We start from the raw sequence: 114694 nt of genomic DNA, 5'->3' as shown, positions 1-114694 counted from the left end.
ACCAATACGTCAACAAGCGCAGGGCCTTCCCTGACCTCGCCCGCGAGTGCGGCATGAGCACCGCCAACATGGAACGGTGGGCCAAAACCCACAACATCCCGAAGCGGTCACGCGGCGGCCCCAGCCACAGCGCCAACCTCGCCGCGGCCGCCGAAGCACAAGCAGCGCCAGACATCCTGAGACCAGCGCTTGCCGGCATCGGCGGCTGGGAACGCCTGCAACGCTTCGCTGCCGCCAGCCCGTACCCCACAATGACGATCGCCGCCAAAGAACTTGGCGTCCACCAGTTCACCCTGGTCAACCAAATCAACCGCCTCGAACGAGAACTGGACCAGAAACTCCTCGTCCGCGCCGAACGCGGACGGCCGATGGAACTGACACCATTCGGGTCCCGAGTCGTCGGAGCAGTAAACGCCCGCTCGAAGGCAGCGCCAGCCGAGATGACGGCGCCGACCCCAGTTATCTCGCACCACCTCCGATGAGTTGCCGGCCACGCTCGGCGGGTCTGGCCGTGGCTGTAGCGCACGTCGAGCCGGCACGTCATGTCAGCGTTCCGTGACAGTGCCGAGCTTCTCGCAGTACCGCGACACCACCATTGCTCCGCGATCCACTACCTGAGGAGGGCTGCCCCCGCTGAGCAGCAATCGAACGACCAGGAGAAGTGGTTGCCCAAGCCGATGTCAACGACCCAACTGAGCGCGCCGCATCAGCTGAGAACGACGCCTGTCGGACCGGAGCGCTCGCCGTAAGATGTGCACACAAGTCGTGAGACTGAAACCCGGCCCGGCTGAATGAGACACGTGCAAGTGTGCTGGTCAGAGTGTTGGGATACGACGCAAAGCTTGAGGATCTACACCGGGTTGTGGCTTCTCAAGTTTAATGTCCAATTCTCAAGTGAAATGTCCACTCGATGTCCAATTGGACATGAAAGTGAGAATTTGGTGCCCCTTAGATGACGGTCCGTCGAAAGCCGACGGTGCATCGTCGTCCGGCACCGTCGATGTGTTCGATGAGTTTCGAGTGGGCACTCGGGTGACTTTGGTCGGCGTGTGAAATGGGTGGGTGGTTGATGATGGCGTGGCGGCCGTCAGCTTCCATCGTTTCGGAATTGGTCCGAATGATGCGGTTCACATGTGAGCGTCGTCAGGTGTTGGGTCGGGGCGATGCGCTGCGGGAGGCAGGATTCGATGTCTTGCGGCGACGGGCCGCTGAGGACGCCTTTGCCGGTTGGTGTGACAGCGTTTCGACGAGGGGTAGGTAGACGGTGTCGATGATCTCGGCGATGGTGTCGGGGCCGACGGTGTTGCGGGAGAACAACATCTCGTCGCGCAGCAGCATTCCGATACTGGTTGCCGCCCGTTCGGGGATGGCGTGGGGACCGAGTTCGCCGCGCTCCCTTGCGCGTTGCAGTGCTGGCACCACCGTCCGCCGGGCGAGGCCGCTCACTTGGGTATCGAGGACCTCGAACAAGTCTTTATCGGCGTCGGCGATCAGGCTGCGGTAATTGCCGATGCCGATCGCGACGAAGTTCTCCACGGCGGCGCCGAACAGCGAAAGAAGATCGTCGCGCAGCGACTCGCCGGCCAGCAGTTCGTCGTCGGGCTGCCAACGTAGGTTGGGCAACGCGTCGACGACCATGTGCGCTCGCGACGGATAGCGGCGGTAGAGCACGGGTTTGCTCGTCTGCGCGCGTCGAGCGACGCCTTCGAAGGTCACCCCGCTGTAGCCGTAGTCGGCCAGTTCGGCTTGGGTTGCCGCGTGGATGGCCGACATCAGCACGTCGTCGCGCCGGCGCCCCTTGGGTGCAGGACCTGAGGAACCGCTCGCATCAGACACGTTGCGTATCTTATCTCGGCGGCGTAGTGTCGGCAGCATAAGACACGGTTCGTATCTTGTAGACGCAGACCTGCGCATCGTCCGGAACGAACCTTGATGTTGGGAAGGCGATGAACTCGTGAGCAACGAGCAGAAGATCTTCGTCCCGTCCGAGCCCCTCCCTCCTGGGCGCACTGGCGTGTTGACCCCGTTCGAGCCCGGCGTGCAGACGCTGCCGGCGGGCTTTCAGATCGCACCGGAGTTCCTGCGGCTTCCAGTTGACGTCGTGTTCGAGAAGGACGTCGCCGTCACATTGCGCGACGGTGTCACCGTCCACGTCGACGTGTTCCGCCCCGTCGGCGACGAGCCGGTGCCGGTGATCGTGGCGTGGAGCCCGTACGGCAAGGGCCAAGGCACGTCGGCCAGCGTGAAAGGCGTGTTCGCCATGGTCGGCCTCGACGATGGAATCGTCTCCGGCTTGGAGAAGTTCGAGGGGCCGGACCCGGCGTACTGGTGCGCGCAGGGCTACGCGATCTGCAATCCGGACATTCGCGGTGTGGTCGACTCGGAAGGCGACAGTGTGCTGTGGGATCGCCAGGAGGGTCGCGACTGCTCCGACGTGATCGAGTGGCTGGCCGAACAGTCATGGTGCAGCGGCAAAGTCGGGATGAGCGGAACCTCCTACCTAGCGGTGTCGCAGTGGTTCACCGCCGCCGAGCAGCCGCCGCACCTGGCGGCGATCAACCCGTGGGAGGGCGTTAGTGACGTCTACCGCGACCTGGTGATGCGGGGCGGCATGCCCGATACCGGCTTCGCTGAACAGCTTCAGGACGGCAGCTTCTTCGGCAAGAACCGCAAAGAGGACGTATTGGCCGAAGCCGAGCGCTGTCCGCTGATGAATGAACTGTGGGAGAACAAGATCCCAGCCTTCGAGCAGATCACTGTGCCGGCCTATGTGGTCGCGAGCTACACGAACACACTGCACACCGCGGGAACGTTCCGCGCCTGGCGGCGGATTGCTTCGCACGACAAGTGGCTGCGGATCCACAACAGTCAGGAGTGGCCTGATTACTACGACGAGGCGAACAGGGAAGACCTGCGACGCTTCTTCGATCGCTACCTGAAGGACATCCACAACGGTTGGGAATCCACCCCCCGCGTTCGTTACTCGGTTCTCGACCTCGGGGGTGGCGACCGGGTCGGCGTCTCCGCGGATGAGTTTCCGCCAGCGGGGGTCATTTCGACGAAGTACTACCTCGACGGCCGTGCGCGAGTTTTGAGTGCCGAAGCACCGACCGACGGGGTGGAGGCAGTCTACGACGTCGATTCCAACCCGAACGCGGTGTCGTTCATCAAGAAGTTCGACCGAGAGACCGTGATGGTCGGCTATCCGAAGGCTCACCTGTGGGTTGAAGCGCGAGGTGGCGAGGACATGGATCTGTTCGTGCTGATGCAGAAGCTCGATGCCTACGGCACGCCGCTGGCGCAGTTCACCGTGCCCAATCACAACGCGAGGGTCCATGACCTTACCGATCACGGAGCTACCGTCCTGCGGTACAAGGGACCTGATGGCCGGTTGCGCGTTTCCGTCCGTCACCTCGACGAGACGTTGTCGACCGAGGACGTGCCCGTCCACACCTTCGACCGGATCGAGAAGCTCAGCGGCGGCGACGTCGTCGACGTCGAAATCGACTTGCTGCCGATCGGCCTGGCGTTCCACCCTGGCGAACAGCTGCGCTTCGTCATCAGCAGCCGCAATCTGCTCGGCACGTTGATGCCCGCCATTGGCGAGTACATCGGCGCCAACAGCGGCCGACACGTCATCCATACCGGCGGGGAGCATGCCTCCTATCTGCAACTCCCCATCCAGACACGCTGATCCGCCATCCGGCTGCAACGGATAGAAAGGGCTCATATCCATGACCGCACAGGACAACGCGGAGATCGTCGAGCTGCTCAACCTCTACGGCCTCGCACTCGATGCTCACCGCTGGGACCTGTTCGACCTCGTCTTCACCGACGACGTCGTCGCCGAGTTCGGCCCCGCCGGCGCGGCCTGGACCGGCCTGGCGGACTTCAAGCAATCGTTCGCCGGTTTCCACCAAACCTTGGACAGCCACCAACACACCATGATGGGCCAAGTCGTCAAGGTCGACGGTGACCAGGCGTACGCGTTCAGCTACGGCAACTGGCTCCTCGTACGCCACGCCGCGGACGGCGGGCCCACCTGGCAGGGCACCGGTTGGTACGACGACACCCTCGTCCGCACCGCGGCGGGATGGCGCATCGCACATCGGGTGTGCCGGCTGGTCTCGTGGACCGGTAATCCGGCAGTACCGCAACCCGAGGGAGACCACCACCCCGACATGGACCTCAATGTCCTCCACCAGGCCAGCGAGTCCGGTCAGATCGCCCTACTCAACGCCTTCCCCCAAGCCGACTAACTGCCCGCATCACTGCGACCGATGCCGACACGGCATCCGGTCGATCGACGCGAACAGCTGCGATGCCCAAATAAGGAGCACCCATGGCTTCGCTAACCGCGAAACTTCTGCACGTCTGCATCGCCGTACCCGACATCACCAAGGCACTCAAATTCTATTGCGACGTCCTGGGGTTCGAATCGGCTTTCGCTACCGACAACGGTGACGCCGACGGTGTCCTGCTCGGCTTCGACAGAGAAGTCGTAAGCCTCACGGCGCACCACGTCGTGACCGCCGGCGCAACCGAACAGTCCGCGACCGCAATCAATCTCGTCGAATTCACCGACCCCCGAACCGATACCGACGACGGCCCCTACCACCGGATGAACCACGCAGGACTGACACGGCTGGCTCTGCTCGTCGATGACGTCGACGACGCGTTTGAGGCGATCGCTTCGCACGACGGCGTCCACATCGTCTGTTCACCACGCGAAATCGTCATTCGCCAAGGCCAGGACACTCATCGGTCACGCTGGTTTAGCTTCCGAGACCCCTTCGGCGTGTTCATCACCGCCACCCAAGCCGACCAGCCCGAAGCAAAGGACGATCACGATGGATAGATACATCAACAGGCTCTTCCACGTGTGCATCACCGTGCCCGACATCGACGAGGCGCTCGCGTTCTATCAGGACGTGCTCGGGCTCGAATCCATCGGAAGCCTGAGGAATGAACGTTCCGACGGTGCCGTCCTGGGCTTCCCCGGACGAGAGATCGTCATCCACGCCAACCACCTACGCGGCAAGCACACCGACAACGCCACCGTCATCGACCTCATCGAATTCGTCGAACCCGCCACCGTGGTCGGGGAAGGCCCCTACGGGCAGATGAACCACGTGGGCATCACCCGAATGGCCTTCGACGTGGACGACACCGACGCGATCTACGACACGCTGCGCCGGCGCGGCGACGTCGAACTCCTCTGCGAACCCGCCACCGTGCAAGCCCCCACCGACGGCTTCCTCAGGATACTGACCTTCAAGGATCCACACGGCATCGTTCTCGAACTCATCGAACACCGCCACCACCCCGACCACCGAGACTGAACGGCGCGGCTCGGCAGCCTCGTTTGACGATCTTTCACCAAGGAATACTCAAGATGCCAGGCAACCAACCGACGACAACGCCGTGTGTCGTCGATCTCGTATCGGGTCCTACCGCCCCGGGCGACATCGACGAGTTCGAGTTGCAACATGCACGGCGAATGCTGGCCCTGCTCAAGGGCAAGCTCGGCCGACAAGGACTGCTGGACCTGCTCAGTGCCGACATCGAAGAGGCCAACGCCTTCATGAGCGGGCGGGTGACGGCCAGCTCCGGCCAACTCAGGCCTGCCACGACGGTGTTGGCCATCAAGGGACTCACGTCGTCTGAGTTCTTGCAATGGCTCGACCGGCAGTTCGACAACGAGAGCGTCATGCTCGCTGCCGAACCCGACCACATCGTCATCACGCCTCTACCCGATGCATCGGTCAAGATCGTCGAGGTGCTCGGTGCACACGTCTGCGAGATCCGGCTACCCATCTACGAAGGCGCCGCGACGTGGGATGACGCAATCGTCGCCGAAGTGCTGCCCGAAGCCGACTACCCGATCCGCAGGATCGCGACGTTGACCCTGCCGGACGGAACATTCATAGGCCGGATGTGCACGCAGTTCGGCGACACCGCCGAGGGTTTCAAACGCCAGCCTCACGGCGTACTTTCCCGCGGCGTGTCCAGTAGACGTCTTCGAACATCACCGACAACACCTCGCCGTGGAATTCCGCAACTGGATTCTCGCCGCGGCCACCGAGACGTCACGCTGATCTGCTGAGTCGGCCCACCCGAAACGGGCGTCGTCGCGCCCTCTCTGCAGGAAAGTGAGGCGTGATGCGGGCGCCACTCGCCCAGGAAAGGAACATCATGCGCATCATCACCGTCGAAGAACACTTCGAACACCGGCAAGTCAGTGCCCGCGTGGCGGAGCTGGCCGGGCCGCCCCCGCTGCCCGCCGAGGGGCTCGCCGACTTCGCCACGGCCTTTACGTCGGACACTGATTCCACCACTCGGTTGGACGGCAACCGGCTGGCACACATGGATCAGGTCGGCATCGACGTTCAGGTCGTCTCTCACGGCAACGGCAGCCCCAGCACGCTCAACCATCCCGAGGCCGTCGACTTGTGCCGGCGGGTGAACAACGACTTGGCCGGCCAGATCGCCGAACACCCGGATCGGTTCCGAGGCTTCGCCACGCTGCCCCTCTACGACCCGGACGCAGCCGCGGAGGAGCTGCGGAGGTGCGTCGGTGAGCACGGGTTCGTCGGCGCTCTCATCATGGGTAGCTTCCACGGATCCTTCCTCGACGACCGCCGGTTCGACCCGATTCTGACCGCGGCCGTAGCCGTCGACTTGCCCATCTACGTCCACCCCGGGCTGCCGGACACGCCCGTCTCCACGCACTACTATGCCGGCGACTGGCCTGCATCAGTCCAGATCATGTTCTCCGGACCAGCCTTTGGATGGCACGCCGACGCCGGCATCCACGTCCTTCGCCTGATCCTCTCCGGTGCCCTGGACCGTCATCCCACGCTGAAGTTGCTCAGCGGTCATTGGGGAGAACTGGCCGCCTTCTACCTGGAGCGGTTCGACGAAACCCTTGCCTTGGTGCCCACCGGGCTGGAACGAGCACCGAGCGACTACTACCGCCAGCAGGTGTGGATCACCCCGTCGGGTATGTACAACCAGAATCAGTTGAACTACATGACTGCCGAGTTGGGTGCCGACCGGATCGTCTACTCCGAGGACTTCCCCTACATCGTGCGCGACGACGTCTCCACCTTTCTGGAACGAGCGGGTCTGTCCGAGGACGACACCCATGCCATAGCCCACGCGAATGCCGAAGCGCTTCTTCGCATCTGACGGTGGCCATCCGAGGCGACCACGTCGTGGTACGAACGCGATGAACTACTTGCCTATCTTGCGGCCCCCACTCGTCACAGAGAGGGAGCGCTGGCGGTCGCGATGGTTAGCGGCACCCCCAACCAACCAACCGAGCCGAAGACGAGCGAACCGAGGCAATTCCAACAATGGACACCGACGTGAGACAAATACGGCTGGACACGACGTGAGACGCCGCGCGTTCCGCCAGGTCAGCGGTCAGCAATTGGACACGGAACTTGAGAAGCCACACGGGTGTAGGTTCTCAACTTTGACTGCACTTTCTCACGTTGGGCTGCACCACCGCTGCACTTGTGCAGATCGCGTGAGACAGGCACACGTCGAACGGTTGCGACGGGACTAGGGGTGCAGTCTCAACGAGGTGGGAAACCTCGAATCTCGTTGTCTAGCTTGTGCTTGTAGCGTCTCTGCTGTGCATCCCAGTGCTCGTGATACGTCTCCATGCATTACGATTCCGGCGGACGATCAGGGGCGGTCATAGGGACGTCGGGCGTCGGAGTTTATTGCGCGTCCGCTTGGTCGGCGCGACAGTTCGACGATCTGCCCGCTGATCGCCCAGCCTGTGCCGGTCGGTTCCGGTGCAGCAGTGAGGAGCTCGCCAGCGGTACACCAGTCGTCGGCGGGATTCCACTGCACGGTGGCACCCCGTAGAAAGACCAGTCGAGGCACAGCACCCAGCACGGACCATCTGCGTTCGAGCAGCAGGGTCTCGATCTCTTCGGGATCGGCAGGGAGGACTTTTGCGAGCCGTGCCGCGACCTCGCCTGAGGTCGAAGGGTCGATGTGGGCTTGGAATGCGCAGACGATGCCGTCGATAATTCCTTTCACCAGTTCGGTATTCGGGCCGGGTGAATTGACACGCGGTGGCCGGATTTTTACGTTGACCGCGAAGGGGGTCCCCGCCACGAGAGTTGGTTCTGGCTGTCCGCTGCGGCCGCGGGCGAGCGCTAGCCAGACCTGAGCCGGGACCTTCTCTCTACGGAACTCGCCGAGGTCGGTCCAATCGAACGACGCCACCGTGCGGCCGTGCTCCCAGTCGGTGAAGCCTCCCTCGCGGGGTGCGAGTGCGTAGCGGTAACCGACTCGATACGCCTCCCCGTTAGGTGCCGCAGGTGTATCGAGTCCGTGTTCGAAGCGAATCCCGTTGCGGCCAGGCTGTATGAACGAGTAATGGAGGTTGTAGAGCACAAGGTTCTCGATATCCATGCGCGGTGGCTTGTCACCGTAGAACGTGGCGTGTACGACTTCGTCGGGAGACGGGTCTAGCACCGCGCATCGAGTCGTTATGGTTTTGCGCAAAAGCTTTTGCCACTCGGGCTCGTTCTCGAAGTGGATGTAATCATCGGCCCAGGCCGTGACGTCTGAGCTACCCGGCTCGGGAGACGGTGCGATGCGTAGCACGGGTGAGCAGGTTGTCGGCGGAGACGTCGCCATGAAACCACCGCGGCGGTCCCGTCCAATGGGTGGCGGTGGCGGCGGCCCAGACGGCGTGGGCGCCGGACCGGGCGATTTCATGGCTGAGGGTGTCGATCGCGGCGGTGGTTTCCTCGGCGTAGACGCTCACCGGCGCGCCACGAAAGAAGTTGTGCCGGCCGGGCTCTGGGCCACCGCGGGGATCGACGTGGTGCAGCGCGGCCAGGAATCGGCCCAAGGGCTCCGCGATGGGACGCCAGTCGGTGACCGATTCGGCGGCGGTGGTGCCGTCGATCCACCGGTAGATCGACCAGGGATAGGGGTAGCCACACCCCGGGACACCGTGCGCCAGCGGTTGTGGAATCGGCAGCGGCAACAGCGGCCCCAGCCGGGGCAGCCACATCTGCTCCTTGGCGACCTGCAGGGCATACCACTCGCCGGCGGGCAGGCGCACGACGAGATCGTCACCAAGGCGGAAGCTGCGGTTGTCCATACCCTGGCGCGCCACCGCTCGAATCGGCAGCCACGACCACTGCGGAAACTGGCCGTCCACCAGGCGACGTGCCAACGCCGTCGTTATCCCGCCCGGTTCCATCCGCGAATCCTAGAAGCCCACCCGCGACGCGGTCCTCTCATTTTCCGCAGATCCCGGCGGGCTCCCGCCGCTGCGACGGTAGCGCTGGGAAATGAAGCGTTTCGTGAGACAAACCGGGCCGCAGCGGCCGTGAGACAACTTCGAGAACCGCAGTTCGCGGCAATGGTGAGATGCCATCAGCGGTGAGGACCTACATTGTGTGTAGGGTCTCACGCCGGACTTCAAAATCTCACGGATGATTTCCAATTGGACTTCAAATTTGAAGCGGCGGTGAGACACCCCGACGCGCCTGCGCGGTGTCCGAGCTTGCGAGTGCCACTCTTTGAGCATGACTTCGGGTGCAGATTTGACCAAGCGGTAGCAGGAGAGACATGGTTCCGGCGGCCAAGAGCGCTGCAACCATAACGGTGCGGTTCCGGACCGCGCCGAAAGGCGATGTGTCCTCGGTTGCACTCGCCGCCGCTGGTCCGAATATCCTGGCGGATGCGCATCCGTGGCGTGAGTTCCGGTGGCGCGCTGGGCAGAAGCACTACTCGGGAACCTACTGGTCGAGCACCGTTGGCCGTCACGTCATCTACGAATCGCGACTTGAATTGGCGCGCTTGCTCTTTGCCGATTTCGACATGAGCGTGCGGCAAATCGTCGCCCAACCATTTCTGCTCCGGGCGTCGATCGACCGCAAGCCACGCAAGCATATCCCGGATTATCTGCTGATCACAGACACAGGCCCTGTGGTCATCGATGTGAAGCCCGCCCGCCGGCTCTCCGATCCCAAGGTGGCCTTCACATTCGAGTGGACTCGAGAACTCGTTGAGGCGCGCGGATGGCGCTATGAAGTGGCGACCGAGCCCATCGCAGTGGAGTTGGAGAACCTCCGCTTCCTAGCGGGATACCGGCGCGACTGGCTATTCCGGCCGGAGCTCCTGGTGCAACTACGGGAGAAGAAGAATCTGGACGGCTCGCCACTGGCGGACGCGTTCAAGTGCCTGCCAGGGGAGCCGATCCGCCACGTCAAATCTGCTGTGCTGCACCTTCTCTGGCTGCAGGAACTGCTGATCGACCTGAGCGAGCCACTTGGCGGACGAACAGAACTGAGGAGGCCAGCATGACTTCGGCTGGGGTACGCATCGGCGTGGGCACCCGGCTCGTGCACGACGGGGAGTTGGTGGAGATCGTTGAGATCCGTACTGGCCAGACAGGGCTGGATGTCGTGTTGAAAGGCACGTCAAAGCAAACGCTAATCCGTGCCCGCCTCAACGAACTTCTCATGTCAAACGGCACACGAGTGATCCCGGAACGGGACGGGCCGTCCGGCGATGACGACTTCTCGCCAGCCGCCCCAGAGTGGCCTCGGCGGCCAGTATGCGGATCGCCGCGTCGTCGCGAAACCACCGCAACACCAGCTTCGCTTGGGCGCGGGCCGTGCCGGCACGTCGTTCGGTCCGGGTGCCGATCTCACGTCGATGCATGCGCAACAGGGCGGTGACATACAGCAGGGTTTGTTCGGGCACGTCGCAGATGGCAGAGTAGGCGAACACGCGGGGTCCTCCTGGGGGGCAGTCGATTTCGTGGTAGAAACCGATCCTCAGGCAAGGACCCCGCGTCCATCAGGTAAGAGACGCCGGCATCACCAATCACATCAGACTCACGCGCCCCAAGTGAGAAAACCTCAGCGTACCGTGAAAATATGACACAAATGGCTACACTTGCGGCCCGCGGCGCGTCCGAGGGGCCTGCGACGCTTTATTTCGAATTTCGCGTTGCCGGCCCCGAACATGACGCCGCCATGGAGGCTATAACGGCTCTTCGATTTTGACCGGGCAATCAGCATGAAGTCTGGGTTGCGGCCCGCTGTCTGCGGGTGCAGTGGAAGCGTATCCGGCGGGCCGAGTTTTCTGTGTTGCGGAATCCGCAGGCGGCCCGTTTGACCTGTTTGACCAGCCGGTTGTAGCCCTCGGTGGCCGCGTTGGTGATGCCGGTGGTGATGAAGGCGTTGATTTCGGACCACCAGGTGTCGACGGTGGTGGCCAGGGTGAGCAGTTCGGGGATTTGGGAGTCGATGCACCAACACAGGAAGCGGTGCAGCCGGTGCCGGGTCAGGTGCGGATCGCCGCCGACGCGCACGGTCGATAGCAGGGTGCGTAGTTCTTCTTTGGCGATCCACGCTGAGAGGATCTGGCCGGTGTTGTCCTCGGCGAGGATCGCGTTCCACATTTTGGCGAAGCTCTTGTCCGACAGGCGTTCCCGGGCACGCAGCAGGCGGCGCCGGTTGGCCCATTCGGGGTCGAGTGTGCGGCCGCGACGATCGCGTAGGTCCCAGGTGACGCGGCGGCGCACCTTGGTCAGCGCGTCGTTGCCGAGCTTGACCAAATGGAAATGGTCGACCACCAGCGTCGCATTGGGCAACAACCCCGGCGTGCGGATCGCCGCCGCGTAGACCGCCGCCGGGTCGATCGCCACGAACTCGATCCCGGCGCGGAACTCCTCGCTGCGTTCGCGCAGCCAGTCGATCACCGCGGCGCCGGTGCGGCCCTCGCGCTGCCCCAGCAGGCCCTGATCGCCGGCCACATCGACGAACCCGGTGTCCCACGGGTCGACCCGCACCCAGCGGCCCGTGGTGGCGCACCGCTGCCAGCGGGGCTTTCCGCGCCGTGTTTCGTCGATGCCGAGCACCCGGACCGGCTCGGGTTCGGCCAGCAGCGCCTCGGCGTGGGCGACGAAGGCGCGGTGGGCGGTCGGCCACGACACCTGATGGGCGGAAGCGACCTCGGCCACCGAGCGGGCCGCATCCCCGATCGCCTTACCGATCGCGGCGCGCAACCGCCCGGTGGTGCGCGCCCGCGGCGGCACCTGCGCGATGGCCTCGGTGAACGAGGACTTCTCGCAATAGTCTTCCCGGCAGCGCCACCGGGTCTTGTTCCAGCGCAGCATGATTCGGTCTTCGCCGTAGGGGATGTCACGCGGCGAGGCGCTCACCCGCTCCTTCACCGAGGTGGACACCACCCCGCACGACGGGCACGCCGCCGCGGTCTCGCTCGCGGTCACCACGTGCACCACCCGCGTCCCATCTGCCCAGCGCTCGACACGCTCAACCTGTACACCTGGCAGCCCAAACAACAATGTCGTACCGTCGATCACGGCCCTTGGCTTCCTTCCTTCGCCTGAGTAATTCGCAACTTCAGACTTCGGAAGGCCAAGGGCCTCCTTATGCAGCGACACGCTCTATGTGAGCGAAATCACAACTGCCCGTTTAAAATTGAAGAGCCGCTATAACGGAGCGGGCGTCGGCATGGTGCAAGGAGCCAGGGTTTTCTGAGCCTCATGCTCAAGCAGATGAGCGGCGATTCGACCATGGTGAAGAACTACCCCGAGGCTTATAAAGGGATCCTTGCCGAAGCGTATCTCGACGGCGTCAGAGACCATTCGCAGCCTTATTTTTATTCGCTGTTCATTCGCTTTGCCGATTCCACGCAACTCCAAGCATCGCAGATCGACGCGGACTTCGACCGAGTGATCCTGCCGTTCCTTCATGCTGTAACGCAAACGCCGACCGGGGTGGTCAAATCTCCCCGGCCCATGAGTGTCTATCGCGGCGTTTTTCACACCATCGCCGCCGGCGACCGCGCGGGCATCTACGTGACGCAGCCGGAAATGACGCACTTTCTGCGTCATCCCGTGGAGGCCCCTGAGCGCGACACCGTGACGGTCGGTAATCATGTCACGGTCGCGGATGCCGGACACCTCGAATGGGAAAAACTGGTTCTCCCGCTTCTTGAGGTCGCACAAGAAACTTATCAGCCAATTGATGATCCAGGCGGCATCGGCCAGCCCGGCAGCAAGAATGAGGTTTTCTCACTTGGGGCTCGTGAGTCTGGTGTGACTGGAGTTTTCGGCGTGTCGTAGTGGCTGGGCGTGGGGTCCTTGCTCAAGGATTCGGTTTCGACGAGGAAACCCGCTCCGCTGCAAAGGACCCCACGTGTTCACCTACTCTGCCATCTGCGACGTGCCGGAGGAAACCCTGCTGCATGTGACCGCGCTGCTGCACGTTCACCGGCGCGAGATCAGAACGCGGGCCGGGCGGCGGTCGGGTACGGTGCGCACGCAGGCCAAGCTGGTGCTGCGGTGGTTCCGCGACGACGCCCCGATCCGGTTGTTGGCGATGGAGGCCGGGCTGCCGATCTCCACCAGCTACCGCTATCTGCACGAGGCGATCGACGTGATCGCCGAACAAGCTCCTGACCTGCACGAAGTGCTCGACCGGGCCAAGGCCGAACAGTGGTCGCACGTGACGCTGGACGGGACGCTGATCGCCATCGACCGGGTGGACGAGCGCAACGAGGCCGGCCATCACCGGTGGTATTCGGGCAAGCACAAAACCCAGGGCGGCAATGTGCAGATACTGGCCGACCCGGGCGGGTTCCCGGTGTGGTCGAGCGAGGTCGAGCCGGGCAGCGTGCACGACATCACCGCCGCCCGCGCGCACTGCCTGGGCGCGCTGTACAAGTCCGCGGCCGACGGGGTGCCGACGCTGGCCGACAAGGGCTACGAAGGAGCGGGGATCGGGGTGCACACTCCGGTCAAGGGCCGCGGCCTGGCCGTGGAGAATCAGAGCTACAACATGCTGCTCACCGCGGCGCGTGCCATCGGTGAACGCGCCAACGCCGAACTCAAACAGCGTTGGCGCTGCCTCCGTCGAATCCGCCTGTGTCCAACCAGGATTGGCGCAGTTGTTGCCGCCGCGATCGTACTATCGACTCTCCAACGCGGAAATTACTGAGAAAACGTCAATAATCGACTTTACCGCAAGGCGCTTTCGACTGAGATCCTGCGCAACACAACCCCCGATGGAGGATTGCGGGCCTATCTGATGCATGGCGTGTGGGAGTCCGTCTGGGATCATGAAAACTCCCATCTCGACGCCCGGATGCAGGAAGCCTTCGGTCCTGTGGGAGCTGGAGTCGAAGTCGGACCGGTCGAACCCTTCTATCTGACCCGGCTCCTGACCGAAGCGTGAGCAAACCGTTATGGACCGTTCAACTCGTCAAGGCAGGCTCATCGCAGTGTCAGCGCCCAGAGCGCGTACAGGCTTTGCTGTTCGGCGGCTTTGAGTAAGCGCAGCGCCTCTCTGCCCGGGTGAAACAACAGACTTTTCGGGCCGCGTCGATCAGGGCCATCAGCGTGTCGTCGTCGAGGGCGCCGATCTTTTGCATCTCGTGCGAGGTGCGGAAGCCGTCGAAGAAGTGCAGGAACGGGACCCGGGTGACCAAGGTGGCCGCATGGCCGATGGCGGCGAGATCCTGCGCCTCCTGCGGCGACCCGGATGCCAGCAGCGCCTATCCGGTCGGGCGGGCGGCCATCACGTCGGAGTGGTCCCCGAAGATCGACAACGCATGGGCGGCGATGCTGCGGGCCGCCACATGGATGCAGCACGCAGTCAGTTCGCCGGCGATTTTGTAGAGGTTGGGCAGCATCAGCAGCAGCCCCTGCGACGCGGTGAACGTCGTCACCAGCGCGCCGCCCTGCAGCGCCCCGTGCACCGCGCCGGCGGCACCGGCTTCCGACTGCATCTCCACAACCTGGGGCACCGTCCCCCACAGGTTGGGCCGCTGCTTGGCTGACCATTCGTCGGCGTGCTCACCCATCGGCGAGGCCGGCGTGATCGGGTAGATCGCCACGACCTCGCTCAGCCGGTAGGCCACCGACGCGACCGCTTCGTTGGCGTCGACGGTCACCATTGCCACTTCGTGACCGGCGGGCGGCGGGCGGTGTTGTGCCGCCGTAGCCGAGGCGGCGGCGGTGTCGATGCTCACGCCTTCGCCGACGTCGGTGTGGTGAGGATCCGTCCCTCGATCGCGCACGCCGCCGCCAGGGTGTTGTAGACGGTGCCGAACCGGCGCAGGTTGCGGTCCAGCAGGTCCACGTGGTGCTGGGGCTCGTCGGTGACCAGGCGCATCTCCCAGGTGATCTCGACGAACTTCGGTGGCGCGTCCTGGCGGCGGGCGGCGACATCGACCTCGGCATGGTCATACCGGAACGGCAGCAGCTGCCCGGATCTTTCGAGGCTCTTGAGTAGGCACGCCGCGAACGCCGACGCGAGCAACTCCGCCGGGCCCGGCAACCCCGACGGCTCGCTGGCCCAGCTGGCGTCGAAGGCGATCGTCTCAGTGCCGGCAGCCACCTCGGCCCGTCCGCGCCGATGCTGTGCGCCCGGACGCGGTACACCGTCGCCGGCGACGAGGACCGCCCAACCTGCTCGGACATTAGGGCTTGTTTCCTTCCGCACCGGTGCGCGGGTGACGCCGACCAACCTGCACCGTGCTTCGGTCAAGTGCGCTATTGGCTAGCCTGGCTATATGGAACTCCCGATGTCGGGACAAAAGACGATTGACCTACCCGGGCACTGGCTGCTGGCCAGGCTGGGCAAACGCGTGCTGCGGCCCGGAGGCCGTGAGCTAACCGAACGAATGCTCTCCGGGGCGGGGCTGCCGGGAGCCGATGTGGTTGAGCTGGCACCGGGTCTTGGCATAACCGCGATGGCGGTCTTGAACCGCAAGCCCGCCAGCTACGTCGCCGTCGAATTCGACGACGACGCGGCGGCGTTGACCCGCGCGGCCGTCGGCGAACGGGGCCGCGCCATCCAGGGGGAGGCCGCTCACACCGGGTTGCCCGATGCCAGTGCCGACGTGGTGGTCGGCGAGGGGATACTGACCATGCAGACCGATGCTCACAAGGCCGAAGTCGCACGCGAGGCTTACCGCATGCTTCGGCCGGGTGGTCGTTTTGCCATCCATGACATGGTGCTGCAAGACGGAATCGACGACGACACCAAATCCGAGGTTCGCCAGGCCCTGAACCGCTCGATCAAGGCCACCGTCGATCCGCTCAGGGCCGCCGAGTGGCGGCAGCTGCTCACCGAGGCGGGCTTCCGGGTCGACGCGGTGTCATTCGCGCCGTTGCTGCTGTTGGAGCCACGCCGGGTGATCGCCGACGAAGGGCTTTTGCGCGCGCTGCGTTTCGCATGGAATGTGGTGCGGGATCACGACGCGCGTGAGCGTGTGCTCGACATGCGCAACACATTCCGCAAGCTCTGGTCAAGCATTTCGGTTGGCGTGTCGCGGCTTTCGGTTCGGGGTCGTTGATGGCGACGGTGAGGCTGGTGATCGGGGTGCTGCGTTCGGGCCGGTAGGGGTCCTTCTTGTGGTATTTCGAGAGCGGGGATTTGACCTTGCGGACGCTGGTGCGGGGCCGTCGGGGCGAGAGCGGGTCGTCGAGGACGGCGCGGCCGATGTCACCGACGAGGTCGACGTCGTCGGGGATGATGTTTCCGGCGGTGACGAGCTGGTCTTTGGCTGTTTCCAGGGCGGTGGTGAAGCTGGCCCGGTCGGGGTCGGCGCCGGGGACGGATTCGATCGCGTCCAGCATGGCGATGCGCAGCGCCTGGTAGAGCGCGGGCAGGCCCCACATCTCCTGGGTCAGCCCGCCCGGGTCGCCGGATCGCAGCACCCGGTGTTGGCAGAGGGTGTGCCGCAGCGCCAGGTAGGCGATCTCGTGTTCCCACCGTTGGTGATAGAGCGCGATCAGCGCCGCGGCGGGATACCGGCGCGGATCGAGCAGGGTGGCGGCCGGCCGGTAGGTCGCGGTGTAGCGGGTGCCGTCGGCGCAGGTGACGGTGACCTCGGCGGTGATGATCCGCACCGTCAGTGTCTTCGATGCGGCGATTGTGGACAGGTAGGAGCCGTCGCGGAGGCGAGTCAGCACCGGCAGGCGGCGGGTGGCGCACAGCCGGGTCAGGAACGCGGCGCCGGCGCCGGTCACCTCGGTGAGGAAGTCGCCAGCGTCAAAGCCGCGGTCGCACAGCACCAGCATGGTGTCGTCGAGCAGGTGCAGCAGCCTGCGCGCGTAGTCGGTCTCCCCGGTCGCGGGCGGCCCGAACACCGCGCCGAGCAGGGCGCGGGTGCCGGTCTCGACCAGCGTCATCAGCTCCGCCACCGGATACCCGGTGACCCCGCGCGCAGCGTTCAGCTTGCCCAGCTAAGGACCGGTTCGCCGCGGTGTCGGGGACTTTGGTCGAGACACAGCCGTCGAAGGCCACCGTTCGGCCAGCACCTCGAACAGCGCCTGCACCGGCGCCGGGCCGAGGCGGCGCCGCAGGGCGCGCAGCGCCGTGGCCGAGGGCGCCGCCGATCCCGGATCCAGGGCGCAGGTCAGCTTGTCCCACACCTTGCGGTATCCCAGCCCGGGGTATAGGCCCAGCGCCAGATCGAAATACACCCCCACCCGCGACGGCAGCTCCCGCAACCGCCGCTCGGCGGCCCGGGCCTGCTCCAACACCGAATCCACCAACTCGAACGGCGCCTGCCGGGTCAGCTCACCCAGGTGCCCGGGCGCGAACACGCCAGCCGCGACGGTGACCGTCCTGGTCACGGTCTCGACAACCCGCCTCATCGCGGCGCGGGCATCACGCCCGGCCCCGGGCTCGACGGGCATGGCACAATCCCGGCATCGCGGCTCCTCGGTAGAACGTGATCTTGGCGATCGTTCTTCTACCAGGAGCCGCACCTATCTCACCGCAACAGCCCCGAATGCCCCGCGTGTCGCGCTTGACTCAATAGTCACACCCTTAACTTCCTGGCATTGAGTCTAGCCGGGCTTCGTCCCCGGTGCCACCACCCGATCAGCTGCGGTCGGTGTCTGCGCAGTGCTGCGAGACCGCGCCACGTCGTCTGCGCACACGCGCGCCGGTAACGGACGTGCTCGCCGTGCTTCAGCGTGGCCAGGGTCTCAGCGGGTGATTCGACCAAGTGGGCTACGCCGCAGCCGGGACTTCGCCCGGCCGCGGTGGCCCTTCGGGTCGCACAAAGTAGCGGTCTGCCATCTAGCTCCGACCGCCGCGCCCCGGATCCCTCGCGTCAATCTGCCGATGGCTTCGCCCTTTGGTCTCGGCTCGAGACGAGGTATCTGCGTTCACCATCGTCGTTGCGGCGCAACATCTTTCCGCTCGACGCGAGCGCCCTTTAGTCCACATTCGGACGAGGATCTGCACTGGTGACCCGGTGCGGCTCAAGCCTGCCACTAGCTCGCGTCATTGACAACAAATTGTCGGAAGTCGATCCTCAAGTCGCTAACGTATTCCAGTGCTGCGCTGGCCCAGCTGGCCGCACGGGCACGAACGGTCGCTCGATGTCTCACCGCTACAGGCCCGGTGCAGCTGGGCGGTCGACTGGAACAAGGACGAAATCTTCGACCCACACCGTGACTGCTATGCGTCCGCCGGCGCTGACCACCCATCGCGTAGCGTCGAAATCCTCGTGACCGTGACGGGCGTGCACAAGGTAGAGTATCGCCACATCTGCCCAGCGGCTCTCGTCATGGGAGAACCCGTAGGGATCGCAAAAGTCATTTTCGATGCCCAAACGGGGCTGATTAAAGGCGCGCATATTTTCGGCGCCTCCGCCCCGGAACTCATCCAGTCGGTGACGTTCGCCATGCATGAACGAATGACGATGCGCCAATTTTCGGCAGTGATAACTGCATTCCCGGATTTCTTGTGGATACTTAATAAATTATTTCCTCCTCCCCGTCCGGGAGATCGCCGGTTGGCCACCAGCGCGGCGATCACCTGCCCGTGGGTCAGCATGGCCCGCCCCCGCATCGGGGCTGCCGCGTCGATGAGTTCGACCAGGTCCAGCCGGGCCAGGTAATGGCGGACCAGCAGCAGCGGCCCGACGTGGCGGCGAGGGCCGACCGGCGGGGGATACAGCCGCGCGAACGAGGCCGCCGGCTGCTCGAGTTGGCCCGACGCTTTCAGCTCGTCCTCGCTGCCCAGCGTTTGCAGCACCCGGTGGCGCACCTGCCCGTCGCCGTCCCGATACGCTTCGACCAGCCGCAGATACACGTAACGCCTGTCGCCTTTGACCACCGTGTGGCGCTTAACGTACACGCCGGCTCCATCACAGTTGCGCGGGTTGGCCGTATATACTCACGCCACACACCATCCGTCGAGGCCACCAACCATGCCCATCGGAATCCAACACTCGGCTCCCGCGACGGATTACCACAGCAACGACGCGCGGCAGCCCGCCCCTGAAATCAGGCCCTACGCTCGATCTGTGCGGAAAACGGGGTTAGCGAGCGGTTTCGGGCCCACGACTGACCTTCGCTGCGATCGAGATCGCCTACAGAGCAGCAGCCTGTTGTGGTGCGCCTGGCCGGGGGGCCGGGTGATGGTCGCGCACCCACTGTTGGGTGGCGAGTTGCACAGCGTCCCAGGGTGATCCGAGCGGCGGGGTGTAGGACAGGTCGAGTTCGCTGACGGCCTCGACGGTCATGGCGTGAAACAGTGCGGCGGCGTAGGTGTCGACGCGTTTGGCGATTTCGGCGCTGCGGTGTCCGACGAGCTGGGCCCCGAGCAGCAACCCGCTGGTTTGGTCGCCGGTGATCCGCAGGTGAATCGGGGTAGCGCCCGGGTAGTAGGCCTTGTGATCGTCGCAGACGCTGGCGGTGGTGGCCGGTGCCCAGCCGCGCCCGGCGGCGCGGGCCTCGTGTTCGCGCAGCCCGGTGCGCGCGGCGACGAGGTCGAACACTTTGACCACCTGGGTGCCCAGGCTGCCGCCGAAGCGCGCGTTGCCGCCGAGGGCGTTTTCCCCGGCGACTCGGCCTTGTTTGTGCGCGGTGGTGCCCAGCGGTAGCCAGGTGGCGCCGAGCAGCCGGTGATGGGTGTGCACGCAGTCGCCTGCGGCGAAAACGTCGGGCAGGTTGGTGCGCATGGCTTCGTCGACGACGATGGCGCCGTTGGCGCCGAGTTGGGCGCCGGCGCGCGCCGCCAGTTCGGTGTCGGGCCGCACACCGACCACGACGAGCACGAAATCTGCCGTGCGGGTGATGGTTTGGCCGCGATGGCGGGCGGTCACGGTGAGCGCGCCGTTCTCGGTGCGCGCGATCGCGGTGACCGTGGTGTCGGTGAGCACCTCCACGCCATTGCGGTGCAGTTCAGCGCGAACCAGGCCCCCGAGTTCGGGATCGACCGTCGGCAAGACCTCGGGCAGGGCTTCGATCTGGGTGACGCGGATACCGCGGGTGGTCAGCGCTTCGGCCATCTCCAAACCGATGTAGCCGGCGCCGATGATGGCCGCGGTTTGCGGGGAGCGGGTGGTCAGCGACTCCATCACCGCGAAGGTGTCGCCCATCGAGTGCAGCAGGTGCACTCCGTCGTGCGGGCCCAGCGCGCCGGGTCCGACCAGGCCGGGCAGCGGCGGCACTGCGCTCACCGCGCCGGTGCCCACGATCAAAGCGTCGTAGCCCAGTTGGCTTGCCGCACCGGAAGCGTCGAGGATATCGACGGTGTGCGCGGCCGCGTCGATGGCGGCGACCCGGGTGTCGGTGCGCAATCTCATGCCGGTGGCTTCCAGGTCGGCGGTGCTGCGGTGCGCCAGGTTTCGCCAGTGGGTGACCTCACCGGAGACGTAGTAGGGGATCCCGCAGATGGAGAAGTTGGGGTAGGCGTCGGCGACGGCGACGGTGACATCGGCGCCGGGGTCGAGTTCGCGGGCGCGCAGCGCGGCGCTGATACCGGCGTCGCTGCCGCCGATCGCAAGGACGTGGCGAGTGGCCATGAGTGAGCTCCTGATTCGAGGTGGCGAAGCTTTGTGCGGCACACGCCGAGGCGGCCGGGAGGCTACCGGGCTGTCGTGGCTTGGGTCGCGCCCAGCGCTTGCAGATCGGGGATCGCACCGGGTTCGGTGGCGAGCGTGGGGACGAGCGCGGTGCGCTCGGCAAGCTCGGTTTTCACTTTGTCGATCAGCGGCAGCTCCGCGGCGGCGCGCGCTTTGAGCAGCGGTGCGCTCGGATTGGCCGCGGCCAGCGAGTTGTTGATCACCCACGCCCAGGGGTGGATGCCGGCGCGTTCGAGCTCGTCCTGCAGGCCGGCGGCTTCTGCGACCGGTGTCGTCTCGGCGAGCGTGACGATGACGACTTTGGTTTCTTGCCGGTTTTGCAGCCGCATCAGCGGCGTCACGAAATGCGCGTCCCCTAGTTGGCGGGCGACCTCGCGATGGTAGGAGCCGGTGGCGTCGAGCAACAGCAGGGTGTGCCCGCTGGGCGCGGTGTCGACGACGACGAACTTGCGCCGTGATTCGCCGATGACGCGGGAGAAAGCCTGGAACACGGCGACCTCTTCGGTGCAGGGTGAGCGCAGGTCTTCGGCGAGCATCGCGCGGCCTTGGGCATCCAGTGCGGCGCCCTTGGTGGCCAGTACATGCTCGCGGTATCGGCGGGTCTCGTGGGCCGGGTCGATCCGGGATACCTGCAGGTTCTGCAGGTCCGGGTCGAGGGTGTCGGTGAGGTCCCCGGCGGGGTCGGTAGTGGTCAGGTGCACCTGGCGCCCGCGACCGGCAAGTGCGGCCGCGATCGCCGCGGCGATGGCCGTCTTACCGACGCCGCCCTTGCCCATGCACAAAATCAAGCCGTGGGGCTGGCCGGCGAGTTCGTCGATCAGATCGGTGAGCGCGGCCCCGGTCGACGGCGATCCGGCATCGGACCCGGCTGGAGCGGCTGGCGGGGCCGCGGTGGGTGTGAACAACGCGGCCACCGCCTCTGCGCCGATGACGTTGGTGGCCTTGAGTTCGACCTGGTCGATGGGCAGCTCGGCTAAATCGGCCGGCAGGTGCGCGATCGCGTCCTGTTCGCGGCGATAGATCGCCGCCGCCAGCGGATCGGCGTCGTCGGCGGGGGCCGGCAGCACAGCGTTGATGACGAGATGCTGGCGGGTCAACCCGATCGCGGCCAGTTCCCGACGGGTGCGGGCGGTTTCGGCGAGGGCCGATTTTTGGGCTCGCGAAACCAGCACCAGCCGAGTGCGCGCCGGATCGGCCAGCGCCGCCACGGCGTCGGCGTAGGCGGCGCGCTGTTTGTCTAGCCCCGACAGCGGTCCCAGGCAGGAGGCGTCGCCCTTGCCGTCGTTGAGGAAATCGGTCCACGAGCCGGGCAGCTGCAAAAGCCGGATGGTGTGTCCGGTGGGGGCGGTGTCGAACAGCACGTGGTCGAAGCGTCTGACGTCGCCGCTGGAGTCGGTGATGAGTTCGGTGAACTCGTTGAACGAGGCGATTTCGGTGGTGCACGATCCGGACAGTTGTTCGGTGATCGACCGGATTTCGGCCTCAGGCAGAAGCCCGCGCACGGGACCGACGATGCGTTCGCGGTAGGCCTCGGCCGCCTGCTGCGGGTCGATCTCCAACGCCGAAAGCCCGGCGGCCGCGCCAATCTCGGTGATGGTGTTGCCGATGGTGATTCCGAACACCTGCCCGACGTTGGAGGCCGGGTCGGTGCTGACCAGCAGCACCTGCTTTCCTTGCCGGGCCAGGGTGACCGCGGTGGCACACGCGGTGGAGGTTTTACCGACCCCGCCCTTGCCGGTGAAAAACATGAACCGGGGCGTGTTGTCCAAAAACGTCATGTCCCAACCCTTCTCAACAGCAGGTGGTGTCTGCGCCGCCGCAGCAGCCGCCTGCGTCTGTTTCGGTGACGCCGAGCATCACCGGCGAGGCGGCTTCGTCGGCCGCCACGCCGGCCCAGCGGGCCAGCTGCGCGCGGTCGGGGTAGCGGCCGGTCATCGCGGTGACACCGTCGACCAGGATCAGCGGCAGCCCCTCAGAGCCGGCAACCTCCAAAAACGCCTTCGCCGCATCGTTTTCGGCGAACGCGAGGGGTTCGCTTGCCAGGTTGTAGCGGAGAACCTCGCCGCCGTGACTGCGGACGAAGTCCATGTCGGCGGAAAACGTCACCACGTCTTGGTCGACATCCTCACCGCACACGCCGGTGGCGCAGCATAGCGCGGGTTCGAATACCTCAATTTTGCTCATCTTCACTTTCTCCTCTGCTTGGGCAGGTGAACGATGTGTTTTCGGGTCTTTATCGAAACCAGCGGTCTAGGCGCCGACGACGGTCAGCCAGGCGGCGAAGGCAAGCAAGGTGACCAGCAACACCGGGACGGTGAGCACGATGCCGGTGCGGAAATAGCGGCCCCAGCCGATGTGCATGCCCTTGCGGTCGAGCACGTGCAGCCACAGCAGGGTGGCCAGGCTGCCGATCGGGGTGATCTTGGGGCCCAGGTCACAGCCGATGACATTGGCGTAGACCATCGCGTCGTGGGCGAGCCCGGTCGCGCTGACGGCGCCGACGGCCAGCGCGGCGACCAGCACGGTGGGCATGTTGTTCATGATCGACGACAACACCGCTGCCGCCACCCCCACCCCGAGCGCGGCGGCGAGGTGCCCGTGGTGGGCGAACAACCCGAACAGCTTGGCCAGTTCGCCGGTCAATCCCTGGTTACGCAGGCCGTACACCACCAGGTACATGCCGATGCTGAACAGCACGATCTGCCAGGGCGCTTCACGAATGACCTTGCCGACCGGAATCCGCCGCGGCGCACCCCCGCGGCCGCCCTCGGCCATCACCTGACCTGCTATGGAATCGGCCAGGTCGGCGGTGTTCACCGGATCGCCGAAAGAGCGCTCCTGCATCGTCTCGCCGGCGCCGCCTGCACCCCCCGACGCGGGAACCGGCTGTCGCACCGGCTCGGAGAACACGAACGCGGGCCGGCGCGCGGCGACCGCGATCAAGATCACCGCACCGGCCCCGGCCACCACCGACAGCGGCACACCCGCCGGGTCGGCGCCGAAATAGCCGACCAACAGCAATGCCAGCACGGCCCAGCCGGCCCGAAAGGTCAGCGGGTCGGTGATGGCATCCGCCGGGCGGCGCAGCGCGGCCATATCGTAGGTCCTCGGGATTGAGCGGTGAAAATACGCCATCAGCACGCCGAGGCTGGCCAGCACGGACACCACACCCACCGGGACCATGATCACGGCGAACCGGGCGAAGCCGACGTGGAAGAAATCGGCGGAAACGATGTTCACCAGGTTGGACACAACCAATGGCAGGCTGCCGGTGTCGGCGATGAATCCGGTGGCCATGACGAAGCCGAGTGCGGTTTTGGGGTTGAACTTCAGCGCCAGCATGATCTGCATGACGATCGGGGTCAGGATCAACGCGGCGCCGTCGTTGGCGAAGACCGCGGCGATCGCCGCGCCGAGCAGCACGATCAGGACGAACAGGGCTCGCCCACGCCCGCGTCCCCACCGGGCCACATGCAACGCGGCCCACTCGAAGAAGCCGGACTCGTCAAGCACCAGCGACACGATGATCACGGCGACGAAGGTCAGGGTCGCGTTCCACACGATGCCCACCACCGTCGGCACGTCACCAGCGCAGATCCTCGTCCGAATGTGGACCAAAGGGCGCTCGCGGCTAGCGGAAAGTTGTCGCGCCGCAACGACCATGGTGAAGGCAGATACCTCGTCTCGCGCCGAGACTAAAGGGGCAAAGCCGTCGGCAGATCGACGTGCCGGATCCGGGGCGCGGCGTTCGGAGCTACCTGGCAGACCGCGAGTTTGTGCTGCCCGAAGGGCCACCGCCGACGGGCGAAGCCCCGGCTGCGGCGTAGCTCACTAGTGGGCGCGAGGGGCGTACATGATCACGGAAACGCCAGCCAGGCAGACCAGCGCGCCGATCACATCCCAGCGGTCGGGCCGGAATCCGTCAAGGGCCATGCCCCACGCCAGCGAGCCAGCGACGAATACACCGCCGTAGGCGGCCAGGATCCGGCCGAAATGGGTGTCGGGCTGCAGGGTGGCGACGAACCCGTAGATTCCTAGCGCGACGACGCCGAGTCCCGCCCAGAGCCAACCACGTTGCTCGCGGACGCCTTGCCAGACAAGCCAGGCACCGCCGATTTCAGCGACCGCAGCCAGGACGAATAGCACAATTGAACGCGCCACCATGACTGCTGACCCTATCTAAATCTAAGGAGACGCGGCCGAGCGTCGGGCCGTCCCAGTTGCGGTTGATTGCAAAGACTCACGGACTCGTCGGCGGAGCATTCACCGCTGCCGCCTCGGATGCCTCAGATAAAACGACGGCGGACATCGATGCTGCGAGTGACCCCCCATATGGACAAGTCTGCTGTCCAGCCGGAGGCGGCGACGGCTGCTGAGGATGTCAGTGGCGGCGCGTACCGGCAAGCACCTCACCGAGTACATCCAGGGTGGCGAGCACCACCCGGTAGTAGGCCCACTTGCCGCGTTGTGTTCGTTCCAGCAGGCCTGCCTCGACCAGGGTCTTGAGGTGGTGCGACACCGTCGGCTGGGACAGCCCGACCGGCGCGGTCAGCTCGCACACGCACGCCTCCGCACCCTCGTGGCCCGCGATCAGCGACACCAGCCGCAGCCGCGTCGGTTCGGCCAACGCCTTGAGCACGCCGGCCAGCCGCTCGGCGGCCGCCGCGTCCAGCACGCCGTCGGTGATCGGGCTGCGGCACGCAGCAAGGTCGGCCACCGGCCGCGAGTCGCCGCGTTCGGTGAGGGACGTGGTTGTGGCGGGCATGGCCCCAGTATGACACACATTGACAGTCGTCGATTAGTCGTGCACACTGCACCCATAGACATCCGCCGATGGGAGGAGTGGGTCGGATGACCGCCAACGCAACGAGCTGCGCGATCAGGTCCGGGCCAGCGACGTCCTGACCGCCGCGAGTTGCTGCGGGTCTTCACCCGAGTCAAGGACCTCGCCGGCAGACTCACCAACTGACAGCAAGACACAGTTCTACAGATAAGCCCGTTCCCCACGGTCCAACCCGAAACCGAAAACCCATGAGACACAGTCGGACACGCGATAAGGGCCTCGGCATGAACCCATAGCGTCCACGGCCGCTGGCAGACCCATGAGCTGTCTCCTTCCGTCGCGATCCGGTCGGCCGGCGGGAATCTGCTGAAGCGACTGTGGTTACGGGCCACCCGTGGAAAGACAACAAATGCCCGACCAACACCAGAAAAGAACTGCTGATGGACATGGACTATGGGGCGTTACCGCCAGAGATCAACTCCGGGCGCATGTATTCCGGTCCCGGGCCGGGGTCGCTGCTGACCGCTGCGGCAGCTTGGGACCAGCTGCCCAGCGAGTTGAACATCACGGCGAGCAGTTACAGGTCGGTGATCTCGAGGTTGGTCGGCGGAGCGTGGACAGGCCCGTCCGCGGCGGCGATGGCGGCGCCCGCCCACACGTATGTGGCGTGGTTGCACACCACCGCCAGCCAAGCCGAGCAGACGGCCAGCCAAACCAAGGCCGCGGTAAGTGCTTATTCGGCGGCGCTGACAGCCACGGTCCCGCCGCCGGTGATCGCGGCCAACCGGACGTTCTTGACGCAACTGATCCAATCCAACTTTTTCGGACAGAACGCCCCGGCCATCGGCACGGTCGAGGCCCACTACGCCGAAATGTGGGCCCAGGACGCCGCCGCGATGTATGGCTACGCCACCTCATCGGCGGCCGCATCGACTCTGACGCCGTTCACCAATCCGCCGCAAACGACCAACCCGGGCTGGCAGGCCACCCAGGCCGCCTCGGTCGCCCAAGTCGCCGGCACATCCGCGGGCGCGCATGCACAGTCGACGGTCTCGCAGCTACTGGGCTCGCTCACACCGGGGCTGGGGTCACCGGGCACGACGGGCGCTTCCGGCTTGACGAGCGTGTCATCGACGTCGGGGGAGCTAGCGAATATCGCCGCTCTGCCCGTGGAGGGTTTCGCCAACGGCGTCGGCTCCTACAGCTCTGCCGCCGACCTCATCAGCAATATCAACAATGGGATGGGCTTGGCCACATTCGCGGCGCAAAACCCCGGCAAACTCGTCGAGGCGCTCAGCCCGCCGTTTCTAGGGCCGGCGTCTTCGTTGGGCATGAGTGGCCGCGCGGGGGTGTCGGCGGGCCTGGGCCAGGCGATCCAAATCGGAGCGGTGTCGGTGCCGCAGGGCTGGGCGATGCCGACGTCGGCGATCACCCCGGTCGCCATGACATTGCCGATCGGCAGCGGGAGCGCGGCAGCCGCGGCCCTCATCGACGGGATCCCGGGCAGCGCCTTCGGTGAAACCATGCTCGGGACGCTGGCCGGGCGCGGCCTCGGCGCCGTCACGGCCCGCAACGTCGTCTCCCGCAACCGCAAGGTGGTGCCCCAGTCGCCGGCCGTCGGCTGACGACCCTGCGGGGCGGCGCGATGCCCTCGCCGACTGGCGGTCCCTGCAGGACAGGCCAAATCATCACCCGAAACGCTTAACTCGGGAAAGAGACGACAGATGGATTTCGCGTTGCTGCCGCCGGAGGTCAACTCTGGGCGCATGTACGCCGGCCCCGGGTCGGGGCCGATGCTGGCCGCCGCGGCAGCCTGGGACGCGTTGTCCGTCGAATTGGAGTCCGCCGCAAGCGGTTATTCCGCGGTGGTTTCCGGGCTGACCGGCCAGCAGTGGTCGGGCCCGGCATCGGCGGCAATGGCGACCGCGGCCGCACCCTATGTAGCGTGGTTGCAGACCGCCGCCGTTCGGGCGGAGCAGACCGCCACGCAGGCCAGGGAAGCCGCGGCCGCCTACGAGGCGGCATTCGCGATGACGGTCCCTCCGCCGGTGATCGCAGCCAATCGGGCGCTGTTGATGGCGCTGATCGTGACCAACTTCTTCGGACAAAACACCCCGGCGATCGCGGCCGCCGAGGCGCATTACACCGAGATGTGGGCACAAGACGCCACCGCGATGTACGGCTATGCGAATGCTTCGTCGTCCGCCGGCACGCTCACCCCATTCGACGAGCCGTCGCAGACTACCAACCCGGCCGGTCTGAGCGCCCAAGCCGGCAGCGTTGTCCACGCCGCCGGCACCGTGACCAGCACCCAGGCCCACGACTTGTCACAGCTGACCTCGACGCTGCCCTCTGCGCTGCAGCAGCTGACCTCGCCGCTGGGTGTTCCGAGCACGACCACGACGGGTTCGACGAGTACATCGACAACACCCTCCTCCGTTTTGAGCAGCGTCAGTAGTTCGCTGGCTTTGCCTGACATCGTGGGCAGCCTAGGGTCTAACGTTTTCAACCTGGGAGTGGATACGTACACCGAAACGAGCGTCGGCGTCGGCTGGGGATTCCTGGAAAGCGGTGGGATAGCGGGCAACCTGAACTTGCAGTCGCTCGGGCCTTTTGACGCCTTGTCTGGTTTCGGCGGAACGACCGCCAGCCTGGGCGAAGCGGCATCACTGGGCAGGTTGTCGGTGCCGCTGGCCTGGGCGATGGGCGCCGCGGACGTCGAGCCGGTCGCAATCGCTCTGTCCGCTAGTGTCAGCGCCGCTCCGGCGGTCACCACGATGTCGCCAGGACTAGCGTTTCAGGAGGCACTGATGGGAACGATGACCGGGCGCAGCGCAATCAGCCCCGTGACCGACCACAAAAAGAACGACAACGACAGGAAAGACGACAAAGCCGCAGAGGACGAGAATCTGGACGAATCGTTCCGGCCCATCGGTACGCTGCTGTCAACCGGCAGCTGGTTGGCGTGCTCCTCGGCCTACAACGAGCGCCGGCGCGCCGGTGCCTAACGGCAGGCTCCTGTAGTGCCCCCAGCCGGCTTCCTCCGCCGACCCGCTGTCTTCGAAGCCGTGAGCCGTTGGCCATTAACATGCCAGCCCTGCAGTTAGAGAACCAGGCCAGCCAGCGGCTCGGGGGTGGGGAAACGAGCTCTGCAATCGCCTATCTCGGCGAGCAGCCGGACGGCGCGAACGGTGCCCGAGCGGGGCAAGGAGTTGAAGAAGCGTCGTGTTCGCGCAGCAAGGTCGGCCACCGGCCGCGAGTCGCCGCGTTCGGTGAGGGACGTGGTCGTGGCGGGCATGGCCCCAGTATGACACACATTGACAGCCATCGATTAGTCATGCACACTGAATCCATAGATATCCGTCGATGGAAGGAGTGGGTCGGATGACTACCGAACACAACGAGCTGCGCGATCAGGTCCGGGCGAGCTACGGCGCCGCCGCCACCGCGGCGCGTAGCGGTGACACCAACAGCGACGTGCTGACCGCCGCGAGCTGCTGCGGGTCAAGCGACTCGGCCGATGTTGGGATCATCTTCGGCGCCGGCCTCTACGGCACCGACGAGCATTCCGAGATTCCCGCCGAAGCGCTCGCGGCCAGCTTGGGCTGCGGTAACCCGACCGCGGTCGCCGACCTGCGCCCGGGCGAACGGGTGCTTGACTTGGGTTCCGGCGGCGGCATTGATGTGTTGTTGTCGGCGCGCCGGGTCGGCCCACAGGGGTTCGCCTACGGCGTTGACATGACCGACGAAATGCTCGCCCTGGCCGAGGAGAGCAAAGCCAAGGCTGGTGCCACCAACGTCGAGTTCCGCAAGGGCACCATCGAGGACATCCCGCTGCCCGACGCCGCCGTGGACGTGGTGATCTCCAATTGTGTGATCAACCTGTCGGCCGACAAACCGGCCGTGCTCGCCGAGATGTTCCGCGTCCTGGTCCCCGGCGGGCGGATCGGGATCTCCGACGTGGTCGCCGAAGACCAGCTCAGTGCGGCCGAGCGCGCCGAACGCGGCTCCTACGTCGGCTGCATCGCCGGAGCGCTGTCCCACCAGGAATACCTCGACGGGCTGGCCGCAGCCGGATTCACCGATGCCACCGTCACGTTCACCCACGAAGTCGCCCAAGGAATGCACGGCGCGATCATCCGCGCGGCTAAACCGACCACGTCCTCCGACTGAGGCAGCCGCACAGAAAACACGATCGCGCCACCACGCCAGCACCGCTGCACGTTGACAGTTGCCAGCGAAACGGCCCGCCGCCGCGCACCGGGAGAGAAACCCATGAGTAGCCCTGTGTCAAGGTGCCGTTCGTGGTTCTTGGTTGAGGAGGGTCTGAAGGGTGGCCGATGGCTTGGGTGCGGTTGTACAGGTCGGTGGCCCAAAGGTTAGCTCGGCGTCTGTCGCCGGCGAAGTCACAGACGGCGTCTCGGCGCTGTTTGTCTGCCGCCCAACGGTATCCGACGTGTTTGACTTGGCCGGACTGGCGGGTAGAAGGGGCGACGTCTGCCAGGCCAGCCCCCGACTCGGGGGTGGGGAAACGAGGTCGGCAATCGCCTGTCTCGGCGAGCGGCCACCCGCCGCGAACGGTGCCCGAGCGGGGCAAGGAGTTGAAGAAGCGTCGTGTTCGGGGCCGGCAACATGAAACTCGAAGTACCGCGTCACAGGCCCCTCCGGCGCGGCCATCGCCGCAGGGGTGGCGAGTTGTGTCATACCTCCCATGGTGTTCTTGTCGTAATATCCGCTGGAAATCATGGCAAGCTCGCGCTAAGCCTGTTGGTGTCAACCGATCTCACGCGAGCGGTGGGAACTGACCGGCGTCAGATTCTGCTAGTAGCCATCGATCATCGACAGAATGAACAGAGGCTGCTTGCTCCGGCGGAAGCTGTCTATGCAATCATCGTGTGCGCCACTCACGACGACGGTACTGACGCAGTTGCGCAGGGCTACCTTGTCGACCGGGCGGACGGATGTCGGAGTATCAGCCTCGTGACAGCGACGGGAAGTGGATATCGCCGCAGCATCAAGCCGGACGTAATGGCTCACGGTGGCGGAGCGATCTGTGTCGGCGGTGCAACAGCACAGAAAGCGATCACGTTACGTGGCCTCTCGCCTCTTAGCCACGGGCTCAAGGTGGCGACTCCTGCAGGCCGCAATGAAACTCACGTAACAGGGACCAGTTTCGCTGCCGCATTGGTTGCGCGACAGGCCGCACGCCTCAATGATCTCATCGACGAAATCACGACAGGCCAAACGGATCGATGCAGCCCTCGCTTGGCTTACGCTAATCAACCAGCGTAGCCGCCAGTACCGTTGCGCGACTGCATGTTTCGTCACCCGGGTGGTGCTATCCGGAAGCTGGGTACGCCAGTCGGCCACCGATCGGCCGTAACCACTTGCGGCGCAGCAACCGTCCAGCACCAAACGCGGGACTGGAAAAGACGTTGCTTCGGGGCAAGGGAGCGATATGAACATTCGGGTGAAGTGCCACGAACAAGCTGGCGGCCCTCATGGTGGACGCGCCGTGGATTTTGCCACGTAGCAGTCTCACTGTGGGCAGCGCCGACTATCAACGTCGATGTCTACAGCCAAGTCCGTGACCAGGCTGCTGCGCGCTTGGCGGTACGACCTCAATGAAGCACTCGACCGGGCGTTAGCTTGCATTACCGCCCCTCTCTCCTAGGAAATGAAGCGCTTCGTGAGACGAACCGCCACGCTGCCATCGTGAGACAGATCGCAAAAGACCTGGTCAGCGTTTGCAGACAGATGCAGCTGAACTTGAGAACCTACAAGTGTTGTAGGTTCTCACGGAACGTGGCGGAACTTCACGAATCATGGCGGAGCGATGGCGGATCCGGCAATTTCGTGAGACCCGGCATGGACCTGTCGTCGCACCAGGACGGGTGAGCGGCGAGCAGTGGCGCTAAGCATAGCTGGGACGGCACGCCGCGGCCGTTATGCCTGCGCTGGACTCCGTGCGCAGTCATGCTTCGGCGCGCGGGACCGTCTGCGACGTACCCCGAAAACGTCACCCGGCGGTACCTGGTTGCGAGCGGTGAGAAGAACGGTCATCCCGCCGACGCCAGGAAATCGACCTGGCAGAGATCCACGATCAGCCCCTGTGGGAGGCGACTCCGCCCTCGCCTCGCGGATCGCCGCAGTTAACTGCGCAGCTGTCAGCGCGTCCACCTCACCGGCGACGGCCACCACCAGGTGGCCTACCGAACAATGCTCGACTTGCCAGCCTTCGGGAAGATCCGGAGTCGTCGCGCCGTCGGTAGCGCCAGGGTAGTGCCAGCTCATCGCTCCTCCATCGCAACCATTGTCCAGAGGAACCGGCGATGAAGTGTCCCGTCGGGCGAGAACCTCGAACGGCAGAAGACGACGATCCAGGCGAAGTGCCAGGTTGTAACTTACGCTCGCATGACAGCGGCGAGGCCGGCGTCGAGAATCTTCGCGTCGCGGGTCGCGATGGTGAGGTTGCGGCGCAGGGCCTGGGCAACGATCACGCGATCGAACGGATCCTTGTGTTCCCAGGGAAGTCGGCCGGCCAAAATTGCGTCGGGTGATTCGATAGGCAACTCGGTCGTGCTCATGTCTGAGACGATGTCGGTCCAGGCCGATAGGAGTGCCTCACCATCGAGACGACCGAGCCGGGTCTTGATGGCGATTTCCCACGCCGAGGCCGCCGTCACCCACAGGTTGGTATCTGAGTCGGCGATAATCGCCAGTGCGGAGGCATCAACATCGGAGGGGTTGCTCGCGAGCCATAGGAGTGTGTGGGTGTCCAGCAACACATTCACGAGTCACTACTTTCCCATCGAGCCAGCTCCGAGTCGGGCAGCGGATCGTCGAAGTCATTGGGCACGACAAGGTTTGGTAGCTGCCCGAACTTCCGCGGCGCAGGCTGCAAAGGCACGAGCTTGGCGACAGGGCGACCGTGATTCGTGATTGTGACGGTGGTGCCGGTGCGTTCAACCTCAGCCAACAGGGCATTGAGTCGATTCTTGGCCTCGGTGCTGGTCACGGTCGTCTCCACATCAGTAGGCTAGCAGTATCGCGCTATTTGCGCTAGCGTGAATAGCGCGATACTGGTGCCAGCATTGGGGATCGCACGCGGCCGAGCTGTGCGGTGCCACCCATAAGACGAGTGCAGCTGACAGGCTCCCTCCCTCTAAGCACTGTCGAAAGCCTTGCGCAGCAATACGATCCGGGCGTGGTGGAAGTAGGACGCCCCGACGGTCTCGGTGACGGGGACCTTCCCGGCGTTGGTCAGGTCGGGGTCGATGGCCTGGCCGGTCGCCTTGCCGCCCATGCCGCGCGTCCCGTTCTCGGTGTGCAGCACCACGCCGGCCGTCGGGTCGAGGTGGTCGGCGACGATGGTCGGCTGCCCGATGCCGAGGTTGACGTAGCCGGCAGGGATGTCTCGGGCGATGACGGCGGCGAGCTCGCGGCGGTTCATCGGTCCACGGTCGAGGTGTTCGACCGCCGGCCGAACGGGTGCGTGCAGGGTCACGATGCCACCTCCGAGTGGGTTGCCGCGGACAGGTCGAGGATGCGGTCGACGAAGATGCCTGGTGTCACCACGATCTCGGGATCGATGTCTCCGGCGGGGACGACGCGCGTGACTTCGGCGATGGTCAGCGCGGCGGCAGTGGCCATCACCGGTCCGAAGCTGCGGGCGGTCTTGCGGTACAACAGGTTTTCGGCGGTGTCACCGACGTGCGCGCCGATCAGAGCGACGTCACCGTGGATCGGCTATTCCAGGACGTAGTCGCGTCCGCCGACGGCGCGGGTCTCCTTGCCCTCGGCCAGCGGCGTGCCGACGCCGGTGGGGCAGAAGAACGCACCGACGCCCGCGCCGGCGGCTCTGATGCACTCGGCGAGGTTGCCTTGAGGCACCGTTTCGAGGCGGATCTTGCCGGCCCGGTAGAGCCCGTCGAACACGTAGGAGTCGGATTGCCGCGGGAATGAGCAGATCACCTCGTCGACCCGCCCGGCGGCCAGCGGGGCGGCCAGCCCAGTGCCCCCGTTGCCGGCGTTGTCGCTGACGATGGTCGGCCCGGTGGCGCCCTGATCGATCAGTGCGTCGATCAGCGCGGTGGGCATCCCGGCCATGCCGAACCCGCCGATCAGGGTGGCGGCGTCGTCGTGAATCACGGTGCGGCTCATCAGTTCTCCGCGTCGAGGTCGTCGAGCACCATTGAAGCGGTCCGGAGCGCTGTGTTGGCGTCGGGCACGCCGCAGTAGATGGCGGTCTGCATCAGGAGTTCTTTGATCTCGTCGTTGGTGGCAAGTTGTCGATGTACCCCCAACAATTCGCCCGCGCTTGGCCTTCGGCTGACGTCATCGCCTGAGTTGAGCCCGCAGGCCCGGTGAAAGGTCAGCGCCGCTTCACTGGACACATCCACCAGTCGACGCCTTCAGCGGACCACGCGCAGCGCTGGCGCGACAGCCATTTGACCCCGAATCATCCCGCTTACCGGTCCTGCCACGACCGTTTGGAGTGGTTTGCGACCTCACGGATGTAGGTTCCACTGGCCGCAATCGGGCGCCAGGACGTCGCTGACGTCGACTTCGAGCCCGCCGACCAACGGGCCTGGGTTCGACGCGGTGCTCACCACGCGCTGGTAGAGAACTGCGGCGGGGTCGATCTGGCCGCGAGACCAGGACCGGGTCTGCCAGGCCCACCTGTGGCCGGGCGTGCGCGAATTCCCGATCACGCCATCGGCGGTGGCCCACTGGCACACATCGATACCCCCGTAGACGCCGGTGCGCTGCACTCCAAGCACCGAGTTGATTCCGCGAAACCACTGCAGCGCGACGGTGTTCCAGGTGTCGCGGTTGATGTCGTCGTCAACGGTGAAGAAGATCGGTGCGCTTTGGCCGCCGCCGGCCGCGGTATGCAGCTCCCAGCCGGTGCGAGCGTCGGCGACGCCGCCGGCGAACCCGCGCGTGAAGTCCGATGGTGCTGTCCCGCCCGGCTTGCCGTATTGGTAGTTGCTGACGATCACCAGCCCGGCGGCGGTCAGCGACTCGGCGTAGGGCCGGGTGATCGGCTTGGCGCCAAACGACGAGCCGGGACGCGATAGCGAGACGTAATTGACGACACCGGAATACCCCGCAGCTCGGATTTGCTCCGCCGGAATCTGGCGCATGGCGAAGTCGATCAGTTGGGGAGTCGCGGCCCCCGCCATGGGGGCACCGGCATTTGCTGATGCCGCACCCAGCCCGGCCAACGCTGACACAGCGGTGGCGTAGCGCAGTGCGTCACGCCGGGAAACCTGGCGTGATCGCCGGAGGCCGACGATCCCCGACGGGTCCTGCATCGCGTGATGTTAACAGTGCGACTGCTGTTAACGGTGTAGGCCGCGCTGGCTGAGTCCAGTTCGGGTTCTGCGCCGTTTCATCGGCCGGCGGGGGTGTGGCAGGCAACCGGGTGTCGACGCACATGTGCTACCACGTAGCACATGAAGACGACTGGCGTGCGGGAGTTGCGGCAACACGCCAGCAAGGTACCTCGAAGAAGTAGCTGCCGGCGAATCGATCGAAATCACTGACCGAGGCCATCCCGTCGCGCGGCCGGCGCCAATCACGGGCGATCCCTGGGAAGACCTGATTAGCGCTGGTGAAGTTGTCAAGGCGGTTTGTCGGATGAGCATCGAGGACATCAAACCTGCGGCATACTTGCATAGCGCCTCTGAAACCCTTGAGCGACTGCGGAGCGATGAGCGGTAGCTCGATGCGAATCTACTTAGACACCTCTGCATTGGTCAAACTCGTTGTCGCTGGAGATGAATCGCAGTCGCTGAAGTCCTTTCTCAGCGCCCAGGGCGAGGACACCTTGTACTCACCGCCGTGTTCCAGGGGGTCGGGCGCGCCGTGCCGTTCCAGGACGTCGATGTGTTGCGGCACTTCGACCTGCTCACGTATTGCCCACGGCAGCAAGGTGATCGGAACACATGGTGTCAGCGGAAACGGACGTTCACCGTCGCGAGGCCGAAGATCTTCCGGCCAGCGGACTTCGCGCTGACGATGACGACGCCGCTGCGGGTTGCCGGGTCCAGCGACTTGATCCGGCCACTGAACTCGATGTCTGCGCCCTCGGTGGCCGACACGATCGCGGGCGCCGACAGCCGCACCGCATAGCGGGTAACCGCACCGGGGTCGCCCGACCATGCGGAGGCGAATCCGGCGCCCAAACCCATGGTGAGCATTCCGTGGGCAATCACATCAGGCAGCCCGGCCAGGTTGGCGATGCCCTCGTCCCAGTGGATGGGGTTAGCGTCACCGGCCACGCCGGCGTAGTTCACCAAATCGCCGCGGGACAGGCGGGCGTGACGGGTCGGTAGCTCGTCGCCGACTTTCACGTTATCGAACGACGGCGTCCCGGGCGTGCGGGTCGTGCCTTCGCGGGCGATGTGAACCTCGCTGTCCGGGCGCACCGTCTTGTGGTACTCGGATTCGCCGATTCCGAAGATGTCCACGTCATGCATCATCGTGTTCTGCACGGCGGTTTTGATCGCCGGGTCGAGATCCTCGGAGGTGACGCCGACGACGGTGGTGTGCAGGGTGTGCACCCGCTCGCCGGCTGCGTCGGTGAAGGTGTTGGTCACGGTGATCAAGTCTCTGCCGGCAATGCTGCGCACCGACGTGAATTCGACGTCGATGTGCAGCTCGTCGCCCGCCACGATCGGGCGGTGCTGCTCGAAAACTTCTTCGGTCTGCATGTAGGTGTCGTAGCCGACGACGACATGTTCGAACATGTGACGATTGCACGTCATGCCGGGGGTCGACGTGAACGTCAGCGGCGCCACCAGGTCCGAATATCCCAGCTCCGCGGCGGCGGCGACGTCCCAATGCGCGGGGTGATAGTCCTGCACCGCACGGGCGTATTCGCGTAGCTTCTCCCGGCCGACCAGGTATGTGCCGTCCATCTGGTAGTAATGGCCGACCCGCGATTCGATTGTCGACGTTTCTATTGCTGCGGTCATTGAAGCGCTCATCTTTCCTGTCAGCTTGTTGTGGCCGACCAGAGCACAGTAACGCGCGGGCAGCTGGGCAATACCCGCCCCTACGCTAGCCGGCCGGGTGAGCGGCGAACCAGTCGAGCAACAGATCAGCCAGCTTGTCGGGTTGCTCGTCGGGTATCCAGTGCGAGACTTCGGGTAAGGTCTCGAACCGGTATTCCCCGCTGATGTATCGAGCGGTGTCGTGGGCTGCTTTGGGCAGTAATGCGGTGTCCTGATCACTCCACACGTACAGCGTTGGCACAGAGATCTTTTGGGCAATAGCCCGCGGATTGGAAAGTGGCATCGCGCGGTACCAGTTGATCGCTGCAGTCAGGGCTCCCGGCTCGCGCATGGCCCGAGCATCTCGTTCGGCCGCCGCTGGTGTCTGCCCGCTGCGCCGCAGCAGTTCGGAGACAATGGCGCCGTTGCGACGCATGAGCAGCCACTCCGGTATCCGCGGCAATTGGAAGAAGTACATGTACCAAGACGCCAGAGCCTGCCGACTGTTCGTGAACGATTTGAGGAATGCGGCGGGATGCGGCACCGATATCGGCGACACAGTCACCAGCCGCTCGGGATGTTGCGCCGCGGCTGTCCACGCGACTGCGGCGCCCCAGTCGTGGCCGACGACGTGTACCCGCCGCGCACCGCTGGCGTCGATCAGTGCGCCAAGGTCGGCGACGAGCTCGGGAATGCGGTAGTCGCGACGCCGGGTCGGCCGGGCGCCCGATGAGTAGCCCCGTTGGTTGGGCGCCAGGCAGCGGTAGCCCGCACTGGTGAGCCGGTCGATGACCGCGTTCCAGCTGTCGTTGTGTTGCGGGAAGCCGTGCAGCAACACCACGACAGGTCCGTCGGGCGGTCCGGCATCGCGCACATCAAAGGTCAGGTCACCGCGGCGGAAATGCTCCATAGGTCAAAGCATCTCGCATGCAGGTTTGAGGCGCCGCTCAGCCCCCGCTAGGTGGGGATCGAGGCCAGTTTGTCGGTGCCATTGATCGTTGCCGCTCCAGAGGAGGGCGCTGAGCATGAGCTGTTTGGGAGCGATTCGCGCCCAAACCGGCTGCGGCGCCGAGGAGGCATTCGCGGTACTGACCGAACGGTCCCAGCGCAGCAACGTCAAGCTGGACACCGTGGCCATCCAGTTGTTGGATTCCTTATCGGCCGACGATCGCAGCGCTCTCTGCACGCAGCGGCCGCATTGCTCAACTGAAACCCGAACTGCGCCACTTTGCCAGGGTGCTTTCCTTCGCGTAGTCGCTCGGAACACCTTTCGGTCGTCTGCGAATCCGAAGATGTCATCGATCACCGGTGCTGGATCCGCCGACGGCGGTAGACAGACGGGGGACGTCATGGCTTGGCTCAACGGCAATCTGAGGCGGACCGGTCGACGCCGCGCAGGTAGTCGATGACTGCGGCGGCAACGGCGCGCCGGGCTGCTCAGGGAACAGGGCGTGGCTGGCGTCCTCGATGACCTTGGTGGTGACGCGGTCGCCATAGCTGGCGTGCAGATCGCCCCATTCGGCCCGCTGATGAAAGGGGTCCAGCGCGGCGGTGATCTCGAACGCCGGCGCCCCAGTAGCCTGTGACGTCGGTGCGTTGCGCGCAGTCCACCCGCATCGCCGGCGTTTCGGGATACCAGCCGGTCAGCCAGACCGACGCGTCGTGGCCGGGGGCAGAAGGCCGTTCGCAGCGCGGCCAGTCGCGTCGCGTCGGGCGGCCTGCTGCCGTTGAGTCCGCGGGCGCGTTCGTCGAAGGTGCAGATGATCTCTGGTGTCACCGGCTGGCGTGGTGCCCAGTCGGTGAGATCGACTCTCGCCAGGTGTGATTCGCCGATGGTGTAGGCCTCGGTGAGGTTGATGACGAAGACACCGGGTGCGGCCTCGACGATCCCGGTGACCGGGTGATCGAAGGTGTGCACCAGGACGGGCTCGACGAGTGTGCCGGGCTGCGGCCGGGGCACCCACCACAGCTCGCGCCGCAAGACTGCAGTGATCAGCAGCGCGCCGTCGGCGCGCACTGCGAGGTTCTCCAGGAAGTAGTTTTTGGGGAAGTAAGCCACAGGGGTGAGTGTCACCGTCGGTAGCGGTGGAAGAGACATGGTCCTCTCGATGAAATGGCACCGGGGGCGGCGCGAACGGTCAATGCTGGTGCTGATCGGGGGCGGGAATCGTGAAGGCGTTGAGGATGCCGCAGACGGTGTGATAGATGCCGGCCAGCACGGTGGTGTCGAAAACACCCGCGGCGACGAACCATTGCACCGTTTGGTCATAAAGCGCGCCGTCGACGCGGTGGGCGGTGGATAGCGCCCGTGCCAGGCGGTGGGCGGTCCTTTGGTGGTCGGTCAACGCCTCGGGCTCGGCGCCGGCGACCAGGTCGTCGATCACCGGCTGCGAGAAATCCCGTTTGCCCACGCCACGGCGGTGGCCGCGATGTCGTCGAACAACCCCTACGCGGCGTCGTCGAGGGCGGCCCGATCGGCCAAGTCCAGCCGACCGCCGAGACCCTCTGCGGCGCCGCTCACTGGTCCAGTCCCTCGGCGTTGGCGGGCACGTCGAAGGCGCCCAGCGTCATGCACACCATGGTGAACCAGCCGAGCCGCACCGCGACGCCGACGATGCCCGCGTCGCCCAGCAGGTCCCTGGCGCGCCGGTAGAGTCCGGTCGGTACCACCCGCGGCGTGGTCAACGCTGACGCCAACTCGTAGACCACCTGCTCTCGGGGGCTGTCGAATGACGTCGGCTGCCCCGCGATGAGCGCTTCGACCTGCTGTGGGTCGAGGTGGCCGCCGCGCTCGGCGACGATCTCGTGCTCGTAGGTGGCGTTCGTAGGCGCTGCGCCATCGCGCGGTGACCAAAGGGGTGGCAATTTCGATCTCGGCCTTGCTCAGAGTCGACTTGGTCTGGAAGTAGGCGCCGGTCGGCACGATAGTCGTGGATAACGACGGGTTGGCCAGCCAGATTTTGTGTGGGCCGGGCACCAGTCCTCGCAGCCCGCGGGTGAATTCGTAGGCCTGCTTCATCTCCGGCGTCATTTCCTCGACCGGGGTTTCCACGAACCGGCCGAAAGTTCCGGAGTCACTTCCACACTACTCATCGGACGTCATCTCCTGCCCATCGTTGCCAGCGCGACCCCACCCTGGTCGCGCACTCGCACGAGGCCACCGCCAATGCCCTCGCCACGTTGAGCGCCGACGCGCACACCGGAGCCGAAAGCACGGTGGACACGAAAACGCCATCACGCGATGACCACGGTCCACTCGACCGGACATCTCTGGCTGATCTGATGTTGTGTGTGCTGCCAGGCTATCTGATGCGGTTAGCTCTTGGCGGCCCAGCGGCCGTCGAAAACGTCCCGCGCACCGTCGAGAAGGTACTCACCGTCTCGGCACCTTCACCGACCCGGAGGACGAAGCCAGCGTAATCCTTTGCTCACAAGATGTTTCGTGAGCTATCCGCGTGCGCGCGCTGCCGTTCCAGCTTCGGCCAGCGGTCCGCTTCGCTACGGCACTTGGGAAACCCCTAATGCCGCAGCATATTAAGCCGATGCTCGACGCGTAAGGCACTGGCAGCAGCCTTATAGCTTTCGACGACACCCTCAAGTCGTGCATCGGAGCCATCGAAGCAAGCCCAGTCAAAAACCGCCTGACATACGTGGTCGGACAGACTGCGCAAGATGCCATCTCGCGGAGGGTCGTCGATCACCCTGATCGCAGCCATGCAAAGCATGCCCTTGTCGACGTTGTCACCCTGCAGTGCCCGCCGAGCCAGTGTTATGAGGTCCCGGGTATGTCTGCCCTCGAAATCCATCGAACTCCCGTGCTTCGTGTTAGGTTCGGTCGCCTCCGGGCGCGACGTAAACATTCACGCGCAAGGAGGCACTACATCAGCCGAGTCGTAAAGTAGCCGAGCAACCAGTACGCCCCGGCCACGTTCTGGTTACAGGGATACATCGGTCTGAACCGGAAAGCACTTGCGCTATCCGAACCTCGCGGCCCCGCGCGGACAGAAAATGCGGGGCGGCCGTGTTGCGATGCATACGTGCGCGAACACACAGGGAGACGCGGGTGAAGGGTGTACCGCGGGTGATTAGCGTGTTGTCGATGAAGCACCGTCGCGAGGTGTGACGATTCGCGCGGCAGTCTCGATGGCCGCCGAACACCGGGCCGTGACGACGGCGGTGTCGTCGGCGATGTCGTCCTGACGCGGCCAGCGCGCCCACGCCATGCCAATCCCGAACAGCATGCTCAGCAGCTCCATCGGTTCCCACCGCGCATCAACGTAGCCGGCGGCCTGAGCCGTTTCGATCGCACGCGGTTCGCGCCCAGGAATGTCGTGTCGTCGACCTGTAACGCCTGTTATCGCTGCGGTAGCGGACGGGAACGCACCAGCGTGGGCCACCAGAACCAGGGTCCCAGGATCCTGAGGATGCATGGCACGACGAACGAACGCACGATCAGCGTGTCGAGAAGCAGGCCGATGCAGACAGTGGAACCCACCTGTCCGATCGTTCTGAGATCGCTTGTCAGCATTGCCAACATGGTGAACGCGAACACCAAACCAGCCGACGTCACCACACCGCCCGTGCTTCCCAGCGCGCGGATCAGACCGGTGTGCAGCCCGGCGTGAATCTCTTCTTTGATCCGGTTGATCAGCAGCAGGTTGTAGTCCGACCCGACCGCCACCAGGATGATGAACGTCAGCGGCAACACCAGCCAGTGCAGGTGCAGCCCGATCAGATGCTGCCAGACCAGGATGGACAGTCCGAACGCCCCGGTATAGGAGAAGGCCACGGTGCCGGGAATGACTAAGGCCGCCACCAGACTTCGGGTGATGAACATCATGATCAAAAAGATCAGCATGAAGGCGGCGATCGCCGCGATGAGCAAATCAGAGGTGGCGTACTCCTTGATGTCCTGGTCGTTGGACCCCGAGCCGCCGATATAGATCCGCGCGCCGGCCAACGAGGTCTCTTTCAAGATCGTCTTTATTGCGTCGGGGAACATCTCGACGTGTTCCACACCTTCGGGCCCCATCGCGTCACCCTCGTGAGTGACGATGAAGCGGGCCGCCTTGCCGTCCGGCGACATCATCAGTTTCTCGCCGGTCTTGACGTCCTCGTTGTCGAAACCCTCGTGCGGGATGTAGAAGTAGTCATCGCTGCGGGACTTGTCGAAGTCGTTGCCGACGTTGATCTGGTCGTCGAACGTCTGGTCGGTCTGGATGGACTGGAGGTCCGCGGAACCATAGGAGTTGACCAACTTCGCCCGCAGGGCTTCGGTGTCGTCGGCCGTGGCTTTCAACTGCGCGATGATCTGCGGGAAGGTCTTGTCGATCTCGTCGAGAGAGATTCTGGCGTACTTGATGTCCTCGGCCAATTTGTCGATCTGGTCGATCGTGGCGAATACTGACCTGAACGTCCAGCAAATAGGTATGTCGAAACAGTGTTTCTCCCAATAAAAATAGCTTTTGATCGGGCGAAAGAAGTCGTCGAGGTTTGAGACGTCGTCGTTGATATCTTCGCTTACCCTTTGCAGATCTTCAACGGTGAGGGCCGTCTTATGCAGCTCATCGGAGACCTTTTGGAAAAAGCCGATCTCTTTGCGCAAGACTGCGACAGAATGCGCCTCGATATCGGCCTGCTGGTCAGTGTTGGAGTTCTGTTCGTTATTGAACGGGAGCTGTTGACCGTTGCCGCTGCCCAATGTGGTGAACAAGTAGGGAATGCTGGCATGCTCGAGCGCATGGCCCAGGGGCCTGGTAATGCTTTGCACCATCGCCACGCCGTGCAGGCGGATGAGAGCTTTGGCGACCCGGTCCAGTGTGATGAAATCAGCCGAGTTGCGCATGTCGTGGTCGGTTTCGACCATCAGCATCTCGGAGAACAGTTTGCTCTTGGCGAAGTGCCGGTCGGCGGCGGCGAAACCCAGATTGGCCGGGGCGTCGCGCGGTTGGTATTGACGATCGTCGTAGTTTTGCCGGTAGGTCGGCACGAAGATCCCCCCGATCATCACGACCGCCGAACTGGCCGCCAGGATCGGCACCGGCCAGCGCACCACGCTCGCGCCGATCCGCCGGTATAGATGCGCCTTCGCAGCCTGTCGCGGCTCGAACATCCCGAACAGGCTGCCCACGGTCAACATGGCCGGGCCCAGCGTCATCGCTGCGGCGATGGTGAACAGCATGCTGATGGCAACGGCCGGCCCCATGGTGTGGAAGTAATTGAGCCGCGCGAAAGTCAAGCAGTAGCACGCCCCGGCGATCGTCAGGCCCGAGCCGATGACGATGGGCGCTATCCCCCGGTAGGCGGTGTAGAAGGCATCCTCACGGCTTTCGCCGGCCTGCCGGGCTTCGTGATAGCGGCCCATCAAGAAGATGCCGTAATCCGTTCCCGCTCCCAGAGTCAGCGCGATGACGATGTTCACGGCGAAGGAGGAAAGCTCGATGTACCCGAGATGCCCGAGGGTCGCGACAATCCCTCTGGCGGCCAGCATCTCGATCAGGACGCCGAGCAAGGGCACCAACAAGGTGGACGGACGGCGGTAGACGACCAGCAGCATCACGATAATGAGGACGATCGTGACGATCGTGACGTTGTTCAGGCTGGAGTTGGCAATGGCGAGGGTGTCGGAGGCGAGCGGAGCCGCGCCGCTGACGTAGACCTTGAGCCCGGGCGGCGGGGTGTCCTTGGCGACGATATCGCGGACGGCGTCCACCGACTGGTTGGCTTGAATCTGGCCGATGTCCCCGGCGAGACGCAGCAGCACATAAGCGGATCGGCCATCTAGGCTTTGCGCCCCGGCTGCGGTGAACGGTTTGCCCCACAGATCCATCACGTATTGCACGTGCTGGGTGTCGTGCTCGAGCCGGCGCATCAGACTGTCGTAGTACTGGTGGTCCGCAATGACCAGCGGGCGGTTTGCCTCGAACACGATCATCGTCAGGCTGGTTGAGTTGGACTCGTGGAACTTCGCGCCGATAGCCAACATCGAACGCTGTGAGGGCGCGTAGTGCGGCACCATCGGTCCAGCCAGTTCTTGTGCGACGTCCTCCACCTTGGGAATGAAGGCGTTCGTCGTCACGGCGAGTAGGCCCCAGAAGACGATGATCGGTATCGCGAGGACACGGACCATTCTGGGGATGAAGGGCCGTTTGAGCTGCTCCGCCCGATGCTCGCTCATGCGGACTTCACTCTGCACTCGACGTCCGCGTCCTGATGGCTAGTCGAATGTGCATCGCGGACAACGCCATCCACCAATATCCGGCAGCCCACCTGTCCGCCGTGAACGTGCACCGAGACGCTGCCGGAAACCACCGTGAGCGTAGTCGTCTCCGTGTGGGACCACGGCAACGTTGTGACATCGACCTGATGCGGATGGCCGTCGATGTCGATGTAGACGAGCTTCCCGCCGGCCCCTGCGGCGCCGAACACATCGTAGGTGAGGTGCTTGGGATTGAACTCCTCAGGTGCCTGAGGACCATTGACGGTGATGACGGGTGGGGGAGCGGAGAGCTGGTGCACCTTCGACATGCACACCAGACCCACCCCGACCACGACCACGGTGACCAGCGGCATCCAGGCTCGCGACAAGAAAGTCCTGCCGACTGAACGAGGGCTCACTCGACCACCTTCTTCGAATCCGTTCTCGGGCATCGCGTCTCGCCGGTGGCGGGCATGACCCCGGGTTATATATCAATCAGCTTGAGATATAACGGGAAAGAATACCAGCCCGCACCAAAGCGGCTAACACCAGGTGTGCGGACGTTATCAGTCACCGGGGCTCTCGGCAGTGCGGACGCGACACGGTCCAATCCACCGGAATTCAGCGAAACCACCCGGACCGTCCTTGCCTCAATAGGCTTTCTGCAGAACCCTTTTCAGCCTTGCGCTGCCGACAAGCCGAAGGGCCAGGTTGGCGGAGGTCAGCATCGGGATGACGCCGAGGAATGTCCGCTCGGACGGCGTCGCCCCATGCAAATGGTAAAGGCTGCCAAGCACATAAAAACATCCCAGCAGGAACAAAGTACCGGGGATGCAGAACGCCATCGGAGAGCTGCGATCGGCGACAATTTGCTTGGCGTAAACCAACTCATCGTGCGACAGGGGTTGACGCTTGCGCACTTTCTTGATGATCGCAAATGCGCTGCCAACCTCCTCACTGATCGGGAGAGACGCTCGGTTGCGCAACCGCGCCACGTAGCGCGAGGCAACAGCGGCCGACATCATGATGAAGGCGAAAGTAATTATCGTCAGCAGGCCCCACAAACCCGACTCCACCATTTCGCTCCTTCGCTCCGCTGCCCAACGTGGCTTCAGGCTAACCCATCGGGCGGCCGCGTTAACTATGGTTTTCTGGCGATCGCACAAGCACCGCGTCGGCGGGCAACAGGCCTGTCCAGCGGTGGCAGGCCGACGGCGTTTTCGGCGCTTTCGGCGGGGTTGCATCCGCTGTGCAGAACCGGCTATGTCATCGACGCGGTGTAGATCTCATCAATATTCGACTTGAGCTTCTCGTCGAATTCCGCATCGGTCTGATCGACGGTCAGCCCCTCGGTCAACGCTCGCGAGAAGCTCGCGATGAGGTGGTGACAGCGAGCCAAGATCGTGCAACTTTCGGCGAGGCTGTAGCCGCCGGACAAGGCGACCACCCTCAGCACGCGGGGATGCTCGATCAGCGGCGCGTACAGGTCGTTCTCGTCGGGCAACGTCAGCTTGAGCATCACCTGCCCGTCGTCGAGCTCGTCAAGCTTCGCCCTGAGCGCTGCCACCAACAGGCTGTCCGCGTCGGGCTTGTCGGGGCACTTGATGCTTACTTCGGGCTCGATGATCGGCATGAGGCCGCGCTGGGAGATCCTGTGCGCATAGTCGAACTGCTGGTCGGCGATGGCCTTGATTCCGCCCTCGTTCGGCTGCTGGATGAATGAGCGCATCTTGGTGCCGAATACCCCCTTGGCGACGGCCCGCTCCAGTAGGGAGTCGAGCTTGGTCATCGGTTTCATCAGCTGCACGCCGTTCTCGGCGTCGGCGAGGCCCTGATCGACCTTCACAAACGGCACGATGTGCTTCTGTTTCCGCAGGAACGTCGCGATGTCATCGCCGTTGATCGCGCGGTCCATCGTCTGCTCGAAAAGATATGGTCGCCACGATTTTGTCGCCGGTGAAGCTCGGACTCGACATGAGGCGCTCCCGCATCTGGTGAATAAGATCGAACATTTGCTCGTCGTTGTGGTACTCCTGCTCTGAAATCCCGTACAGCTTCAGAGCTTTCGGGGTGCTCCCACCACTTTGATCTAACGCCGCAATGAAGCGGGCCCCTGATGCCATCACGTTGCGTTGCTCTTCGTTCACTGCAGTCCTTCCTGCTTTCCTCGACTGAGCCGCCTCGAAGCACGGCTGACGTGCCCCGCCCCTCGCATCGCGCAGCGATACCCCATGCGGCTACCACGTGGCGACGGCCCGCAAATCGCTGCGCTCGCCGGCGATACGGTGGCATTAATGAAAGATGACATGTGATGGGGACCCCCTCGGCACAGGCGCTCGATGATATGGGCGTCGGTAAATAGTTTCAGGAGCTCGAATCGAGGAGGTCCCGGTGACGATCGTAGGCGGTTTGGACGTGCACCGAAAGCAGATCACCTTCGATTACGTCGATGACGACGGATTGGTGCATTGGGGCCAGATTCGTCCGGCAACGGGGGCCACGTTGCGGCGGCTGGCCGAGCATTGCCCGGACGGGGATGGCGATTTCACGCTGGGGGGCTGCACTGGGCGGGGGTATGTCGTCGAGGAGCTGGCGGCCGCGGGCGTGGGCGTGCCGCCGTTGGGTGGACTTCTCGGAAAGATTGAGCGGCCGCACCCTTCAGTGACCCGCACGCCGGGCACCCCGTCGATCATCATGTCGCCGGGCCGAGTGTCCACGGACCCACGTTTCCGCACGGGAGGTAGCAAATGACTTGAACCATAGCGTCTTTGCCTGTTTTCTCGCTGGCCGAGTATGCGGCGGATCCTGGTCGCCTCAAGGTCGTTCGTCCTGTGCGCTGCGGGCGCTCCACCTTGACCCCGACTACGGTCCACCGCCCTCAAGCGGTACGAGAACCAGGCCAAACAACGGTAGAAAAACAAACAATTGGATCCACATTTACGGGGATCCCCAACACAACACGGGTAAGGACATCCCATGGCGCCGCGTGATCGCACCCCAACTGACGACCTACTCCAAGAGCTGTTGTGGACCTACGGACCGTGTGGCCAGGAAGAGGCGGTACGGGTCGTGTGCGCCCGCGAACTGCAACCCCTCGTCGACGACATGTGGACCGACGATGCCGGAAATTTGATCGGCTATATCGGCGCTACCAGCGCTTCCAGCCACGAGACCGGGGTGCATGAGCACCGCCACCGCCTCACGTTCGGGCCCAGTGCCGCGACGCGCGTCACGGCGCACATGGACGAACTGACGATGCTGGTCAAGCGGGTCGAATCCGACGGCACGCTGCACCTGACGCAGCTCGGAATCATGTACCCGGGCAACTTCGGGCTCGGTCCCGTCGCCGTCCTCGGCGAGCACCAGACACTCACCGCGGTGCTCACTCTCGGCTCCGAGCACACCACGCACGAGAGTCCGCGGATCTGGGAAACGAAACCCGATCAGGGCGATCGCGCGCTGGACTGGCAGCACGTCTACGTCTTCACCGGACGGACCCCCGAAGACTTGGCCGCTGCGGGCGTGCATGCCGGCACGCGGGTATGTGTCGACCGCAGCAAGCGAGATCTGGTCGAGTTCGGAAATTACCTCGGCGCCTATTTTCTCGACGACCGCGCCGCGGTGACGGCCTTGCTGTGCGCGGCCCGATTACTGCATGAGCGCGGGCAGCGACCCACCGATGACGTCTACCTGGTGTTCACCACCAACGAAGAGGTCGGCGGGATCGGCGGCTCCTATGCAAGTGCGAGCTTGCCGGGCACCCTGACGCTGGCCCTGGACGTCGGGCCCACCGAGCGGGAGTACGCGACCACCGTCACCGGCGGTCCCATCGTCGGCTACAGCGATGCGCTATGCGCGTACGACAAGGACGTCGCCGACCGGCTGATGCAGATCGCCAGCGCTCGCGGGCTGGCGCCGCAGGCGGCGACTCTCGGTGCATTCATGTCCGACGCCTCGCATTCCAAGGCCAGCGGGCTGGCCCCGCGCGCCGCGCTGCTCTGCCTGCCCACGCTGAGCACGCACGGATTCGAGGTCATACCGCGCAATGCCATCGACGATATGGCCGCTATCGTCGCCGACTTCTTGATGGACTGAGCCTGCTCGCGAAAGTGCCGTTAACGACGGCGCTACTCGAGAATCGTGTCGCTAGTTGCACTTTCGCGAGCAGGCTAGCCGGCGCACGCGTTGCGCCGGTCGAAGAACCGGGCCCCGCAGCTGGCGCACTGCTGCGCGACCAGGTGGGGATCACCGTCGTCGAGCACCAAATAGTCGACCAATGGGATTTGCCCTGCCATAGACACCGCCGTCATCTCTGCACCGACCGTAGCGCTCGCTCACCAATTCGGTCAGTCACTACCCTCCAATAGTTTTCGAGATTTGCTCGGCAACCGCCGCGCGGATCTCGGCGTCACTGAGGCTGTTCAGGCCAAACGCGGCCCGCAGCGTTGGCGCCATCAGTCCCCACCCGAATTGAAGCGCCATCGCATGGGCGGCCAACAACCGTGCCTGTCGGTCGTCACTGACCTTGAAGCGCACCTGCGTGAGGAACCGTTCCATGCCGGGGAAGCGCTTCTGAAGTTCTTCAATGGGAAATCCGTCGAGCGTCGAACGCACCATGACTCGCGCCTGAAGTTCGTGTGCGGCCTCGAGTTTGTCCGCGGGTGCCCCGGACTCGCGCAGCTTAGCTCCCGAATCGGCGAGATGCTGCAGCGTCGCCGCCAGCAGTTGGCGTTTGCTCCCGAAGTGGCGATGCAGCAGCCCGTGGTTCACCCCGGCCCGCGCGGCAACCTCACGAATCGATGTCGCGGCCGGGCCTTTCTCGGCGAACAGCTCGCTGGCCGCTGCCAGCACGGCGGCGACAACTTCTTCTTTGCCAAGCGGTTTATAGTCGGCAACTCTTGCCCCCGATGTAGCCATCTGTGTACAGTAGCGGACGAGCCGCTGTGTAGACAGGCGGCTACAGTATGAAGATTCGAAGGGACGGCCATGAGTAGTGATCTGCGTGTGGTGAAGCTGAGCGAGAACATCGGCGCGCGCGTCGACGGCGTGCGGCTTGGCGAGCTCGACGCCGAAACCGCGGCCGCGATTAATAGGGCGCTGGGGCAGCACAAGGTGCTGTTTTTTCGCGGTCAGCATCACCTCGACGACGAATCACATTTCGCCTTTGCCGAGAGCCTGGGCGTTCCCACGACGCCGCATCCCACGCTGAGGTTCGAAGGCAGCCGGGTCATGCGATTGGAATCCTTCGAGGGGGGCGGCGCCAACCAGTGGCACACCGACGTCACGTTTGTCGACCGGGTGCCGAAAGCCTCGATCCTGCGAGCCGTCGAGTTGCCTTCCTACGGCGGCACGACCACCTGGGCATCGACGGTGGCTGCCTATCAGCAGTTGCCGCAGCCGCTGCGACAGCTCGCCGACAACCTGTGGGCAATGCACAACAACGAGTTTGACTACGCCCAAATCGATCCGGCTAAGCTGGCTGCGTTACAGGCGAACCCCGATGCGGTGTCGAAGTACGCCAACGAATTTCATTCGACACATTTCGAAACGCACCATCCGGTGGTGCGGGTGCATCCCGAGACCAGCGAACGATCCCTGCTCCTCGGCAACTTCGTCAAGCACATTCTGGGCGTAACCGGCAGCGAGTCGCGGGCCCTGTTCCGAATCTTTCAAGACCGTATTACCCGGCTAGAGAACACGATTCGATGGAACTGGGAGCTCGGCGACGTGGCAATGTGGGACAACCGTGCGACCCAGCACTACGCCGTCTCCGACTACGGAAAGCAGCCCCGCCGGATGCATCGGATTACGCTCGCCGGCGACATTCCGGTGAGCGTTCACGGCGAGCAGAGCCGGGTCATCTGCGGCGACGCCACCGAATACTCGGTGATCGATAACCCAGCTCCGCGCGTGGCTTAAACACGCCATTGGGCTGCAATGTTTGCAGTCCGTGCAACGATAGGCCTGTGGGCATTCAGATGGGTCTGCGCGAGCGACGTCGCCGACAGACCAGCGCGGACATCCGCGATGCCGCGGTGCGCCTAGCGCGCGAGCGCGGCATCGACAAGGCGACCATCGACGAGATCTGCGCCGAGGCCGGTATTTCTTCGCGCACGTTCTTCAATTACTTCGCGAACAAAGAGTCGGCGATCGCCTACGGACCCTCCGACATACCCCCGGAACTGGTCGCCGATTTTGTCGCAGCCGGACCTGCTCCTTATTCGACCGTCCTGGCCGAGTTGATCACTTTGGCCGCGCACCATCTCCGCGACATGCCCCCAGCGCGCGAGCAGGCAGAAACCATGCTGGAACTCGCTAAAACACACCCTGCGGTGTTGTCGGCATTCCTCGCCGAGTTGGAGCGATTTCAAAACCACCTGACTGCGATCGTCGTCCGCCGCCAGAAAATGCGGCCTGACAATGAGATCGCCCGATTGATTTCCGCGCTGGCCCTGACGGCCATCCGGTCGGGGATCGAGAGCTGGACCAAGGGCAAGCCGAAAGACCCGGATGACACACCGATGCCGTACGTCGAGCGCGCTGCTGCGTTGGTCAACAGCATCTTCACGACGTGATCTGAAACGCCTAGCTAATAGTTGCGCATTCTGCAAAATATGCACAGTATGTAGTATGTCTAACTGCGGGCGCCGGCGACGCTTGCGCTGTACGGGGCGCGTCGGCGCCAGAGGCGCCACAGCAGACATCCAGACCGGTTGTGGGGCAACTTAATCCGCTAGAGCCGCTCACTTCGCTGTTGCCTGACCAGGAAGGATGCTCCGGACGTGCCGATCTCGAAGGTTGTCCGCAACGGCTGGTTGCCGCTGCTGATCGTGGCGGTCGTCGTGGTCGGTGGCTTCACGGTGGCCCGGGTCAAGTCGTTTTTTGGCGCCGAGAACGGCCGTCCGCTGAGCAGGGCACGGATGGACGATTCCAAACCGTTCAAGCCGAAGGTCGTCAAGTACGAGATTTGGGGCTCGGCAAGCCACGCCAACGTCAACTATCTGAATCTGTCCGCCGACCCCATGCGGATCGACGACGCCCCCCTGCCCTGGACGCTGGTGCTGCGCACAACCGCCCCCTCGGTCTTCCCGAACCTCTCGGCACAAAGTGACGGTGACTACCTCGGTTGCCGCATCACCATCGACGACGAAGTCAAGGCGGAGAAAATATCCAACGGCGTGCATGCCCTGACCTTTTGCTTGGTGAAATCCGCATGAGCGCAAGCATCGACGACGCCCGCACCGAGACCCCCCCTATTGCCGAACACGCGGTGCGGCCGGCGATCCCGCGGTTCATCCGCCGGTTCGCCATACCGGTCATCCTCGGCTGGATCGCGACCATCGCGGTCCTCAACACCGTCGTCCCGCAGCTGGACATCGTCGGGCAGATGCGCTCGGTCTCGATGAGCCCCGACGACGCGCAATCGGTGATCGCGACCAAGCACATGGGCGCGGTGTTCAACGAGTACAAGTCGAACAGCTCGGTGATGATCGTGCTGGAGGGCCAGAACCCCCTCGGCAAAGACGCTCACGCCTACTACGACCAGATCGTCAAAAAGCTCGACGCCGACACCAAACACGTCGAACACGTGCAGGACATGTGGAGCGATCCGCTAAGCGGGGCGGGGGTCCAAAGCAACGACGCCAAGGCAGCCTACGTCCAAGTCTATCTTGCTGGTAACCAGGGCGAAGCGCTGGCCAACGAATCGGTCGAGGCCGTCCAGCAGATCGTCAAAAGCGTGCCGAGGCCCAACGGGGTCACGGCCTACGTCACCGGACCCGCGGCACTGTCGGCCGATCAGCACATCGCCGGCGACCGCAGCCTGCGGGTGATCACCACCGTGACGTTCCTGGTGATCATCTCGATGCTGCTACTGGTCTACCGGTCGATCGTCACCATGTTGCTGACGTTGCTGATGGTGATGTTCGAGCTTGCGGCCGCCCGCGGCACGGTCGCCTTCCTCGGCTACCACAACATCATCGGGCTCTCCACGTTCGCCACCAACCTGTTGGTCACGTTGGCGATCGCGGCGGCCACCGACTACGCGATCTTTTTGATCGGCCGATATCAGGAAGCCCGGTCCGTGGGCGAATCGCGAGAAGACGCCTACTACACCATGTTCGGCGGCACCGCGCACGTCGTGCTCGGGTCGGGCATGACCATCGCCGGCGCGACGTTCTGCCTGCACTTCACCAACCTGCCCTACTTCCAGACGCTGGGTATCCCGCTGGCCATCGGCATGGTGGTCGTGGTCGCGGCGGCACTGACGCTAGGTCCTGCGGTGATTTCGGCGGCAACGCGATTTCGTCAGGTGCTCGAGCCGCGGCGAACACAGCGCATTCGCGGTTGGCGCAAGATCGGCGCTCTGGTTGTCCGATGGCCCGGCCCGGTCTTGATCATGACCATCGCGGTGGCGCTCGTCGGTCTATTGACCCTGCCCGGGTACCGGACGAATTACAACGACCGCAAGTACCTGCCCGCCGATCTGCCGGCGAACGCAGGCTACGCCGCTGCGGATCGGCATTTCTCGCAAGCGCGGATGAACCCCGAGCTGCTGATGATCGAAAGCGACCACGATCTGCGCAATTCCGCGGACTTCCTGGTCATCGACAAGGTCGCCAAGGCGATCTTCCGGGTGCCCGGTGTCGGCCGCGTGCAGGCCATCACCCGGCCGCAGGGCACGACGATCGAGCACACCTCGATCCCGTTCCAGATCGGCATGCAGGGCGTCAGCCAGCAGATGAACCAGAAATACCAGCAGGATCAGATGGCAGACATGCTCAAGCAGGCCGACGAGATGCAGATAACCATCAACAGCATGGTCAAGATGCAGAGCCTGACCCAACAGATGTCCGACAACATGCATGAGATGGTCAAAAAGATGCACGACATGACCATCGATGTCGCCGAATTACGCGATCATATGGCCGATTTCGAGGACTTCTTTCGACCCATCCGCAGCTACTTCTACTGGGAAAAGCACTGCTTCGATATCCCGGTGTGCTGGAGTCTGCGGTCCGTCTTCGACGGCCTCGACGGCATCGACACGATGACCGATGACATCGAGAGCCTGCTGCCCGTCATGGATCGCCTCGACCAATTGATGCCGCAGCTGGTGGCGCTGATGCCCGAGATGATCGCGAACATGAAAAACATGAAAACGATGATGCTGACCATGTATTCGACCCAAAAGGGTTTGCAGGATCAGCAGGACGAGGCGCAGAAGAACTCAAGCGCCATGGGCAAGGCATTCGACGCGTCGAAGAACGACGACTCCTTTTACCTGCCACCGGAGGTCTTCGACAACGCGGAGTTCAAGAAGGGCATGAAAAATTTCCTGTCGCCCGACGGCCACGCTGTCCGGTTCATCATCAGTCACGACGGCGATCCGATGAGCGCGGAAGGTATTTCGCATATTGACGCGATCAAGAAGGCGGCTTACGAGGCGCTCAAGGGCACGCCGCTGGAGGGCTCGAAGGTCTACCTCGGCGGAACAGCGGCCACCTTCAAGGACATGCGTGACGGCAGCAACTATGATCTGTTGATCGCCGGAATCGCCTCGCTGTGCCTGATTTTCATCATCATGCTGATCATCACGCGAAGCGTGGTGGCATCGGCTGTGATCGTGGGCACCGTGGTGCTTTCACTGGGCGCGTCTTTCGGACTTTCGGTGCTCATCTGGCAGCACCTCATCGGCGTCGACCTGCACTGGATGGTGCTCGCGATGTCGGTGATCATCCTGCTCGCGGTAGGCGCCGACTACAACCTGCTACTGGTGTCGCGGTTCAAAGAGGAGATCCACGCGGGCCTGAACACCGGGATCATCCGATCGATGGGCGGCACCGGATCGGTAGTTACTTCGGCTGGGCTGGTGTTCGCGTTCACGATGATGACGATGGCCGTCAGCGAGCTGACCGTCATCGGGCAGGTCGGCACCACCATCGGCCTCGGCCTGCTCTTCGACACGCTTGTCGTCCGGTCGCTGATGACCCCGTCCATTGCCGCGCTGCTTGGCAAGTGGTTCTGGTGGCCACAGGTCGTTCGGCAGCGACCGGTACCCTCGCCATGGCCCGCGTCGGTCAAGAAGGCCGAATCCCTGACCCCCGCTTGAACTATAACGAGCTGATCAGTGCCCGCGTCCGGTCCCGGCCCTCGGGTGAGGGATCGAGCGGAATCGCGACGGACTCGTCGACGCCCGCCGCGCGCACCTCATCGAGCCGGTCGCGCACCGTGGCCTCGTCGCCAATCAGCGCGGCATCTTCCGGACCGGCGTAGCCTCCGCGGTCCAACATCGCCCGGTAGGAAGGCAACTGGCCGTACATCGCGAACTGCTCGCGCGCCTCGGAAGCGCGCAACGTCGCTACCACCTCATCCCGCGCGGCGATGTCGCGCAACTGATGGCGTATCAGATCGGTGGCGATCCCCCTTCGGGTAAACGACGGCAACACCCCGATATGGGTCACGGCGGCGTGGCCCACGACCGCTCCACCGGGCAGGGTCAGTCCGCTAGTGACAGCGTCGGCGGTGCCAACGAGTTGCCCCTCGACGAATGCACCGACGGTACGGCCGGGCTCGAGCAGCTTGATGATCTGGCCGGGCGCCAGGTTCAGCAGCGGTGGCAACCCGACCATGGCGGCGCGGAACACATTAGCCGCGGCGGTGAGGTCTTCCCCACCGTCGAGAACGCGGATTTCGGTGGCCACCCGTTCATCATGGTTGGTTACCGGCGCAGAACTCAGTTCTTTGCTTCGCCAGGCACCTAACCGCTTCATTTGACGACGAGCGCACACCTGAAAACAATCGAAAGATGGGTACGAAGCTGATCGGTGTCGCGGCTGTCGCGGCTGCTTTGTTGCTCGGCGGCAGCGGTGTTGCCCTTGCCGACCCCGTCTCGCCGACACCTGACCCGAACGCGCCGAAGTGCTGGACGTCCGGCGATTCCGGTTATCTTCACATCGAGTGGGTGCCGTGCGGCTGGACCTTTTCGGATAAGGATGGCTGGCAGCGGATTCCGCCGCCACCCGGCGAGCCGAATCCCGGTGACTGACGCAACATCGTCGGGCTATTGGTGGCCGCATCGGTGAAAGCCATATTTCAGCTAACGCTCGGGCACATCGGACGTCTCTGCGTTAGGGCTGCGCCGGCTATTAGCTCGCATTGCCGCCGCGGGTTTTGATCGAATGGACTTGCAACGTCCACCCCCGGCGAAAAGAGCGAACCCCATGGACGCAGAGGACCAGCGGGAGGCTGCTGCGCCGCCGATGCTGATCACCGCTACCGGGCTGGGGGTGGACGGCGAGCACGGACCGCTTTTCTCGGACATCGACCTCGCACTCACCCAGGGGTTCCACGCCATTCAAATGCCCGGGGGACCGGGGCAGACGGCTCTACTGTTGACACTCGCCGGACGGCTGAAGGCCACCCATGGCACGGTGACCGTGCTAGGGGATTGCGAACCGCGCGGGATCCGACGGCACTGCTCGATCGCGGCATTCGCCGACATCGATGATCTGGAGGAGTCGGTGAGCGTGCGGACCGCGCTGGCCGAGCAGCGCAGCTGGCTGGCGCCGTGGTACGCGCGGGTGCCGGTCCGGTCCGGTCAGAGCGAACTGGGCGAAGTCTTCGGCGAGGTGCCCGCGCCGTCGCCCGAGTCCTACATCGCGGACTTGTCCGACCTGGAACTGTTTTTGCTGCGAATCACTCTCGCGCTGTTTTCCGACCGCCCAATTCTGGTGGTCGGCGACCTCGAGCAGGTCCGCGACAACTCTCGGCGGGCGATTGCGGTCGAGCGGCTCGGCGCGATCGCGACGCAACGCACCGTCGTTGTGGGGGTGACCAACCCGCTCGGCGTGGGTGCCCCCGACCATGAAATACACGATCACCGCACCGTGACGGGAAGGGACTAACGATGCTTGCCGGGTTCGTATTTGGTTCGGAAATTAAGCGTTTCGGCCGCAGCCGAATGACCCGCGCGGCGATCGTGGTGTTGATGCTGCTTCCGCTGGTGTACGGCGCGCTGTACCTGTGGGCATACTGGGATCCCTTTGGCCGTGTGAACAACATGCCTGTGGCGCTGGTCAACTCCGACCGCGGTGCCGCCGTCTCCGGGCAGCAGATCAACGCCGGTTCCGAGATAGCCAAAAGCCTGACAGCCGACCGCAGCCTGGACTGGCATGTGGTCAACCCCGAAGAAGCTCGCAATGGAGTCGATCACGGCAAGTATTACTTCATGCTCGAGCTGCCGCCTGACTTCAGCGCAGCGATCGCATCGCCGGTGACCGGGCAACCGCGACAAGCCAACCTCATCGCGGTGTACAACGACGCCAACAATTACATCTCGTCAAGCATCGGCCGCACCGCCATCAGCCAGGTTCTCAACGCCGTATCGAGCCGGATATCCGGGCAGGCGGTCAATCAGGTGCTGTCCGTGGTCGTTTCGTCGGGCGCGGGGATCAAGCAAGCCGTCGACGGCGCGAAACAACTCGCCGATGGAGCGGCGCGGGTCGATGACGGCGCCGGTCAGCTTTCAACGGGTCTGCACACCGCCCGGTCCGGCTCGGCGCAGCTTGCCGCCGCCGCCAAGCAGCTATCCGACGGTATTAACGAGGCCACCGACCCGCTGCTCGCGGTGAGCAAGGCGCTCTCGACGGTCGGCGGCAACGCCGAACGGTTGCGCCAGGGCGCAATGGCGATGCAGCAGGCCGCCGACCAGATCAACGCCATCGCCCTGGCGCAAGACGCCGCCGCCAACACCCTGTCATCGGTGACCGATCAGCTCGCCGCAAGCCAAGATCCAGTAGCAAGCACCGCCGCGGCGGCTTTGCGCGGGATACAAGATCAGCTTCGGCAGCACCAGTTCACACCGCAGATTCGCCAGCAGCTCACCGACGCGCAGAACGCCGCAATCGCGATGTCCTCGACGCTGGGCGCACCCGGGAGCCCGCTGAAATCGGCTCTCGACCAAGTCGGCCGCAAGGGACAGGAGCTGACGAACAAACTCACCCAACTGCGCAACGGAGCCGACCAAGTCGCCGCCGGGAACGCCGAGTTGGCAAGCGGTGTCGCGAAACTCGACGACGGTGCGCAACAGCTGGCATCGGGCACCGCGCAACTCAAGGCGGGATCGGCCGAGCTGGCGACCAGACTCGCTGAGGGCGCCAAGCAGGTGCCCAATTGGACGACTCGGCAGAAGGAAGCGATCGCCGACACAATCGGTGGCCCGGTCAACCTCGAAACCACCCATGAGAATGCCGCACCCAACTTCGGCACCGGAATGGCGCCGTTCTTCCTCACCCTTGCCCTGTTCTTCGGCGCACTTGTGCTGTGGATGGTGCTGCGGCCCTTGCAAACCCGCGCTATCGCCGCAGAGGTGATCGCCTTGCGCGTGGCGCTGTCCAGCTACCTGCCCGCTGCGGTGATCGGGATGATGCAGGCGATAATCCTTTACGGTGTAGTACGGTTCGCGCTCGGTATGCACGCCGCTCATCCGGGCGCGATGGTGGGATTCATGATCCTGGTCTCCTTTGCGTTCGTCGCGGCGACGCAAGCGATCAACGCGCTCGTCGGCCCGGCGGTTGGGCGCGTCCTGATCATGGCCTTACTCATGCTGCAGCTGGTCAGCGCCGGCGGCATGTATCCGGTGGAAACCACTTCGAAGCCGTTCCAGGTATTTCACCGCTTTGACCCGATGACGTACGGGGTCAACGGATTGCGCCAGCTCATCCTGGGCGGGATCGATTTCCGGTTGTGGCAAGCGGTGATCGTGTTGATCGGTATAGTGGTGGCCGCACTGGCGATCTCGTGTCTATCGGCCAGGCGAAATCGGCTCTGGAACCTCACCAGACTGTTACCGTCGATAAAAATTTGAGCCTGTCAACCCACTGCGCTGGGCGGAAAGTCGGCACGCTAACTTCTGGCATCACATACTCCTCCCGTATCGACTGCGTTCTGCCGCTAGTCATCAAAACGAAACAACTGTTCACTGACCTCTACCCACGGCACTGGCCGAGTGTGCGTACCGGCGGTACTGTTCCCGTGAATTTTTCCGATGTCCGGTTGCCGCTGGTTGTCGAGGAGCACCCGATGCGCGGGCGTAGTCGTACGCAGCTGGCAGCTAGACCGGTTTCAGTTACCTGCCTATGGAGTGGTCCCGGCGTTGCGTCGATGGTGGATGCCGCGCCCTGGCCGTTGTGGGCGAGGTGCATCGCGGCATGCCGACGTCAACGCTGGCCTTTATCGTCAGCCTCGATGACGGGGCGGAGCCGGCTGAAACGCCGTAGCCCTTCCGACCGCGCGACCGAGAATTGGCGGGATGCTTTTGCGTTGATCGCGGAATACTTGGGAATACTTGGTAGACGCGCGAACACGCCGTGATCATTCGACGGTTCGTCCCGAAGCCGCCTACGCGTGGCACCTGCTGCAACGCAGTCGCGGCCGAGCGTCGATGAACTCAGTTGCCAAGCGAGTTGACCTGAGCACCAGACGCTTAACGACGTTGTTTCACCGGGAAGTCGGGCGTTCATCGAAGACTGTTGCGATGCTGATGCGCTTCGAACACGCGACCGCGCGGATCGGACGTGGTCGCATACTTCCCGCCCTCGGAAATGACATCGTTGTGCGGAGCAATCACCATAGGCCCGTGCGGTCCTTGGTGAGGTCACGTTGTTCATCTCACCATCGCGACGACGTCCGGTCGTGGGAACTCAGCGACATTCGTCGAGAAGGTTTTCCACATGTGCGGAAGGGGGTATACCGCCCGCATGTTAGCGAAATTCAACGTGATCAAACCGCTGGTGGCCGGTGGCGTTGTCGCGGCGGCGCTTGCAGTGACGCCTGCGGCGGCAGCCGAAATTTTCGCGCCGGCTCCAGCAATGGCCGATGCGGCACCCACCCACGTCGTCTTCAAGCAAGACCCAGGCGGGGGTGGGCTGTGACGCCAACGGAAACTGCGGCTCAGGTGGCCAAAACAGCGGTCCTAATGGCGGTCCGGGCGGGCAGGGCTGCGCCGCGGGTGTCGGTTGCGGATCCGGTGGCCAGTTCTGGGGCCCAGGCGGGGTGCCCGGTGGTAACGGATGTGTGCCGGGTGTCGGTTGCGGCTCCGGCCACGCATGACGGTCGCTGAAGAGGTGACAAACGGCTAGTTCGCCGCCGACGCGGCGAGCTAGCCCTGTTGGCCTTTCAGGCTGCCGATGCGCAGCGAGTAGTCCGCCGGTTTGGGTGTCGCGGGGTTCTTGATAGCTTCAACGTAGCGCCGCGGATCGCGGTCGGTGACCGCTAATCCCTTGGTGCCGGGATGCTGGCCCATGAACTCACTGTATTGGCGCCCGAGCGATTCACGAAGGCCGATCGGGGCATGGCGGCGAAAGTCCGAAAGCCCTTCCCGTTCTTCTTCGCCCATGTGATCGTCGTTGGCCTGTCGGGTTTGACCTACCGCCGTCCACCATGGGTCGGTGCCGATCGGGGCCGCGTTCGCGGCACGCACGCCGCCGCGAATGTCATTGTGATCGCCGATAGCGTCGAGCGTTTCGCCTTCGGGATTGTCGACTCCGCGCTTGAGTAGCTGTGGGTAAAAGATCTTTTCTTCGATGTAGGCGTGCAGGTCGAGCTTCTCGCCGAGCGGACGCCATACCCGCTCGAGTGCCGCATGGCCGGCTGGCGTCTGCGCTTGCAGATCGTCCAGCTTGGCGAACTGTTCGCGGAACCATTCATGCTCGGCGAGAATCAGCCTGGTGATGTCAGCCATTTCGACTCCCACTTTCCTGTGACCACGGCGACCGCAGCCACCCCGTCCCATCTTCTCCGAATCCTACGAAGCGCACTAGCCAGAGTGCCGCGTCGGCCCTGAGCTACGCTCGCGAATCTCTTTCTACTGGAGCAGAGCAAGCTGCGACGGCATCGCACTAGTCAGCGGCGGGCATCGCCTCGACGCGTATGAAAGCCTTCAGTGAGACTGAACGTGACGAATTCCTCGCAGCCAAGCACGATGGTGCGCTGTCCGTGGGCCGCCTCTGACGGCCGTTCGCCGGCCACTGTCCCGATCTGGTATGACTACACTCGGTCGGGAACATCCGGATCGGCGCCTCGCCGTCCTCGCGTAAGGCCAAGCTCATCGAGCGCGCGGGCGCAGCGACCCTGGTGGTCCAGCGCGAGGAGCTGCCCTACCAATATGCGGTCGTGGAGGACGCACGCACCCGTTGCGACCGGCCAGGGGCTCTCACCAGCCGGGATCCGGCAAAGGGTGCGCCATGAACGCGATTTCATACATCAACGGCGACGAGCAGATCACCTACTTCCCGGCCACATCCGCGCGCCCGCTGGCGTCATTCGTCCAGTTGTGCAACGACCTGCTGGCCGGGCCTGATGGCTACTTGTCACCCGGAGACAGCCTCGAGCTTCATCGCCGGCTCGCCCCTGGCGAAACGCCGCCGATTGCCCAGTGGGACAGCGCCGTCCGCGCCGCTCGGCCGGTCAGTGAGACGTCTCAGGGCGCCGAACTAGTATGCCATCCGCTCCGCCTACCAATCGACCACACTTGTTGAGACCGACGACTGGGACACCTTAGACGCGGTAGCCGGCAATGCGCCGCGCGCACACAGGCTGGCGAACGGTGATGCCGGTGCCGCCCGGATTCTGGAAGTCACCCGCAACGCTATCCGCTCCTGGCGTCGCCTCGGCGGCTTAAGCGTGGTGAGCAACAGCCCGATACCGGTTGCCGGCGTGTGGCGAAGCAAAGAGGTGGCGGCATAAGAGGGCGAGAGCATCAGCCCAGAGTCAGGTCGCGGGGCAGCTCGTCGGTGAGCACAGCCTCTGCGAGCAGCTCGCCGAGCAGCGGCCCGAACTTCATCAGGTTACCGCCGACGAATGCGACGACGCGGCCCCGGCGCGCTACCGTCCAACCATCGCCGCCGTCATCGAGCCACGGCGCACGGACGGTAACGCAATCCACTTGGGCCACAGGCGATAACGACGGGAACAGCTTGCGGACAGTGGCGGTGTCCGGCACATCTTGCCCGAACGCCCAGCGGCCGGTGCTGCCGAGGGGCAACCCGTAGCCTTCGGGCGCAGACAGGCACGCGGCGCCGACCGCGTCGGCTCCCGCATAGGTGAAGCGAGTGTGTGCGGCGAACTCGACGTCGAGCGGGCCGAACAATGCCGGCGTTTGGACACCTGCGCAGATCAGTACGCGGTCGCCTCGCACGACGGTGCCGTCGGCGAGGGTCGTCGCGCCATCATCGTCAACCGATACGGCCTCGCCGCGGCGGATTTCGACCCGCCGTGCCAAGGCGCTCAGCGCACGGCGGATCCGCAGGCTGCCACCGAGCGGATCGAATATCCCGCGCGGATAGGTCGCAGCCAGAAAGGGAATTCGCGCCGGGATGGCCGCCTGATCAAGGCTTGAGAACACCGCACCGGCATCTGTCATTGCCGTGGCGATGTCGTTGTGGGCGCCGACCGCAATAAAGCCCTCAGAGCCGAGCAGCCGCCCCGCGCCGAATTCGGCCTCCCAACGCTGCCAGCCGGTGCGAGCGCACATGGCGAGCCGGCACAATTCCGGACGCCGGTGAGCGATGCGGAAGATCCGTGCCAATCCTGCGGATTGCTCGGCGAACGGCTCACCGCGCTCGATCACCACAGCCTGCGCGCCGCGGCACGTCAGCTCATAGGCGGTCGCGAGGCCACATATGCCGGCGCCGATGATCACAATCACGCTAGAAGTCACTGTGCCACAGCTACGATGGCCGCGTGCCGCTGACCGTCGACCCACGGGACCAGATCTACGACGGCTTCTTGGGGCATTCCCGATTCGGGCCCGCCGCACCGCTAGCCGCTTGAGGGTCAACTTTCGACAATTCGTTGGCGATGCGGGGTGACTGGCATGCGCCGAATCATCAAGCGGCTAGCGGTGTTTCGATCGCGAGATCGGTGAACAGGGCGGCGATGGTTCGCGCGGCCACCGGCGGGATCGATATTCGACGTGCTGGACAACGCGGAGTCCTACGCGGTGAGGTTTCGCCCGGACCTGCGTGACCCGCCCGTCACCATCATCACCGAGACGGATCTTTGCGGAGGCCCGCGACGATGCTATTACGCTGCGAGACAACCTGATAGCCAGTGGCTTCGCGGCACCGTGCGTGGGCTCTACCCGGGCGGGGTTGCGGATTATTTAGAGCGCTTCACCGGTGCGCTCGATTCGGCGATTCAGCCCGGGTTCATCTTGGCCGCGGAACGCGAGGAGATTCTTCAGCTCGCCGCCGCCACCTTCACAACGGCGAAACTTCAAGGGTCAAGCTGAACAAGGCGTAGGCCATGCAGAACAGAAAGTTCAGCGTGACGAGAACCAAGCCCACAAAGATCAGCGAGCGTGCACAGCGGCGCTTCAGGCACGTGACCTTCGCAGACAGTTGCTCACGTCGCAGCTGGGTAGCGATGAACGCAAACGCGACGTCGGTGACCTCGTCAGCTCCCACCGCCCCACCCGCCAGCACCAGCCGGAGTCGCTCTGGCGGAGTGTTGACGCCGACCCGGGCGAAGCGCTTGCTGAGCCGTCGGGCCTGCCTGCGACCGGGTACTTGATTTCGCACCTGAAACCGATGCGATAGTTGCCCACGTTCGTTCCCCCAGGAGTCTGACGGGGTCATCACACGCCGGATTATAGCTCCCTTGTGGCTGATCGTCCCGTGGTTACGGCCGATTTGCGGTGGTTTCCTGCCGGGCCTATATGCGTTGTTGGCCACCACCAACGGCTGGCCTACACGCAACGCCCTGCTCGAGGACTGCGTGACGAGGACCTTCCGCAGTATGCAACCTTCGCCGCCGAAGTGAGGACCTAAACGGACGACTACCCTGGCCCCGCCAACGGCGGTCCCCGGCCGACCACTCGCCGTTGGCATTTTCAATGACAGCAGTCAGCGTAGATCCGTACATCGGCCTGGCAATGTCGGGCGGCGCATGAGTTCGACAACGCCGAGTGCCCAGGAAGGACACGCGGCCGGATCAGCCGCGTTTGGCTCGCACCCACTGGAACGTGCCGATGGTCTTGGTCCGCACGCTGGCGAAGCCATGCTCTTCCAGAATGTCGGCAATTTCGTCTTCGCCGAACACGTACGCCCCACCGTCGGGCAGCTTCAGCCATAGCTGCGGCAGACGGCGGACCATCGGCACCAGTACCGCAAGTCGGCCGCCAGGCCGCAGTACCCGCGCCATCTCGGATAGTGCTGCCGCAGGGTCAGGAATCAACTGCAGGACGGCGATCGACACCACGGCGTCGACGGACCGGTCCCGCAGCGGCAGCCGTTGGGCGTCTGCACGCAGGAAGCCGACCTGCGGTCGGGCTGCAGCGCGTACGGCGCGCGCCAGCATCGGCGCGGAGATGTCGACGCCCAGCGCCAGCCCGTCCGGCCCCGCGGCGCGCGAGTGACGCGGTGACGGACCCGGGACCCGAGCCGACGTCCAACGCGATGCCGCCCGGTGGGATGTTCAACCACTCGATCGGATGCTGCAACAAGGAAACGAACCGGCGCGATATGGCCTGCGCGTTGTCGTAGAGCATCGACCCGATCGGGGACGCCCACACCGCCTGGATCGGACCCGTGTTCCTGGCCGGGCCCTCGTCGTCAGCTGCCGAACCGCTCAGCAGGTCGAGATAGCCCTTGCTCGCATCCGGTTCGGTGGGCGGATCGACGAGCAGACCCAGCGCCCGCTGCAGCGCCGGAGGCAACGTTGTGTTAACGGTCGTCATGCGCACGCCTTCAATGAAATGCCCTGTTTAACCAGCGTTTACGAAAAGCGGAGCCGCACCCCTGCTGCCACGGCTGGCTGCTGTTCGCAGCCTACGCCAGGCCATCAGGCGCCGGCCAGGATGGGCAATGCGTCCCCGCCGACCGACACCCGAAGGGCCCAGCGCCCCCGCCAAGGAGTCCGCGAACACCCGGCGCCACGACCTCGTCGATGAGCTGGTCGAGGTAACAACGGACGATGAGTATCACAGTTTGGGCCGCGCTCCCCAATGAATTGGCGAGCTCGCGATTAGTGAACAGGTTCAGTCGCACCGGCAGGATTACGGGGTCTTCCTGCGGCGGCTTTGTTGCCGCAGTATGTCAGGTATGAGATAGCGACGGAAGGAGCGCGCCATGCAGATGACCGGCAACACGATCCTGGTGACCGGTGGGGGCACCGGGATCGGCCGCGGTTTGGCCGAGGCATTACACCGACTAGGCAACCAGGTCGTCATCGCCGGCCGGCGCATCGAACCGCTTCGGGAGGTCGCCGACGCCAACCCGGGCATCCATTACCTGTCGCTGCATCAAGGCGACGCCGCTGACATCCGGCGATTCGCCATCGAACTCACCGACAACCACCCGGACCTCAACGTCATCGTCAACAACGCCGGCATCCAGCGCGTCGAGGATCTCGTCGGCGGCGGCCCCGGCGCGGCGGCGCAGACGATCGCGATCAATCTGCTGGGGCCGATCAGGCTCACCGCGGCGTTGCTGCAAAGGCTGCTGGGCAAGCCACACGCGGCGATCCTCAACGTCACGTCCGGGCTGGCGTTCATGCCGAGCGCGCTCACGCCGACCTATTGCGCCACCAAGGCAGCGCTGCACTCCTATACCCAGTCGCTGCGATTCCAGCTGCGCGAAACCGGGGTCCAGGTGATCGAAATCATTCCGCCGCACGTGCAGACCGCGTTGCAGGGCGACCGCGGGTTCGATCCGAGGGCAATGCCCCTGGACGACTACATCACCGAGACGATAACGCTGTTGCGAACCCAACCGCAGGCCGAGGAGATCATTGTGGAGCGCGTCAAAGGGTTCCGGTTCGCCGAGCGGGACGGAGCTTACGACGAGATCTATCCCGCCTTCAACCAGGCCATGATCGCTGCGCTGGGCCGCTGAGGGAAGTCTCAGTCGCGAATAAAGCCTTTGGTGCGCATCAAGAAGTCGGCGAGAAACCCGTCGTGCGGGATTTCGGGCGCCCCGTAATAGGTCGGATGGTGGCCGCGGTAGACATTGGCGATGGTCGGTTCGGCCAACAGATCGTCGATCAGGTCTTCGTCGTCGGTGATTGCGTTGAGCACCAACGAGTTCCGCAGCGGATCCACACCATCGGAGCGTGACCACGGTGAGACCCACACACATGGAAATGGCAGCTCCACATTGAGCTTCGCGACGTCGGGCGTGGCCATGAGATGCACAGCCGGGCGCAGTGCGGCACAGCAATCGGTCAGCGCGGCGACCACCTGGTCGGAGCCGAGCACCGGGGTGCTGCCTGCCGCCGCAGTCATCAGATAACTCGCTAAAGCCTTTGCCTGGTCGATGTTTTTGGTGGGCAGTATCGCTCGCTCATCATCGATCGGCAGTACTTCAATTGCCGAAAGCCGTTCGCCGATCGCACGGGCCAGAGGCGTGGGATCGCCCTCATAGAGTACGGCGGTCGTGTTGACGCATGCGATTCCGCCCAGGTTGGCGATCGAATCGGTGATGACGTCCAGGTAGGCACGCCAGTCCTGATCGGCGGTGATCAGAATCTTGGCCCGGCCCGGCCCGTTGACCATCACCGTCGGGTCGTTGGCGTATCTGTCGACGACGGCTTGACTCCCGTAGACCATGGTGCGGTCGGCCGATCGGATGATCTCGCCGGCGCCGCGATGATCGGTCGGCAGGTACACCGCGTCTTCGGGCCGAAATCCCGCCTCTCGCAACGCGTGAACCAACCGGTGCGCGGTGAGTGGCTCACGACGCGACGGGCGGACTGCCACCCGGTAGCCCAGCGCGAGCGCCTGAGGCCACAGCCCGTGCACGCCCGGGCCGTTCCCAGACGCCAGTACGCCGAACACGCTCCCTCGCCGCACCCACACCGCGGCGCCGTTGCGGGGGCGCCTGTCGTGCCAATCCGGGACGGCGCCGGTCGGTCGGGCCAGCTGCACCGCGTTGAATGCCAAAGCCACAGCATCGGCCACGCCGCGTGCGCTCGACCGCGTGACCGCGATCGGGATCCCAGAGATCTCGCTGGCCAGCTCGGCGTAGTCGTCGAAGTTCAGTCCCGCGATCACCCCGGTGGCGAAAGCGTCGGCGGCTACGGCCAACGCGGCTTCGCGTTGTCGCGCCGGCAGCGGTCGCGTGTCGCGTTGAGCGGTGATAGTGCGCGAGACATACAGCGGCGGCACGATACCGAGATCGACAACCGCGGCGCCGGCGGTGGTTATGACAATTTCGCGGTTGCGGGTGTGGTACGCGCCGCTGGGCCCGAGCGCATCGATGCGCATCAGTAGACGCCTTCGATGACTGGCTCACCTTCGAAAGCCGCGACGGGACGTACCTCGCTAAGCGAATCGCCAACTTGGCCTTGGGGTCCCGGCAGCCGGATCGCGCTGTCGCGCTCAAGGTTGTTCGGAAGGAGCATGCCCTTGCTGAGATGGTTCATCACCACCTGCCCGCGCTGCCCGTAGGGCACTTCCTGGCCCGTGTCGGGATCGACCACCGAAAAGACCACATAGGGCGAGCGCGGATCGAAAATGAACTGATCGCCGCCGTCGTTCGGGCGAGTCATCGCTTGGGAGAGAATCATGGTGCTGCCAAACACCATCGTGATCGCCGTATTCGGAAAGATCTCGCGCAGCAAGTCGAGTGTATCGACGTCCACGTGGGCACCGCTGAGCAGTAGGAAGCGAACCTTCCCGTTCACCAGGTTCGCCACGTGGTCGTTACGAGCCATGGCCTCGAGCAGCGGGGGAGTGGTGTGCAGATTTGCCACGTCTTGGGTCGCAAGAATATGCACGGTCTGCTCGATGAGGTGGTCGACGTAAGCGGACACCTCCGGGGCGGCAAGCCTCTTGACCCATCGGGGATCCAAGTCGATCGCGTGAAAAACTGAGCCGAGTCGTTCGGAGACCAGCCGAGAAAAGTAGCCCACCCCGTGTGGCCCACTCGGCATCATGCAGACGAAGCCACGGCCGCGCAGAAATCCGCCGTTGGCGAAGTCCTCGGTTTGCCACTGGACTACTTGTTCGATCCAATCAGGCAGCTGCACCGTCCTTTTGGGCGCACCTGTGGTGCCGCCGGACTCGAATATCTGCGGAAGCGGCGGCGGGGATCCGTATCCGCGCGGGATCAACTGTTCAACGGGGACGCTCCGCAGGTCCTTCAGCAGGTTGGGGAAAAGCCGCAAATCGGTGAAGGTGTTGACATCGGTTAGCGGGTTGAAGTTGAGCGTGCGCGCCGCGCGTAACCAGAACGTGCTGCCGGTATCGTCGCCGAAGTGCCAGGCGATCGCAGCGCGTAAGTACGCCTTGGGGTCGTCGACCGGCGCCGACCGCGGCACATCCAGCAACGAGAAATCGATGTCGGCCACGCCATCGATCATGTCGCAGTCCCGATCACCCAAGCAATCCGCCGCGGCGAATCTGCCTCATCGAGAATGGTTTTCGTGCAGGGTTAACCGGGGCGACATCTCTCTGTCGGTCACAGTTGTGCACAGTTTGCCACACCAGCCCCAGGAGCCTTATCGGCTGGGTCTGTAGTTGCTCTGCGTTTCGCGGCGCATGTGATATCACGCGCCGACTGACGTCAACCGATCGCTTCGATATCTGATATCGCATACGGCTTCTTTTGCGAAACAGGCCGGTTCCCAGCTTGCGGTACTGCTGTGACCGATGAATTAGAAGCCGCGCGCTCGATGATGCGGAAGGGCGAGACCCGATCACGATGCCCACAGCTGTCTACCCCGACGTTGCCCTCAGTGGCCCCCGACACTGCGGTGGACACCGCCGACTTCTGTTCAGCCCGTAGCATGCCGACAGGAGGAGAATTGGCTGATGAATGTGGCGGCGAAAGCCGTCGACCTGCTCGCCAATCCGGCGCGGATCTCTGATCCGGACAAGTTGCGCGGCGCGATTTCCGGAAAGACCGTGCTGGTGACCGGAGCGTCCTTCGGCGTCGGCGAAGCGACGGCCCGCAAGGTCGCCGGGGCAGGAGCTACGGTCCTGGTCGTCGCACGGCATCAACTACCGGGGTCCGATTCAGCTGCTGCTGAGTGTCCTTCCCGCCATGCGAGAGCAGGGCCGCGGGCGCATCGTCAACGTTTCGAGCGTGGCGGTGCGCGTCCCGCCGGGTCCGCAGTGGGGTGTCTACCAGGCATCCAAGGGGGCCTTCGACCGCTGGCTGCGCAGCGTGGCACCAGAACTACACGCCGTCGGTGTCGACGTCAACCCGGTGTACTTCGCACTGGTGCGCACCAGGACGATCGAGCCCACACCGATTCTGCGAAAACTTCCGGGGAAAGGTGCTGCGAAAGGAGCTGCCGAGCTAAGGGCGGCGGCTCAGCGCCGAAACGGCCGCCAGCGGCCTTCCGGCTGCGCGAGACGGTCGGCGATCACCGACAGCGTCTGCACGTTGTGGCCGTAGCCGAGGTGGCTGCTGTGTACTTCGACGTTTTCGGTCTGCGGTGCGGGCAAGCTGGTACAGCACTGCCACGCCACGATGCCGTCGCTTTTGCTGTAGATACAGGTCGTCGGAACGGTCAACGGCTGGTCGCGGCGTAGCTGCGCGGCTGCGGAGACGGCTTCGGTAGCCTCGCTGCCGCGGTTGACCAGTCGCCAGACGGTCCACGCGGTGCTGGCCCGATGGTTCCCGCGAAACGGGGATCCCAGCGTGATCACCGACCGGACATCATCAGGGAAGGCGCGCGCCAGTTCCCGGGCATAGATCCCGCCGGCGCTCCAGCCGATGACGCTCACATTGCGCCCATCGGCCCGTTCTCGGATGTGGCGCAGGCGCGCCGGCAGCGTTTCCTTCATGCTGGCCCGGTAACCCAGGTTGTAGCCCAAACCCCAGTCGTAGACCCGATAGTTCAAGCGGCGCACCACATCACGCAGGAGCTGCGTCGAAAACGGTCCGGCCAGGAATCCCGGGATCACCAGAACCGGATGGCCGTCACCGCGAGGCCAGTCGGCCATCCGTCGGGCGGCCGCGAGAGTGACCAGATATTCGATGCCGGTGCGCCATTCCAGCGCGCGCAGAAGATGTCCAGGCGGGGCCGCATTGACGGCATCGGGGACCTGATCGGATTGCTCGATGCCGGGCTCGACGGGTTCAGGAGTAGAAGGCATTCAACGTTTCCTTGATCTGCTCGGCGACGACACCGCGCTTCACCTTGAGCGAGGGTGTGAGTTCGCCAGTCTCGACCGAGAGTTCGTGGTCAAGCAGAGCCCATTTCTTGATGGTCTCCCACCGATTGAGGTTGGCGTTGAGCTTCTTGCCGTGCTCTTTGGCCCAGCCGCTGATCGCGTCGGAATCGAGGGCGACCAAGGCAACGAAATTGCGTCCCTCGACGAACACCATGAATTGGCTGGCGTACGGGCGGTGGTAGCCGGCCATCACGCATTTACTGCGGAACTGGACCTCGCCCGCTTCGCTGATCCGCACCTCGGTGCCCTCGAACGGCAGACCTACCGTGCCGAGCTTGTAGTTGTCGGGACGGTTGATGAAGCCCGCGCCGGCCGACTCGGTCAGCCCGGAGCCTTCCAGGATCAAGAGGCCGGCCGCGAATGCGCGAGCGGCAGCCACAGCAGTTGCACGTCGTCTTCGCCGAGCAGGTCCATGTCGCGGATCGCGGCGCCGGTGTAGACCCACGCCTCGTGGCGCAGCCGCATCCCTTTGGGTTTGCCGGGTACCCAGTCGCCGTCGCCAGCTCCCTCGAAGACGACCACGTTGGCGAGGTTGGGCAACTCATTACGGTGCTCTTTGAGCTGGACCAGTTGGGTGTCGTCTTCGGCGAAGACGATCCGCGACTCGGAGTCGGCGAGGATGTAGGCCGTGTCGTCGGCGTTGGTGCTCGGGTAGACGGTGGTGGTTGCCGCGCCGGTACACATGATCGCCAGGTCGGCCAGGATCCATTCGAATCGGGTGGTCGATGCGATGCCGATCCGATCCTCGGCCGCGACGCCCAGCGCCAGCAGGCCGGCAGTCAGCGCTTCGACCCGCAAGGCGGTCTGCTTCCAGGTGACCGAAGCCCATTTGCCGCTGGCCTCATTGTCGGGGTAGCGGAACGCTTCCCGATCTGCGGATGTATCAACGCGGTGTAGGAACAGCAGTGCCAAATTGGGAGGACTTGTGGATCTCCTGACGTTTCCGTGGGTCGGGTTTCATGCTGCTCGGCCGGGTAGTGCGGGGCACAGGCCGCCGCGGGTGAGCATGGCCATGCCGATCAGCGCCTCAGGGCTGTGAAACCCGTACGCACGCTTGGTCAAGGCCCGCAGGTGGGTATTGGTGGCTTCCGAGCGGGCATTCGACAGTTGGTGGTCGAGGGTGTTGCCGATGAGCTCCTTGTGACGGCGGACGGTGCGGGCTACGGCGACGAACTCCGGGATGCGCGAGTGCGACGCCCAGGACAGCCAACCGGCCAGCAGACGACGGCCGTCGCGCCCTTTGACCCGGAAGACTTCGCGGAGTTGCTCTTTGAGCAAATACGCCCGATACAGCGTGGCGTTGGTAGCCGTGATTGCGGCCAGGCTGGTGCGTTGCTCACCGGTCAAGTCGGCCGGGTTCTTGCGCACCGCCCACATCGCATGCCGGTCGCGGACGCCGGCGCGGGCCATGGTACGCACCCGCACCTTGTCGAGGGCCTTGAGCGCCCAGGCCACGACATGAAACGGATCCAGGCAGATCACCGCGGCCGGGGCCCGGTCCCGCAGCACGGCGTGAATCCATTCCGCCCCATCACAGCTGACGTGAGTCAACGCCGCGGCACGTTCGGCGCCGAGCTGGTCGAAGAACCGGCCCAGGGTGTCTTTGTTGCGGCCTTCGGCGGCCCACACCAACCTGCCTGTCGTGTGGTCGATCACGCACGTCAAGTAGCGGTGGCCTTTGCGGTAGGCGATCTCGTCGATGCCGATGCGGGTCAGTCCGACGAGCAGGTCGTTGGTGTCGCGGCCATCGGCGACCACCCGGCCCACGATCGCGGCGATGGTGCGCCAGGCCACCCGCAAAAACACCGCGACCACACTGATGGCGGCATGCGCGCTCAGCCACGCGGCTGTGTCCTCAAACGCCCAGGTGTGGCGGGCGCCGGGCCGCGCCCAGGGCACATGCGCCACCACCACTCCATGCTCGGGGCAGGCTACCCGCGGTGCGGCGGCCTGCAGATAGGCCTTCGTCGTCCCCAGATCCAGGCTGCGCCAGCGCCTGATCGCGTCCCCGCCGTCATAGCCCGGACAGCGTTTCTGGCACCGCGAGCACCGGCTGGCCTGGTTTGCCTTGGGCCGCACCGCAAACACCAGCGCTTCGCTGGTCACCGGCTGTTTGCCGCGCGAAGTCTCGGTCTCGATCATCACGTCGTCGATGACCATGTCCTGGCCACCGAGGACCGTCGCGAATACCCTGGATTTGCGCAACGCCGTACACCCCTTCCGTCTTGAACCCGATTGCAGTCCAAAACGTAAGCAGGACACGGCGTTGCGCCCCAAAACCCCTGGTCACGAACCCACGACTATGGCAGAAGAGCCGGACTTGTCTGGGTCATCGGACTTCCCCTGAGTTGCTCGGAAACGCGCACTCATGATCTTGCTGGCAGTGCCCGCCGCTGGGTGCCGAAACGCGAATCCGAGCAGCACGTTTCGTCGGCCTCGGCGATTCCGGCGGCCTTGGCCAAAAAGTTGGGCGCCAACACCGATAGGCCGGTGGCCGCCGCGGTGGCGCCAGCCACACCCGTCCAGGCGACCGGCCCCAGCGGCGTGCAGCCGAAGAACTGGCTGACGCCTGGAGTCTGGACGATGGCGACCAGCACTGCGGAGCTGCCCAACGCAGTCGCCACGACCAGCGGGCTGTGCCGCCGGGCCAGCAGCGTCTGGGCCAGCTGCGTCGTCACTAGAGCAGTCAATCCCATTGTTGCCGTGCGCCTTTCGGTGCCCGGAGTCCAACGCCCGATAGCCCAGGCCGCCGTTGCGCCGGCAGCCGTGACAGCGCCGCGGGTGACGATCTGCCGCATCAGCGGAGCGTCCAGCGAAGGTGTCGGCGCCGTGAGCACCGATCTCTGGTAGGCACGGCGTGCCTCGTCGGCTTCCTCCTCCGTCTTGTACTCGTCGGCTTCGGGTTCGTCGAACTGCGGTGTGACGGAGACCGCGAGCGCGGGGAACATGTCGGTCAGCAGGTTCACCAGCAGAAGCTGACGGGTTCCGATCGGCGCCCGTCCGGTGCCGAGTGCCGTACCGATGATGGTGAACAGAACCTCGCCGACGTTGCCACCGACCAGGATCGTCACCGCATCGCGCACACCGGCCCACATCCCGCGGCCCTCGACCAACGCGTCGAGCAACACGCCCAGGTCGTCCTCGGTCAACACGATGTCGGCGGCGCCGCGGGCGGCTGAAGAACCTCGACCGCTCACCCCGATGCCCACGTCGGCCATCCGGATCGCGGCGGCGTCGTTGGCGCCGTCGCCGACCATCGCGGTCACTCGCCCGCAACGCTGCAGCGCCCCGACGATCTGCACCTTTTGTTCCGGGCTGACCCGGGCGAAGACCTGCACGTCGGCGGCGAGTTTGGCGCAGGCGTCCTCGTCGAGGCCGCTCAGTTCGGCTCCGGTGATCACCCGCGCGTCCGCTGGCAGGCCCAGCTGGCGGGCGATCGCTCGCGCGGTGACGGGGTGATCGCCGGTGATCAGCACGACGTTGCGGTCGGCGTCCTGCAGCGCCTCGATCAGCGGGCGCGCCGATGGGCGTGCGGTGTCCGCCAAACCGATGTAGCCGATCAACTCGAGATCCAGCGCGGCAGCGTCGACGGCGTCGGCATCGGTGTCTTCGTCGTCCTCGGTCTCGTGTTCCCAGCGGCGCTGCGCCACCGCCAGCACCCGCAAGCCTTGCTCGGCAAGGCTGTGAACCAACGACTCGGCATGGTCTTGGTCGGCCTGCGGATGCGCGGACCGGCAGCGCGGCAAGACCACCTCTGGAGCCCCCTTCAGCACCAGCAACGGGGCTTTCGGGTCCCCGCGAAGGCTGCCGATCGCCGCGGCGAAGCCGCGACTGGACTCAAAGGGCACCTCGGCGATGAGGTTCCAGTCCGAATCGCCTCCGCGGATGAGCGAATCCGCCGCCTCGAGAATCGCCTCGTCGGTGGCGTGGGCGTGCCCCTGCCCCTCCTGCGGTTGGGTGGTCGCGCGCGCCGCGGTCCTCAGAACGTGGGCGGCCTGGGGGTCAGCAAGGTCGGGCAAAGGGCCTCGCGGGTTGGCTGAGGCCGGCGCCGAACGCACTACGCGCAGGCGGTTTTCGGTGAGCGTGCCGGTCTTGTCGAAACACACGGTGTCGACTCGACCCAGTGCTTCGATCGTGCGCGGTGCGCGGACCAGCACCCCGCGCGCCGACAGCCGCCGGGCGGCGGCGAGCTGGGACAGGGTGGCCACCAACGGCAGGCCTTCCGGCACGGCGGCCACCGCGATTGCGACGCCGTCGGCGACAGCCTGACGCAACGACGTGCGACGCAACAACGCCAAGCCCGTCACCGCGGCGCCTCCGGCGAGCGTCAGCGGAAGCACCTTGGCGGTCAGCTCGCGCAGCCGGGCTTGCACTCCGGCCGCCGATTCGATATCGACGACCGCCGAAATCACCCGATGCGCCGCAGTGCCCGCACCGGTGGCCACCACGATCGCCCGAGCATGCCCGGCGACGATCGTGCTGCCCTCGAACAGCATGCTGGCCCGGTCGGGATCACTGGCGGCAACCGCATCGACCTGCTTGTCGACCGGCAACGACTCACCGGTCAGCAGGGATTCGTCGACCTCGAGGTCCTCGGCGACCAACAGACGCGCATCAGCGGGGACCACGTCCGGCGCGGACAAGTCGATGACGTCGCCGGGACGCAGTGCACTCGCCGCCACCGTGACTGTGCGTTCGGCGTGTCGCGCCGCTTCCAGGCGGCGTCGCGTCGTTGCTACCGCCGGCACGACGACACGGCGTGCGAGCTGGTCCTGTTCGGCGAACAGTTCGGCGGCCGCCGCGTCGGCCCGTAACCGCTGAGCCCCGCCGGTCAAGGCGTTGACCGTCATCACGCCGGCAACCAGCAGCGCGTCCACGTTGCTGCCGACTATCGCCGACGCCGCTGCGCCTACCGCGAGGATCGGGGTCAGCGGGTCGGCGAGCTCGTGCCGAGTCGCTTCCAGTAGCTGCCTCGTCCGATTTAACGGCCGTCGTAGCGGCGCCATCAGTGGCTCGTAGTACAGGTCCTCGAGAACGCGTCGCCATGGCGCCGTGCCGGCCTCGACTGTGAGGGGCTGGATGCGACCGGCGAGCCGGGAATAGACGATCTCGGGGTCCAGGGCGTGCCATGCGGTCAACGGTTGCGGGGTGGGATCGGGTTGCCGCAGCACCTTGCCGGCCGAATACGCTCCCGCCGCCAATGCGCTGGCGGCGGCTGCGTTGACCGGATTGAGCCAACGTCGCGGGCTAAGCGGGTTGCTGACACGCCCGGGTTCACCAGTGACGAGTAGTAGCCCGGCCAGAGTGGTGCCGCCCTTGGCGAGGTTCACCGACGATTCGGAGATCCGCCGCGCCGCGGGCAGAGCGGACAGGATCCGCACGGCCGCGGCCAGGTCGGTGCCTGTGATGATGTCCGCTGTCCAGGGTGTTGCGGCGAGGGGATCGTCGAGAGCAACAGCCACATCGGCGATGGCCAGCGCCGCCAGGGTGTCCGTAGATGCGAAATCCCGGTGCAGGGCAGTGATCAGCAAGACGGGTCCGCGGTCCACCCGCAGCTCGCGTACGACGCTTAGCAGCGGTGTGCCGGCCGGATGACTGGCGGCGACGCTGGCAGCCAGATCCTGGGTGCCGGCCACATGCCGCAACACCACCCGGGCTCCGGTCCGGTGCGCGATCTGCAGCAGCGGAATCGCGAACGGGTCAACCTCCCAGCCCACCTCGACACTGCCTACCCGTTCGCCGTCAACCACCAAATCGCCGCGTTCCAGACCCTGGGCGGGCATCGCCGAGGGTCCCTGCGCAGGGATCCATCGCAGGTGAGCGCCGGTGGCGGGCAACTCGTCCGGGTCGGGTTCAGGTGGCTGCTCAGCGTGTAGCAACGCGTCGGCGACCTCGTAGACGCGGTCCTCGTCCCAACCGGGCAAGTCGCCCTGCGCCTTCAGTACCGCACGGTTGTCGCCGCGCAGCGCTGCGCCGTCGATGACGACGACCTGCACCCGATCCAGGCGACGCAGCGCACCTGGGTCGAGGACCAGCTGCCCGGCGTCGGCGAAACCGCGGCCAAGTACCGTGGCGAACGCCTGGCGGCCCAGGTGGGCGGCTCTCGGCACGCCGGCCAGCACGGCGTCGGCGGCGTCTTCGGCGCTGCCGCCGGCCAGCAATGCGCCGGCCGCGGCGATCAGCGAACCGTTCGCGGCTTGATCGGCGTACTCCTCGATCGGTCCGGCCATCGCACCCTTGGCCGCATCCATTGCGGAGTCGATCGCGCCACCGACCACGACGTGCGACGCCTCACCGGCTTCTGCGCCGGCCCAGTTGTGTCGCAGAGCCTGCGAATCCGCTCCGGCCGACGAGATGATCGGGACCACCGGAGCTTGCGGCCGCTTAGGCGATGCCAGCTCTGGCTCGCGATCGCTCCACCGTCGGCGATGGGCGGCGGCCTCGGAAATCTGCAAGCTGCGTTGGGCCAGGTCCAGCACTGGTGTACCGACCGCCTGGGTGAGCCCGTTCACGAACGCCGCCGTAGCCGTCAGCGTCAGGTCGGTACCCACTCGACCCAACCGCGATTCCAGGACTGACACCATCCGCGGTTGATGATTGAGGATGGCGGCCGCGCCTCGTGCGGTTCGCGGCGCGACCGGCAGCCTGACGACCCAGCCGGTAACCGCGGCGCCGATCGCAACCACGTCCATGGCCGCGGCGGTCAGCGGAACCAAGATCGCCAACGGGTTACCCGGGTCGGCGAATGGCGCGGTCCGGATCTCAGCTTCTGGCTCCGCGGCGGCTAGGCCCGCCGCCGCCGAGGCCAGGATGTCGCGCACCCTGTCCACGACGGCGTCGCTGTCGGCGCCGTCCTCGAATTCCAGCACCAGCCGGCCTAATGAGCCCTCGACATGGGCGGCGACCACCCCGGGCACCTTGCGGACCGGGCCTTCCACCAACGCCGCATGCTCGTGCCAGCGCGGGAACGGTGACAACGGATCCAAATCCAGGTGCACTCGCCGCCCGCTTCGCCAGCGTACGGTCGCCGCAGCACCGTTCGCTGAGCCGTCAGCAGAACTGCTTGTCCCCAACACCCGGGCGGTCGATTGACTGACCGAATTCACCACCGGGCCAGCCAGCATCTGCACCGTGTCAGCGGCGCTGGCCACGCCGTTCATCCCGGCTTTCAGCATGTCCACTGCTCCACCGGTCAGACCGCCGACAACGGCGGCTACGTCCGGAACCCTCATCCATCACCCTTCACAACGGCTACCGTGTCGATCAGTGCGCCCCGGGGAACCGCCGGCTTGAGCCGTTGCGCATCGACATGAGACGAGCGTACGTGTTGCGGTTTCGTCCGGCTGCGCCTCAGCCTGCTGTTACATGCACTCGCTCACGGAAACATGTCTGCCGACACTCGCGCAGACGTCGGCGTTGGCCACCCCGGAAGGCTGTACGAGGCAATATGTTTCAGGGCGCGACGTGACGGCCACCATTGGCTAGTAGCTCCTGTAGGGCCGTGACCGGGGCCAATCGGATGCTTTCCGGTGCGGCGAACGCCGATTCGGGGTCCAGCGCATCTGGGAATGGCCCCACCCTGTCGTCGCTGGCGATGCAGTACAGCCAGGTCCGCGGCGCTGACCGATACTCCCCGCAGCCGAAATTCATCGGTCCGGCGGCGATGAATCGCGATGGCCGCGCGCATCTGCATTAGTGCAGGCAACGGCAGGAGACCTGGGAGGACTCGCCGGAGGGCTACCCGCAAACCCCGCCGTCCGGCGCCGACGCCCAGGCCGGGCGCTTCGTCGTGCTGCGGTCGGCCGAGCAACGCGCTGTGGTGGCGAAGGCGGCGGTGCACGCCTTGAGGTGATCGAGCCCGTCTCCGGGATGAGCCGACCAGCCGCCGACGACAGCCGCCGGGCCGGCGTCAACCGCGCGACCTACGAGCTGCACGATCGGGCCGGCGAATTCACGTCAGTTTTGGTCGCGCAGCAGCACTTTCCGACAGCCTCGCAGCTCCTGACCGTTGAGCGACGTGGTCAACCTCGACCGCTGGGACCAGCCGGCTGGTGAGCTCCTGCGGTCGGCGCCGTCAGCTTTTGATGCCGACCGTGATCACGTCGGAGATCGCCCGGGTTAACAGCGGCCGCCGGACCCGGTGTTGCTCCGCGACGGTGAAGCCTGCGTCCTCGAACAGTCGCCGCATCTCTGCTGCCGATGGGTGATGGGCCGGCTTCCACCTGCTGGTGGCCGGCCCTTGCAGCAGCGGTTGGCGCGCACTGAGCGTCGAGACCGCCGCCAGCCCGCCGGATGACAGCACCCGGCGGAATTCAGCTAACGCCGCGGGTTGGTCGAAGAAATGAAACGCCGACGTCGTCACCACCGCGTCCAGCGCCCCGTCGTCGAACGGAAGCTGCTCGGCCGGGCCACGTAGCCACTGCACACCCGTCGAGCGGGCCCGCGCGGCCTTCAGCATGCCGTCGGACATATCCACGCCGTACACCTGCTCGGGATGCAGTTCGCGCTCGATACGGTCAGCCAATATGCCCGTGCCGCAGGCGATGTCAGCTATCCGCGCAGAGGAATGCGCGCGGAGTTGGCCGACCACTTCGTCGTGCGCCGGCCGGTAGACCCACTGCTGCAGAACCGGCAGGTTGTAGGCCGGGGCGGCGAAGCCCCAGAACCGTGTCACGGCATCGTTGAAACCGCGACGTTGCGCTGCAGCGGTCACTTGCTCGAGGTGTAGTAGATAGTGTCGGCCATCGACACCGAGTCGTTAGTCTGCGGCACCGGCGGAAGACGGTTGTCCGCCAACAGGTCACTCATCGGCCGACCGGTCGAGTGCCAGCCCAGAGTGCCCAGATACGCGGCGACGTCATTGCGGTCGCCTTCGTACCCGAGTTCGGAGAATTCGAGGCCGAAGCCGTGCGCACGCCATTTTTCGGTGGCCTTGCGCATCGCCTCCCGCGCCCGCTCACGATCGACCTCCGGCATGTCCGGGATAGCCTCCGTGGCCAGTTGGCTGCCGTTGGCACTGAGCGCGGAAATGTTGTCCAGCAACCGATCTTGCGCATCCGGTGGCAGGTAGCCCAGCAGTCCTTCGGCGATCCACGCGGTGGGTTGGCTGGTGTCGAAGCCCGCGCCGATCAGCGCGGCCGGCCAGTCGTGTCGAAGGTCGACGCCGACCGCACGGCGATCGGCCGTCGGCTCAGCGCCGAGACCGGCAAGCGTGTTGGTCTTGAAGGCGATCACCTCGGGTTGGTCGACCTCGAAGACGGTCATCCCGGCGGGCCAGTCCAACCGGTAGGCGCGGGCGTCAAGACCCGACGCCAGAATGACCGCCTGCCGGATGCCCGCGCGCGTCGCCTCGGCAAAGAACGCGTCGAAAAAGCGGGTGCGGACGGCCATCGCGTCGGGCATCTGCTCGAGCTTCCAGCTGGACTCGTCGTCATCGACGTCGGCGGCGACCAAGTCTCCGGTAACCCATCGGGTGAGGAAATCCACGCCGACGGCGCGGACCAGCGGTTCGGCGAACCGATCGTCGATCAGCGGGTTGTCGGCCTTGCTGGCGACGGCTCGGGCGGCGGCGACCATCGTCGCTGTCGCTCCCACGCTGGTCGCCAGGTCCCAGGTGTCGTTGTCGGTGCGCGGCATACGTGCTCCTTACGGTTGGATCGGGGCGGTACTTAGCTAGCATAACAAGTATTTAGCTGGCTTAACAAGTCACTCGTCGACGGACCGCGGTGTTGGCGCTGGTCGGCTCGCCCCGTCGGGGCTTAGAGGCCGAGGAACGCCAGCGGATCATGCGAAACGTCGAAGGGCCGGTCGTGCTCACCGGCGCTGGCCGGTGTTTCTCGGCAGGTGTCGACCTGCGCGCGCTGGTCGACGGCGGCGCCGAGTATGTCGAGCCCTTCGTGACGGCGCTTTCCGAGGCGTTTCTCGCGGTCTTCGACCACCCGGCACCGGTGGTCGCCGCGGTCAACGGGCATGCGATTGCCGGCGGGTGCGTCTTGGCCCTGTGCGCCGACGTGCGACTGATGTCGGCGCGGACCATCGGGCTCACGGAGTTGGGAGTCGGTGTGCCTTTTCCGGTGGCCGCCCTCGAGATATGCCGATTCGCAATGGGGACGTCGGTGGCCCGGGCGACCCTGCAGGCCAAGACGATAGACGCGGACACCGCGTTGGCCCGCGGCTGGATCGACGCCATCATCTCGAACGATGAGCTGATTCCCCAGGCGATCGCGATGGCGCGCGAACTCGGTCAGTACTCCCCGGGCTGTGTACGCGGCCACCAAGCGAGCGCTGCACCAGCCGACTCGCGCCGCGATCGATGCGGGTGCAGGTGGACGCGAAGGTACGGGCCAGTTGGATCACCGAAGATGCTCGCGGGCGCATCGCCGCATTTGTCGACGCGCTGGCCGGCAACCGCTGAGTTGGCCGACCGTGAGCCTTTGGATCACCCATGCCGCACACACGCTGACCGAAGACATACCGGCGGCGCCCGACGCGGTGCGTGACTTCTACGTGGACCTGAACAACACCAAAGTTGTTCATCCGCTGGTTGTTTCGGTGCGAACCATTTCGCGCGAGGAGACCGCGGACGGGTACGTGCAGACCTATCGGGTGCGCGACCGCATCCCATTGGTTGAGGGCAGTAGTCACGCTCGGGGTGAGTTACAGGGCCCGCGTCGAGGTCCCGGCACGCGGAGATGCGATCACCGAGGCGCGTCAGTTCCCCCAGGTGCGTCTACGCGCCACCGTGAGCTTCGAACCGATCAACTCGGGCACCCGTCTCACCGAGCGGCTACGGATCGCGGCTCCCCGTCCGCTGGCCGCGACGACTCAGTGTGAAGCGGTCAACGCACACATCGCGATGCGGTCGGGTATCCGACGACATTTTCAGTCCGGGCGATCTCCTGGATAGGGTCGTCAAGATTGCTCTCACGTGCTCACTTCTCGTTTTCGGGTGGGTCGGGGTCGCCGCGAAGGAGTTCTTCGGGGTGGTGGGCGTGGTTGATTTGGGGCGGGCCGGCGCCGTCGGTCCATCCGAGGCGGCCGCTGGCGGTGGTCTGGGTGCGCAGTTCGCCGCGGGTTGCCATGCCGTGGTCGCCGCCGCACCCGAAGAACAGTTTGTCGGCGTCGGTGCGGCCGCCGCGGGCGAAGTCCGGTGAGTGGTGCACCTCGCAGTAGTAGCCGGGTACCAGGCAGTGGGGGCGGGTGCAGCCGCGGTCGCGGGCGTAGCAGATCAGCCGTTGGTCGGCGGTGGCCACGCGTTTCTGGCGGCCCAAATATAGGGGGCGTTTGGTGTGGTCGTCGAACACCGCCAGATAGTGGATGCCGGTGGCGGCCATGGCGATGAGATCGCGCATCGGCAGCCGCGAGCCGCCGCCGGTGAGCGCGGGGGCGGGCATCGGGACCGACGAATCGACGGCGGCGTGGGCGGCCCGCTCTAGTTCGGCCAAGGTGGTGGTGGCGACCACGGTGACCGGGTGCCCGCGGTGCACACCGAGCCCGCCGGAGGCGATCGCGGTTTGCAGGCCGAGTTTGAGCGCGTCGTGGCGGCGTTGAGCGGGCGTGCGATCATCGCGCGCCTCTGGTTGTCCGTCGAGACGATGGCGGCCGGGCCGCACCGCGGCTTCGATGGCCTCGAAGTAGGCACGGGCCTCGGGGTCGAGCCAGCCGGAGAGCCGGGACATATCGTCAGGACCCTGTGGGCCGAGGTACAGGCCGCGGCGCCGTGCCCGGTCCTCGTCGCTGAACAAGCCGTCGGGATTGAGGTAGTCGGCGATGCGCTGGCCAAGTTTGACGACGACGCCGGCATCGACTTTGGTTGCGTGGTCGACGAGGGTGCGCTCGGCGGCGCTCACGTCGGTGGGCGAGACGCTGGCCGGGAGCACGTCGACTGCTCGGCATACCGCGCGGATGTGCTCGTCGCCGATGGCGCCGGCCTCGACCGCGGCCGCCAACGCCGGCAACTCCGGTGCCACCGGCGGGCCGGTCAGCGACCGGCGCGGCCGAATCCGGGCGGCGAGTGTGACCCGGCGGGTGATCTCGTTGGGAGTGATGCGCAGCCGCGCCCACAATGCGGATCGCATCGCTGCGATCGTCCCGGACTCGTCGGGCGGGTCGGCGATCTCGCCGAAAAATCGATACATCAGCCCGCGGTTGGCGCGCTCCTGGGTTTCCAACCGCTCAGCGACGTCGACGCGAAAGCCATTGCCCAGCAGATCCGACGACGTCTCCCGCAACACGTCATGGGCAGCGTCGATCGCATCCAGAGCGGTGTTGATCCGCTCCCGCGCCTGCTCGACGCCGATCGCTGGGGCCATACCCCGACGCTACGGACCAGCCCGACACATCCACCCCAACCAACGCCGCACACCCCAATCTGTGGATAAACCCGCAACTGTGGACAACTCGGCATCCGCCAGCTCGCCAGGCCGCTACTAGTCGCCATCAGATCAGTTGGTTGGCGTAGTTCGCCCTTGACCAGCTTGCCGTAGCTGTTCTTCGGCAGCCGGGCGACGGTGGGATAGCGCTTCGGGCGCTTAGCCTCTGCCGCAATATGCTCCACCGCAAGGTCGCAGTCCGTCACCGGTTCGACACCGATCGTTGCCGTGCCGAAGACCTGCGAAACGCCGGCATCTTCCACGATTTGCGGGATTTCGCGGGGACGCAAGCTTGTAGTCGATCGGCACCGCGACACGCTCGGCCGTCCAAATCCCGAACAGCAGTTCCACGATCTCCGGACGATTTTCACTGATGATCGCGAGCCGCGCCCCCGGCGGAGTCTGCTGCTAGCGCCCCGCGCTCAGGAAAGCGCTGCGCGGCCTGCTCGAGCAGCGCGAACAGGTTCACCGGGCCGTCCACTTCGATGTCAACGCAAACTTCGACAACTATTTGGTTGAGCTCCATCCGCCGTCGACGACGATCGTTTGGCCGTTGATGAAACTGCCGCCCGGCGGGCACAAGAACGCGACCGTGCTCGCCACGTCCTCGACCGTGCCCGGCCGCTGGTGGGGTGTCATGTCGGTATTGACCCAACGAAATCGCAAGTCCTGCAACCGTTCTTCGGTCATTGCCTTCTGGATAACCCCGGGAGCCACGGCGTTGCAGCGTATTCCGTGCGACCCGTACTGGCGGGCGATATGGGTGGCCGGTGCGGCCAGACCGCCCTTAGCCGCGGAGTACGGACCGCCGCGAAGACCACCAACACGTCACGCGCCAACCGGAACGGCGCGCGCAACATCACGTTAAGGAAGTAATCCAGCGTCTCGTCGTCAGTTGCGTGTAGTGGTGCGGGATTTCCCACCCCGGCGTTGCTGACCAGGAAATCGACACGGCCCCAACGCTCGACCGCTGTTCCGATGATGCGGCTAGGCGCGTCGTCCTCGGTCAAATCGACCGCAACGGTTGCGATACGGTCGGAAGCGCCGACTGCCTCGGTTAACTCGGCTAGCCGCTGTTCGTTGCGGCCGGTGCCCAGCACCGCCAATCCCATTTCGGAAAGCTCGGTCGCGCAGCCGAAGCCGATACCGCCCGTTGCGCCGGTTACGATCGCTACCTGCATGTCATCCGTCCGCCTTCGTCAAGGCCGCGCCACTGCGGACACCCGGCGCGCGGTTGGCCGATCCGCATCTGGGCGCTGTCGGCTTGTTCGGGACCCTCAACACCGAGCAAGACGCAAAAATCCGCTTAACCAGGGCATATTTGGGTGCTTTTACGTCTGGTGGGCGTTGGGCGTGTCTTCCCGCTGATGCGGTCTGGTCGCACCTAAACTGACTCCGGAATCTGCAGGGAGGCATCGACGTATCGGCGGCCACGACAGCACCGGCCAGGTCAACGGGCGGAGCACTGGAGAGGTGAGCATGGGACCGGCCGGGGTTTACCCCGCGCCGGTTCGCTGTGCTCGGCGTCCCCGATGGGTTGCTCCGCCGCATGTCGGCCGGCTGGCCACCACCAGGAGTAGCGAGGGTGGCGGACGGTCATCGCGCCGTCCCGGTATTCCCGCGCTGGATGGCGTGCGTGCAGCGGCAGTCGCGCTGGTGCTCGCAGACCACGGCGGGATTCCCGGCATGGCGGGCGGATTCCTCGGTGTCGACGTATTTTTCGTGCTCAGCGGTTTCCTGATCACTTCGCTACTGCTCGACGAACTCGGCCGAAGTGGCCGTATCGGCCTGGGCGACTTCTGGATTCGGCGTGCGCGCAGGCTCCTCCCGGCACTGGTGCTGATGGTGCTGACCGTGGCCCTCGGGCGTCGATTCTTTTCACCCGAGGCGGTTGCCGGCTTGCGCGAGGACGCCGTCGCCGCGTTCTTCTGGGTCGCCAACTGGAGGTTTGTCGCAGATAAGACCGACTACTTCACCCAGGGCGCTCCGCCGTCGCCGTTGCAGCACGCCTGGTCACTCGGTGTTGAAGAGCAATACTACATCGTCTGGCCGCTGTTGCTGGCGGCAGCGGCGGTGGTGCTGGCCGCCCGGGCTCGTCGCCGAAAGGGGTGGGCAACGCTGAGCGGAGTCCGCTTGGTGGTGTTGTTACTGGCCACGCTGGGCGTACTGGCGTCGGCTACGGCCGCCATCCTGCTCGCATCCGACGCCACCCGTGATCGGGTCTACTTCGGCACCGATACCCGGGCGCAGGCGCTGTTGGTGGGCGCCGCGGCATCGGCGTTACTGGTGAGCGACTGGTCGTCGCTGAACCGCGGCTGGTCACTAATCCGGTCCCGGTGGGGAAAATGGCTGGCTCGGCTGCTGCCGGTAATCGGCGTCGTGATGTTGGGGATTGGCACTCACTACGCTACTGGCAGCGCCCGGGACTTCCGCGAAGGTCTGCTGATTGCGGTGGCCATCGCCGCGGCGCTGGTGATCGCCCCAGTGGCGCTCGACCAGCGCGGACCTGTGGCCGTTGTGCTGGCGTGGAGTCCGGTGGCGTGGCTGGGCACCATTTCCTACGGCGTCTACCTGTGGCACTGGCCGATCTTTTTGGTGCTCAACGGTGAACGGACCGGCTGGTCAGGGCTCTCGTTGTTCGGTGTCCGGTGCGTTGCCACGCTGGGGGTGTCCACCGTGTCGTGGTGGGCGATCGAGCGGCCTATCCGGAGGTGGCGACCGGCGCGGGTGCCGCTGCTGCCGTTGGCCGGCGCGACCGCCGCGACTGCCGCCGCGGTGACCATGCTGGTTGTTCCCGTCTCTGCCCGACCCGGCGGCGGGCCACTTGACGGCAGTTTGCCCCCTGGCGTGTCACCGGTCGCGGTCGTTTCGCCTTCCCCGCCGGAGGGTCCAAGACCCGCGCGCGCCATCGCGCAGCGAGACCCTCGGCGGCCGTTCACCGTGTCGGTCTTCGGCGACTCGATCGGTTGGACGTTGATGCATTACCTACCGCCGAGCCCGGGGTTCCATTTCGTCGACCACACCGTGATCGGTTGCAGCCTGGTGCGTGGCGGCCCGTACCGTTATCTCGGCCAGACGTTGGATCAGAAGAGCGAATGTGAGTCGTGGCCGAGCCGATGGAGATCGCAAATCGCTGCCGACCGGCCCGACGCCATACTGCTGATCGTCGGTCGCTGGGAAACAGTGGATCGGGTCAACGAGGGAAGGTGGACCCACATCGGTGACCGCACTTTCGACGCCTACTTGACCGGTGAACTGGGGCGCGCAGTCGACATTCTCAGCTCCAGTGGCGCACCACTGACCGTGGCCAACCTGCCCTACAGCCGGCGGGGTGAACGGCCGGATGGCAGCTTGTGGCCAGAGGATCAATCCGAGCGGGTGAAACACTGGAACACGTTGTTGAGCGCAACGATCGGCCAACGCGCAGGCGTGGGGATATTGGATCTGAACAAAAAGCTGTGCCCGGACGGTGTGTACACCGCGAAAGTCGACGGCATTCAGGTGCGTAGCGACGGTGTACACCTGACTCCCGAAGGCGTGAAGTGGCTAGCGCCGTGGCTCGAGGAATCGCTGAGATAGTCGGCCGCTGCCGTTGTCCCGCGCTGCTGACTGATGCCAGATGAAGCGCTGAAATCCCAAACGACATACCGAATTTCACAATAGTTGCGGGACGAGTGGCCCTGACCAACAAGTACAGCAGTCGGCCGGCATCCGGGTGCAACCGGGGTGTTTGGTCATGCGCCTCGGCGCGCATCCGGTCAAGAGCTGCTGCAACTCACTGATCGTGCAAGGTGGTGGTGGCCCTAGCGTCGAGCCCAGGCGCCCCCAGCGGGAAGGTGTGCGCTCCCCGGTAGTGGCCGCAGTCCGCGGACTCCTTGACTGTGCAGCCTGAGGTGCACCGGCGCGGCGCTGACCGTAAACTTTTTTCCAATATCGTTTGACCTGTATCGCCTTCGATGCCAGGATGGACGAGCAAGCACCTCGGTAGGTGAGGCGTCTGCGCGGATACAGGCCACTGACCCCGAACGTCGAGAGACGCCCCGGGTCAGGACAGCTCTTCCCGGCTTAAGGGTTGAGCCCAAGTGGCTTCCGGAAGAAGCTCCGGATACGCCGTGCAGTGCCGAAGCTCCGACGAGAGGGGTGCAGGTTCGTCGGCTTGCCGTCGGATCCCAATCCCCCCCATGTGCGTGCGCCCGGTTGACACCCCCGTGTGTCCTGGCCGTGAGGAGGTGATGGGCGAGATGAGTCCGAGCGACAGTCCGCATCCGTATTCGAATTTCATTTCGTCCCGATCCGGACGCGGCATTCCTTCTGCCGCCTGAACCTTTCTCGTTCGCTATTTCGGTTGTGCCTGCGCGTGTTTGGTACGCCGGGCGATGAGCTGCACCCGAAACTTGCTCAGCGGTCGACGTGACTGCAGTAATCGGTCAGACTTCGACGGGAGATGATCATGAAATTTCTTGTTGCACCGGCAAATCGAGGAGGCACTGATGGCTCGGCCTAACCCGGAACGCCAGATCCACCGCGCGTGCGGGGACCTGCGTGCTGCTCTTCTCGAGGCGCTGGAGTTGCTGACGGAAAGCACAGTACCCAGCGCCGGCTGCGATGACATGTTCAGGGCCTTCAGCGACTTAGGGCATGTCCAGCGTCAGGTCGCCGTTGCGTTGCAGGCCACCAACTTGCTCGACCAGATGATAGGCCTCCCAGAAGAGCAGCGTCCGCCTTGGTCGTATTACCGCAGCCGGATTCGCAAGAAGCCGTTATATGTCCTGAATTCCGCCGACGGTAATCACGGCATCACTAGGCGGGCATCCGCCTCCTAGCGACACCTGCCGCTGCTGACACGTTCGACGCGGGCGCACCGCGTCGTGCGTCGATCCGCGTGCCCAGACCCACCGCATCCCATTCCAGATAGCGAGAAGCCGATGACTTCGATACCTTCTCAGACAACCGTCGGTATTCCGACGACCACCGAGAGCGCGGCGCCGCGGGACACACCGTCCGGGTCGACGGTGCTGGATTCAGCGCACGTCGGCGATATCGTCGGCGCATTCGGCCGTATCCCGCTAAACGCGGCCATTCCGGGCCGTAGCTGGTGGCAACGGCTTCGGATGCTGATGGTCATCAGTGGACCCGGCCTGATCGTGATGGTTGGCGACAACGACGCTGGTGGTGTCGCAACCTACACGCAGGCCGGGCAGAACTACGGCATGAAACTGCTATGGACCCTGGCGCTGCTGATCCCGGTGCTCTACGTAAACCAGGAGATGGTGCTCCGATTGGGCGCGGTCACGCGAGTCGGCCATGCGCGGCTGATCTTCGAGCGGTTCGGCAAGTTCTGGGGCGCTTTCAGCGTCGGCGATCTTTTGATCCTCAACGCCTTGACGATCGTCACCGAATTCATCGGGGTGTCGTTGGCGCTCGGATTTTTGGGCTGCCCGAAGGTGATCGCGATACCGGTCGCCGCCGTGCTGCTGTTCGCGGTGGTAGCCGGTGGCTCGTTCCGGCGTTGGGAGCAGCTGATGTTCGTGTTGATCGCGGTAAACATCGCGATCGTCCCGGTCGCATTGTCGGTGCACCCAACCATCAGCGCAAGCGTGCATGGGCTGATTCCCTCGTTGCCCGGCCAACCCGACTCCGTCGTGTTGATGGTCATCATGGCGATTGTGGGCACCACGGTGGCGCCCTGGCAGTTGTTCTTCCAGCAGTCCAACGTCGTCGACAAGCGCATCACGCCACGCTGGATTCCGTACGGGCGAGCCGATTTGGTCATCGGCATCGTCGGGGTGATGGGCGGGGCAATCGCGCTGATGGCGGTCACCGCGTTCGGACTCGGCGGGACGGCGGCCGCCGGTAAATTCACCAACGCCGGAGAGGTCGCAGGCCACCTGTCGGCTCACGTCGGGCACACCATCGGCGTGCTGTTCGCGATCGTTTTGCTGGACGCATCATTGATCGGCGCGAACTGCGTCGGGCTGGCCACCACCTACGCCCTCGGTGACTCAATGGGCAAACCGCATTCGCTGCATTGGAAGATCACCGAGGCGCCACTGTTCTACGGTAGCTACGCCGTGCTGCTTGGAGTGTCGGCTGCGGTCGCGTTCAGTCCCGATGACGTCCTGGGTGTGATCACTCAGGGTGTGCAGGCGCTCGCCGGCGTGCTACTACCCTCAGCGACAGTGTTTTTGGTGCTGCTGTGCAATGACCGTCCGGTAATGGGCCCGTGGGCGAACACCTTCCGGCAGAACGCCATCGCGTGGATGATCGTCTGGTCGCTGGTGGTGCTGTCGCTGATGTTGACGGCGGTGACATTCTTCCCCAACCTGTCCACCGCAACTCTGGCGACCGGCATCGGCATCGGGATTACGCTTGGCCTGCTGGGCGCCGCCATCATTTTCGCCGTCGGTTGGCGCACGGAGCGGCGCAAGGCCGAAGACACCGTGCCGTTCGGTGCGCTGGACTTCGACCAGGTCGAGGAACTCGAGCAGCTCCCGAAGCTGACACGTGCCGAACTCAAAGCCTTCCACAAAGAGGTCCGCGCACGGTGGAACACTCCGGCACTTGCGACCCTGGAGCGGCCAGTCATATCGCCGCTGCGTAGGGCCGGCCTGTTGACGCTGCGCAGCTACCTGGTTATTGCGGGCGTGATGGTGGTGGTCAAGATGGTCCAGGCCGGTGTCGGCTGAGGCGAATTTCAGGGCAGCAGAACGATCTTGCCGTGGGTGTGCCGTTGTTCGAGCTCTGCGAACGCGTCGGTGACCCGATCCAGCGGGTAGGTTGCCGCGACGTCGAAGTCGACCTCGCCGGAGGCAACCAGGTCGGCGACCTCTTTGAGCACCGCCGGCGTTGATGCCTCGGCGCTGCCCTCGGTCTTGGCGCCGACCTCGGCGGCCTTCTGGAAGGAGATGATCGTGTTGATGCGCTCGGGTGTCACACCGAGATCGACGGCGAGCCCAACATAGTCGGGCCCGAACAAGTCGATGAAGGCGTCGATACCGTCCGGTGCTGCCTCCCGCAGCCGCTGCGCCAACCCGTCGCCGTATTCGACCGGGATGACGCCGTGAGCCCGCAGCCACGCGGCGTTGCTTGCCGACGCGATGCCGAGCACGCGCACCTTGCGGAGCGCCAACAACTGCACGACCAGGCTGCCGACTCCGCCGGCGGCGGCAGAGACCGCGACCGTCTCGCCCGGCTGCGGCGCCACGGCGCGAACGGCGGCGTAGGCGGTAACGCCGACAACGTAGAGAGAGCCGGCGGCCTCCCAGCTCAGCCGGGCAGGCTTGTGGATCAGTTGATCGGCCGGGACGACGGTGTGAGTGGCGTGGCTGGACCGCGCAAAGCTGAACCCGAGCACTTCGTCTCCGATGGAGAAATCGCCCACCCCGCTGACTTCACTGCCGATTCCGACGACAACGCCGGCCAGGTCGCTGCCCTGGCCGGCGGGAAAGGTGGCGGGGAACTGCTCATGCAGCGCGCCGCTGCGAATCGCGGCCTCACCCGGATTGATGCCGGCGGCGCGAACTTCGACAAGCACCTCGCCTGCGCCGGGGGACGGTACATCGATGTCGGCGACGTACAAGACCTCGCGCCCCCCGTATCGATCGAACCGGACCGCGCGCGCTTTGCTAGCTGTCATGCTGACCTTTCTTCTCGCCGGACTCCGATGCGTCCCGCCAGCCTCGACCGCTGCTGTGGCCGCGACCCAGTCATGGATAACTCCAGGAACTCATGCGCAGGGCGATCCGCGCAAATGGCCGGCCAGGCCCGGCCGATAACGATGTCGCAGGATGCGAAAGTGGTCGATGCGCGGCGTGGCCTGCTGCCGAGGAGTTTCCCGGCGACGGGGCCGGGTACGGCAACACCATGGGAGATAGAGCTGACGACCCGGTGGACCATGTCCGGACCACGCGCAAACATGCCGGCCAAAACTGGAAGAACACCGCCGCGATGCCCGGGCTGATCGCGGTCGGGCTGGGGACAGCCGCCACCTGCATCGCGCTGTTTGCCTTTGCGACTGGTCACGCCGTCGCCAGTGTGGGCGCCGGCGCAGTCACCGTTCTGCTGTTCGGCGGCGGAGTGGGTCGGCTTGGCCGCGAAAGCCGTCGTATTCGACGGATTGAGGCCCGATACCTGCGGGAGCACCCCGAAGCAGACGTACAACCGCCGGCAAGTTGAATTTGCGGCGCGGCAAGTCCGGACGCGGGCTTGACCGCGTCGGGGCTCTTCTGCTCGGGCGCCGCATCGCGTCACCTGCTCAACGCCGCTTGAACGGCGGTGCCGCAGGCCACGACGACGAGCAGCCAGACGAACCATCGAGTGAGACGCTCTGCGGGCACGCGGGCAGCAACGACGTCTCCGAAAAGCACCCCGACTATCCCTGCAGCGGTGAGTGGTGCGGCCACCAGCCAGTCGATCTGTTCGCGGGGCAAGCGAAACGCCAGGCTCTCGGCGGAACTGATTGCGATGACCAAGAGCGACGTGCCCACCGCGACCGGCATGTCAAAGCCGAGGGCCAGAACCAATCCCGGCACGATCACGAATCCGCCACCCACGCCGAAGAATCCGGTAAGGAAACCGACGATGCTGCCGGCGATCGCCACCCGGGTGACGGTGGCCACCGTGACGCGTTTTCGGCCACCCGCTTGCCTCGTCGGCGCCGACGTCGATTCGCCGCGCGAAGAAACGGTCGCCGGTTGACCGTGCTTGTGTGCGGCGTTGGCTTTCGCCAACTGGCTGGTGTGACAAGGTGTCTCGGTGTGTCGGCCATGCATGCGCCATGCGGCTACCAGGATCAACGCCGAAAAGGCGACAAGCAGAACATTGTTCGGTATCGCTTTGCTGAGCAGGGAGCCCAGCAGTGATCCGCCTGCTCCGACCAGACCGAAGATGAGCCCCGAGGCCAGTCGCACGCGGCCGGCATGCAGGTGGCCCAGCATCCCGACCAGCGCTGTGGCGCCCACCGCCAGGAGCGAGGTCGTCGTCGCCGCGTGCGCAGACTGGCCGACCCCGTAGACAAGTGCCGGCACCGCGAGAACCGATCCACCGCCGCCCAGGGCGCCGAGGGAAAGCCCGATCAGCAGCCCCAACGGCGCCGACACGCTGACAACGCCGGTCGTGCCCAGGGCAGCCAGACGTGCGGTACTCACCGGCTGTCGCCTTCGTCGGCCCAGCGATCGCCGCCGATGCTCACCCGCCGTTGTCCTGTGCTCGCGAATGCCTCGATGGGCGTCCTCTGTTGACTCGCGAGGCTGTGGGCGGGCAATTGCCGTAGAAGACCCGCGATGTCGTGACCATGCCGGCAAAGACTGCGACGGCGAATAGCCAGGCGCTGGCCGCCATCTGTACTCCGCCGCTGAGCAGGTGCCCGCTGGTACAGCCGTCGGCCATCCGCGCACCGAACATCATGGTGAAAAAGCCCCCGAAGCTGCCAACTGCGCGCTTGGTTGCACCGTCGCCGAATCTGTTACGCCAGGACGGTGGAATCACCGGTTGCAGGCCCTGATAGTGCCGGCTGACGACGACTGCGGCGAGCAGGGCGCCGAGGAATGTGCCGAGATCGGACAGCGGTTCCCAGCCGATGCTGCGCATCACTTTCTGGGTGTCGTCGAAGTGTGGCAGGAACAGGCGGCCGACAAGCCAGGAGTACGTTGTCGATTCGCCGAAAATCTGGTGCAACAGAATCGCGAGCGCCACCGCGGCACCGATAACGGCACTGGTTATCAGCTTGGCCGGGGAGTAGAAGTTGCTGTTCGGGATGTCGCCGATGATGCTGCGGCGCAGCCGGCTTGGTCGGCACGGGGGTAATGCGCCCTCTGCCAGGTAAGCCGCAGTGTCCGACGTCGCTTCGCGATCCCGTGCATCGACTAGCCCTGAAACAGCTTGCGCCAAAGAACTTTTACCGCCCTGATAGCGGGGAAGAACGGCCGTGGCCAGAAGTAATGCGATCGCGTAGATGACTGCGATGAGGACGGTGAACATCGGGCGAATATGCTGAATCGAGCCCGAAGCAACGAGATCGCCGTAGTTCGCGGTGTGCACAAGCCAGTGGCCCGGCGCGCTCTGGTAGAGCACCGTCCATGCCGCCGCGCCCAGGAGACCGCCGGGCAACGCATACAACGCATCTCGGCGGCCCTCACCCAGCGCCATCAATTCAGAACCGGGAACATAGCCCGATACGGCCATGCCGGCCCCGAAAAGAACCCCGCCCAGCGTCACGCCGACGACATAGACGGGTTTCGGGGAGAAATGCATCGAGACCCCGAGGGCGTACAGGCCGTACAAGATGACAGCGCCGACGGCAGAGGCCACCGCCAGGCAGCCCACCAATAATCTGTCCTTCCACCGGGCCAGCCTGATCAGGGTCTCTGGATTGCCGAGTCCCCAAATTTCGCCGACGCCCCCGAACAGCACTCCGAAAAAGAGGCCGACCCACAGGGGCGCGGTCACCGTCAGCATTGCCGCGATGCCGCTACGTCGAGGAATCCAGTCCCACCGACCCGGCGAGCCACGGCATCAGGTGCGCACATGTGCGGTGTTGTTGGTGACGTCACCGGCGCCGGGGTCGCCGTAATGGCGACCGATATGCGCTTCGGCGCGCAAGCGCGGCGCCATGTGGGGGTAGTGCAGTTCGAACGCGGGGCGCTCCGAGCGGATCCGGGGCAGTTCGGTGAAGTTGTGCCGCGGCGGCGGGCAGCTGGTGGCCCACTCCAGCGAGTTGCCGTAGCCCCACGGGTCGTCGACGGTGACCGGCTCGCCGTAGCGCCAGCTCTTGAAGACGTTCCAGATGAACGGAATCATCGACACCCCGAGGATGAACGCGCCGGTCGTGGAGACGACGTTCAACGTGGTGAAGCCGTCGGTGGGCAGGTAGTCGGCGTAGCGGCGCGGCATCCCCTTGTTGCCCAGCCAGTGCTGCACCAAAAACGTGGTGTTGAACCCGATGAACGTCAGCCAGAAGTGCAGTTTGCCCAGCCGCTCATCCAGCAGCCGTCCGGTCATCTTCGGAAACCAGAAATAGATGCCGGCGAAGGTGGAGAACACGATGGTGCCGAACAGCGTGTAGTGAAAGTGCGCGACCACGAAATAGGAGTCGGTGACATGGAAGTCCAGCGGCGGGCTGGCCAGCAGCACCCCGGTCAACCCACCGAGCAGGAAGGTGACCAGAAAGCCGATCGAGAACAGCATCGGCGTTTCGAAGGTCAGCTGGCCCTTCCACATGGTGCCGATCCAGTTGAAGAACTTCATCCCGGTCGGCACCGCAATCAGATAGGAGGTGACAGCGAAGAACGGCAGCAGCACCGCCCCGGTGGCGAACATGTGGTGCGCCCACACCGTCATCGACAGCCCCGCAATAGCCAGGGTGGCATACACCAGGGTCGTGTAGCCGAACACCGGTTTGCGGCTAAACACCGGGAAGATCTCGGTGACGACGCCGAAGAACGGCAACGCCACGATGTAGACCTCGGGGTGGCCGAAGAACCAGAACAGGTGCTGCCACAACAGCACTCCGCCGTTGGCCGGGTCATAAATGTGGCCGCCCAGATGCCGATCGAAGGCCAGCCCGAACAGCGCCGCGGTCAGAATCGGAAACGCCAACAGCACCAGAATCGAGGTCACCAGGACATCCCAGGTGAAAACCGGCATCCGAAACATCGTCATCCCCGGGGCCCGCAGGCACACCACCGTGGTGATCATGTTGACCGCGCCCAAAATGGTGCCCAGCCCGGCCACGATCAAACCCATGATCCATAAATCGCTGCCCGCACCGGGATTGCGGATGGCGTCACTCAACGGCGTGTACGCCGTCCAACCGAAATCAGCGGCCCCGCCCGGGGTGATGAAACCCGCGAGGACGATCAGCGCGCCGAACAAAAACAACCAGTAAGAAAAAGCGTTCAACCGTGGGAACGCCACATCCGGGGCGCCGATCTGCAGCGGCAGCACCAAGTTGGCGAACCCGAACACGATCGGCGTCGCATACAACAGCAACATGATGGTGCCGTGCATGGTGAACAACTGGTTGTACTGCTCATTGGACAAAAACTGCAGCCCCGGCAAAGCCAGCTCGGCGCGCATCAACAGCGCCATCAGCCCGCCCACAAAAAAGAGGCTCATGCAGGTGACCACATACATGATGCCGATCGTCTTGTGGTCGGTGGTCGTGACCAGCTTGTAGACCAGCGTGCCCTTGGGGCCCAACCGGGCCGGGTACGGTCGACGGGCCTCGATGACTTCTTCGATTGCCGTCATAGCACCTCCGTCGGTGGTCGGGAAAACGGATTGTCACCCCAGTCCGCCGGCAGTGCAGGCCAAAGTGACGCCGGTCCTGCCGCGCAGCGGTCGGACCGCGGCGGGCAGATCAATTGACGGTACCCAGTCAGGAACGAGAACAAACGGCCCAACGGCCGCCTACTTTCCTGAGCGTGAGCCAACGCAGGAGAGCTGTCGGCACCTTGGCGAAGCAGCGTGGAGGCTGACGCGGGCAGAACCGGAACGACCGTGACCGTTCGGCTTGCATAGCCGGTGCCTACCGGGATTAGAACTCCCGGCAGGGGGTAGCCCTGTCGGGATCAAGCCCAGTAAGTCGCAACTTTCTCAAGGATGGTCTAGATGTTTCTTCACAACAAAAAGCTGATGTACACCGTTCGCGTCGACGAGCCTGACCCTGCATTCGCGAAGCTGCTCCTCGAGCAATTCGGCGGGCCCAACGGGGAACTCGCCGCGGCGATGCGGTACTTCCTGCAGGGCTGGAATGAGCCCGACGGAGCGCGGCGCAGCATGTTGCTCGACATCGCCACCGAAGAACTTTCCCACCTGGAGATGGTCGCTCAGACCCTGAGCCTGCTGCTCAAGGGCTCACCGTCCGAGTTGGTGGACCAGGTCGAAGGGAGCTATCTCGGTGAGCTATTGGACGGCGACATGCCGACCGCGGCCGATATCGCGTTGAACAGCGGAGCCAACATCTTGGGCGGCGGCGGCGCTCGGCTGACCGACTCGCAAGGCACCCCGTTCACCGCCGCCTATATCGACACCCTCGGGGAGCCGGCTAGCGACCTACGCTCCGACATCGCCGCTGAAGCCCGCGCCAAGATCGTCTACGAGCGGCTGATCAAACTGACCGACGACGCCGGCGCAAAAGACACCCTGACTTTTCTGATGACCCGCGAGATCGCCCACCAGAAAATGTTCGAAGCTGCGTTGGCCGCTATCGAATCGAGCTTTCCGCCCGGCACGTTGCCCGGCAACGAGAAGCTGGGCCACGCCTATTTCGCCGATTCCGGGGATTTCGGCGGTGGAGGCGAAAATGGCGCAGGAGCAACTCAAGGCTTCGGCTTGGCAGAGTCTCACACCACCTGGGGATTCACCCTCGATGACAAACCCGCCGAACAAGCTGCACGACAAGAAGTTCTGTGACCTGCGCCATGCGGCGCGGCGGATGGCTATTCGCGGCGGGGTGCCAGGGCGCCAACCCCTGCATCGACCCCCTGCATCGACCCGGTGTCGCGACATCGTCCGAGTTGCGTGCTTGGTCGCTGACATCGGCTGACATCGGTTGTGGCCGGTTGTGGCGATGTCCGTTACGCCACCACGTCGATCGGGTCGCCGATGTGCACGGTGTTGAAGTACCACTCGGCGTTGTCCGGGCTGAGGTTGATGCAGCCGTGGCTGACGTTCGAATACCCCTGCGAATCCACCGACCAGGGCGCCGAATGCACGTAGACACCGCTCCAGGTGACGCGAACCGCGTACGAGGCGACGATGTCGTATCCCTCCGGCGAGCTCAGCGGGATCCCGATCGTCCGCGAATCCATGCGGACAGTTCGCTCCTTGGACAGCGCGGTGTAGTTGCCGATCGGCGTCGGGCGGGAAGGCTTACCCATCGACGCCGGCATCGTGCGCAATACTTCGCCGTTGACGCTGACGGTAAAGGTGTGCTGGGAAATGCTGGCAACGCCCAGCACCTCGTCGCCGGTGTCGAAGCCGGTCGACAAGGCGTGCACCGTGACACCGATGTGGCTGTGGGCGGGCCAGTAGCCGTCCGGAATCCATTGCACGAGATTGCCCTCGACCCACTTGAACTGGCCGGTGACGTGATTTGGCGCCGCGATCTTGATCGCCCGTTCGGCGGCTCCCCGGTCACGCACCGGCCCGGCGAACGTCACGATCACCGGATGACCCACGCCGACCACCGCGCCGTTCGCCGGCTGGATCGAGGCAACACCGGCTGGGTAGGGGGGCGCGACCGCTGCCGTGCTCGGCGTGCCCGATCCCGCCATGGCCAGCACGGCAACCGTTCCCGCGAGCCACATGCTTCGAATCGCTCTACGCACGGTGTCCACCCTTCGAGATCGTGCAAGCCCGAAGCGCTTACATTCTGCAACTTCATATGTACCCTATTCGGCGCTCAGCAAACGGATCCTTAAGCGGGCGAGTCGCGATTGGCCGAGCAAACGACTGTCAGCTGAGCTGGTCGGCAAGGCAAAACAACTCAGGACCGGAGCTGAAACTCTTCGCGCTGTGCCCGACTTGGCAAGCGCTGATCGGTGTGTTAGACCCAATGCCGTGACCGATCCCTACACGCGCCCGCGGCCCGGCTCCGCGGCGCTTGTGCTGATCGATGTCCAACGCGACTTCTACGCCGACGACGCTCCACTGCCCATCGACGGCACGAAGGCGGCGATCCCGGCCATGGCTTCGTTGGCAACCGAATTTCGAGATCGCGCAAGGCCGATCGTGCACGTCGTCCGGCTCTACCGTCCGGACGGGTCGAACGCCGACTTGGTGCGAAAGCGGGCGATCGAGCGTGGAGCCCGCTTCGCCGTCCCGGGCAGTGCGGGCTCGCAGATCGCACCTGAATTATTGCCTAATCCTGTTGAACTGGACCATAAATCGCTACTAGGCGGTGAATTCCAGCAGATCGGCCCGCGCGAGCATGTGATGTACAAGCCGCGGTGGGGTGCCTTCTACCAAACCAAGCTCGAGCAGCATCTTCGCGATTCCAACTGCGACACAGTAGTTTTCGTCGGCTGCAACTTCCCGAACTGCCCCCGCACGTCTATCTACGAGGCATCCGAGCGCGACTTCCGGATCGTGGTGGTATCGGATGCGTTGTCCGGGCTCGACGACCGAGGCATCAAGGAATGCCGGGGGATTGGCGTCGACGTCAGAAACCTGTCCGAGACACTTGCGTGGCTGTATCAGGCCGTCGACTTCACCCGGGCCGCAGCCGATTCCGGCATCGGTTCGTACCGGGCAAAGGACCGGGTGAACGATGCCGCGCCGTGCGACAGCGAACGCAAGTCGATGGCGTAACGAGTCAGCTCGACCTGCGGCACTTCGGCTCTCACCAGCGTGCGGTCGTTGCCGGCGGTCTCGGTGCCCAGCACCCGGCCGCGGCGCCCGGACAGGTCGCCCATCACCGCGCCGACCAGATCGTCGGGTATCAGCACCGAGATCTCGTCGATCGGCTCGAGCAGGGCTATCTTGGTCGCCGCCGCGGCCTCTTTCAACGCCAGCGAACCGGCCATTTGGAACGCGAAATCCGACGAGTCGACGCTGTGCGCCTTGCCGTCGAGCAGCGTGACGCGGATGTCGACCACGGGGTAGCCGGCATGCACGCCCTTTTCCATCTGAGCGCGTACTCCCTTTTCCACGCTCGAGACGAACTGCCGGGGAACCGCGCCGCCGACCACCTTGTCGTGGAACTCGAAACCCGACCCTTCCGGTAGCGGTTCCACCTCGATGTCGCAGACCGCGTACTGGCCGTGCCCGCCGGACTGCTTGACGTGTCGGCCATGGCCTTTCGCCTTGCCCGCGAAGGTTTCCCGCATCGGCACCCGAAGCTCGACGGTGTCCACGGCGACCCCGTAACGGTTCTCCAGCGCGTCGAGCACTACTCCGGCATGCGCCTCGCCCATGCACCACAGCACAATCTGGTGTGTCTCCGGATTCTGCTCGATGCGCAGTGTCGGATCCTCGGCGGCCAACCGGCCCAACCCGACTGACAGCTTGTCCTCGTCGGTCTTGGCGCGTGCCTGAATGGCCACGGGCAGCAGCGATTCCGGTATGGTCCACGGTTTGAGTACCAGCGGTGTGTCCTTGCCCGACAGGGTGTCTCCGGTTTCCGCCCGGCTCAGCCGGCCGACCGCGCACATGTCGCCGGGCAGCACCATCGACGCGGGCCGCTGCTGCTTGCCCAGCGGGAAGGACAGCGCACCGATGCGTTCGTCCTCGTCGTGGGCGAGGTGGCTGTTGCCGGTGCCGTTACTGGACCCAAAAAATGACGAGAGATGGCCCGACACATGAACCGTCGTGTCGGGCCGGATGGTGCCGGAGAAAACCCGGACCAGGCTCAGCCTGCCGACGTAGGGATCTGAGGTCGTCTTCACCACCTCGGCCAGCAGCGGCGAATCGGAGCCGCAAGTGACCTTGGTGAACACCGCGCCCTGCGGCGTAAAGACCTCGGGCAGCGGATGTTCTGCTGGGGACGGGAACCCGCGGGTGGCGACCTCCAGCAGTTCCAGCGTGCCGACGCCGGTGCTGCTACAGACCGGAATCACCGGGAAAAACGAGCCGCGGGCAATGGCTTTCTCCAGATCGCCGATCAACACCGACTCGTCGATTTTTTCGCCGCCCAGGTAACGCTCCATCAGCGACTCGTCTTCGGACTCCTCGATGATTCCCTCGATCAACGTGCCGCGTGCACCTTCGATCTGATCGGCGTACGACGGATCAGGCGAATGCATGCTCCGGTTGCCGCCCTGGTATTGGTAGTGCGTCTGCGACAGCAGCCCGATCAGCCCGTCGCCGGCAGGCAGATAGAGCGGTAAAACCTTGTCGCCGAACGCATTTTGGGCTGTTGACAGCGCGTTATGATAATTGGCTCTGGCGTGATGGAGTTTGGTGATCACCACTGCCCGCGGCACGCCGACCTGGCTGCACTCCTGCCAGAGTGACTTGGTCGGTTCGTCGACGTCTTCGGTGGCCGCGATCACGAACAGGGCGCAGTCCGCGGCGCGCAGCCCGGCCCGCAGTTCGCCGACGAAATCGGCGTAGCCCGGTGTGTCGACCAGGTTGACCTTGACGCCGTCGTGCAGCAGCGACGCCAAGGCCAGGCTGACCGACCGCTGTTGGCGGATCTCGGTCTCCTCGTGGTCGCACACAGTGGTGCCGTCGGCGATCGAGCCGGGTCGCGACAGTACGCCCGCGGCGACCAAAAGGGCCTCGATCAGCGTGGTTTTTCCGCCGCCGGACGGACCGACCAGTACCACGTTGCGCACCGCGGCCGGATCGTCCACAGCGGGGGCGGCCCCGGCGCCTTGAGAAGCATTCGACTTGTCTGCCATGACGTGTCTCTCCTTTGAGCCCGCATCGGTTTGCTGACCCCCGCGAGCGGGGCAGCGACTCTGCTAGTCACCTTTCCCCTTCGCACCCGTGTAGCACAAGAGTGAACAGGGGAGTAACGAAGGGTTTTCCAGGCTGCGGCGGTGCTCAGGCGTGCCAGCTGCTCCAACGCTGGACTGCGACCGCAATCACCGGGCCGTCCAGCGGAACGGATTGATACTGGGGGTATTTCGCGCGCAACAGATCAAGCGCTGCACCGCGGACGTTACCGTCGTGGTGTATCGCGGCGATGCCGTCGACCCGGGCCCACCACAACTGCGTCCAGTCGTCGGCGTAGTGATCGACCAGCAGGCTCACCTGTGGGTGACGTTCGATATTCGCCAGCCGCCGCAGCCGTCGAGTGGTCTTGGGCTTGGCGTCCACCGCGGTGTAGACGACCTCGTCGCGAAGGGCAAACGCCACGGGCACAAGGTGCGGCATGCCGTTGGGCGCGACGGTGCCCAGGCGGGCTACCGGCGCACGCGCGAAGCTGGCTTTGGGGTCGAAGTCGACCACAACGCTGAGCCTAAGGGGCAACTGGCCACAAAAAAATCAGGTGATCGTCAGACCGCCGTCGACGACGATCGTCTGCCCGGTTACGTGGCCACCGGCCGCTGATGCCAACCACACGGCGGTGGCGGCGAGCTCGCGCGCCTTTCGCGAGCCCCACTGCTGGGCCAAATCTCGAGTCAACAGCCCCAGGGCGGCTTCGCCGTCCTCCGTGGAGGTTGAAAACGTTTCCCTGATCTCGCGTTGACGGGGGGTCGGGTCGCGCAGGACGTGGTGGTGCGTATCGCGGTCGACCCCGGTCGCTTTGTGGTGCTGCTGAGCCTGTGAGTCAACATGGCGGTGGAGGCAGAGCGGTTGTCCGCTCCTCGCGGGAACCGTGGATTGTTGCTTCGAGCACGTGTAACGTGTAGGAAACTTCTGTTTTTGTCGCCTCCCCGTGATGCGCACGCCGACAACAACTTTCATATGACGAGGGCAGGTGCAGTGGGATGGAAGTGATACATGCGAGGTGCGCGGGCCTGGACATTTCGAAGAAGGACGCCAAGGTCTGCATCCGGGTGCAGAGCGCGGGCCACGCCGCGCCCGATGATCGCGGCCTTGCTGGCGCTGTAGGCGGCCTGTGGCAGACCGGCGGTGGTGACACCCAGCACGCTGGCGATGTTGATGATCGAACTTCCCGGTTGCATGACCCGCCCGCTGGCTTGTGCCATCCAGTAAGCGCCGCCCAAGTTGACGTCGATCACCGAGCGGAACTGCTCCGGGGTCTCCCGGGTGGCCGGGTAGGCCGACCCTACCCCGGCGTTGTTGATCAGGATGTCGACTCGGCCGAAGGTCGGCATCGCTGAGTCGATCAGAGCCTGACACTGCTCGGGCACGCTGACGTCGGTGGGCACCGGCGGCGACTTGCGACCGGCACCTTCGACGAGCGCCGCAGTCTTCGCCAATCTGTCGACGCGGCGTGCACCCAATACGACGTCGGCGCCGGCTTCGACGAACGCCTGGGCGAACGCTACGCCGAGCCCCGACGACGCACCGGTCACGACCGCGACTTTGTCGTCGAGCCGGAATGAATCGAGCACGCTCATGTACAAGGCGCCTTTTCTGTCGGTGGTCGGCAAGCCAGAAACTATGAAGCTACCGGTTGCCAGCGTGGCGGTGGACAAGACAGCGGGCCGATCATCATTCATCTCGAAGCGGCCCCTCGTCCAGCAACTTTTGGAGCGGGGATGCTCGACGAGCAAACCCCGGTTACGGTGTAGTGAACAAAATCGCGCGTAGGTAACCCGACGCTGCGACAATCCGAGCTTGACCGGGCTGGGCTGGAACCTATGCAGGAGGTAGCACCGATGAGCGAATCGCACCGCCGGAGACCGCGGCGGTCCTTGTGGTTGCTCAGTCCGATGGCGGTGGCAGGGCTGGCTCTCGCCACGGCGCCCGCCCAAGCGTCGCCAGTGACCCCGCCTGCGCCGCGGGACGCGCTGGCGGCCGTTGGGCAGGTCGGCCCGACCATCGTCGATATCGACGCCCAGCTCGGATACCAGAGTGCCGTGGGCTCCGGGACCGGCATCGTGATCGGCCCCAGCACGGTGCTGACCAACAACCACGTGATCGCCGGCGCCACGTCACTGACCGTGCGGTCGATCGGCAACGGTCAGACTTTCCCGGCCACGGTGATCGGCTTCGACCGCAGCCATGACATTGCGGTGTTGCAGCTCGGCGGCGGCGGACTGCAGCCGGCCAATATCGGTAACTCCGACACGGTCACCGTCGGCGAACCGATCGTCTCCCTGGGCAATGCCGGTGGTGCCGGCGGAGCGCCCAGTGCAGTGGACGGGCGGGTCCTCGCGTTGAACCAGACGGTGTCGGCGTCCGACTCCCTGACCGGCAGCGCCGAGACACTCGACAGATTGATCCAGGTCGACGCCGCGATACGGCCCGGAGACTCCGGTGGGCCTACCGTCAACGCTGCCAACCAGGTGATCGGCATGAACACCGCCGCATCCGACAACTACCACCTGGGCCGCGGCCAAGGTTTCGCGATCCCGATCAACGAGGCAATGGCCATCGCCGGGCAGATTCAGGGCGGCGGGTCGCCGACGGTGCACATCGGTCCGACCGCGTTCCTCGGTGTCGGTGTCAACGACGCGCCCGGTGGTGCGGGCGCTGTGGTCAAGCAGGTGATTCCGACCGGTCCTGCCGCCGGCGCCGGGCTGGCCCCAGGCGATGTGATCACCTCGATCAACGGTCAACCGGTCAACTCGGCTACCGCGCTGACGAACATTCTCGATCAGCACCACCCCGGCGAGAACATCACCGTCGGGTTGCAGAATCGCACCACCAACGTGACGTTGGCCACCGGTCCGCCGGGCTGACCTGCGCCCGCAGCTCCCTGAGCTGCGCTGAATTCGTTTGGCCTGCAAATGGTTTGCGATACGACGCCTCGGGTAAGTGTAGGATTGTGACCTTGACGAGCGACACAGAGGACACCGTCGAGCACGATCCTGCCGGGGGAAGTCGCATCGAAGCGGGCGTAGTCGAACATCCGAGCGCCGACGACTTCGCCGACGCTCGGGAGCTGCCGGCCGATTCGACCTGGTTCAAGCATGCGGTTTTCTACGAAGTGTTGGTCCGGGCGTTCTACGACTCCAACGCTGACGGCTTTGGTGACCTGCGCGGGCTGACCGAACGGATCGACTATCTGCAATGGCTGGGTGTCGACTGCATTTGGCTTCCGCCGTTTTACGATTCGCCGCTGCGCGACGGTGGCTACGACATCCGCGACTTCTACAAGGTGCTTCCCGAGTTCGGCACCGTCGATGACTTCGTCGAGCTGGTCGACGCGGCGCACCGACGCGGCATCCGGGTGATCACTGACTTGGTGATGAACCACACGTCGGATTCACATCCTTGGTTCCAGGAGTCGCGGCGAGATCCCGACGGACCCTACGGCGACTACTACGTGTGGAGCGACAGCAGCGACAAGTACGCGGACGCGCGGATCATCTTCATCGACACCGAAGAGTCGAACTGGACGTTCGACCCGGTCCGCCGCCAGTTCTACTGGCACCGGTTCTTCTCCCACCAGCCGGATCTCAACTACGACAACGCCGCCGTTCAACAGGCGATGCTCGACGTCATGCGGTTTTGGCTTGACCTGGGTATCGACGGGTTCCGTCTGGACGCCGTGCCCTACCTGTTCGAACGTGAGGGCACCAACTGCGAGAACTTGCCCGAGACGCACGCGTTTCTCAAGCGGGTGCGCAGGGTCGTCGACGACGAATTCCCCGGTCGTGTCCTGCTGGCCGAGGCCAACCAGTGGCCCAGCGACGTCGTCGAGTATTTCGGTGACCCCGAAACCGGCGGCGATGAATGCCACATGGCATTTCACTTCCCGCTGATGCCGCGGATTTTCATGGCGGTGCGCCGCGAATCGCGCTTCCCGATCTCGGAGATCATGGGGCAAACCCCGCCCATTCCGAAGATGGCGCAGTGGGGCGTCTTCTTGCGCAATCACGACGAGCTGACCCTGGAAATGGTCACCGACGACGAGCGCGACTACATGTACGCCGAGTACGCCAAGGATCCGCGGATGAAGGCCAATGTCGGCATCCGTCGCCGGCTGGCCCCGCTGCTGGAGAAAGACCGCAACCAGATCGAGTTGTTCACCGCGTTGCTGTTGTCGCTACCCGGTTCGCCGGTCATCTACTACGGCGACGAGATCGGTATGGGCGACGTGATCTGGCTCGGAGATCGCGACGGGGTGCGCACCCCGATGCAGTGGACTCCCGACCGCAACGCCGGCTTTTCCACGGCAAACCCCGGCCGACTCTACGTGCCGCCCAGCCAGGATCCGGTTTATGGTTACCAGACCGTCAACGTCGAGGCCCAACGCGACACCTCGACCTCGCTGCTCAATTGGACGCGCACCATGTTGGCGGTGCGGCGCAGGCATGACGCGTTCGCGATTGGTACGTTCGAGGAAATGGGCGGATCCAACCCGTCAGTGCTGGCCTATGTGCGCGAAGCCGACCACGATGTGGTGCTTTGCGTGAACAATTTGTCGCGTTTCCCGCAGCCCATCGAATTGAACCTTCAACACTGGAGCGGGTACACGCCGGTCGAACTGACCGGGCAGGTCGAGTTCCCGCGGATCGGCCAACTGCCCTATCTACTCACGCTGCCAGGACACGGGTTCTACTGGTTCGAGCTGGCCGAGTCGCAGGAGTCGCAATGAACTTGCCGTGGTCGCAGTGGCTTCCCCAGCAGCGCTGGTATGCCGGGCGGAGCCGAGAACTCGCCACCGCTGAGCCCAGCCACGTCGTCGCGTTGCGCGATGGTCTTGACCTGGTACTGGTCGACGTGGGTTACACCGACGGCTCGGCGGAGCGCTACCAGGTGATCGTCACCTGGGACACTGCGCTGGTGTCGGAGTACACCACCGTCGCCAAGATCGGCGCCGACAACGACCACACCGGCTACGACGCGCTGTACGACCCGCCGGCAGCCCAATTCCTGCTGTCGCTGATGGACACGGCCGCTGTCCGCTCAGACGTGACGTTTGCCAAGGAGCCGGACGCCACCCTGCCGCTGGACGCGTCGCCTCGAGTATCGGACGCCGAGCAGAGCAACACCAGTGTGATCTTCGAGCGAGACGCCATCCTCAAGGTGTTCCGCCGCGTCAGCGCCGGCATCAACCCCGATATCGAGCTGAACCGGGTGCTGGGCCGAGCCGGCAACCCACACGTGGCCCGATTGCTGGGCACCTACGAGCTGACCCCGCAGGGCAGCGATACCGGGGAGTTGTGTCCGCTCGGCATGGCGACCGAGTATGCGGCCAATGCTGCTGAAGGCTGGGCGATGGCCACCACCAGTGTCCGCGATCTGTTCGCGGAGGGTGATCTGTATGCCCACGAGGTCGGCGGCGACTTCGCCGGCGAGTCATATCGGCTCGGCGAAGCCGTCGCGTCGGTACACACCACGCTCGCCGAAGCCCTTGGCACGTCGCAGGCCCCCTTCCCGGTCGATACCATGCTGGCGCGGTTGTCGTCGGCGTCTGCGGCGGTGTCCGAGCTCGAGCAGTACGCGGAGGCGATCGAGCAGCGCTTCGGCAAGCTGGCGGAGCAGACGATCACCATGCAACGCGTGCACGGCGACCTGCATCTGGGCCAGGTGCTGCGCACGCCGGAGTCCTGGCTGTTGATCGACTTCGAAGGTGAGCCCGGCCAGCCACTGGAGGAGCGCCGCGCGCCGGATTCGCCGTTGCGTGATGTGGCCGGCGTGCTGCGTTCCTATGACTACGCCGCCTACGGACCACTGGTCGACCAGACAGGCGACAAGCAACTCGCCGCGCGTGCGCGAGAGTGGGTGCAGCGCAACCGCACTGCGTTCTGCGACGGCTATGCGGCGGCATCCGGTGTCGACCCGCGCGATTCGGCGCCGCTGTTGGCGGCATATGAACTGGACAAGGCGGTCTATGAGACCGGTTATGAGTCACGGCACCGGCCCGCCTGGTTGCCGATTCCGCTGCGGTCGATCGCCAAGCTGGTTAACAACTCATAGCGTCGGCAGCAGCGCTGGGGGGCACGCTGCTGCCGACGCGTCGGAGGGTAGTTCTCAGGTGGCGGCTTGTCCGCCGCTCAACGTGCGCTGAATGTCGGGCTTCATGGCGACCAGCTGTTGGTTCCAGTAGCTCCAGTCATGCGTTCCATTGGGCGGGAAGTTGAATACGGCGTTGTTGCCGCCCGCGGCCACGTAGTTCTCGCGGAACTGCTCGTTGGTGCGCAAGGTGAATTGCTCCAGGAACTTGGCCGGCATGCTGTCACCGCCCAGGTCGTTCGGCGCACCATTACCGCAATAGACCCACAAGCGGGTGTTGTTCTGCACCAGCCGAGGGATCTGGACCATCGGGTCGTTGCGCTTCCACGCCGGATCGCTTGTCGGGCCCCACATGTTGGTGGCGCTGTAACCGCCTGCATCTTCCATCGCCAGACCGATCAGCGTCGGCCACCAGCCCTCGGACGGGTTCAAAAAGCCCGAGAGCGATGCAGCGTAGGAGAACTGCTGCGGGTAGTACGCGGCCAGAATCAGCGCAGAACCACCCGACATCGACAAGCCGACCGCGGCGTTGCCGGTCGGTGCGATGCCGCGATTGGCCTGCAGGTAGGTAGGAAGCTCCCGGGTGATGAAGGTCTCCCACTTGTAGGTCTGGCAGCCGGTTTTGCCGCACGCCGGCTGGTACCAGTCGGTGTAGAAGCTGGACTGTCCACCGACCGGCATGATCACCGACAGGCCTGACTTGTAGTACTCCTCGAAGGCGGGAGTGTTGATGTCCCAACCGTTGAAGTCGTCCTGCGCCCGCAGGCCGTCGAGCAGGTAGACCGCGTGCGGTCCGCCGCCCTGGAATTGGACCTTGATGTTGCGGCCCATCGCTGCGGATGGCACTTGTAGATACTCGACCGGCAGGCCCGGCTTGGAAAACGCCCCTACCGTCGCCGAGCCGCCGACAGCGGCGACCAGACCGGCCAGCAGCGCTGCCCCAACGGTCGCTATCGCCAGCCGCCGCGGCAACCGGGCCGCCGCGCCGCTCAATTTCTCAACGAACTTCATAGCTCTTACCCCATCCCAACTTTCATCTGCCGCATGATGCGGTCGAATAGCTGTCGGAGGAAGTCAAACACGGGATGCGGCCCACTGCCGTTTGCCGCTTCGGGGTGTGACGTCGCGGTTGGCTAACAATCAGGCGCCGGCGCGGACTCGAAGACAACGATTGGGCTTCGCTGGCCGCGTGACGTCGTCTCTTCCACCGCTGCAAGGTAATTGGACTAGCCGCTTGAGGATTCGGCGCATGCTGGCCATCCCGCATCGACAACAAATTGTCGAAATTTGATCCTCAAGCGGCTATTGGTCGACGCGGTGCAGGACGACCCCGGTCAGTTGCCCGCCAGCCGCGATCGCGGTCATGTAGGTGCAGGCCGGTTGGCGCCGACGGTCGGTCGGCGACCCGGGGTTGAGCAGCCGCAGCCCGGTGTTCGCCGTGGTGTCCCAGGGGGTATGGCTGTGTCCGAAGATCAGCACGTCGCTGTCGGGGTAGCGCCGCGACATCCGGGCTTCGCGGCCGGCTGCGGCTCCGGCCTCGTGTATCACCGTGAAATGCAACCCTTCCAGCAGCACGTCGGCGCGTTCTGGTAGCCGCGACCGCAGCGCTTGTCCGTCGTTGTTTCCCCAGCACGCCACCAGCCGCGCGGCTTTCGCCGTAAGTTCGTCCAGCAGCTTCGGTGCTGTCCAGTCGCCGGCATGGAAGACGACGTCGGCTTGGGCCACTTCTTCCCATACCTGCGCGGGGAGATCGTGGGAACGCCGCGGAACATGCGTATCGGCAACAAGCAGCAGCCTCACCGGGCCATCCTGCAACAGGCTTTGGCCGCTAGCGCTGTTTACTGCGCGCTTCGGCTCCAGTCTCGCCGACGTCGAGAGCGTCGTCGGGGCCCGTCGCACCGACGTAGGTGCCGTCGCCGCCGTCTTTGCCGGCACGGGATCGCGCCTCGTGTGTCTCGGCCTCGACGTCCGATTCGGGCCTGCGATCTTTGGATTTCGCCATGCTGGGGTCTGCTTCCGTTGGGTCTGTCAGGGCGCCTGCACCGCGGGTTACCCGAACAACGCAAGGGAGCAAACCTGCCGGAGCTTTGCTACTGCTCGAGAAATTTGAGGAGTACCTCGTTGAATTCGTCGGCGTCGGTGAGGTTGCAACCATGAGGCCCATCGGCGATTACGTGCAGTGCGCTGCCGGGAATTGCGGCATGGGTGAGTGGGGCTGAACCTTCGAACGGCACTGAGGCGTCGGCGTCGCCGTGGATGACCCCTGTCGGTACTGAAATAAGGTGCAGGTCGTCGCGGAAATCGGTACTGCTCCACGCGGCCATGCATGCCAGCGACGCCTCCTTGCTCGCCTGTTTGCACAGCGCAAGCGCCTTTTGACACTGATCGTCGCTTACCTTCAATTCACCGTTGGCAGAGAAGAACTCGATCATCTGCTCGTCATAGAACGCGTCTTCGTCCCTCATGAGAGCTGCGGCTGCCCGTTTGGCGTCTTGTTTGTTCATTGGGCCGTCCGGATTGTCGCGTGTCTTCAGCATGTATGGGGTTACCGCGGAAGCGAACACCGCGCTGTGTAGGCGATCCTCGCCGAAAGACGAAATGTAGCGCGCGACTTCGCCGCCCCCATAGAGAATCCGACGAGGGCGACGTCGTCGAGTCGGAGGGCATTGATCAGCGTGTGCAGATCTTTGGCGAGATCGTCATACTCATATCCGTTGAGCGGCTAGTCTGCGGCCGAAACCCCGCCGGGCATAGGTGATTACGCGAAAACCAGCGTCCTGTAAAGCAGGTATCTGCGGCACCCACGATTGCCCGGGCAGCGGCCACCCGTGGATCAGCATCACTGGCCGGCCGGAACCGCCGGTGTCGTCGACATGCAACCGGGTGTCACGAAACCATCCATGATGAGCCTTGGCATCAACCATTACCCCTTTGCCCCTTACGTATGCGCGCGCCAGCCAGCATTGGCGATCTGCTTAGCCGTGCGCCGCTCACCGCCGCCTGCCCGACGTCGACCCGCGAGCCGGGGGTTTGTCACTGCCCCTGGCGCGGCTGCGGTGAGTGCGGCACTAAGGTTTCCACTTAAGCAGAGGAGAACACGATGCGCACCTTCGAGTCAGTTGCCGACCTCGCCGCCGCCCAGGGGCAAAGCATTGGGCACAGCGACTGGGTCACCATCACCCAGGATGACGTCAACCTCTTTGCCGATGCGACAGGCGATCGCCAGTGGATTCACGTTGATCCGGAACGGGCGGCTGCAGGACCGTTCGGCAAAACCATCGCCCACGGCTTCATGACGCTGGCTCTGCTGCCCCGGCTCCAGCACCAGATCTACACGGTCAACGGCATCAAGCTTGCCGTCAACTACGGCTTGAACAAGGTGCGCTTCCCCGCACCGGTGCCGGTCGGGTCCAAGGTCCGCGCCGAAAGCTCGTTGGTCGGTGTCGAGGACCTTGGCAACGGTGCGGTACAGGCGACGACGTCGACCACCGTAGAGATCGAGGGGTCGGCCAAGCCGGCGTGTGTGGCCGAAAGCATCGTCCGCTATATCTGCTGAGTCCCGGCGAGTAGCTATCCGGGGTTTCGCCCCGGGTGGGGGACGGAAATGCGCCGTATCCGGCGCGACCGCCGACCAGGGCTTTTATCGTCAGCTAAGAGCCGTCAGAATTCGGCGACGGTGTGCTCGAGGCGTTCGGCCAGTTTTGTCTGTGCCTCCGCCCGCCTAGTGGGCAGATGCTGCGACGGGAAAGCTGTTGACACTGGCTGGTATTCACGCAGCGTACGGCGGGCGACGGTCATCTTGTGCAGCTCGGTCGCGCCGTCGGCGATCCCCAGCGACTCGGCGGCGATCATCATTTTGACGAATGGCATCTCGTTGGAGACTCCAAGTGCGCCGTGCAGATGCATGGCGCGCTGCACGACGTCGTGCAACACCTGCGGCATCGCCACCTTGACCGCCGCGATATCGCGGCGCACCTTCTGGTAGTCGTGATGCTTGTCGATCAGCCATGCTGTGCGCAACACCAGCAGCCGGAACTGCTCGATCTGAATCCAGCTGTCGGCGATCTTCTCCTGTGTCATCTGGAAATTCGACAGTGGGCCGTTGCGGGTTTGGCGTGACACCGCCCGCTCACACATCATGTCGAATGCTGCCCGGGCCAACGCGATAGTGCGCATGGCGTGGTGGATGCGCCCGCCGCTGAGCCGGGTCTGTGCAATGGCGAATGCCTGCCCCTCGCCGCCGAGTATGCGCTCGGCCGGCACCCGCACGTCGGTGTAGCGGACGTAGCCATGGGTGGCGTGTGAATCGGCGCCGACCCCGACGTTGCGGATGATCTCGATGCCCGGTGTTTCGGCGGGCACGACGAAAAGCGACATCTTGTCGCGAGTACGGGCGTCGGGGTTGGTGACCGCCATGACGATGAAAAAGGCCGCGTGCCTGGCGTTCGTGGAAAACCACTTCTCGCCATTGATCACCCAGGTGTCGCCGTCGCGCTCGGCGCGGGTGACGAACAGACCCGGATCCGAACCGCCTTGCGGTTCGGTCATGGAATAGCAGGAGGTGATGTCGCCGTCGAGTAGCGGCTGCAGGTAGCGAGCTTTCTGCTCGGCGGTACCGAACATGGCGAGAATCTCGGCGTTGCCCGAGTCGGGCGCCTGGCAGCCGAACACCGATGGGGCCCAGCGCGAACGGCCGAGTATTTCGTTGAGCAGCGCGAGCTTGACCTGGCCGTAGCCTTGGCCGCCGAGTTCCGGCCGCAGATGTGCAGCCCACAGCCCGTGCTCCCGGACCTGTTGTCGCAGAGGTCGCAGGATCGCCGAAGTCTCGGCGTTCTTCTTGTCATATGGATCGAGCGCAACCAGATCGAGCGGCTCGACCTCGTCGACCATAAACCCTTCAACCCAGTCCAGCTTCTCCTGGTATTCAGGGTCCGTTTCGAAGTCCCACACAATTGCGACGCTACCGCCACAGTGTCGAAACATGGATGACTACTACTAACCTGGCCAACAATGACGATCAACGCACGTCCCGCCGTAAAGGCCGACATTGGTGAGCTTTCGCAGGTGCTCGGCCGCGCCTTCTACGACGACCCGGTTTCGATGTGGATCATGCCCGACGACCGAACACGGGCCGCGCACCTGCGGAGATTCTTTTCGACGGTGACCCGGCACCATCACCTCGCCGGTGGCGGTGTGGAGGTGGCCAGCGATGGTTCTATCGGCGCAGCAGCGCTCTGGGACCGGCCGGGACGGTGGAAGCAAACGCGCCGAGAACAATTGATGATGACCCCGTCGTTCATCCGCGGTTTCGGATTGCGGCCCTCGGTTGGCCGCAAGCTCGGCGCGCTGATCGAGTTGATGAAGCGTCATCACCCCGAGGAACCGCATTGGTACCTCGCCGTCATCGGCAGTGATGTGACGGTGCGCGGAGAAGGCTACGGGCAGGTCCTGATGCGTTCGCGTCTTGATCGCGTCGACGCAGAACACGCCCCGGCCTATCTCGAATCCAGCAAGCCCGAAAACGTGCCTTACTACCAGCGGTTCGGCTTCGAGGTGACCGGCGAAATGGCGTTGCCCGACGGCGGTCCGACCCTGTGGCCGATGTGGCGGCCGCCGCGGTAGCGAAGTGTTTAGCCGCACCGGCCCAGGGGCAACCGGTGGGCTATGGCTAGCGACGATCTCGATCCCCAAGCCGCCCTCGTCGACCCGTCGGACTTCCCGGAAGAAGGCGGCCCCGGCGACACCCTGAACCCGAGTGAGGCCACCGACTCCGACGAGGTCCGCAACGATGACGGCGACATCGTCGTCGACCCACCGGATGATTGGAGTGGGGCCGAAAAATTCGGGATGACGGCACGTGAACAGCAAGAGGGCGAATCGCTGGACGACCGGCTGGCCGCCGAGGAACCCGATGTGTTGAACGATCAGGGCTTCGATGAGGAGCGCCCGACCCGCGTGCACCGCGGGCAGATCGACGGAACTCCCGAGGATGGCGAGTCGCTGTTCAACGTCGAAGAGTGACCGACACCAGCGACCCGTTGGGCGCGATTGTCGGCGCGCCCGGGTCGGCGCACGCCGCATCCCAGCGGTTCGTCTTCCTCGCGCCACTCGAAGGCGCTGAAGTCGAACGTGACAGATCCCGCATTCTGGTGCCCATGACACCATCATTGCGCGGAGGCCGAGATTACGGGCCGCTGCGCCAGCTGTTGATGCCGATCGCGATCATCCGCAGCTGCTTGACCGCAGTGCGCCGGATCTCCTCGATGGCCTCGGCGGATTGGACGTCTTCGAGCGCCTCGGCGATGACGATCATCGAGTTGACGAACAGGGCGGCCAGCACGTTGAGATCTTCGGTGCTCCACGTGTTGAGCCCCGGGAACCGGGCGAGGTCGGTGGCCAGCTCCGAGGTGAGCAGCCGGAACTCGGTGCGGATCGCGTAGCGCAACACGGTGACACCGCTGGAGCGCTCGCGGCCGATGAAACGCCAATGCTCACGACGCTCGGTGACGCTCGCGACGACGATCTCGACCGAAGACTCGATCACGCGGTTGGGGTCGAGCTTGCCGGCGCGGGCACCGCGCAGCATGTCGCGCAGGGTGCGAAACGACTCGTCGATCAAGACCAAGCCGAGGGCCTCCATCGATTCGAAGTGGCGGTAGAACGCGCCGGGGACGATCCCGGCTTCTCGGGTCACCTCGCGCAAGCTCAGGCCGCTGAAACTGCGGTCGCCAAGCAGCTTGAGGGCCGCCGCGATGATCGCGCGCCGGGTCGCCTCTTTACGCTCCTCGCGGGACAGGGTCTCGCGGGTACGCCCATGGCCCGACCGGCGCTGGCGTGAGTTCGGCGTACGACCGTTCACTGTGTGAACCCTACCACAAAGCTGCGGAAACCCTTGACGCCCAGGGATACGGCGACACACGGTATACGCATGTTCACGCAAAGGGCCACTCGAAGTTTGACGAAGCGAGTACTGGGTTCCGACCTGGTCAACCTGCTGACCGGCCCGCACGGCGTCGACCGGTACACCGAACTGCTCGCACCGACCTGGACGCGGGGCGAGGGGCGCGCGAAGGTCGTCGATGTGCGGCGGATCACCCCGCGCAGCGTCACCCTGGTGCTGGCGCCCAACGACGCGTTCCGCGACACCGGTCGCAGCCTTCGCCCGGGGCAGTACGTCAACCTCAGTGTCGAGATCGACGGCCGCCGCCACACCCGCTGCTATTCACCGGCCAACGCCGAAGGCGCCGCGCATCTCGAGCTGACGATCGGCCATCACGACGGCGGTCTGGTCTCGACCTTTCTGTGCGATCACGCCCGGCGCGGGATGGTGGTCGGGCTTAGCGGCGTCGGCGGTGATTTCGTGTTGCCGGCGCAACGACCCCGCCGGATTCTGTTCGTCTCCGGTGGTAGCGGCATCACGCCGGTCATGGCCATGCTGCGCACGCTGGTCGACCAAGGCCACTCCGGCGAAATCGCGTTCGTCCATTACGCGCGCAACCCCGCCGAGGCCTGCTATCGCCACGAGCTCGCCGAGATGGCGGGCGTGCGGGTGCTACACGGCTACACCCGCTCGGTCGGCGGCGAACTGAACGGCCGGTTCGGTCCCGAGCACCTGGCGGCGGCAATGCCGTCACCGGATGCCGTATTCGTCTGCGGCCCGGCGACTTTGGTCGCTGCCGTCCGTGAGCACTGCGAGAACGTGTACTCGGAGAGCTTCGTGGCGCCGACGCTCACGCTGCCCGCGGAGCCGTCGGGCGGGCGAGTGACGTTCGCCGACAGCGATATCGAGGTTGTTGACGACGGCCGCCCGCTGTTGGAGCAGGCCGAATCGGCCGGCCTCACCCCGGACAGCGGATGCCGGATGGGCATCTGCCATACCTGCACCCGCCGCAAGACCTATGGCGTGGTGCGCAACCTGACCACCGGCGCGGTGTCGACCGAGCCCGATGAGGACGTACAGATCTGCGTGTCAGTCCCCGTCGGCGACGTCGACATCGCCCTCTAGAGAAGCTGGAGAAGCTTATGTCTCAGTCCAAGATCGCGCTGACACCCGAGCAGGCCGAGGTTTTCGGCCGTGAACTCGACGCCATCAAGGGACGTGTGATGGCCGATCTCGGCGAGCGCGACGCCGAATACATCCGCCGTGTCATCAAGACGCAGCGTGCACTCGAAGTCGGCGGGCGCGCCCTGCTGTTCGCTGGCATCCTGCCACCGGCCTGGTTGGCGGGTACCGCCATGCTCGGAATAGCGAAGATCCTCGACAACATGGAGATCGGCCACAACGTCATGCACGGCCAGTACGACTGGATGCGTGACCCGGCGGTCCGCGGCCGCGACTTCGAATGGGACACCGCGTGTCCGGCCGACCAATGGCGGCACTCGCACAACTACATGCACCACACCTACACCAACATCGTGGGCATGGACCGCGACATCGGATACGGCATTCTGCGGATGAGCGAGGACCAATCCTGGCATCCCTACTACCTGGGCAACCCGGTCTATGCCTTTCTGCTTATGGTGCTGTTCCAGTATGGAGTTGCATTGCACGAACTGGAAACCGAGCGCATCCGAGCCGGCGAGATCCGGCTGGCTGACAAACGTGAGGTCTTGCAATCGATTTGGCGCAAGACGCGCAAGCAGGTGCTGAAGGACTATGTCGCCTTCCCGCTGTTGGCCGGGCCGTTTGCGCCGTTCGTCTTCGCCGGCGACCTGTCGGCCAACCTGATCCGCAACGTGTGGTCCTACATGATCATCTTCTGCGGTCACTTTCCGGATGGCACACAGGAATTCACCGTCGAGGAGACATGCGACGAGTCCCGCGGGATGTGGTATTTCCGCCAGATCCTCGGTTCGGCGAACCTGACCGGTGGCAAGCTGTTTCACTTGCTGTCCGGCAACCTGTCGCACCAGATCGAGCATCACCTCTTCCCGGACATGCCGGCCCGCCGCTACGCGGAGATCGCCGGGGAGGTGCGTGAGATCTGCGAGCGCTACGGCATCCCTTACAACTCGGGCTCGCTGCCGAGGCAATTCGGCACCGTCGTGGGCAAGATCGTGAAACTGGCGTTGCCGCCCAAGGATCGCAGCAGCACCGAGGTGCCGCAACTGGCCGCCGCCTGAGCGTTGCTGCATTGAACTTGCGTGTATGGTCGTGGTTTCCGAGAAATCACAACCGTATGCGCAATCTCGATGACCGCCGACGGCTAGGCTCTGCGCCCATGGTCGTCATCACGCTGCCCAGGTCCACTTCGGAGATGGTCCCGCTGAGCTGATTCCGTGTCGATAGCCGCATCGCGTCAGCCTGAGCCGCGAAGCCGCTAGGCGCCCCAGCTTCTAGCGGCGATATCCCAGCAGCGCCACGGAGGCATGCACGGCCGGCTCGACAATCTCGCGCACGCTCTGGCCGTCTTCGACGGCGAGCGCGGTCAGTTCGTGCAGCCCGCCGACCAGGATCACCGCCAGTGGCCGGGTGAACGGCGGCAGGCCGGCCTTTTGGAACGCAGGGCTGCCGCTGAGGCCCATCAGCAAACCGGTCAATAGGTGCATGCTGCGACGCTGGTATGGCCGTGCCGCCGCGACGTCCATCGACGGCAGTTCGCGGATCCAGCTCAATGTGATGGCCGGTTGGGACGCGATGTGGTCCACGTAGGCCTCCACGGCCTGACGAATCTGCGTCTGCCAATCGGCTTGCGGATCAACGGCCGAGCGGATCTCCTCGGCCAACCTTTCGACGTCGGCATGCAGCAACTCAAGGAA

96 protein-coding genes, 22 pseudogenes and 1 riboswitch (2 of these 119 only partly in view) are annotated in these 114694 nt (G+C 64.8%); of the genes and pseudogenes, 49 read left to right on the top strand and 69 right to left on the bottom strand.

The annotated features are described in order from the left end of the window. A protein-coding gene (locus M5I08_RS24365; protein WP_249763007.1) for a TniQ family protein crosses the window boundary here: on the top strand, positions 1 to 482 show its 3' portion. Its footprint begins 2143 nt before the window's first position; 482 of the gene's 2625 nt are visible here — the last part of the coding sequence; its start codon lies beyond the left edge, outside the window; its stop codon occupies positions 480 to 482. Positions 483 to 1143: 661 nt separating this feature from the next. Here M5I08_RS24365 and M5I08_RS24360 read toward each other — a convergent pair. Further along, complete coding sequence (locus tag M5I08_RS24360; protein WP_249763442.1) at positions 1144 to 1773, bottom strand: TetR/AcrR family transcriptional regulator; 630 nt, start codon at positions 1771 to 1773, stop codon at positions 1144 to 1146. Between the two features lie 181 nt (positions 1774 to 1954). Between M5I08_RS24360 and M5I08_RS24355 the strand changes: the two genes are divergently transcribed. The 6 genes from M5I08_RS24355 (at position 1955) to M5I08_RS24330 (ending at position 7191) form a co-directional block, all read left to right on the top strand. Next, positions 1955 to 3694: a CocE/NonD family hydrolase gene (locus M5I08_RS24355; RefSeq protein ID WP_219067558.1), complete on the top strand. Its 1740-nt coding sequence runs from the start codon at positions 1955 to 1957 to the stop codon at positions 3692 to 3694. Positions 3695 to 3734: 40 nt separating this feature from the next. Further along, complete coding sequence (locus M5I08_RS24350; protein WP_219067559.1) at positions 3735 to 4259, top strand: nuclear transport factor 2 family protein; 525 nt, start codon at positions 3735 to 3737, stop codon at positions 4257 to 4259. An 83-nt stretch (positions 4260 to 4342) separates the two neighbouring features. Then, positions 4343 to 4858, top strand: a complete 516-nt coding sequence (locus M5I08_RS24345) for a VOC family protein (RefSeq protein ID WP_219067560.1) — start codon at positions 4343 to 4345, stop codon at positions 4856 to 4858. Next, positions 4851 to 5342, top strand: coding sequence for a VOC family protein (locus M5I08_RS24340; RefSeq protein ID WP_219067561.1), 492 nt, complete (start codon positions 4851 to 4853; stop codon positions 5340 to 5342). The genes M5I08_RS24345 and M5I08_RS24340 overlap by 8 nt, the downstream gene beginning before the upstream one ends. A 53-nt stretch (positions 5343 to 5395) precedes the next feature. Next, positions 5396 to 6106, top strand: a complete 711-nt coding sequence (locus M5I08_RS24335; protein ID WP_219067562.1) for a hypothetical protein — start codon at positions 5396 to 5398, stop codon at positions 6104 to 6106. Between the two features lie 56 nt (positions 6107 to 6162). Then, complete coding sequence (locus M5I08_RS24330; RefSeq protein WP_249763006.1) at positions 6163 to 7191, top strand: amidohydrolase family protein; 1029 nt, start codon at positions 6163 to 6165, stop codon at positions 7189 to 7191. A gap of 504 nt (positions 7192 to 7695) precedes the next feature. On the opposite strand, the gene M5I08_RS24325 is transcribed toward M5I08_RS24330, so the two are convergent. After that, positions 7696 to 8499, bottom strand: a complete 804-nt coding sequence (locus tag M5I08_RS24325) for a hypothetical protein (RefSeq protein ID WP_219067564.1) — start codon at positions 8497 to 8499, stop codon at positions 7696 to 7698. 97 nt (positions 8500 to 8596) lie between these two features. Further along, positions 8597 to 9238: a phosphotransferase gene (locus tag M5I08_RS24320; protein WP_219067565.1), complete on the bottom strand. Its 642-nt coding sequence runs from the start codon at positions 9236 to 9238 to the stop codon at positions 8597 to 8599. Between the two features lie 371 nt (positions 9239 to 9609). Here M5I08_RS24320 and M5I08_RS24315 point away from each other — a divergent pair, with 371 nt between their 5' ends. Continuing rightward, positions 9610 to 10347, top strand: a complete 738-nt coding sequence (locus M5I08_RS24315) for a TnsA-like heteromeric transposase endonuclease subunit (protein WP_249763005.1) — start codon at positions 9610 to 9612, stop codon at positions 10345 to 10347. 156 nt (positions 10348 to 10503) lie between these two features. Here M5I08_RS24315 and M5I08_RS24310 read toward each other — a convergent pair whose 3' ends face one another. Then, complete coding sequence (locus M5I08_RS24310) at positions 10504 to 10776, bottom strand: hypothetical protein (protein ID WP_219067566.1); 273 nt, start codon at positions 10774 to 10776, stop codon at positions 10504 to 10506. A 286-nt stretch (positions 10777 to 11062) separates the two neighbouring features. Beyond that, entirely contained in the window at positions 11063 to 12451 is a 1389-nt protein-coding gene (locus M5I08_RS24305) for an ISL3 family transposase (protein WP_249763296.1), read from the bottom strand. 108 nt (positions 12452 to 12559) lie between these two features. Between M5I08_RS24305 and M5I08_RS24300 the strand changes: the two genes are divergently transcribed. From M5I08_RS24300 to M5I08_RS27385, 3 genes are all read left to right on the top strand, one after another. Next, positions 12560 to 13141, top strand: a complete 582-nt coding sequence (locus M5I08_RS24300; RefSeq protein ID WP_219070936.1) for a hypothetical protein — start codon at positions 12560 to 12562, stop codon at positions 13139 to 13141. Positions 13142 to 13214: 73 nt separating this feature from the next. Further along, entirely contained in the window at positions 13215 to 14015 is an 801-nt protein-coding gene (locus M5I08_RS24295) for a transposase family protein (RefSeq protein WP_249762759.1), read from the top strand. A gap of 45 nt (positions 14016 to 14060) precedes the next feature. Then, complete coding sequence (locus tag M5I08_RS27385) at positions 14061 to 14252, top strand: hypothetical protein (protein WP_440271479.1); 192 nt, start codon at positions 14061 to 14063, stop codon at positions 14250 to 14252. A 148-nt stretch (positions 14253 to 14400) separates the two neighbouring features. On the opposite strand, the pseudogene M5I08_RS24290 reads toward M5I08_RS27385, so the two are convergent. Next, positions 14401 to 14979, bottom strand: a pseudogene (locus M5I08_RS24290) (pyruvate:ferredoxin (flavodoxin) oxidoreductase); the annotation flags it as partial. A gap of 65 nt (positions 14980 to 15044) precedes the next feature. After that, positions 15045 to 15521, bottom strand: coding sequence for an OsmC family protein (locus tag M5I08_RS24285; RefSeq protein WP_249763004.1), 477 nt, complete (start codon positions 15519 to 15521; stop codon positions 15045 to 15047). Positions 15522 to 15591: 70 nt separating this feature from the next. On the opposite strand from M5I08_RS24285, the gene M5I08_RS24280 reads away from it, so the two are divergent. After that, positions 15592 to 16377 carry a class I SAM-dependent methyltransferase gene (locus M5I08_RS24280; protein ID WP_219070871.1) on the top strand — a complete coding sequence of 262 codons (786 nt, stop codon included), beginning with the start codon at positions 15592 to 15594 and terminating at the stop codon, positions 16375 to 16377. 373 nt (positions 16378 to 16750) lie between these two features. Here the strand turns inward: M5I08_RS24280 and M5I08_RS24275 are convergent. Both M5I08_RS24275 and M5I08_RS24270 read right to left on the bottom strand, forming a co-directional pair. Further along, a pseudogene (locus M5I08_RS24275) lies at positions 16751 to 17215 on the bottom strand (transposase); the annotation flags it as partial. Positions 17216 to 17269: 54 nt separating this feature from the next. Next, the gene (locus tag M5I08_RS24270) at positions 17270 to 17725 is read right to left on the bottom strand and encodes a transposase domain-containing protein (protein ID WP_219068229.1); all 456 of its coding nucleotides are present in this window, start codon (positions 17723 to 17725) and stop codon (positions 17270 to 17272) included. A gap of 881 nt (positions 17726 to 18606) precedes the next feature. Here M5I08_RS24270 and M5I08_RS27175 point away from each other — a divergent pair. Then, positions 18607 to 18939 carry an oxidoreductase dimerization domain-containing protein gene (locus tag M5I08_RS27175; RefSeq protein WP_370328671.1) on the top strand — a complete coding sequence of 111 codons (333 nt, stop codon included), beginning with the start codon at positions 18607 to 18609 and terminating at the stop codon, positions 18937 to 18939. Between the two features lie 125 nt (positions 18940 to 19064). Here M5I08_RS27175 and M5I08_RS27500 read toward each other — a convergent pair. From M5I08_RS27500 to M5I08_RS24235, 7 genes and pseudogenes are all read right to left on the bottom strand, one after another. Further along, a pseudogene (locus M5I08_RS27500) lies at positions 19065 to 19133 on the bottom strand (IS1634 family transposase N-terminal domain-related protein); the annotation flags it as partial. Positions 19134 to 19413: 280 nt separating this feature from the next. Continuing rightward, positions 19414 to 20850, bottom strand: coding sequence for an FAD-dependent oxidoreductase (locus M5I08_RS24260; RefSeq protein WP_219068231.1), 1437 nt, complete (start codon positions 20848 to 20850; stop codon positions 19414 to 19416). A 62-nt stretch (positions 20851 to 20912) separates the two neighbouring features. Beyond that, positions 20913 to 22688: an arsenical pump-driving ATPase gene (arsA, locus tag M5I08_RS24255; protein ID WP_219068232.1), complete on the bottom strand. Its 1776-nt coding sequence runs from the start codon at positions 22686 to 22688 to the stop codon at positions 20913 to 20915. 13 nt (positions 22689 to 22701) lie between these two features. Further along, positions 22702 to 23094: an arsenite efflux transporter metallochaperone ArsD gene (gene arsD / locus M5I08_RS24250; RefSeq protein ID WP_219068233.1), complete on the bottom strand. Its 393-nt coding sequence runs from the start codon at positions 23092 to 23094 to the stop codon at positions 22702 to 22704. Positions 23095 to 23160: 66 nt separating this feature from the next. After that, entirely contained in the window at positions 23161 to 24492 is a 1332-nt protein-coding gene (locus tag M5I08_RS24245) for an arsenic transporter (RefSeq protein WP_219068234.1), read from the bottom strand. A 249-nt stretch (positions 24493 to 24741) separates the two neighbouring features. Then, positions 24742 to 25074, bottom strand: a complete 333-nt coding sequence (locus M5I08_RS24240; RefSeq protein WP_219068235.1) for a YnfA family protein — start codon at positions 25072 to 25074, stop codon at positions 24742 to 24744. A 217-nt stretch (positions 25075 to 25291) separates the two neighbouring features. Next, positions 25292 to 25675 carry an ArsR/SmtB family transcription factor gene (locus M5I08_RS24235; RefSeq protein ID WP_219068236.1) on the bottom strand — a complete coding sequence of 128 codons (384 nt, stop codon included), beginning with the start codon at positions 25673 to 25675 and terminating at the stop codon, positions 25292 to 25294. Between the two features lie 395 nt (positions 25676 to 26070). Between M5I08_RS24235 and M5I08_RS26420 the strand changes: the two genes are divergently transcribed. Further along, positions 26071 to 27318, top strand: coding sequence for a PPE family protein (locus M5I08_RS26420; protein WP_219068237.1), 1248 nt, complete (start codon positions 26071 to 26073; stop codon positions 27316 to 27318). A gap of 99 nt (positions 27319 to 27417) precedes the next feature. After that, a complete protein-coding gene (locus M5I08_RS26415; RefSeq protein ID WP_219068238.1) occupies positions 27418 to 28701 on the top strand; it encodes a PPE family protein in 1284 nt (427 codons plus the stop codon). 104 nt (positions 28702 to 28805) lie between these two features. Here M5I08_RS26415 and M5I08_RS27170 read toward each other — a convergent pair. Beyond that, positions 28806 to 28910 (bottom strand): annotated as a pseudogene (locus tag M5I08_RS27170) (transposase); the annotation flags it as partial. A gap of 167 nt (positions 28911 to 29077) precedes the next feature. Here M5I08_RS27170 and arsM point away from each other — a divergent pair. Then, positions 29078 to 29866: an arsenite methyltransferase gene (arsM, locus tag M5I08_RS24205; protein WP_219068239.1), complete on the top strand. Its 789-nt coding sequence runs from the start codon at positions 29078 to 29080 to the stop codon at positions 29864 to 29866. 160 nt (positions 29867 to 30026) lie between these two features. Here arsM and M5I08_RS27380 read toward each other — a convergent pair. Next, positions 30027 to 30299: pseudogene (locus M5I08_RS27380) on the bottom strand (transposase); the annotation flags it as partial. Positions 30300 to 30325: 26 nt separating this feature from the next. On the opposite strand from M5I08_RS27380, the gene M5I08_RS24195 reads away from it, so the two are divergent. Then, positions 30326 to 30985: a S8 family serine peptidase gene (locus M5I08_RS24195; protein WP_249763003.1), complete on the top strand. Its 660-nt coding sequence runs from the start codon at positions 30326 to 30328 to the stop codon at positions 30983 to 30985. Positions 30986 to 32097: 1112 nt separating this feature from the next. On the opposite strand, the gene M5I08_RS24190 is transcribed toward M5I08_RS24195, so the two are convergent. From M5I08_RS24190 to M5I08_RS24115, 16 genes and pseudogenes are all read right to left on the bottom strand, one after another. Then, positions 32098 to 32487, bottom strand: coding sequence for a type II toxin-antitoxin system VapC family toxin (locus tag M5I08_RS24190; protein ID WP_219068241.1), 390 nt, complete (start codon positions 32485 to 32487; stop codon positions 32098 to 32100). After that, the gene (locus tag M5I08_RS24185; protein ID WP_219068242.1) at positions 32484 to 32723 is read right to left on the bottom strand and encodes a type II toxin-antitoxin system Phd/YefM family antitoxin; all 240 of its coding nucleotides are present in this window, start codon (positions 32721 to 32723) and stop codon (positions 32484 to 32486) included. The genes M5I08_RS24190 and M5I08_RS24185 overlap by 4 nt, the downstream gene beginning before the upstream one ends. Positions 32724 to 32897: 174 nt before the next feature. Next, positions 32898 to 33146 (bottom strand): annotated as a pseudogene (locus tag M5I08_RS24180) (sugar phosphate isomerase family); the annotation flags it as partial. Positions 33147 to 33196: 50 nt separating this feature from the next. Next, a pseudogene (locus M5I08_RS24175) lies at positions 33197 to 33856 on the bottom strand (3-oxoacid CoA-transferase subunit A). Then, positions 33856 to 34095, bottom strand: a complete 240-nt coding sequence (locus tag M5I08_RS24170) for a carboxymuconolactone decarboxylase family protein (RefSeq protein ID WP_249763002.1) — start codon at positions 34093 to 34095, stop codon at positions 33856 to 33858. Before M5I08_RS24170 ends, M5I08_RS24175 begins: the two are co-directional and overlap by 1 nt. Before the next feature lie 108 nt (positions 34096 to 34203). Then, complete coding sequence (locus M5I08_RS24165; protein WP_219068243.1) at positions 34204 to 35013, bottom strand: DUF1906 domain-containing protein; 810 nt, start codon at positions 35011 to 35013, stop codon at positions 34204 to 34206. Positions 35014 to 35652: 639 nt separating this feature from the next. Next, positions 35653 to 36678 (bottom strand): fused (3R)-hydroxyacyl-ACP dehydratase subunits HadA/HadB, encoded by a 1026-nt coding sequence (locus M5I08_RS24160; protein ID WP_219068244.1) that lies wholly within the window; start codon positions 36676 to 36678, stop codon positions 35653 to 35655. A gap of 85 nt (positions 36679 to 36763) precedes the next feature. Continuing rightward, on the bottom strand, positions 36764 to 37606 hold the full coding sequence (locus tag M5I08_RS24155) for an alpha/beta fold hydrolase (protein WP_219068245.1): 843 nt from the start codon (positions 37604 to 37606) through the stop codon (positions 36764 to 36766). A gap of 3 nt (positions 37607 to 37609) precedes the next feature. Then, positions 37610 to 38770, bottom strand: coding sequence for a hypothetical protein (locus M5I08_RS27375; protein ID WP_249763001.1), 1161 nt, complete (start codon positions 38768 to 38770; stop codon positions 37610 to 37612). Between the two features lie 64 nt (positions 38771 to 38834). Further along, on the bottom strand, positions 38835 to 39107 hold the full coding sequence (locus tag M5I08_RS24145) for a hypothetical protein (RefSeq protein ID WP_219068247.1): 273 nt from the start codon (positions 39105 to 39107) through the stop codon (positions 38835 to 38837). A 106-nt stretch (positions 39108 to 39213) separates the two neighbouring features. Continuing rightward, complete coding sequence (locus M5I08_RS24140; RefSeq protein ID WP_219068248.1) at positions 39214 to 39561, bottom strand: carboxymuconolactone decarboxylase family protein; 348 nt, start codon at positions 39559 to 39561, stop codon at positions 39214 to 39216. Positions 39562 to 40781: 1220 nt separating this feature from the next. Further along, the gene (locus M5I08_RS27370) at positions 40782 to 40952 is read right to left on the bottom strand and encodes a hypothetical protein (RefSeq protein WP_440271470.1); all 171 of its coding nucleotides are present in this window, start codon (positions 40950 to 40952) and stop codon (positions 40782 to 40784) included. A 98-nt stretch (positions 40953 to 41050) separates the two neighbouring features. Continuing rightward, positions 41051 to 43873: an MMPL/RND family transporter gene (locus M5I08_RS24130; RefSeq protein ID WP_219068250.1), complete on the bottom strand. Its 2823-nt coding sequence runs from the start codon at positions 43871 to 43873 to the stop codon at positions 41051 to 41053. Beyond that, positions 43870 to 44268, bottom strand: a complete 399-nt coding sequence (locus M5I08_RS24125) for an MmpS family transport accessory protein (RefSeq protein ID WP_219068264.1) — start codon at positions 44266 to 44268, stop codon at positions 43870 to 43872. Before M5I08_RS24125 ends, M5I08_RS24130 begins: the two co-directional genes overlap by 4 nt. A 276-nt stretch (positions 44269 to 44544) precedes the next feature. Continuing rightward, on the bottom strand, positions 44545 to 44973 hold the full coding sequence (locus tag M5I08_RS24120; protein ID WP_370328542.1) for a hypothetical protein: 429 nt from the start codon (positions 44971 to 44973) through the stop codon (positions 44545 to 44547). Positions 44974 to 45155: 182 nt separating this feature from the next. Further along, positions 45156 to 46017, bottom strand: a pseudogene (locus M5I08_RS24115) (fructose bisphosphate aldolase). A 268-nt stretch (positions 46018 to 46285) separates the two neighbouring features. Between M5I08_RS24115 and M5I08_RS24110 the strand changes: the two are divergent. Together M5I08_RS24110 and M5I08_RS24105 are read left to right on the top strand one after the other, a co-directional pair. Further along, positions 46286 to 46645, top strand: a complete 360-nt coding sequence (locus M5I08_RS24110; RefSeq protein ID WP_249762999.1) for a hypothetical protein — start codon at positions 46286 to 46288, stop codon at positions 46643 to 46645. A 225-nt stretch (positions 46646 to 46870) separates the two neighbouring features. Then, the gene (locus M5I08_RS24105; protein ID WP_219068251.1) at positions 46871 to 47989 is read left to right on the top strand and encodes a M20/M25/M40 family metallo-hydrolase; all 1119 of its coding nucleotides are present in this window, start codon (positions 46871 to 46873) and stop codon (positions 47987 to 47989) included. Positions 47990 to 48069: 80 nt separating this feature from the next. Here M5I08_RS24105 and M5I08_RS24100 read toward each other — a convergent pair. Further along, positions 48070 to 48189: pseudogene (locus M5I08_RS24100) on the bottom strand (zinc ribbon domain-containing protein); the annotation flags it as partial. 58 nt (positions 48190 to 48247) lie between these two features. Then, the gene (locus M5I08_RS24095) at positions 48248 to 48811 is read right to left on the bottom strand and encodes a TetR/AcrR family transcriptional regulator (protein WP_219068252.1); all 564 of its coding nucleotides are present in this window, start codon (positions 48809 to 48811) and stop codon (positions 48248 to 48250) included. Positions 48812 to 48880: 69 nt separating this feature from the next. Between M5I08_RS24095 and M5I08_RS24090 the strand changes: the two genes are divergently transcribed. The 4 genes from M5I08_RS24090 to M5I08_RS24075 all read left to right on the top strand — a co-directional run bounded on the left by M5I08_RS24090 (position 48881) and on the right by M5I08_RS24075 (position 54005). After that, the gene (locus M5I08_RS24090; protein WP_219068253.1) at positions 48881 to 49813 is read left to right on the top strand and encodes a TauD/TfdA dioxygenase family protein; all 933 of its coding nucleotides are present in this window, start codon (positions 48881 to 48883) and stop codon (positions 49811 to 49813) included. A gap of 59 nt (positions 49814 to 49872) precedes the next feature. Continuing rightward, a complete protein-coding gene (locus M5I08_RS24085) occupies positions 49873 to 50469 on the top strand; it encodes a TetR/AcrR family transcriptional regulator (protein WP_370328670.1) in 597 nt (198 codons plus the stop codon). 207 nt (positions 50470 to 50676) lie between these two features. After that, on the top strand, positions 50677 to 51111 hold the full coding sequence (locus M5I08_RS24080) for an MmpS family transport accessory protein (RefSeq protein ID WP_304502951.1): 435 nt from the start codon (positions 50677 to 50679) through the stop codon (positions 51109 to 51111). Beyond that, positions 51108 to 54005 carry an MMPL/RND family transporter gene (locus M5I08_RS24075; protein ID WP_219068255.1) on the top strand — a complete coding sequence of 966 codons (2898 nt, stop codon included), beginning with the start codon at positions 51108 to 51110 and terminating at the stop codon, positions 54003 to 54005. The genes M5I08_RS24080 and M5I08_RS24075 overlap by 4 nt, the downstream gene beginning before the upstream one ends. Before the next feature lies 1 nt (position 54006). Here the strand turns inward: M5I08_RS24075 and M5I08_RS27160 are convergent. Together M5I08_RS27160 and M5I08_RS24070 are read right to left on the bottom strand one after the other, a co-directional pair. Further along, positions 54007 to 54234: pseudogene (locus M5I08_RS27160) on the bottom strand (LLM class F420-dependent oxidoreductase); the annotation flags it as partial. After that, a pseudogene (locus M5I08_RS24070) lies at positions 54232 to 54597 on the bottom strand (GNAT family N-acetyltransferase); the annotation flags it as partial. The pseudogenes M5I08_RS27160 and M5I08_RS24070, both read right to left, overlap by 3 nt. Positions 54598 to 54701: 104 nt before the next feature. Between M5I08_RS24070 and M5I08_RS24065 the strand changes: the two are divergent. The 4 genes and pseudogenes from M5I08_RS24065 (at position 54702) to M5I08_RS27155 (ending at position 59005) form a co-directional block, all read left to right on the top strand. After that, entirely contained in the window at positions 54702 to 54941 is a 240-nt protein-coding gene (locus M5I08_RS24065; protein WP_219068256.1) for a hypothetical protein, read from the top strand. 175 nt (positions 54942 to 55116) lie between these two features. Beyond that, positions 55117 to 55800, top strand: a complete 684-nt coding sequence (locus M5I08_RS24060) for a hypothetical protein (RefSeq protein ID WP_219068257.1) — start codon at positions 55117 to 55119, stop codon at positions 55798 to 55800. Positions 55801 to 55802: 2 nt separating this feature from the next. Continuing rightward, a complete protein-coding gene (locus M5I08_RS24055; RefSeq protein ID WP_219068258.1) occupies positions 55803 to 57761 on the top strand; it encodes a YhgE/Pip domain-containing protein in 1959 nt (652 codons plus the stop codon). 913 nt (positions 57762 to 58674) lie between these two features. Beyond that, positions 58675 to 59005 (top strand): annotated as a pseudogene (locus M5I08_RS27155) (PE-PGRS family protein). A gap of 49 nt (positions 59006 to 59054) precedes the next feature. Here the strand turns inward: M5I08_RS27155 and M5I08_RS24045 are convergent. Further along, entirely contained in the window at positions 59055 to 59636 is a 582-nt protein-coding gene (locus tag M5I08_RS24045) for a hemerythrin domain-containing protein (RefSeq protein WP_219068259.1), read from the bottom strand. A gap of 188 nt (positions 59637 to 59824) precedes the next feature. Between M5I08_RS24045 and M5I08_RS24040 the strand changes: the two are divergent. Further along, positions 59825 to 60100: pseudogene (locus tag M5I08_RS24040) on the top strand (pyridoxamine 5'-phosphate oxidase family protein); the annotation flags it as partial. 38 nt (positions 60101 to 60138) lie between these two features. Then, entirely contained in the window at positions 60139 to 60432 is a 294-nt protein-coding gene (locus tag M5I08_RS24035; protein ID WP_219068260.1) for a hypothetical protein, read from the top strand. Between the two features lie 221 nt (positions 60433 to 60653). On the opposite strand, the gene M5I08_RS24030 is transcribed toward M5I08_RS24035, so the two are convergent. From M5I08_RS24030 to M5I08_RS24015, 3 genes and pseudogenes are all read right to left on the bottom strand, one after another. After that, complete coding sequence (locus M5I08_RS24030; protein WP_219068267.1) at positions 60654 to 61601, bottom strand: NAD(P)/FAD-dependent oxidoreductase; 948 nt, start codon at positions 61599 to 61601, stop codon at positions 60654 to 60656. Between the two features lie 553 nt (positions 61602 to 62154). Next, positions 62155 to 62532, bottom strand: a complete 378-nt coding sequence (locus tag M5I08_RS24025) for a hypothetical protein (RefSeq protein WP_249762997.1) — start codon at positions 62530 to 62532, stop codon at positions 62155 to 62157. Between the two features lie 355 nt (positions 62533 to 62887). Further along, a pseudogene (locus tag M5I08_RS24015) lies at positions 62888 to 63632 on the bottom strand (methyltransferase domain-containing protein). A gap of 391 nt (positions 63633 to 64023) precedes the next feature. Here M5I08_RS24015 and M5I08_RS24010 point away from each other — a divergent pair. Further along, on the top strand, positions 64024 to 64788 hold the full coding sequence (locus M5I08_RS24010) for an SDR family oxidoreductase (RefSeq protein WP_219068262.1): 765 nt from the start codon (positions 64024 to 64026) through the stop codon (positions 64786 to 64788). An 8-nt stretch (positions 64789 to 64796) separates the two neighbouring features. Here the strand turns inward: M5I08_RS24010 and M5I08_RS24005 are convergent, their stop codons facing one another. Then, entirely contained in the window at positions 64797 to 66161 is a 1365-nt protein-coding gene (locus M5I08_RS24005; protein WP_219068268.1) for an aldehyde dehydrogenase family protein, read from the bottom strand. Next, the gene (locus M5I08_RS24000; protein ID WP_219068269.1) at positions 66158 to 67243 is read right to left on the bottom strand and encodes an AMP-binding protein; all 1086 of its coding nucleotides are present in this window, start codon (positions 67241 to 67243) and stop codon (positions 66158 to 66160) included. Before M5I08_RS24000 ends, M5I08_RS24005 begins: the two co-directional genes overlap by 4 nt. 463 nt (positions 67244 to 67706) lie before the next feature. Between M5I08_RS24000 and M5I08_RS23995 the strand changes: the two are divergent. Beyond that, positions 67707 to 68220 (top strand): annotated as a pseudogene (locus M5I08_RS23995) (SDR family NAD(P)-dependent oxidoreductase); the annotation flags it as partial. Here the strand turns inward: M5I08_RS23995 and M5I08_RS23990 are convergent. The 5 genes from M5I08_RS23990 to M5I08_RS23975 all read right to left on the bottom strand — a co-directional run bounded on the left by M5I08_RS23990 (position 68211) and on the right by M5I08_RS23975 (position 76309). Beyond that, a complete protein-coding gene (locus M5I08_RS23990; protein ID WP_219068263.1) occupies positions 68211 to 68999 on the bottom strand; it encodes an esterase/lipase family protein in 789 nt (262 codons plus the stop codon). The pseudogene M5I08_RS23995 and the gene M5I08_RS23990 overlap by 10 nt on opposite strands. Beyond that, positions 68983 to 69456, bottom strand: coding sequence for a hypothetical protein (locus tag M5I08_RS27150; protein WP_370328541.1), 474 nt, complete (start codon positions 69454 to 69456; stop codon positions 68983 to 68985). The genes M5I08_RS23990 and M5I08_RS27150 overlap by 17 nt, the downstream gene beginning before the upstream one ends. Further along, complete coding sequence (locus M5I08_RS27145; RefSeq protein WP_370328540.1) at positions 69420 to 69989, bottom strand: AMP-binding protein; 570 nt, start codon at positions 69987 to 69989, stop codon at positions 69420 to 69422. The genes M5I08_RS27150 and M5I08_RS27145 overlap by 37 nt, the downstream gene beginning before the upstream one ends. A 45-nt stretch (positions 69990 to 70034) precedes the next feature. Next, positions 70035 to 71282, bottom strand: a complete 1248-nt coding sequence (locus M5I08_RS23980; protein WP_249762996.1) for an ISL3 family transposase — start codon at positions 71280 to 71282, stop codon at positions 70035 to 70037. A 161-nt stretch (positions 71283 to 71443) separates the two neighbouring features. Beyond that, the gene (locus M5I08_RS23975; protein ID WP_249762995.1) at positions 71444 to 76309 is read right to left on the bottom strand and encodes a cation-translocating P-type ATPase; all 4866 of its coding nucleotides are present in this window, start codon (positions 76307 to 76309) and stop codon (positions 71444 to 71446) included. A gap of 269 nt (positions 76310 to 76578) precedes the next feature. On the opposite strand from M5I08_RS23975, the gene M5I08_RS23970 reads away from it, so the two are divergent. Together M5I08_RS23970 and M5I08_RS23965 are read left to right on the top strand one after the other, a co-directional pair. Further along, positions 76579 to 76773, top strand: coding sequence for a hypothetical protein (locus M5I08_RS23970; RefSeq protein ID WP_219070513.1), 195 nt, complete (start codon positions 76579 to 76581; stop codon positions 76771 to 76773). A 57-nt stretch (positions 76774 to 76830) separates the two neighbouring features. Then, a pseudogene (locus tag M5I08_RS23965) lies at positions 76831 to 77081 on the top strand (nitroreductase family protein); the annotation flags it as partial. Positions 77082 to 77151: 70 nt separating this feature from the next. Here M5I08_RS23965 and M5I08_RS23960 read toward each other — a convergent pair. Together M5I08_RS23960 and M5I08_RS23955 are read right to left on the bottom strand one after the other, a co-directional pair. Next, on the bottom strand, positions 77152 to 77790 hold the full coding sequence (locus M5I08_RS23960; protein ID WP_219070514.1) for a class I SAM-dependent methyltransferase: 639 nt from the start codon (positions 77788 to 77790) through the stop codon (positions 77152 to 77154). Beyond that, positions 77787 to 78713, bottom strand: coding sequence for an SAM-dependent methyltransferase (locus tag M5I08_RS23955; RefSeq protein ID WP_219070516.1), 927 nt, complete (start codon positions 78711 to 78713; stop codon positions 77787 to 77789). Before M5I08_RS23955 ends, M5I08_RS23960 begins: the two co-directional genes overlap by 4 nt. 89 nt (positions 78714 to 78802) lie before the next feature. Between M5I08_RS23955 and M5I08_RS23950 the strand changes: the two genes are divergently transcribed. Beyond that, positions 78803 to 79576, top strand: coding sequence for an enoyl-CoA hydratase/isomerase family protein (locus M5I08_RS23950; protein ID WP_219070518.1), 774 nt, complete (start codon positions 78803 to 78805; stop codon positions 79574 to 79576). Continuing rightward, positions 79503 to 79983 (top strand): annotated as a pseudogene (locus M5I08_RS23945) (SRPBCC family protein). The gene M5I08_RS23950 and the pseudogene M5I08_RS23945 overlap by 74 nt, the downstream one beginning before the upstream one ends. A gap of 25 nt (positions 79984 to 80008) precedes the next feature. On the opposite strand, the gene M5I08_RS23940 reads toward M5I08_RS23945, so the two are convergent. Further along, positions 80009 to 81388, bottom strand: a complete 1380-nt coding sequence (locus M5I08_RS23940; RefSeq protein ID WP_249762994.1) for a 13E12 repeat family protein — start codon at positions 81386 to 81388, stop codon at positions 80009 to 80011. A gap of 567 nt (positions 81389 to 81955) precedes the next feature. Continuing rightward, a pseudogene (locus tag M5I08_RS23930) lies at positions 81956 to 82629 on the bottom strand (SDR family NAD(P)-dependent oxidoreductase). Positions 82630 to 82927: 298 nt separating this feature from the next. Between M5I08_RS23930 and M5I08_RS23925 the strand changes: the two are divergent. The 3 genes from M5I08_RS23925 (at position 82928) to M5I08_RS23915 (ending at position 88134) form a co-directional block, all read left to right on the top strand. After that, entirely contained in the window at positions 82928 to 85027 is a 2100-nt protein-coding gene (locus tag M5I08_RS23925; RefSeq protein WP_219068312.1) for an acyltransferase family protein, read from the top strand. Between the two features lie 394 nt (positions 85028 to 85421). After that, positions 85422 to 85595, top strand: a riboswitch (M-box (ykoK) riboswitch). A 343-nt stretch (positions 85596 to 85938) separates the two neighbouring features. Then, complete coding sequence (locus tag M5I08_RS23920; RefSeq protein WP_219068311.1) at positions 85939 to 86271, top strand: hypothetical protein; 333 nt, start codon at positions 85939 to 85941, stop codon at positions 86269 to 86271. 102 nt (positions 86272 to 86373) lie between these two features. Then, a complete protein-coding gene (locus tag M5I08_RS23915; RefSeq protein ID WP_219068310.1) occupies positions 86374 to 88134 on the top strand; it encodes an NRAMP family divalent metal transporter in 1761 nt (586 codons plus the stop codon). An 8-nt stretch (positions 88135 to 88142) separates the two neighbouring features. Here M5I08_RS23915 and M5I08_RS23910 read toward each other — a convergent pair whose 3' ends face one another. Then, complete coding sequence (locus M5I08_RS23910; RefSeq protein ID WP_219068309.1) at positions 88143 to 89084, bottom strand: NADP-dependent oxidoreductase; 942 nt, start codon at positions 89082 to 89084, stop codon at positions 88143 to 88145. A gap of 227 nt (positions 89085 to 89311) precedes the next feature. Between M5I08_RS23910 and M5I08_RS23905 the strand changes: the two genes are divergently transcribed. Then, positions 89312 to 89623: a hypothetical protein gene (locus M5I08_RS23905; RefSeq protein ID WP_249762993.1), complete on the top strand. Its 312-nt coding sequence runs from the start codon at positions 89312 to 89314 to the stop codon at positions 89621 to 89623. 71 nt (positions 89624 to 89694) lie between these two features. Here the strand turns inward: M5I08_RS23905 and M5I08_RS23900 are convergent, their stop codons facing one another. The 3 genes from M5I08_RS23900 to ctaD form a co-directional block, all read right to left on the bottom strand. After that, the gene (locus M5I08_RS23900) at positions 89695 to 90594 is read right to left on the bottom strand and encodes a sulfite exporter TauE/SafE family protein (protein WP_219068308.1); all 900 of its coding nucleotides are present in this window, start codon (positions 90592 to 90594) and stop codon (positions 89695 to 89697) included. 40 nt (positions 90595 to 90634) lie between these two features. Continuing rightward, positions 90635 to 91894, bottom strand: a complete 1260-nt coding sequence (locus M5I08_RS23895; RefSeq protein ID WP_219068307.1) for a YeeE/YedE thiosulfate transporter family protein — start codon at positions 91892 to 91894, stop codon at positions 90635 to 90637. Between the two features lie 66 nt (positions 91895 to 91960). Further along, positions 91961 to 93697: an aa3-type cytochrome oxidase subunit I gene (ctaD, locus tag M5I08_RS23890; RefSeq protein ID WP_219068306.1), complete on the bottom strand. Its 1737-nt coding sequence runs from the start codon at positions 93695 to 93697 to the stop codon at positions 91961 to 91963. Positions 93698 to 94057: 360 nt separating this feature from the next. On the opposite strand from ctaD, the gene M5I08_RS23885 reads away from it, so the two are divergent. Then, positions 94058 to 94861 carry a manganese catalase family protein gene (locus M5I08_RS23885; protein ID WP_219068305.1) on the top strand — a complete coding sequence of 268 codons (804 nt, stop codon included), beginning with the start codon at positions 94058 to 94060 and terminating at the stop codon, positions 94859 to 94861. A 164-nt stretch (positions 94862 to 95025) separates the two neighbouring features. Here the strand turns inward: M5I08_RS23885 and M5I08_RS23880 are convergent, their stop codons facing one another. Further along, the gene (locus M5I08_RS23880; protein WP_219068304.1) at positions 95026 to 95778 is read right to left on the bottom strand and encodes a L,D-transpeptidase; all 753 of its coding nucleotides are present in this window, start codon (positions 95776 to 95778) and stop codon (positions 95026 to 95028) included. 232 nt (positions 95779 to 96010) lie between these two features. Here M5I08_RS23880 and M5I08_RS23875 point away from each other — a divergent pair. Further along, positions 96011 to 96643: pseudogene (locus M5I08_RS23875) on the top strand (cysteine hydrolase family protein); the annotation flags it as partial. Between the two features lie 2 nt (positions 96644 to 96645). Here the strand turns inward: M5I08_RS23875 and M5I08_RS23870 are convergent. The 4 genes and pseudogenes from M5I08_RS23870 to M5I08_RS23855 form a co-directional block, all read right to left on the bottom strand. Next, the gene (locus M5I08_RS23870; RefSeq protein WP_219068302.1) at positions 96646 to 98793 is read right to left on the bottom strand and encodes an elongation factor G-like protein EF-G2; all 2148 of its coding nucleotides are present in this window, start codon (positions 98791 to 98793) and stop codon (positions 96646 to 96648) included. Between the two features lie 145 nt (positions 98794 to 98938). Next, positions 98939 to 99346, bottom strand: coding sequence for a TIGR03668 family PPOX class F420-dependent oxidoreductase (locus M5I08_RS23865; RefSeq protein WP_219068301.1), 408 nt, complete (start codon positions 99344 to 99346; stop codon positions 98939 to 98941). A 36-nt stretch (positions 99347 to 99382) separates the two neighbouring features. Beyond that, positions 99383 to 99481, bottom strand: a pseudogene (locus M5I08_RS27140) (SDR family oxidoreductase); the annotation flags it as partial. Positions 99482 to 99921: 440 nt separating this feature from the next. Further along, positions 99922 to 100425 (bottom strand): annotated as a pseudogene (locus M5I08_RS23855) (SDR family NAD(P)-dependent oxidoreductase); the annotation flags it as partial. A 261-nt stretch (positions 100426 to 100686) separates the two neighbouring features. Between M5I08_RS23855 and M5I08_RS23850 the strand changes: the two are divergent. From M5I08_RS23850 to M5I08_RS23840, 3 genes are all read left to right on the top strand, one after another. Continuing rightward, positions 100687 to 101712, top strand: coding sequence for a S1C family serine protease (locus M5I08_RS23850; protein ID WP_219068299.1), 1026 nt, complete (start codon positions 100687 to 100689; stop codon positions 101710 to 101712). 92 nt (positions 101713 to 101804) lie between these two features. Then, a complete protein-coding gene (gene treS / locus M5I08_RS23845) occupies positions 101805 to 103574 on the top strand; it encodes a maltose alpha-D-glucosyltransferase (RefSeq protein ID WP_219068298.1) in 1770 nt (589 codons plus the stop codon). After that, a complete protein-coding gene (locus tag M5I08_RS23840) occupies positions 103571 to 104899 on the top strand; it encodes a maltokinase N-terminal cap-like domain-containing protein (RefSeq protein WP_219068297.1) in 1329 nt (442 codons plus the stop codon). The genes treS and M5I08_RS23840 overlap by 4 nt, the downstream gene beginning before the upstream one ends. A gap of 54 nt (positions 104900 to 104953) precedes the next feature. On the opposite strand, the gene M5I08_RS23835 is transcribed toward M5I08_RS23840, so the two are convergent. The 4 genes and pseudogenes from M5I08_RS23835 to M5I08_RS23820 all read right to left on the bottom strand — a co-directional run bounded on the left by M5I08_RS23835 (position 104954) and on the right by M5I08_RS23820 (position 107859). Next, on the bottom strand, positions 104954 to 105946 hold the full coding sequence (locus M5I08_RS23835) for an esterase family protein (protein ID WP_219068296.1): 993 nt from the start codon (positions 105944 to 105946) through the stop codon (positions 104954 to 104956). A 291-nt stretch (positions 105947 to 106237) separates the two neighbouring features. After that, entirely contained in the window at positions 106238 to 106735 is a 498-nt protein-coding gene (locus tag M5I08_RS23830; RefSeq protein WP_219068295.1) for a metallophosphoesterase family protein, read from the bottom strand. Positions 106736 to 106763: 28 nt separating this feature from the next. Further along, positions 106764 to 106937, bottom strand: a complete 174-nt coding sequence (locus M5I08_RS23825) for a hypothetical protein (RefSeq protein WP_219068294.1) — start codon at positions 106935 to 106937, stop codon at positions 106764 to 106766. Between the two features lie 88 nt (positions 106938 to 107025). Further along, a pseudogene (locus M5I08_RS23820) lies at positions 107026 to 107859 on the bottom strand (alpha/beta fold hydrolase). Between the two features lie 176 nt (positions 107860 to 108035). Here M5I08_RS23820 and M5I08_RS23815 point away from each other — a divergent pair. After that, positions 108036 to 108491 (top strand): MaoC family dehydratase, encoded by a 456-nt coding sequence (locus tag M5I08_RS23815; protein WP_219068293.1) that lies wholly within the window; start codon positions 108036 to 108038, stop codon positions 108489 to 108491. A 104-nt stretch (positions 108492 to 108595) separates the two neighbouring features. Here M5I08_RS23815 and M5I08_RS23810 read toward each other — a convergent pair whose 3' ends face one another. Further along, positions 108596 to 109888, bottom strand: a complete 1293-nt coding sequence (locus M5I08_RS23810) for an acyl-CoA dehydrogenase family protein (RefSeq protein ID WP_219068317.1) — start codon at positions 109886 to 109888, stop codon at positions 108596 to 108598. A gap of 57 nt (positions 109889 to 109945) precedes the next feature. On the opposite strand from M5I08_RS23810, the gene M5I08_RS23805 reads away from it, so the two are divergent. Further along, complete coding sequence (locus M5I08_RS23805; protein WP_219068292.1) at positions 109946 to 110557, top strand: GNAT family N-acetyltransferase; 612 nt, start codon at positions 109946 to 109948, stop codon at positions 110555 to 110557. 42 nt (positions 110558 to 110599) lie between these two features. Then, the gene (locus tag M5I08_RS23800; RefSeq protein ID WP_219068291.1) at positions 110600 to 110956 is read left to right on the top strand and encodes a hypothetical protein; all 357 of its coding nucleotides are present in this window, start codon (positions 110600 to 110602) and stop codon (positions 110954 to 110956) included. Between the two features lie 163 nt (positions 110957 to 111119). Here the strand turns inward: M5I08_RS23800 and M5I08_RS23795 are convergent, their stop codons facing one another. Further along, positions 111120 to 111794, bottom strand: a complete 675-nt coding sequence (locus M5I08_RS23795; protein ID WP_219068290.1) for a TetR family transcriptional regulator — start codon at positions 111792 to 111794, stop codon at positions 111120 to 111122. 69 nt (positions 111795 to 111863) lie between these two features. On the opposite strand from M5I08_RS23795, the gene M5I08_RS23790 reads away from it, so the two are divergent. Both M5I08_RS23790 and M5I08_RS23785 read left to right on the top strand, forming a co-directional pair. Further along, complete coding sequence (locus M5I08_RS23790; protein WP_219068289.1) at positions 111864 to 112940, top strand: ferredoxin reductase; 1077 nt, start codon at positions 111864 to 111866, stop codon at positions 112938 to 112940. Positions 112941 to 112957: 17 nt separating this feature from the next. Next, positions 112958 to 114058, top strand: coding sequence for a fatty acid desaturase family protein (locus M5I08_RS23785; RefSeq protein WP_219068288.1), 1101 nt, complete (start codon positions 112958 to 112960; stop codon positions 114056 to 114058). Positions 114059 to 114271: 213 nt separating this feature from the next. On the opposite strand, the gene M5I08_RS23780 is transcribed toward M5I08_RS23785, so the two are convergent. Continuing rightward, a protein-coding gene (locus M5I08_RS23780; protein ID WP_219068287.1) for a TetR/AcrR family transcriptional regulator crosses the window boundary here: on the bottom strand, positions 114272 to 114694 show its 3' portion. 198 nt of this gene lie beyond the right edge of the window; the window shows 423 of its 621 coding nt (coding positions 199-621); its start codon lies beyond the right edge, outside the window; the stop codon is at positions 114272 to 114274.

The sequence above is a fragment of the Candidatus Mycobacterium methanotrophicum genome (assembly GCF_023515995.1).
GTDB classification, from domain to species: domain Bacteria; phylum Actinomycetota; class Actinomycetes; order Mycobacteriales; family Mycobacteriaceae; genus Mycobacterium; species Mycobacterium methanotrophicum.
Note: the sequence above shows the minus strand (reverse complement) of the source record. Positions and strands in the feature narration are given on the sequence as shown.

What these genes read in the sequence shown, in the direction of transcription:
- M5I08_RS24360 (WP_249763442.1), bottom strand. Translation starts at nt 1,773, where the DNA reads ATGTCGGCCATCCACGCGGCAACCCAAGCCGAACTGGCCGACTACGGC.
- M5I08_RS23915 (WP_219068310.1), top strand. Translation starts at nt 86,374, where the DNA reads ATGACTTCGATACCTTCTCAGACAACCGTCGGTATTCCGACGACCACC.
- M5I08_RS24090 (WP_219068253.1), top strand. Translation starts at nt 48,881, where the DNA reads ATGAGTAGTGATCTGCGTGTGGTGAAGCTGAGCGAGAACATCGGCGCG.
- M5I08_RS24165 (WP_219068243.1), bottom strand. Translation starts at nt 35,013, where the DNA reads ATGCAGGACCCGTCGGGGATCGTCGGCCTCCGGCGATCACGCCAGGTT.
- M5I08_RS23905 (WP_249762993.1), top strand. Translation starts at nt 89,312, where the DNA reads ATGGGAGATAGAGCTGACGACCCGGTGGACCATGTCCGGACCACGCGC.
- M5I08_RS24330 (WP_249763006.1), top strand. Translation starts at nt 6,163, where the DNA reads ATGCGGGCGCCACTCGCCCAGGAAAGGAACATCATGCGCATCATCACC.
- M5I08_RS23800 (WP_219068291.1), top strand. Translation starts at nt 110,600, where the DNA reads ATGGCTAGCGACGATCTCGATCCCCAAGCCGCCCTCGTCGACCCGTCG.
- M5I08_RS24270 (WP_219068229.1), bottom strand. Translation starts at nt 17,725, where the DNA reads ATGCCCGTCGAGCCCGGGGCCGGGCGTGATGCCCGCGCCGCGATGAGG.
- M5I08_RS24235 (WP_219068236.1), bottom strand. Translation starts at nt 25,675, where the DNA reads ATGCCCGCCACAACCACGTCCCTCACCGAACGCGGCGACTCGCGGCCG.
- M5I08_RS24155 (WP_219068245.1), bottom strand. Translation starts at nt 37,606, where the DNA reads ATGGAGCATTTCCGCCGCGGTGACCTGACCTTTGATGTGCGCGATGCC.
- M5I08_RS24260 (WP_219068231.1), bottom strand. Translation starts at nt 20,850, where the DNA reads ATGGCCACTCGCCACGTCCTTGCGATCGGCGGCAGCGACGCCGGTATC.
- M5I08_RS24160 (WP_219068244.1), bottom strand. Translation starts at nt 36,678, where the DNA reads ATGACCGCAGCAATAGAAACGTCGACAATCGAATCGCGGGTCGGCCAT.
- M5I08_RS24280 (WP_219070871.1), top strand. Translation starts at nt 15,592, where the DNA reads ATGGAACTCCCGATGTCGGGACAAAAGACGATTGACCTACCCGGGCAC.
- M5I08_RS26415 (WP_219068238.1), top strand. Translation starts at nt 27,418, where the DNA reads ATGGATTTCGCGTTGCTGCCGCCGGAGGTCAACTCTGGGCGCATGTAC.
- M5I08_RS23940 (WP_249762994.1), bottom strand. Translation starts at nt 81,388, where the DNA reads ATGGCCCCAGCGATCGGCGTCGAGCAGGCGCGGGAGCGGATCAACACC.
- M5I08_RS23885 (WP_219068305.1), top strand. Translation starts at nt 94,058, where the DNA reads ATGTTTCTTCACAACAAAAAGCTGATGTACACCGTTCGCGTCGACGAG.
- M5I08_RS23975 (WP_249762995.1), bottom strand. Translation starts at nt 76,309, where the DNA reads ATGAGGGTTCCGGACGTAGCCGCCGTTGTCGGCGGTCTGACCGGTGGA.
- M5I08_RS23815 (WP_219068293.1), top strand. Translation starts at nt 108,036, where the DNA reads ATGCGCACCTTCGAGTCAGTTGCCGACCTCGCCGCCGCCCAGGGGCAA.
- M5I08_RS24120 (WP_370328542.1), bottom strand. Translation starts at nt 44,973, where the DNA reads ATGGTGGAGTCGGGTTTGTGGGGCCTGCTGACGATAATTACTTTCGCC.
- M5I08_RS23850 (WP_219068299.1), top strand. Translation starts at nt 100,687, where the DNA reads ATGAGCGAATCGCACCGCCGGAGACCGCGGCGGTCCTTGTGGTTGCTC.
- M5I08_RS24300 (WP_219070936.1), top strand. Translation starts at nt 12,560, where the DNA reads ATGCTCAAGCAGATGAGCGGCGATTCGACCATGGTGAAGAACTACCCC.
- M5I08_RS24335 (WP_219067562.1), top strand. Translation starts at nt 5,396, where the DNA reads ATGCCAGGCAACCAACCGACGACAACGCCGTGTGTCGTCGATCTCGTA.
- M5I08_RS23910 (WP_219068309.1), bottom strand. Translation starts at nt 89,084, where the DNA reads ATGACAGCTAGCAAAGCGCGCGCGGTCCGGTTCGATCGATACGGGGGG.
- M5I08_RS23920 (WP_219068311.1), top strand. Translation starts at nt 85,939, where the DNA reads ATGGCTCGGCCTAACCCGGAACGCCAGATCCACCGCGCGTGCGGGGAC.
- M5I08_RS23785 (WP_219068288.1), top strand. Translation starts at nt 112,958, where the DNA reads ATGTCTCAGTCCAAGATCGCGCTGACACCCGAGCAGGCCGAGGTTTTC.
- M5I08_RS23925 (WP_219068312.1), top strand. Translation starts at nt 82,928, where the DNA reads ATGGGACCGGCCGGGGTTTACCCCGCGCCGGTTCGCTGTGCTCGGCGT.
- M5I08_RS24315 (WP_249763005.1), top strand. Translation starts at nt 9,610, where the DNA reads ATGGTTCCGGCGGCCAAGAGCGCTGCAACCATAACGGTGCGGTTCCGG.
- M5I08_RS24045 (WP_219068259.1), bottom strand. Translation starts at nt 59,636, where the DNA reads ATGGCTGACATCACCAGGCTGATTCTCGCCGAGCATGAATGGTTCCGC.
- M5I08_RS27370 (WP_440271470.1), bottom strand. Translation starts at nt 40,952, where the DNA reads ATGGAGCTGCTGAGCATGCTGTTCGGGATTGGCATGGCGTGGGCGCGC.
- M5I08_RS24060 (WP_219068257.1), top strand. Translation starts at nt 55,117, where the DNA reads ATGGACGCAGAGGACCAGCGGGAGGCTGCTGCGCCGCCGATGCTGATC.
- M5I08_RS24320 (WP_219067565.1), bottom strand. Translation starts at nt 9,238, where the DNA reads ATGGAACCGGGCGGGATAACGACGGCGTTGGCACGTCGCCTGGTGGAC.
- arsD (WP_219068233.1), bottom strand. Translation starts at nt 23,094, where the DNA reads ATGAGCAAAATTGAGGTATTCGAACCCGCGCTATGCTGCGCCACCGGC.
- M5I08_RS24035 (WP_219068260.1), top strand. Translation starts at nt 60,139, where the DNA reads ATGAACGCGATTTCATACATCAACGGCGACGAGCAGATCACCTACTTC.
- M5I08_RS23990 (WP_219068263.1), bottom strand. Translation starts at nt 68,999, where the DNA reads ATGCCTTCTACTCCTGAACCCGTCGAGCCCGGCATCGAGCAATCCGAT.
- M5I08_RS24025 (WP_249762997.1), bottom strand. Translation starts at nt 62,532, where the DNA reads ATGACCCCGTCAGACTCCTGGGGGAACGAACGTGGGCAACTATCGCAT.
- M5I08_RS24350 (WP_219067559.1), top strand. Translation starts at nt 3,735, where the DNA reads ATGACCGCACAGGACAACGCGGAGATCGTCGAGCTGCTCAACCTCTAC.
- M5I08_RS24345 (WP_219067560.1), top strand. Translation starts at nt 4,343, where the DNA reads ATGGCTTCGCTAACCGCGAAACTTCTGCACGTCTGCATCGCCGTACCC.
- M5I08_RS27175 (WP_370328671.1), top strand. Translation starts at nt 18,607, where the DNA reads ATGGGAGAACCCGTAGGGATCGCAAAAGTCATTTTCGATGCCCAAACG.
- M5I08_RS24195 (WP_249763003.1), top strand. Translation starts at nt 30,326, where the DNA reads ATGAAACTCGAAGTACCGCGTCACAGGCCCCTCCGGCGCGGCCATCGC.
- arsM (WP_219068239.1), top strand. Translation starts at nt 29,078, where the DNA reads ATGACTACCGAACACAACGAGCTGCGCGATCAGGTCCGGGCGAGCTAC.
- M5I08_RS23840 (WP_219068297.1), top strand. Translation starts at nt 103,571, where the DNA reads ATGAACTTGCCGTGGTCGCAGTGGCTTCCCCAGCAGCGCTGGTATGCC.
- M5I08_RS24240 (WP_219068235.1), bottom strand. Translation starts at nt 25,074, where the DNA reads ATGGTGGCGCGTTCAATTGTGCTATTCGTCCTGGCTGCGGTCGCTGAA.
- M5I08_RS23955 (WP_219070516.1), bottom strand. Translation starts at nt 78,713, where the DNA reads ATGCCGCGCACCGACAACGACACCTGGGACCTGGCGACCAGCGTGGGA.
- M5I08_RS23790 (WP_219068289.1), top strand. Translation starts at nt 111,864, where the DNA reads ATGTTCACGCAAAGGGCCACTCGAAGTTTGACGAAGCGAGTACTGGGT.
- M5I08_RS24095 (WP_219068252.1), bottom strand. Translation starts at nt 48,811, where the DNA reads ATGGCTACATCGGGGGCAAGAGTTGCCGACTATAAACCGCTTGGCAAA.
- M5I08_RS24010 (WP_219068262.1), top strand. Translation starts at nt 64,024, where the DNA reads ATGCAGATGACCGGCAACACGATCCTGGTGACCGGTGGGGGCACCGGG.
- M5I08_RS23870 (WP_219068302.1), bottom strand. Translation starts at nt 98,793, where the DNA reads ATGGCAGACAAGTCGAATGCTTCTCAAGGCGCCGGGGCCGCCCCCGCT.
- M5I08_RS24125 (WP_219068264.1), bottom strand. Translation starts at nt 44,268, where the DNA reads ATGCCGCTGGTCACCGTGGTCGTGGTCGGGGTGGGTCTGGTGTGCATG.
- M5I08_RS24065 (WP_219068256.1), top strand. Translation starts at nt 54,702, where the DNA reads ATGGGTACGAAGCTGATCGGTGTCGCGGCTGTCGCGGCTGCTTTGTTG.
- M5I08_RS24055 (WP_219068258.1), top strand. Translation starts at nt 55,803, where the DNA reads ATGCTTGCCGGGTTCGTATTTGGTTCGGAAATTAAGCGTTTCGGCCGC.
- M5I08_RS24075 (WP_219068255.1), top strand. Translation starts at nt 51,108, where the DNA reads ATGAGCGCAAGCATCGACGACGCCCGCACCGAGACCCCCCCTATTGCC.
- M5I08_RS24105 (WP_219068251.1), top strand. Translation starts at nt 46,871, where the DNA reads ATGGCGCCGCGTGATCGCACCCCAACTGACGACCTACTCCAAGAGCTG.
- M5I08_RS23805 (WP_219068292.1), top strand. Translation starts at nt 109,946, where the DNA reads ATGACGATCAACGCACGTCCCGCCGTAAAGGCCGACATTGGTGAGCTT.
- M5I08_RS23825 (WP_219068294.1), bottom strand. Translation starts at nt 106,937, where the DNA reads ATGGCGAAATCCAAAGATCGCAGGCCCGAATCGGACGTCGAGGCCGAG.
- arsA (WP_219068232.1), bottom strand. Translation starts at nt 22,688, where the DNA reads ATGACGTTTTTGGACAACACGCCCCGGTTCATGTTTTTCACCGGCAAG.
- M5I08_RS24130 (WP_219068250.1), bottom strand. Translation starts at nt 43,873, where the DNA reads ATGAGCGAGCATCGGGCGGAGCAGCTCAAACGGCCCTTCATCCCCAGA.
- ctaD (WP_219068306.1), bottom strand. Translation starts at nt 93,697, where the DNA reads ATGACGGCAATCGAAGAAGTCATCGAGGCCCGTCGACCGTACCCGGCC.
- M5I08_RS23835 (WP_219068296.1), bottom strand. Translation starts at nt 105,946, where the DNA reads ATGAAGTTCGTTGAGAAATTGAGCGGCGCGGCGGCCCGGTTGCCGCGG.
- M5I08_RS24085 (WP_370328670.1), top strand. Translation starts at nt 49,873, where the DNA reads ATGGGTCTGCGCGAGCGACGTCGCCGACAGACCAGCGCGGACATCCGC.
- M5I08_RS24340 (WP_219067561.1), top strand. Translation starts at nt 4,851, where the DNA reads ATGGATAGATACATCAACAGGCTCTTCCACGTGTGCATCACCGTGCCC.